Origin of the sequence: Flavobacterium columnare (assembly GCF_014844295.1) — a bacterium.
GTDB lineage: Bacteria > Bacteroidota > Bacteroidia > Flavobacteriales > Flavobacteriaceae > Flavobacterium > Flavobacterium columnare.
This window is the reverse complement of the sequence record NZ_CP054494.1, coordinates 300,858-416,200: the sequence shown is the minus strand read 5'-3', so window position 1 is coordinate 416,200 and position 115,343 is coordinate 300,858. Positions and strand designations below refer to the sequence as shown.

The window sequence follows — 115,343 nt, the reverse complement described above, 5'->3', positions numbered from 1 at the left end:
AGGAAGCAGATTTTTATGTAGGAAGTTATTCTATAGGCGATAGAACCCGTGCTTTTTTGAAAGTGCAAGATGGGTGTGATTATAAATGCACTTATTGTACGATTCCCTTAGCCAGAGGAATTTCTCGTAGCGATACCATGAAAAATGTGATGCAAAATGCTCAAGAAATTTCTCAAAAAGGAATTAAAGAAATTGTATTAACAGGCGTGAATATCGGAGATTATGGAAAAGGGGAGTTTGGAAATAAAAAACACGAACACACTTTTTTAGAATTAGTTCAAGCCTTAGATGAACTAGAGGGTATCGAAAGGTTGCGTATATCCTCAATAGAACCCAATTTATTGAAAAATGAAACAATTGATTTCGTTTCACAAAGCAGAACCTTTGTTCCTCATTTCCATATTCCGTTACAGTCAGGTTCTAATACAATATTAAAACGCATGAAACGTCGTTATTTACGCGAGTTATATTCAGATCGTGTCACTAAAATACGAGAAGTAATGCCCCATGCCTGTATTGGTGTAGATGTTATTGTTGGTTTTCCAGGAGAAACAGACGAACTATTCTTAGAAACGTATAATTTTTTACATAATTTAGATATTTCATATCTTCACGTATTTACCTATTCAGAAAGAGATAATACAGAAGCTGCAGGAATGGAAGGCGTAGTTCCTGGAAATGTGCGAGCCAAACGCTCAAAAATGTTACGTGGTTTGTCTGTAAAAAAACGCCGCGTTTTTTATGAAAGTCAAATTGGAACCAATAGAACAGTTCTTTTTGAAGGAGAAAATAAAGAAGGCTATATTCATGGATTTACAGAAAATTATGTAAAAGTAAAAACACCATGGAATCCAGAACTAGTTAATTCATTGCATGAAGTTAAGCTGTCTAAGATAGACGAAGATGGAAGTGTAAGGATAGAATTTGTGAAAGACTAGTGTCTTTTATACTTGATAAAATAAGATGTCTAAAAAGTTATATTTCAATATTTATTTTTTACCTCAAAAGGAGGGAGAATCATATTGTCAGTGCTTTTTGTAATTTTTTGCAGGTTCCTTCATTCGAATCAATAAAAAGTAGATTTGAGCGAAGGAACTCAACAAAATTAAACGATCAGATTAAAATCTTTTTGGGCGACTTCCTTTTATGCTGAATGTTTAAATTCAGCAATGAAATCATGTAAAGGTTTAAGTGAAATTTCAGTTCCCGTTTCGCCATTCTCAACATAATCAAAAGGATTGTCTAAATCTTTAATCAAAAACAACATATACCAAATTAAGAAGGTAATAAGTACAGTAAGAAACATGGCTGCTAAAAAAGGCTCTATTTTAATAATAATTAATCCAATTGAAGTTAAAAACGCCATAGCCTCAACAATAGCATAAGCAGAAATAGCAAAATCAGTGTCACGTATTGTATCCATTCTCATAATGGTTTTGCGCAATTGATTTTGTTCATTTTTCATTTTTATGATATAATTAGCCTGAATTTCTTCTTTTTCAAGATTAACCAGATGATCATTAATAGAGCTAATATAGGCTAAAAGAGAAGAAGTGCTTTCTGTTTTGTAAAGCCATTTTTTAATAAACCTAGGCAGTTCTTTTTGGTATTCTAAAAAGTTTTTAGCCGCTTCTGAATTTTTAGATTTACTGATTGTAAGTGTGTCATCTTGTAAAGTGCGCATAGAACAAACCAATTCTGTTGGCAATTTTTCGCTCTCTTTGTAGTCAGATAACACACCACTAATTAGAAATCCAATTAGAAAAACAGTACCAGCAACTAAACTAGTAAAAAGAGCATTGAGTTCCATTAGTTCAAAATTATAGTAATGACTCAGTAATTTAAAAATTCCAACAATCAAAATAATAGGGAAAATTTTAAAAGCTATTTTCCACTTAAGAGCTAAATTTTTCATTTTATTTTTTTTGCAATTTTAAATAAAAAGTTTTTTTTATGCTACTGTTTTACTGCCAGAATAAATAATTAATTTAGTCAAAAAATAATAAAAATAAAGTAATGTCTAAGTTGCAAGTATATTTTATGCCAGGAATGGCTGCCAGTTCAAAAATATTTGAACGGATTCAATTACCAGAGGATCTTTTTGATATGTGTTTTTTAGAGTGGGAAATGCCTCAACAAAACGAAACTCTTAAAGAGTATGCTCAAAGAATGTCGGAAAAAGTATCGGGCGAAAATATTGTTTTAATAGGGGTTTCCTTTGGAGGTATTCTGGTGCAAGAAATGGCACAATTTATAAATCCTAAAAAGATCATCATTATTTCAAGTGTAAAGAGTAATGAAGAATTACCTAAAAGGATGAAAATTGCAAAAAGAACTAAGTTGTATAAAATATTACCCACAGGGTTAGCTAAAAATATAGAAACCTTAGCTAAATACGTTTTTGGAAAAGGAATTGTAAAACAAAGAGTAGAGTTGTACAAAAAATTTATGACACGTACCGAAAAAGAGTACTTAGATTGGGCTATAGAACAAGTCGTATGTTGGGGAAGAAATGAGCCAGATCCTAAAGTAATTCATATTCAGGGAGATGCAGATGAGGTTTTTCCTGTAAAAAATATAGAAAAATATATAAATGTTAAAGGAGGAACTCATATTATGGTTTTAAATAAATACAAATGGTTAAATGAAAATTTACCTAAATTAATAATGGAATAAAATGAAGTTGAGAAATATTGTTTTTTTTATTTTATGTATTGTTTTTATGCTAGTAAGTTGGAAAGATAATCATCTTTTCCCAATAAAGATTGATTTTTGCGGAGAAGAAGTGCCTCTTGATATACCTGACGTGCGTGAAAGATTAGATCGGGAACTAGTTATCAACGAGTATATGCATGGTTCTACTATACTGATTATCAAAAGAGCGTATCGCTTTTTTCCTATCATTGAACCTATTTTAGCTAAAAACAACGTGCCTGATGATTTTAAATATTTAGCTGTTATAGAAAGTTCTCTGACCAATGCTACATCGCCTTCAGGAGCAAAAGGGTTTTGGCAATTTATGCCTCAAACAGCTAAAGAAAATGGAATGGAAGTTACAGAAGGAGTTGATGAACGCTACCATTTAGAAAAAGCAACACAAGCAGCTTGTGGATATTTACTAAAAGCAAAAGAAAAATTTGGTTCTTGGACTTTAGCGGCTGCCTCTTATAATGGAGGAATGAATGGTTTGCAAAAAGCTATTAATCAGCAATTTGTTACTAACTACTACGATTTGTTGCTTACAGATGAAACATTTCGATACGTATTTAGAATTTTAGCATTAAAAGAAATTATGAAAAACCCAAAACAATATGGATTTGAGTTAAATGAAACGGAGTTGTACAAAACGTTAAAAACAAAGAAAATAGAAGTAGATAGTACAATTACAGATTTGGCTAAATTTGCTAAAAGCCAAGGAGTCAACTATAAAGAATTAAAATTGATGAATCCCTGGTTGCGAGATGTAAAATTGGATAACCCTAATAAGAAAAAATATATTTTAGATTTACCCGTTAAATAAAAAGGTTGAATTTAGATGATAATAAATAAAAATTGAGCGTATGAATACAATAACAATAATTGTTTTAATAATCACAGGGTTGTTAGCGGGAATGTTGAGTGGCTTAGTAGGAGTAGGAGGAGGAATTATAATGGTGCCTATGATGGTTTTTATGTTAGGTTTTTCACAACATCAAGCCCAAGGTACTAGTTTGGCTGTATTAGTAGTGCCAGTTACGGCTTTGGCTGTGTTTAATTATTATAAAGAAGGGTATATTAACTGGAAATATGCTGGAGTAATAGCTTTATTTTTTGTGGTAGGTAGTTATGTCGGGAGTAAGTTGGCTGTTAATTTAGATCAAAAAATGCTGAAAAAAATTTTCAGCATTATATTGATTGTTATAGGAAGTAAGATGTTTTTGGAAAAGTAGCTAATTAGAGTCAGAAATCTGACTTGTATTCATTTTTTTTTCTAAAATAATAGATTTTAGGCCTATATTAAATGTGTCGTAGTTCATTGTTAAAGCATTTGAAAAGCTAGAATTAGGTTGAGGATGTGCACCTCCCCGTTTGATGTCAACAATTCTTAACTTTTCGTCTAAAAAGAAGGAGGTAGGAAAGCCTAATGTGTGTTTTAAATGAGCAACTATAGGAGCATCATTTTCATAGGATTCATTAGCATAACAAACGTCTATGTTATTGTTGAACTTTCGAGCTATTTCTTTGATGTTTTTTCGTTTATCCCAAAATAATAAAATGAATTTAATGTCCTTAGCGTGCTTTTCTGCTAGTTTATTTAATGCCTGAAACTCCCCTTTGCTAGGGACACACCAAGAGGCATAAGTAAGAATAAAGATAGGTTTTTGAATACTGCTTAATTGAAGTTTTTTTCGGTCAAACGTTTTAAAAGTGTAATCTTCAAAACGAGTTCCTTTAAGATGAAAGTTAACTAATGAATCAAATAACATTTTAGAAGTCTGAAAGTCATTTTTCTCGTAAGCATAATTTACCTTTTGATTATACTTTCCTAAATGAGCTCTTAATGCGTCAGGAAAACTTGTAGTTATTACCTGATCTTGGCAAAAACTAAAAATTGAAAATAACGCAACTATTAAAAAATATAACTTTTTCATGTTTATTATTTGCTGCGAAGATAAAGTTCTCACTCTTAATGGAATAAAAAATCCGACTAACAGTATCTTTTGTCGATTATCTACCCTAAATATAGTAAAAAACCGCACGGGTTAGGTGCGGTTTTTAAATTTTAACATATTTTGTAGTTAAATTCTTTTTAATTGTTCTTTCATCATGCCTATCTGTTCTTTCAGCATATTGTGCTTGTCTAACTTTTTTGCTTCATTTAAAAGGGTAGTAGCTTCTATTTTTCTTCTCTTAGACAATGCTATTCCTGCTAGATTTAATTTAGCTAGTGCTAAATCTTGATCCATAGATAATCCTAATGAGATAGCTTTCTTGAAAAACTTTTCTGCTTGATTTAAGTTCGTTTGAGAAACCATGAGTCCGTTTAGATAATTATAGTATCCCTGTTGTTTTTGAATTAAAGCCGTCTCAGGATTCTTAATTTTGTCTAACCAGTTTTTAGCTCCAGCAAAATCCTGATTTCTTAATTTTAAGAATGCAAGTAAAATGTACTCGTTACGAAAATATAAAAAGACAGGAATGATAGTAAGAAGTAATAAAAAGATACCATTTCCGATATTATTATCCGTAAATTGCCAAATTCCTGTAATGAGTAGCAAAGCTGCTAATGCTAATTTAATATTTCTGTGAAACATAGTGATTCCTTTTTAATGTGGTGCAAATATAGAAAAGTTATACAACAAATAAAGTGAACTTTTTAAGTGATCTAATAAAAGTTCCTTGTTTTTTGATATTATTTTAAAAAAGGATTTGCAGAAATAAAAAATGGTTGTATATTTGCACTCGGTTTTGAGAAAACCAAATAACTAGATAAATATACAGGATTTTAAAGATAAAAAGCTATGAGTAAGAGAACATTTCAACCATCGAAAAGAAAAAGAAGAAATAAACACGGATTTATGGAAAGAATGGCTTCTGTAAACGGAAGAAAAGTTCTTGCTCGTCGTCGTGCTAAAGGAAGACATAAGTTAACCGTTTCTTCTGAACCAAGACACAAAAAATAATGATTGTTTAACAATCTATACAAAGGCGTTACTTTTATTGGTAACGCCTTTTTTTTAAAATTTTAATTCTGAAATGCTTTTTTCAGATCCCCATAAAAATAAAAAATTAATACACGAATACTACTGACTAACAGCACAAACAACACACACAATGCCTAAAGACAATTCTATTAAATCGGTTTTAATTATTGGATCAGGACCTATTATTATTGGTCAAGCTTGTGAATTTGATTATTCAGGTTCTCAGTCTGCTCGTTCATTAAGAGAAGAAGGAATTGAAGTGATCTTAATCAATTCGAATCCTGCAACTATTATGACGGATCCTTCTATGGCAGATCATGTTTATCTAAAGCCATTAACTACAAAATCAATTATTGAAATCCTTAAAGCCCATCCACAAATTAATGCAGTACTTCCAACTATGGGAGGACAAACGGCTTTAAATTTGTGCCTAGAAGCAGAAGATAAAGGAATTTGGGAAGATTTTGGTGTAAAATTGATTGGGGTTGATGTGAATGCTATCAATATCACAGAAGATCGAGATAAATTTAAAGAACTCTTAAATAAAATAGGAATTCCACAAGCGCCTGCTAAGACAGCTAATTCTTTTTTAAAAGGAAAAGAAATCGCACAAGAATTTGGTTTCCCATTAGTAATTCGTCCTTCATTTACATTAGGAGGAACAGGAGCTGCTTTCGTACATAAAAAAGAAGATTTTGATGCCTTATTAACCCGTGGTTTAGAGGCTTCACCTATACATGAAGTGCTAATTGATAAAGCGCTTTTAGGATGGAAAGAGTACGAATTAGAATTGTTGCGCGATAAAAACGATAACGTTGTCATTATTTGTACCATTGAAAATATGGATCCAATGGGTATTCATACAGGAGATAGTATTACAGTAGCACCAGCTATGACCCTATCAGATACAACTTTCCAGAAAATGCGCGATATGGCTATGCACATGATGCGTAGCATTGGCAACTTTGCAGGAGGGTGTAATGTGCAATTTGCAGTTTCTCCAGATGATAAAGAAGATATCGTAGCCATTGAAATCAACCCACGAGTATCACGCTCATCAGCATTAGCTTCAAAAGCTACAGGGTATCCAATTGCCAAAATAGCTACTAAATTAGCCCTAGGCTATACGTTAGATGAATTGCAAAACCAAATTACAAAATCAACTTCCGCTCTATTTGAACCTACGTTAGATTATGTCATTGTAAAAATTCCTCGTTGGAATTTCGATAAATTTGAAGGCTCTGACAGAACATTAGGCTTGCAGATGAAATCCGTTGGGGAGGTAATGGGAATTGGGCGTTCTTTTCAGGAAGCATTACACAAAGCCACGCAATCCTTAGAAATTAAACGTAATGGTTTAGGAGCAGATGGCAAAGGATATAAAAATTATGAACAAATTATAGAAAAACTCACTCATGCAAGTTGGGATCGTGTATTTGTTATATATGATGCAATAGCTATGGGGATTCCATTATCAAGAATTCATGAAATCACAAAAATAGATATGTGGTTCTTGAAAGAATATGAAGGGTTGTATTTATTAGAAAAAGAAATTTCTAAATACCAATTAGATACTTTGCCAAAAGAACTATTGCTTGAAGCAAAACAAAAAGGATACGGTGATCGCCAAATAGCACACATGTTAGGTTGTTTAGAAAGTCAAGTACATACACTAAGAGAAGAAATGAATGTTCAGCGTGTGTACAAGTTGGTAGATACATGTGCAGCTGAATTTAAAGCACAAACACCCTACTACTATTCTACTTTTGAAGCAGAAATTGAAAAAGCGGACGGAACTAGATATGTATCTAATGAAAGTATCGTTACAGATAAAAAGAAAGTGGTAGTCTTAGGTTCAGGACCTAACCGAATTGGACAAGGAATTGAATTTGATTATTCTTGTGTGCATGGTGTTTTAGCAGCTAAAGAATGTGGCTATGAAACCATCATGATTAATTGCAATCCTGAAACGGTTTCTACTGATTTTGATACAGCCGATAAGCTGTATTTTGAACCAGTTTTTTGGGAACATATTTATGATATTATTCGTCACGAAAAACCTGAAGGAGTAATTGTTCAATTAGGAGGACAAACAGCCCTAAAATTAGCTGAAAAATTAAGTAAATACGGCATTAAAATTATAGGAACAAGTTTTGATGCTTTAGACTTGGCAGAAGACAGAGGGCGTTTTTCGGAATTATTAACAGAATTAAAGATTCCATTTCCTAGGTTTGGAGTAGCTGAAAATGCTGAAGAAGCAGTCAAATTAGCAGATGAATTAGATTTTCCATTATTAGTACGTCCTTCGTATGTATTAGGAGGACAAGGGATGAAGATTGTAATCAATAAACAAGAACTAGAAGAACACGTTATTGAAATCTTAAAACATATTCCAAATAATAAATTGTTGTTAGACCATTATTTAGATGGGGCTATAGAAGCAGAGGCAGATGCTATTTGCGATGCTGACGGAAATGTGTACATAATAGGAATCATGGAGCACATTGAGCCTTGTGGAGTACATTCAGGAGATAGCAATGCAACTTTACCTCCTTTTAACTTAGGAGAGTTTGTAATGCAACAAATAAAAGATCATACCGAAAAAATTGCAAAAGCATTAAAAACAGTAGGTTTGATAAATATTCAGTTTGCCATAAAAGACGATACCGTTTATATTATAGAAGCTAATCCAAGAGCATCGCGTACCGTACCTTTTATAGCAAAAGCTTATGGTGAACCTTATGTAAACTATGCTACTAAAGTCATGTTAGGAGATAAAAAAGTAACAGATTTTACATTTACTCCAGAATTAAACGGTTTTGCTATCAAACAACCTGTATTTTCATTCAATAAATTCCCAGGTGTAAATAAAGCATTAGGACCCGAAATGAAATCAACAGGAGAAAGTATCTTGTTTATTGATGATTTAAAAGATGATCAATTTTACGAATTGTACTCTAGAAGAAAAATGTATTTAACAAAATAATACGCTTAAGAGAGTGCTCTAAAAATGTCGTTTCGACCAAAGGGAGAAATCAAATAGGCTGACAATTTGACTTCTCCTGTTGTCGAAGTGATAAATTAGATGTTAAGCCACTACTTTTTAGACACCCTCTTTTTTATAGAATGATTTGTTTATTATTATCTATATTTGGCATACTATAAATTAAATTATGCCAAGGAGAGTTTCAGCCAAGATCCAACTTTTTTTTAGAACTATTTTTGCTCGTTTGGAGTATTTCTTTTTTAAAGCAAAAGAAATGCTTTCTGAACGCAATTTTTTATATCTATCCAGTGTAGCAATTGCAATTTCAGTTTCTTTTGCCGTAATCTTTCTTAAAACCTTTGCACACAAAGTGTTTATTTGGGCTAATCTACTTAATAAATACCTCAGATTGCCATATCCTAATAGTATGTTGCCCATTATAGGTTTGATCTTAACAGTTTTTGTAATTAGACGATTTTTGGGAGGAAGTATAGAAAAAGGAAGTGCAAAAATTTTACATTCTATTGCTAAAAAAGGAGGGATAGTACCCCGAAAACAAATGTATGCTCAAATCATGACCAGTTCCCTAACTGTTGGTTTGGGAGGATCAGCAGGATTAGAAAGTCCAATTGTTATTACAGGGGCTGCATTTGGGTCTAATTACGCGCAAAATTATTCCTTGTCTAAAAAGAATAGAATATTATTGCTGGCATGTGGAGTAGCAGCGGGGATTGGTGCGGCATTTAATGCGCCAATTGCAGGCGTTCTTTTTACTATAGAGGTTATACTGGCTGATATATCTATCTCTGCATTCATTCCTATAATGATTTCGGCAGCAACAGGAGCTTTAGTTAGTAAGATAGTAATTAGTGGTGAGGTCATTTTGAGCTTTCAAAAAGTACAAGTATTTAATTTTTCAAACACATTTTTTTATGTTTTATTGGGAGTGTTGGCTGGGTTGGTGTCTGTTTACCATGCTCGAACCTTTAGAAGGGTAGAACATTTTTTTAATCATTTTTCAGAAAGAATATATGCGAAAGCTATTTTTGGAGCATTGATTTTAGCAATCTTAATTTTCTTTTTCCCTACCTTATTTGGGGAGGGATATGAAAGTATTAAAATCTTGTCGACTTCTCATCCCGAAGTGCTTTTAGAAAACACCTTATTAGAATCTGTTAAAGATGAAAAATGGGTTTTGATTTTTTTTGTAGGAGTTATTGTTTTTGTAAAATCTATAGCCACAGGAATTACTTTAGGAAGTGGAGGAAACGGAGGGAATTTTGCGCCTTCTTTATTTGTAGGATCCTATTTAGGATTTGTAGTAGCTAAAACAATCAATATATTAGGAATTTCTCAATTACCTGTAACAAATTTTACGATAGTGGGAATGGCAGGTATACTTAGTGGACTGTTTCATGCTCCCCTCACGGCTATTTTCTTGATTGGTGAAATTACAGGAGGTTATGACTTAATGATTCCACTAATGATTGTTTCCTCTGTAAGTTATGCCGTTTCTAAACGTTTTGAAGAGTATTCTATGGATGTAAAAGCATTAGCTGGCTCAGGCGATGTGTTTACAAGTAATAAAGATAAAAATATTTTACAAAGCATAGAAGTGGCAAAATTAATAGACGTTAATATTCAAACAGTATGTCCAGAAGATTTGTTGGATAAAATTATAGCCATCATATTTGATAGCGAACAAACTATTTTTCCTGTGCTCACTAAGGAGCAAGATGTTATAGGCGTAGTATACTATGATGCAATAAAAAAGCGTTTATTTAATCCCTTTCAAGTTAGATTTACAAAAATAGAAGAGGTCATGTCAAAATCTTTTTTAGTGGTTGATGTTCATGATGATCTTGATGAGATAATGAATAAATTTGATACAAAGGAAATAATGAGTCTTATTGTCGTCAAGAATAATAAATTTTATGGAGTTTTAGACAAAGTTAAAATTCTAGAAAATTATAGGTTGACGTTTAAAAATTTATTGATCAATTAGATGTATTCCATTAAAAACCTTCTGAAAGAATCGAAAGCAATTTAATGTTTACTATTTTTATAGTTCTGCTATTATTAATTAAAATACCTTCTGATTCAAAGAAACTAATTACTCTAACGACTGTTTCTTCAGAAGTTTCAGAATATTTAGCTATGTCTGATTTTGTCATAGATATTTCATATTCTTCCTTTTCTGTCCTATACTTTTCATCTAAAATGAGCAAAATTAAAGCAATTTTTTCTTTTGCGGATTTATGAGAAAGAGAGGAGATTAGATTTATCCAAACATTGAATTCAAAACTTAAAATTTGAACTAAGTTAAATGATAAATTAGGTGATTTTTTAGTGATTTCAATAAATTTATTTCCTTCGTAAACTTCTACTTGACTATCTTCTAATAGAATGGCAGTTACGGGGTGTTTTTCGCTACTCAATAATGGCCTAAATCCAAAAAATTCTCCTTCTACAAAAATGTATACAATTCTTGTTTTGCCATCTTGGTTGAGTTGTTCTATTTTTACCTTCCCTTTTATTAATCTATATACAGCTTTAGCTTCTGTACCTTCTTCATAAAGGATATTTCCTTTGGAGTAGTTTTCAATTGATTTATTGGCTTCTAGTTCTTGTAAAAATTTTGATTTTACATTTTTAAGAAGCTCATGACTTCTAAAGGTGTATTTTGTTATTTCAAAGCTCATTAAAAATAGTTTTTTTAAAACATTGACGACGGTCAACTTTCCTAAAATAAAGCTTGTTTATTTTTGTAGTATGTAAAAGTATTAATAAAATGAAGAAGATTTTAACTTTAGCTTTTTTTGTTTTAACATTTTTTAATGATATAAGTGCACAAAATAAAAATGTTTCAAAAAGTATAATTGATCCAACAGCACGTGTTACCAAATTTCACGAAAAAAAGGAATTGGAGGAAATGCAAAAAGGAGGATTAGTAGATTTATATTTAGAACGTATTCGAGTTTTAATTCATCGAATTCCTTTTATTGCCTTGACAAATAAAGCAGGCATATCTATGCAGGATATAGGGATCCCTGAAAATTCAACGCATGGTAAATTTTTAGACAGACAGCATGAAGTTATTAAGTATTTTGTTTCAGAGACGGAAAGTTGTCAGAAGTCAATTACGCCCTTTGCTGATAAAAATAATATTATAAATGCAATTTTAGCCTATGAAACTATTTTGAAGGATTTTAAAATGTTGCATGATAATTAATAGTACAAAAAGCTTTTATTTCTGTTTTTATAATTTTTTGAATATTAAATGGGTTAGGTTTTCCTGTTACAATTTATAAGTTTGGGTTCTATACAAAAAATGTTTTGTTCTTGTGATTGATTTTATTAGTTACTCATGTAGTAGCTAATCTGGAAAACCTTCCATTTTTTATAGTATTAAATGCAGAAAAAGTAAGAAGAGAATAGTCTGATCACAGATTATATTTATTAGTTAATTTTAATTTAAAAAGGTTCAAGTACAGATTTACTTGAACCTTTTCCTTTTTTTACTCTTCTTAATTTGAAATTAGGACTCTCAATTAGTGATATATCACTGATTTGTGTCAAAAAAGAAATTTTTATAGTAGATAAATAAGAAAAAAGAATCTTTTTTTGTCAAGTATATTTCGGTTTTTAGCAAGAATACTCTATGTAATTGGAGATAGAAGATCTTTACCTAGACTTTGCGATGAAGAGGAAAAGAGCAAAGAAGATAAAAATGTACGGACTTTTTTTCCGAAGCTGTAGTTTTACCACATTGAATCTAAAAAATACTCCTTTTTTTTAGATTCAAAATCATTTTTATTTGTAATGAATTTCTTAAACGAAATCTGGGTTTGTAATAACAAAATAAGAAATCTTAAAACCAAAAGAGCTACGTGTTTTTGAGTTTTATGGAAATGGAACAAACCCACCCTATTTCTTCTATGATTTTTTTTCTTTTAAAACACCTTTTAAGTAGAATAAACCCGTGATTCCTGCTAGTAAAGAGCCAATGATAATATACAACTTGGAGTTGTTGATTATAATAGCATCTGTAAAAGCTAATAGATCTATGAAAATAGACATGGTAAATCCTATTCCGCCTAATATACCAGCTCCAAAAATTGTACTCCAATTGAGATCTTTTGGGAGTTTTGCCCATTTTAGTTTTACAGATAACCAAGAAAAAAACGTAATTCCTAATGGTTTTCCTACAACCAAACCCAAAATAATTCCCAATCCATAGCTAGGTAATAAGCCTTCATTACTATCAAATGAAAGAACGATAGCCGTGTTGGCTAAAGCAAAAATAGGGAGAATAATGAATGCAACAGGTTTGTGTAATGCGTGTTCTAATTTGTAAGAAATGGTGTTTTCTGTTCCGTTTTCAAAAGGAATGGCAAAGGCTAATAAAACACCTGTAATGGTAGCATGAACTCCGGAATGTAGCATAAAATACCACATTATAACTCCTAAGATTAAATAAGGCCAAAGTTTATAAAACTTCATTTGATTCATTACTAATAGTATGCTAAATATTCCCATAGCTATGCCTAAATTCATCCAATTCATATCCGTAGAATAAAACAAGGCAATAACGATGATAGCTCCTAAATCATCGATAACAGCTAGAGCAGTTAGAAAAATTTTCAGTGAAACAGGGACACGATTACCTAATAAAGATAAAATACCAATAGCAAAAGCAATGTCTGTTGCCATAGGAATTCCTATTCCATTTGTATAAGGTGTATTTTGATTAGAAAGGAAATAAAGTCCAGCGGGGATAAGCATTCCTCCTAAAGCACCTAAAATAGGAAGTAGCGCATTTTTAATTTTCGATAATTCTCCGATATAAATTTCGCGTTCTAATTCTAAACCGATCATTAGAAAAAAAATAGTCATCAAACCATCATTAATAATATGCTCTATTGAAAAGCTACCAACTTTAATATGCCATAAATGGGAATAACTTTCTCCAAAAACTGAATTTGTTATGGCTATAGAAAAGATAGTACAGAATATTAAGATAATGCCACTGGCTTTTTCGCTCTCAAAAAACGATTGGAATAATTTAGTTAATCTCACAGTTAATGTTTTTAATAAAATATATGGTAAATTTACGAAAAAAAAAAGGGATGGCAGTGTTTGGAAGGAAAACAAGAAGGTTAACAACAGATGAACACACGGGATTTGGTTCAAATCCTGAAAATTATGGAGGACGTTTTGTTAGTAAAGATGGATCAGCAAATGTCATTAAAACAGGAATTCCGTTATTTGATCAAATTAGTTGGTTTCATACTCTTTTGCAATTACCCATTTGGAAATTTCATCTGGTAATATTAGCAGTGTTTGTAATGATTAATTTTCTGTTTGCCTCTATATACTATATAATAGGAGTAGAACATCTGAATGGCATTACAGCTATCAACGAATTAGAAAAATTTGGAAAAGCTTACTTTTTTAGTGCACAAACTTTTACAACAGTAGGGTATGGACATATTAATCCTGAAGGTTTTTTGACAAGCGCTGTAGCTTCTATTGAAGCTCTAATGGGGTTATTAGCTTTTGCATTAGCAACGGGTTTGTTATACGGTAGATTTAGTAAACCTCAAGCTTATTTAAAATTTTCTCATAATGCACTAATTACTCCTTTTCAAGGAGGTGTGGCGCTGATGATGAGAGTTGCACCTTTTAAAAATACAACGTTAACAGATGCCGTAGCAAAAATAACATTAGGTCTGAAAGTAGAGGAAAAAGGAAAATGGGTTAACAAATTTTATCCATTAGAACTTGAATATGATCATGTAAACGTTTTAACACTTAGTTGGACTCTAGTGCATATCATTAATGAAAACAGCCCTCTTTATGGCTTTTCTGAAAAAGATTTTAAATCAAAAAAAGGAGAAGTGATTATCTTTTTGAAAGCTTTTGATGATATGTTTAGCAATAATGTAGTAAAGAGAACTTCTTATACGTTTGATGAAATAGTATACGGAGCTAAATTTAAACCTATGTACGAACATAATAATAGTTTTACCTCAACTATTTTACATATAGACCGATTAAATCAATTTGAAAATGTTGAGATATAACTAAAAAAGAAATGAATAAGGTTTTATTGACCTAATAGTTTAAAAGTAGTAGATACTTCTATTGATTTTGCAATCTTATAGCCAACAACACTAGGTATTTCAATATTAAATTCTTCTGGCTTTAAAATAAAGTTAGCTATAAGAATGTAGTTGTTTCCTTCTTTTTTTAATAAGGCAGGTACCGTCATATTTTTTGATTTTCCGTGAATTTCAAAAGTACCATTTATTTGAACTTTTGTTTGGTTATCAAAATTATAAGTATTGTAATTCTCTATTTTTCCTTTAAAAATAGCTTTAGGAAATTTGTCGCTTTCCATATAGTTTTCATTAAAATGCTCTTGCATTAAGCTGTTTTTAAACTTAAAAGTTTTAATATTTATGACCGAGGCCATATCTCCTGTTTTAGAATTTAAAACACATACAGCAGAGGAACTTGTAGCCTTTATTTCTTCAAAAGTGGCAACAGATGCCTCAAATGTTATAACTCCGTTTTTTGCTATACTTTTTTCTTGAGACCAAGAGTGTAAATTGATAAGTAAAATCAAGGAGTAAAATAGTTTTTTCATAACTTATTTGTATAGTTTTAATAGTATTGAATCATTAATTAACTTTTTTGCAAGCACACTTTAGGGGGAAGTGTGCTTCTTTAGCTACTTTAAAAAAAATTATTTTTCTAATAAGCCATCAGCTTGCCACTGTTTTATGATATCAATGTTAACTTGAGGCATTTTTCCTGAACGAGGCATAACTCCAGCGCCATCTCTTTGTATTCTATCTAAGATGTTATTAATGTTTGTTTTTACACCACTGTATGAAGCAAAAGTAGGGTGGCAACCTATACAGTTATTTGTGAAAATAGCCTTAGCGTTTGCTTCATAAGTTAATTTAGCTCCAGTAGGAGTAGTCGTAGTCGTGGTAGGACCTGAAATAGAAGGTTCATTGTCTTTAGAACAACTTGCCAAACTGATTGTTAAAAAGCTTAAAAACAGAAATGTTTTTTTCATAATAAGTGATTTTAGTTATTAAATTTATATATTTGTCTATACAAATGATGGCAAAAATAATTTATTTATTTGATGTTTAGATGTTAAAAAACTAAAAAGTATGTTAAAAAAAATTTTATTAGGATTTTCTATTGTGTTAAGTAATAATCTGCAGGCACAAGATGATTTGTTAAAGGGAGTAGAAAATAACGACTCACAAGTCGTTGAATCAGCATTTAAATCTTTAAAGATTGTAAATTTAGAGTCAACAAAATTGGCATCAAAAGGAGATTTATATTTTATTGTTTCTCACCGTTTTGGTTTTTTGAACTCAGGGTTTGAAAACTTTTTTGGGTTAGATGGAGCTACTACTCAACTAAAAATGGTTTATGGGTTAACAGATGATGTCACGTTGCATTTTTCAAGAAGCACTTTTGCTAAGACTTATGATGCGGGAATAAAATATAAAATTATAAGCCAAAAGAAAGAAGGATTTCCTTTTACAATAGTAGGATATAATGCTTTGGCGATTAATTCGGCTATGAAAAAAGAAGCTTATCCCTTATTAGAATTTAAACATCGACTTTCTTATAATTCGCAAGTATTAGTGTCAAGAAAATTCAACGATCAACTAACATTACAGTTAGCTCCTACTTTTTTTTATGAAAATGTAGTTCTTAATCCCGAGCAAAAAAACGCACAATTTGCAGTAGGTATGGGAGGTCGTTATAAGTTAAGTAAACGATTTTCTTTAAATGTAGATTATGCAGCACACTTGAATAGAATTAAAAATTCAAATTTTAGAGATCCTCTTTCAGTTGGAGTAGATTTAGAAACAGGGGGACACATATTTCAAATGTTTTTTACCAATGCGAATGCTATGCACGATACAGGTTATCTAGGTAGAACAGCTGGTAATTGGGCAAAAGGAGAAATTAGCTTTGGATTTAATTTAGTAAGAGTGTTTTAATATTATTGTAAAGAAAGAAACTTTTCTAAAAGTCTGATATTGTTTTGTCTAATTTTGTTTGATTCTTCTTCCTACTAGACTACTAAAGTAGTAACAAAATTAAATCTTTTAAATATTACTTTTTAGAAAAGTTTCTTTTACTTATTTCAAATCAACCTCTACGTTGTATTCTGATAGATGAGCTAGAGCTTCAGGGCTTTTATAATTAAAATGATCTTCGTGTTGTTGCTTTTCTTTTCTATTAGAGATTGTTTTGATACAATTATAAAAGCGCCTAACATCTTCAAAATTACTAAGAATAAGACCTGGAACAGGTGTTGATTGCCCTGTTTTATCTTTTGCAACCATAGTGAAATAAGATGAATTGCAATGTTTAACAAAGCCTGTTTGTATATTTTCAGCTTCTACTCGTATCCCTACAATCATAGACGTTTTACCTACATAATTTACAGAAGCTTTAAGAGTTACTAATTCGCCGACCTCTATTGGAGCTAAAAAATCTACAGTATCTACTGATGCAGTTACACAATAATGTCCTGAAAATTTAGAAGCGCAGGCAAAAGCAATTTGATCTAATAAAGATAAAATATAGCCGCCGTGTATTTTACCACTAAAGTTAGTGTGTGATGGTAACATGAGTTCTGAAATAACTATTCTAGAGTCATTTACGGTTTTAAAGAGGGTATTCATTATATAAAGTTATCTTAAAATCATTTTTCAATTAATTCAAATAAAATAAATTGATTGAGTTGTGGGCCAAATTGTTGAAAATTATCATCTGATATAACCAAAATTGTTCTATTTCCATTGGGTAAATTTTTTCCAAAACAGATACCTTCAATATTATCTATTTTAGACTGTTTTAGATATTTTTTTATGTTACTAAAATCCAAAACCAATTCCTTTTTCATAGGGACATACTTTTTTGATTTTAAGCTTTTTATGTTTAATGAATTTGTAGTGTTTGAATGAATAGAAGCTTCAAATATTTTTACAATATTTTCATTTTGAAAGGCTCTTTCTATTACTAAAAAATGATCTTTTTTGTATTCTAAAATATCAGATACACCATTTATGTCTCCGCTTCCTGTTCTAGGTTTGGTAAGAGGAGATAATTCATAAACAAATTCTTTTGTAGCTTGTTTTGTATTAAAATCATAAAAAGTAAATCGAACAGGAGAATCTGTTGTTTTATAATCTGGTTCTGATCCATCTGTTTTAAGAGGTAATTCGTTTGCACTCCATATACCTTGTTTATCTACACTTTTTGTCAAGGATTCAAAAGAACCATTATGCCTAGTTTCTTGGAAAAAAATAGGAGGGATAGAAAAATCGGATAAAAAATGTCCTTTTTCATCGGAATTAAAAATACTTGGTTTTTGATTGCCATAAATGCTTCCTTCTGATGATAACGTTATTTGATTGTTTGTAAAAACGATACTCTCTAAGTCTAAAAACCGAGAAGAATAAAAATTTTCTTTTGTATCAAAAAGAATCATGTCAGTAAAAACAGTTTTACTAATAGTGTTATTTTTAGTTACTATATTGGCAATATAGTAACGAGGGGTATTAGGATCGTCAGAAACAATATAGTAACGATCTTTCTCAAAATCATAATCTATACCAGATAAACCACCAATTAATAAATTTTGAAAATATTGATTTGAAGGGAAAATAAAATCATCTAAAAAATTTAATTTTATACTTGATGAATTAGTTATGTCGTTTACCTTAGTTGTCTGATTAATTTCTTCTATTTCAGTTTTATGACAGCATATAAAAAAGAAAAGAAGAAAGAATAGAATTATGTGTTTTTTAAAAAATAACATATCATTCCTGCCTGTAAATTAGTTTTATAGTATGAAAACTATCGGTTAAATATAGGAGATTTTTCCTCTTTTACATCGGTTACGAAATAAGTGGTGTCTCCCCACCAAGGAAATGTTTTATAACGTTCTATATAAGTTACTTTTACATAACGTCCCTCTAGATTTTTTAATTTTTGAATGGTGCTGTTTTCACTATCCAATAGCGAAAAAGCAAAAATTTTGTTTCCTGAAAGGCCTTGACTTAATTCGCCTTCCCACGTTTTAAAGATATAACCTTTTTTGCTGAATTTAATTAATTCTCCGGTACGAGTGCCTTCGCTATAAGTAGCATAGTACAAAAGAGTAAAGTACAAAGCAAAACAAAGAGCAAAAGTACCAAGGCTGAGTAAAAGAATTTTTTTTGACATACAATTATTAGTTTATTAAGTTATTTTCATTTTGTTCTGCTCGATTAATAATGGCTTCAGGAAGTGATTTTTTAGCTTTAGCTCCCATTTTTTTGAGTTTTTCAACGCTGGTAATTAAATTCCCTTTGCCTTCAACTAATTTATTCATAGCTCCTGAATACTCATTTTTAGCTTCATCCATACGTTTTCCAATTTTGATAAGATCCTGAACAAATCCTTCAAACTTATCATATAAAGCTCCCGCTTGACGGGCAATTTCATAAGCGTTTTCCTGTTGCTTTTGGTTAGCCCACATACTGTCAATAGTTCTTAGTGTAGCCAAAAGGGTTGATGGTGTAACAATTACAATATTTTTCTCAAAAGCTTTGTTGTAAAGAGTGGCATCTTCCTGTAAAGCAATGGCAAACGCGGGTTCTATAGGAACAAAAAGTAGCACAAAATCAGGGCTTTCTATTTTATATAAATCATGATAGTTTTTTTCGCCCAGTTGATCTACATGACGCTTTAAAGAAAGGACGTGTTCTTTTAGGTATTGCTCTTTTAGAGTTTCATCTTCTTCGTTTATAAAACGTTCATAAGCAGTAAGCGTTACTTTAGAATCGACGATCATTTTTTTACCATCAGGTAGATTGATGACCACATCGGGCTGCAAGCGTTGCCCTTCGTCGTTAGTAAAACTTTGTTGGACTTCGTACTCGCGCCCTTTTTCTAAACCCGATTTTTCAAGTACGCGTTCTAGCACTAGTTCACCCCAATTCCCTTGCATTTTACTATCGCCTTTTAATGCTTTGGTCAAATTGAGGGTTTCTTTACTCATTTGTGCGTTCATTTCGCGCAAACCTATAATTTGTTGGCGTAATGCAGCGTGATAATCAATACTCTCTTTGTGAGTGTCTTCCACTTTTTTCTCAAAGTTTTGGATTTTGTCGTGTAATGGCGAAAGGAGATTTTTTATGTTTTCTTTGTTTTGTTCAGTAAACTTGGTTGATTTTTCCTCTAATATCTTGTTAGCAAGGTTTTCAAACTCTTTGGTAAATTTTTCTTGCAGTTGTGCTACTTCTTGTTTTTGTTCTCTATTTCGTTCGAGTAAATTATCAAAATCAACTTCCTTTTTGGAGAGCTGAATCGCAAGGGCTTCTTTTTCGTTCCGAATAGTATCTTTTTCTTGATTAAGTTGCGATAATTGTTTTTCCCAAGTGCTTTTTTCGGATTGTATTTGGATTTTTAGTTGTTCATTTTGTGCAAACAAACCGTTGATTTTTTCTTCAAAAGTGGCAGTTGTAGTTTTAGCCGAAGCCGAAAAGATGACTTTCCCTAAGAAGATTCCTATTCCTAAGGCAATGATGAATGTGGCTAGTACAATAAGTGTGTCTGACATGGTTTTGTTTTTTTGTTGTAAATTTATAATTCATTTTTAATATTTGAAAAATTATATTTTTTTAATGTAGTTTGAAGGATTTTCCAATGATTTTTTATTTGCTTTTTTATCTCAGGAGCGTTCATTTCGTTTGAAGCATTATAAATATATTTAATATAATTACCTCTAAATTTACGACAAAAAGGTTTAACTACTAATCGACCATTTTTAAACTCACTTTTTTTAGCTGGCAACAATCTTGATTTTACTCCTTTGTAACTATAGAGTCTGTAGATTTTCCTTTTAAAAATAGGAGATTCATCTAAAAGTTTCTTCTCTTTTAGTTTTTCAATTCTTTTTGATTTTCTTTTTATAGTTTGTTTCATTTCTCGGTAAAAACTTGCTAAGTTTTTAGATTTGACTAATATTTTATAACCATAAAATTCGAAACCTAAATAGTTAAGAGGTATATCTTTTATTAATTTATCACCCTTTATTTGAAATGACTGTAATTTCTCATTCTCTTTTTTGAATGAAGTTTTTTCTGTTTTTTCTTTTGAAATAATTAAGTCAATTTCCTTTATCTTATTTAATACAAAATTTTCAACTGTATCAACCTCACTTTCTTTACAGATTACAATAATATCATCAGAATATCGTCTGTAAAAGACATTTTTTTTAACTGTAAGTTCATTTACAATTGCTTCGTCAAAAGGGAGCATATAAATATTAGCTAAAAGAGCACTTATAGGTAATCCTTGTGGAATTCCAATGATTTTACCTTTTTTATGTTTCTGATTTTTATGAATAATTATATCAGAATCAATTAGTTCTTTGATATTATTAAAAAAAGTATGTTTTCCTTCTTTTTTTAGTTGAGCTAACTTTTTCTCGTCGAAATATTTTTTCTTGATTTTTAAATCATTTAGTTTAACATATGCAAATTTTGTAGCAGATTTAAAAATATTGTAATGATCTTTTGGTAATGCTTTACAACCTAAAATTTTAGCCCAAATTAATTTTAATTTTTTATGATTTAGTGTAGGAAAGAAGTTTTCTACATCAAAAGCTAAGACAACACAATTTTCTCTTTTCTTGATTTCATCGAAAATGTCTTTTGCAAAATGAACATTGTTTTTAAATTTTAATCCATCTTCAGTTATTATTTGTCTATATGCTGATATTGAATTAGATAGTTCAATGTTCTTTTTTAGATATTCTTCATATTTTGGACTAATAATTTTTTGAGTATAGTAGGAATATATATGAGCATCAATATGTGAAGCATAAAGAATTTCTCTGATTTTAGTGTTTGAAACAATATTTCCTTTTTTATCTATTTTTTTATGAGAATGTCTTTTTATTCCATTAAAATCTGAAAGTTTATATCTCCTTTGTTTAATTTCTTTGAAGATCAAAGGTAAGAATGAATGATGTGCAACTTTTTCAGGATTAGAAACATAACTCTCGATATCTTTTTTAATTGATAATGGAGTTTTATTAGAAAAATGAGGATATCCTCTGTCTTTAAACCAATCTTTAGTTTTAATCATAGTTTGTTTAAAAGTAGTAAAGAAGTTCTCGCACGGATTTTAAAAAATAAAACGTAACATTTCAATGAAACTGAACCATTAGCCGAGTTCTCGACTCCCGTTGTCATTTTACGTCAATGAATAATCCATTAGAAATTATGATTACATTAAATCCTTTAGAATTACTTGCGACTGTAACAAATCTATTAGTTTGGAGACTAATACTAGAGAAAGCAAACTTTCCCGAAATTTGTACAGACCTAATTGATTTAATACTGAACCCAATATTGGGAGAGGTATTCAATCAATCAATTACACTTCTCTTAATCTACATATTTATTAACCCTCAAAAGAGGTTTGATTAAGTGGTTTCTTTTGAAACACAATAGTTCAACAAATGTTTTATTTCAATAACTAAAGAACTTCCTTACTTTACTTTTGTAAAAATAGTTATTTTTACTTTTATAAAAATCAAATAAATGAAAGCTAGTCAAAACAATAGTGAAGAAAACCAAGATTTTAAGATAGGAGATATCGTTGCAATTAAATCCCATGCCTTATTCAGAGAGTATCATAAAATAATTGAGTTTCCTGCTCAAACATCACCCTTAATGTTGGTGAAAGAAATTTTTTATGAAGATGAAGAAAAGAAAAAAACACACAGTGAAGAATTGGGGTGTAAAATTTCAGGGTTGATAAAATTTACTTGTGTCTATTTTAATGCCAATAAAAGTGAATTTGTTGAAGTCATTATTTATAGTGATTTATTGAAAAAATATAATGATTTAAAATATTACAGAAAGGATAAAAAAACTAACGAAAATATTGATTCAAAATTAATTGATGAAGTTAAAAGTTATGATTTAGCAGATTATAATTATGGTGAAGTAGTTCAATTTAAAACAAAAAAATTAGAACATCGAAAATCATATGAAAACAATAATGAGAAAATTTCAAATATTTCATTTCAAACTCCTGATTTTGTTTTGTCAGGTATAAAAGAAGAAATAAGCAAGGATTTATTCTATTCTAATGGAGAAAAAAAGATAAAGAGAAAAGTTTCTAATACAATGTTTAAAGTGATGTGGTTTAATCATTATCAGCAAAAATTTAGTGAGCATTATTTGCCAAAAGAGTTTTTTGTAAAAGATACAAAGTTCATAGATGGAGGTAATGAGGAAGTAAAATAAATTTTTTAATCTATAAAATTAAATTTTGCATTATGGAAACTCACCGTCATTTTATACTACATAAACCCCACGGCTATTTAAGCCAATTTATTTACGAGAAAAAGCGAAATAAGAAAAAGCTAGGCGAATTATTTGATTTTCCTGAAGGTACGATGGCAATAGGAAGGTTAGATGAAGATTCTGAAGGATTGTTATTGCTCACCACAGACGGAATGATGAGCGAAATTGTACGAAGTAAAACCATCGAAAAAGAATATTTTGCCCAAGTGGATGGGGTTGTAACTCCCCAAGCTATTGAAAAACTGAAAAACGGAGTAGAAATAGGAGTAAAGGGTGTTCGTTATACTACCAAATCTTGTGAAGCAAGAATCCTAGAAACATTACCTGATTTCATTGGCGAAGGCCGACGCATACGCCACGAACGCCACGGTCCTACTAGTTGGCTATCTATTACACTTACCGAAGGAAAATTTCGTCAGGTACGTAAAATGACGGCCGCAGTTGGATTCCCTACTTTGCGATTAGTCCGTGTGAGAGTTGGAAATGTTAATTTGAAGGGGTTGAAAGCAGGAGAAGTAATTGAAGTAAATGAATTTTAAATATCATTTTTTTAAACTAAATTACGATCTAAAAACTTAGTTTGGTCTTTGTATTACAATTATTTTAGATATAAAAATGCGCAATAATAATCTTGATGTACTGAAAATAATAATGGCTTTTTTAGTCATTGCGTTACATATTTTTCCTGTTTCTAAAGTAACAGGGATAGAAGGACTAATTTCCTATGAAATTGCCAGTGGTATAACTCGAATTGCTGTACCTACATTCTTTTTAATTTCAGGTTATTTTTTGCGAAATAAATTAAATGATAAACCTTATTTGTGGAAGTATACCAAGCGAATTTTATTGTTATATGTGGTTTGGCAATTCATTTATTTACCTGACTTAATCCGATTTTATAATTTAGGTTGGTTTTCTAAATCAGATATGATTTTAAAACTTATTTACGGTTATTGGCATTTATGGTATTTATTAGCCACAACTATAGCGGTAGGTTTGTTATATCTTTTACGAAATTTAAGTACTGCGATAAAAACGAAGTTAATACTGTTTCTACTCATATTGGGTTACAGTTTTCAAATAGGAATTCAATCAAATCGTTTAGATCTTATGTTTTTGTATGAAATAATAGGAACAACACGTAACTATTTATTTTTTGCTTTACCTATGATGATGATTGGGACTATGTATGATAAATGGAAAGATGAGATACCCCAATTCAAATGGCTATTTATCCCATTATGGATTATATTATTAATAGAAGTAGGAATGTATTATAAATATAAGGTTAAAGCAATGGATTTTCTTTTAACGCTTCCTTTATTAAGTATGTTGACTTTTTATTGGATAAATGAATCCCACCAATCGTTCATTCAAAAAACAATACCAGCTACACTTTCTTTAGGAATTTATTTGTGTCATCCGTATGCTATAAGAATGATAAATGAATTATTGCCCGAACAAGGATTTTATGATTGGCTATTAAAATATCCTATTATTTGTTTTTTAACACTTATACTTTGGTGGTTAATGGATCAAATAAATAAGAAATTGACCTATTTTTTTTAATTGGGATTATTTAAATATAAATTTTCTCTTTTCGTTATCAAATAGAATGTCTTCATCCTCAAATAAAGAATTAAAAACACCTTTTTCAATTAGTACACAAGGTTGATCTTGTACAACAAAATCAGGAGTCATAACAACCATTTCATCGCTTAACTGAAGGGCCAAATCAATATCATGAGTAGAAAATAAGATACACTTTTGGGTTTCGTGAGCTAACTTTTTTAGCAACTTAAAAACAGCAACCTTATGATGTAAGTCTAAATGTGTGGTAGGTTCATCTAAAATAATCAAAGGGGTGTTTTGAGCTAAAGCCCTTGCTATTAATGTTTTTTGCAACTGACCATCACTTATTTCGTAATGTTTCTTGTTTTGGATAGCTGTTATTTCTGTTAGAATTAAAGCTTCCTTTATTTTCAGACGATCTTCTTGTGTAAGCGTTCCAATCCAATTGGTATAGGGTTGACGACCTAAAGCAACTAATTCATAAACGGTTAGATTACTAGAAGGGAGTTTTTCAGTAAGAACAACTGCTAAGTTTTTTGCTAATTCAATAGTCGTGTATTTTTGAATGTCTAAAGAGTTTAAGATAACTTCACCCGAAAGAGGAGATTGAATAGCTGTTAGCGTTTTTAAAAGAGTTGATTTCCCTATTCCGTTAGCACCTATAAGGGTAATTAATTTTCCCGCTTCAAAATTTAAATTTAAATTCTGAGCTATACAAATTGGATTTTTTTTAAATGTATAGCCAATACTAAGGTGTTTGGTTTGTAAAATGATTGGATTTTTCATTAATTTAGAGTACGTTTTTTTACCAAAAGCCATACTACTATAGGAGCACCTATAATAGAGGTAACAGCATTTATAGGAATAGCTACCTCAAAACCCTGAGAAACAATATCACAAAGAAGCATAATGCAAATTCCTGTTAATAAGGTGGTTATAAATAGGTGAAGATGTTGGCTGCCTTGGAAAATAATTTTTGCAAGATGAGGAATTGCAAACCCTATAAAAGCTATAGGTCCCACAAAAGCCGTGAGTATGCCAGTAAGTACACTCGTTATTAAAATAATTTGATGTAAAGTTTTTTTATAAGGAACACCTAGACTTTTAGCATAATTTTCTCCCAACAAAAGAGCGTCTAAATTTTTAAGAAGACGGATCGTATAAAGTAGCGTAATGCCGCAAACGATAAAAATAAAATAAATATTTTCCCAACGCACACTACCTAAATTTCCCATAGACCAAATAGAAAATTTTTGTAACTGTTCAGCTGATGAAAAATAACTTAAAATATTGATAATAGAACTTGTAAAATGACTAAACATCAATCCAATAACCAAGATAGACATAGTGTTTTTTATTTTTTGAGCCGTTAAAAGGACTGCTATCAAAACAATCAGAGACCCCATGATAGAGGCAAAGACAATTCCGTAAGACGATGTAAAAAGAGGAACAAGTAGAGGGGGTAAAAAATTACTTCCCATGATCACGAAAGCAACCATTAAGCTGGAACCTGAACTTAATCCTAAAATATAAGGACCCGCTAATGGATTTCTAAAAAGAGTTTGCATGAGTAATCCGCATATAGGCAATGCTACACCCACGGCTACCGCTATTAGAGCTTTAGGAAGTCTGAAATTTAAAATAATATACTGCCAAGTAGTTTTAGAAGCATTGTTGCCTATTAAAACCTGAAAAGTATCCTGTATAGGGATTCTAACAGAACCTAAACATAAGTCTAAAATAAAAAGAATTACGCTTAAGAGAATAAAACCAAAAAAGAGTTTTTTGTTTTTCAAGACTTTTATTGTATGGGCGTTACAAATGTAAATGGATAATTAGGCAATAATTCAGGATGTATAATTTTTATGTAATCTTTCAGTACTTTATCGGGTTGACTAGGCGAAAATTCAAAGAAAAGAGTACCTCCTTTTTTCCCTTTTTTCCCTTCAAAAGTATATACCTTCTTATTTTGATACGCTTTAAATTGAGAGTAATGAATATTTGATTTTCCAAATTCGTTCCAACTTGTAATATCTCCCGTTGCAATCCAGATCAAAGCATTTTGTCCTTTTTCAAAAACCTGTTCAAAAGTCAGAGGGATACTTCCTGTACCTTTTACATCTTTCCAAAGATAGTTGCCCCCCGCATCTTGTATATAGGTGCTTTTCCAACTATCACCTTTAGGCATATACCACTGATCCTGATACATTGTACCATAAAGAATAGTAGGTTTTTGTTGAACCGTTTTTACAATTTCTAGTGCATTTAAATAGTTTTTTTTAACTAGATCAAAATAGTTTTTAGCTTCTTTTTCTTTTCCTACTAAAGCACCAAAAAACTTAATCCATTCAGCTTTTCCTAGAGGTGTTTGCTCCATCCAATCCGCTTGAATTAGAACGGGGATTCCTGCTTTTTCAATAGCGTTTAAGGTTGGGTTATTTCCATCCACTCCAAAAGCAACCAATGCGTTTGGAGCTAGATTAATTAATTGTTCGATATTAATTTTTTCATTTTCTCCCAAGTTTTTTATTCTTCCAGAATCAATTAATTTTCGAGTTTTATCAGACGAAATATAGTCAGTATGAGGAAAACCCACCAACTTGTTTTCTACGCCTAAAATTTCTAAAAAAGGAATATTAGTAGTAGAGGTTACTACAAGGTTCTTAAGAGGGACTTGTATTTGAAGATACTGTTTCAAGCTATCAGGGATGTTCTTATTGCTTTTGGTAAGAACATAAGTAAACGGTTTTTGAGCATTAGGCCATGGAGTTGTAACTGTTATGACAGAATAATTTTCGTATTCATGTAAGGTAAAAGCAGTGGCATCTGTTAGAATATTGTTTTTTTGAGGGGTAACAATACGTGTGATTTCATTTTTTTTGCATTGTATAGCAAGAGAACAAAGCAAAGCAAAAAAAGTATATCGCAATAGTTTTATCATAACAGTATATGAAAAATTAAATTTTTAAATGATTGACAAAGATAAAATATATTTTGCCTTAAAAAGAAGTATTAATCAATTGTATAATTCTAAATATGTTTTTAAGAAGTAGTATCAGGCTTCTCTATTATTGAAATTGATTTTTGTAAAATCAAAGAATTAGGAATTGTAATAGTTTGCCCATCAGCAGTTTTTAAATGAACAAAAAAATAGGTAAGCTCAATAATTTCACCTTCTAAAGGAAAGTCTTTATCAAGTATTCTTATGGTATCACCTAATTTAAGAGGATGATTAAAAAAAAGTATTAAACTTGATGTTATGTTTGACAATAAAGACCATTGAGCAAAAAAAGCAACTCCCAAGGCAGTTAGGATACTACTAGCAAAGAGGGCTATTTCATTTTGTTCCAGTCCCCAAATTCCGGAAATTAAAACAAAAAACACAATGGTTATTAGAAGATGTAATGCCTTAATAGATATTTTTCTCCTTGTTCTTTCAATATAGGTCCTTTTTAATGTATTGTTAATTATGTTTTTAGTAAAGAAAAAAAGAAATATATATATGACTAGAGCGGCTATTGTTTCTAAAATCTGAATTTTATAAGTACCCATAATTATATATATTAAATAACGTACTTTAGTAAGAAAACAAAAGTAAGTTATAATGTTTTTTTAGTATTCTGTAAGCAAAGATAAAGTTTTAAATATCTTTACAGCCAAAAAACAGAGTGTATGTTGTATCTTATAACAGGTGGCGAACGTTCAGGTAAAAGCGCGTATGCCCAAGATTTAGCGTTAGAGTTATCGTCTAATCCCGTGTATATGGCTACTGCTCGTAAATGGGACGGTGATTTTCAGAAAAGAATAGATAGACATCAAAAAGATCGTGACCACCGATGGACGAATGTTGAAGAAGAAAAATACATAAGCAATTTCAATTTTTCTAAAAAAGTAACCATGATTGACTGCGTAACCTTGTGGTTGACTAATTTTTTTGTGGATACCCAAAATGATATTGAAAAATCACTAGAATTAGCAAAATCAGAAATTGAAAAAATACTACTTCAAGAAGATACAAATATTATTATTATTACAAATGAAATTGGTATGGGAGTTCATGCTCAGACCGAAATAGGAAGAAAATTTACCGAATTACAAGGTTGGATGAATCAATATCTAGCTCAAAAAGCAAATAAAGTAATTTTGATGATTTCAGGAATTCCTGTAGAAATTAAGTAGCGTTTATCGTTTATAAATTATAGAATAAAAACTCATACGAAATAATGAAAGCAATTCTTTCTTGGAGTGGAGGTAAAGACAGCTGTTACGCAACAATAAAAGCCATAAAATCAGGATATCAACCGACAGTGCTTTTAAATATGATGAATGAAAACGGAAAAGTATCCCGTTCGCACGGATTAACACAACTTATTTTAGAGCAGCAAGCCAATCAGTTAAAAATACCATTCATAGGAATACCAACCACTTGGGGCGATTATGAAAAAAAATACATAGAAACACTTCATCAATTAAAAAAAAACTATGAAGTAGAACACGTTATTTTTGGAGATATTGATTTAGCACCTCATAAAGAATGGGAAGAAAAAGTATGCCAAGAAGCCAAATTAAATGCCATTTTACCTCTCTGGCAACAAGATCGTTTAGAATTGGTAAAACAAATGATAGAACAAAATATTGTTTGTATGATTGTTTCCTGTAATACTACTATGGGAGTAGAATTTTTAGGAGAAATTTTAACAAAGGAAATCATTCAAAAATTAATTCAATTAAATATAGATCCATGTGGTGAAAATGGAGAGTTTCACACAGTAGTAATTAACTGCCCGTTATTTGATAATCCTATTGTATTACCTAATTATAAAAAAGAAATTTACCAAGACTATTGTTTTTTAGTTTGGGAAAAATAACATAAGAAGTGATGAGTTTAACAGAAAAATTACAACATAAGATTGATTTTAAAACCAAACCTTTAGGAGCTTTAGGTCAATTAGAAAGTATAGCTTTGCAGATAGGGCAAGTTTTTAATACACTTACACCTGAAATACGAAATCCACATATTTTAGTCTTTGCAGCAGATCATGGTATAGCAAGAGAAGGCGTAAGTGCTTATCCAGCTGAAGTAACCCCTCAAATGGTTTTGAATTTTGTAAACGGTGGGGCAGCAATTAATGTGTTTTCAAAACAAAATGGATTGACATTAGAAGTAATTGATGCAGGAGTAAATTTTGATTTTGATAATTCATTACCCATAATACATCAAAAAGTAGCAAAAGGAACTCAATCATTTTTAGAGCAAGCTGCCATGTCAGTAGAGCAGTTTAAAGAATGTTTACAAAAAGGAAGACAAATTGTACAAGAAATACACACAAAAGGCTCTAATTGCGTTGGCTTTGGAGAAATGGGTATTGGAAACACAGCCACTTCTGCTGTATTAATGAGTATTTTAACAGAAATTCCAATTCAAGATTGTGTAGGGAGTGGGACAGGAGTAGTTAATGACGCATTAGATAGAAAAACAACTATTTTAAAAACAGCTTTACAAAATTACAAAGGATCCTCCATGATAGATGAAAAATTAGCCCATTTTGGTGGATTTGAAATTTATCAAATGGCAGGAGGAATGCTTCAAGCCTTTGAAAACAATATGTTAATTCTAGTAGACGGATTTATTAGTTCAGTAGCCTTTTTAGTAGCGTATACTTATGAATCAAAAATCCTAAAAAACGCCATATTCTGTCATTGTTCACAAGAAAAAGCACATAAAAACTTGTTGCACTATTTAAAAGGAAAACCATTGCTAGATTTAGGATTACGACTAGGAGAAGGTACAGGAATAGCCCTTGCTTTTCCAATCATACAAGGAGCCGTTAATTTTTTAAATCAAATGGCAAGTTTTGAAGAAGCAGGCGTTAGTGAAAGCCTTTAAAGAGGCTATTTTCATAACCTAAGGTTCATAAAAAAATGAAAAAACAACTAGACATCTTTTTTACAGCGTTAATGTTCTATACACGTATTCCGTGTCCAAAACATATTCATCATGATCCTAGTTATTTAAATAAAGCAACACGTTATTTTCCGTTAGTAGGGTGGTTAGTAGGAAGTCTATCTTATTTAGTATTTTTAGGAGCTCATTATCTTTTTTCATTGTTAATAGCCACTGTTTTTTCCATGGTAGCAGGCGTGCTGATTACAGGAGCCTTTCACGAAGATGGATTTGCGGACGTTTGCGATGGGTTTGGAGGAGGTTGGACAAAAGAAAAAATAGTAAAAATTATGAAAGACAGCGCTATAGGAGCTTATGGAGCTATAGGAGTTGTACTTTTATTACTAGTCAAGTTTTTACTCCTTTTTGAAATAATGAACAGAATCCCTAATCCTTCTTGGAACCAATATGCTTATGCAAGCTTTTTATTTATTACCTACCATAGTATAAGCAGAGCAAATGCCATTTCACTTTCCTTTACGTTACCGTATGTAAGAGAAGATGAATTAAGTAAAAGTAAACCTATAACCAAAGGTTTTAGTAAATATGAAGTAATAGGAGTCCTTTTCTTTGGATTAACACCATTGGCTTGTATGGCTTGTATTTACAATCCATATTATTTGGTGGTATTACCCGCTTTGCTCCTCACACGTTTGTATATGGGACGGTATTTTACCAAATGGATTGGAGGATACACAGGCGATTGTTTAGGAGCTTTAGAACAGATTAGCGAAGTAGTAACCCTTTTATCTTTTCTAACACTATGCAAATTTATTTAGTACGCCATACCGAAACCATTTGTCCCAAAGGAGTTTGTTATGGACAGAGCAATGTAAACTTAGTACCTAATTTTTTAAAACAATTTCAAGAGATAAAAAAACAATTACCAGTAAAAGCATTCGTATATACTAGTCCTTTGACACGTTGTGTAGAATTGGCTGAATATTGTTTTTCAAAACAAGAGATAACGGTAGACAACCGATTAAAGGAAATGAATTTTGGAAAATGGGAATTACAAAAATGGGATGCAATACCAGAGGAAGAATTAAATCCTTGGATGGAAGATTTTGTAAACATTCCAGTTCCTATGGGAGAGTCTTTTCAAGTTTTATACGAAAGAGTAGTTGAATTTTGGGAAACAATACAAAAAATGACATTAGAGAAACCATTAGTTATTTTTACTCATGCAGGTGTTATAAGAAGTTTAATATGTTACCTAGAAAAACAACCTCTTAAAGATGCTTTTACTTACAAAGTAGATTTTGGAGAAGTAAAAAGGCTTTCAATTAAATGAAATAAAGAATCTAATCTTTTTTCAGAAAAGAATGTTTTACTCCTAACTAATTGATACTAATTTGTTTGTGAGGGACTAAGATCAGGGGTGTTTTTTCAAAAAAGTAAGTGTTTTTATAAATGTGTGTGAAAAAAAAATATTTTTTTATTTTTTATTGTACCTTTGCGCTCCCTTAAACAAAAAAATATGAAAAAAAGTATTAAAACACCACTATTTTTGTTCGTGTTATTTTCTTTGTGCAATAACGTATTTGGTCAAGTAATAAATCATAACAATGATGTTTGGTTGCATTATTTAGGAAAAAACATGATAGGAAAAAAACTTTCCTTAACACTAGAAGGATCTCTAATATTCGCTAACGGATTTGATCAAAAACAACAATATTTTATACGCCCATCTGTAGATTACCAGTTTACCAAACAAATAAGTGGTAGCATAGGTTATACACACCATGAATTTTTTGTTTATGGAGATGTTCCTTTAAATAGAGTCGTAACACCAGAGGATAACGTATGGATACAAGGTGTTTATAGCTGTGCTAAAAATGATTTTAAATTTACCCATCGTCTACGCGATGAGAGTCGTTGGGTAGGAGTAGCTACTAAAAATGAAGCAGGAGATTTTGTTATAACTAATAGAGACTATAGAAATCGTTTACGATACATGTATTTGGTAAATTATACTTTAACTAAAAAAGAAGATAAACCTCAATTGTTTGCTTTTTTAGGAGATGAGATATTTATGAATATAGGAGTAAAAGCAGCCAAAACATTTGTACAACAAAATAGAGTAATTGCAGGTTTAGGATATAATTTAAACCCTCAACATCAAATTCAATTAAGTTACATTCACCAAAATTTATGGAATGTACCTAACACCATACAAGAAAATAATCCCACGCTAAGGATTTCTTATGTAACGAACTTAGATTGGTCAAAGAAAAAATAATTTTAAAAGCTTCGTAAAAAGACCTTTGTTTTAAATAAAAAAAACTACAACATTGAACATGCCCCAAAAAGTTAGACACTATTTGGGGCATTTTTTATTCAAATTTTGCTCAATATAGGTTAGGTATTAGAAAACTATTATAGATAAAGAGGTAATACCATTTAAACCTAAAATATACTGGATTAAAAGTAAAGTTCTCGATACGTTTTTTTTCATTTTAAAAACAACTCGAACTCTCCCTTTGATCGAAATGAAAAGATTGCGAACTTTTTGGACAGTCTCAAGGTTAAAAAAAAATATTATAAGGAAATTTCAAAGTTTAAATAGTATAACAATAATTGGAGATGAAATAAAACTAAATTATATTCTAAACTTTGAAATATATGGATTTTAGGGTTCTTTTATTGAGGAATTTTTAATAAAGGAATCTGTTTTTTTTTATTTTTTTTAAAAGATGTACTAACTTTGCCTGTGAATTTATGGTGCTCGACTTTTGTGAAAAGTCAGCTTAAAAGGGAATCAGAGTGAGATTATAGATAAATTATTTGAAGATTAATGATAACGGAACCGTATTCCTGAAAATCAATATCTAAAATAAGAAATCCAATATCAAAACCTGAGCTGTACCCGCAACTGTAAGCTATTCAGCTTGTAATGATCTACAACCACTGTTTGAAATTTAAAACGGGAAGGTTAATTACAAGACGCAAGCCAGGAGACCTGCCTAAATTTATTTTATTAACAAACTTTCGGGAAAAAAAGTTTGGGTTGGGTAAATTCTGTCTTTTTTTCCGCATTTAAAGAATTAAAATGAAAAAAAACATTTTATTAGCAAGCGTTTTAACGTGTATGTATGGTAGTGCTTTTGCACAAGAGCAAGAATCAAAAAAAATAGAAGAAGTAGTTGTATCAGAGACTAAATTTCTGCAAAACAAAACAAAAACAGGTAGAACGATTGAAAAAATCACATCAAAAGATTTAGAACAAAGAAAAGGGCAAAGTGTGGCTACGGTATTAAGCCAGTTAGCTGGATTTGAAGTTGTAGGAAGTCAGAGTGGAGTAGGAAAGAATTTAGATTTGTTTGTTAGAGGAGGAAGTACAAAACAAGTATTAATTCTAATAGACGGTAATCCTGTAGTAGATGCATCAAGTATTTCAACTACGTATGATTTACGATTATTACCCGTAGAACAAGTTGAAAGTATAGAAGTACTCAAAGGAGCTTCCTCCGTATTATATGGTGCTAATGCAGCCACAGCAGTTATTAATATTACATTAAAAAAAGCAACTGACAAAGGAGTCGTAGGAACAGCCTACTTTAATATAGGAACTCAAAATTTAACAACCACCAAAAAGTATAAACCAGAAGAATACAATCAAGGTTTTTCATTGAACGGGACAAAAGGAAAAATCTCTTTTTTAACCTCTCTAAATAGCGCAGAAATAACAGGTATTAGTGAAGCAAAAGGAGATGATTTTGAAAAAGATAAGTTTTCAAGAGTTAATCTTAATCAACAATTAGGAGTAGCAATAAATAAAGAAATTAAATTGGATTTTTTTGCTAACTATGATCGCTTAAGATTTGCCTACGATACAGGGGCCTTTGTAGATAATGAAGTAAATACTTTAATAGGAGAACAGTTTAGAGGAGGCTTTTCTCCTTCAATGAAGTATAAAAAAGGAGAGTTGAAAATAAATTCTTCTTTTGGCTTTTATGAACAAAAAAGACTCTCAGGAGTTTCATTAAATAATTATACAGAATCCTTCTCTAAATCACGAAATATAAATGTTGACGTTTTTAATAAATACAATATAGGAAACTCTTTAGCTTTTATCACAGGGGTTCAATTCCAATATTTTGATATGCTTCAAGCTACCCCTTATGTTAATATTTATAATCAAGACGCTAAATACACCATGTTAGATCCTTATATTACAGCAGTATTAAACACTAAGTTTGGATTAAATGTAAATGCAGGAGCTCGTTATTTAAAACACAGCGTTTATAAAGATTATGTCATCTTTAATATTAATCCAAGTTTTAATTTTGAAAAAATCAATTTAAAATTATATGGATCAATAGGAGGAGCAGTAGTAGCACCAACATTATATCAAGTGTATTCGGAGTATGGTAATAAAGATTTAACACCACAAGAAAATACTACTATTGAAGCTGGTTTTGAAAAAAGTTTTTTTGATCAAAAAATGAAAATTTCAGCAGTTGGATTTTATAGAGAAGAAAATAATTCAATTGCTTTTAAAAAGAAGACCTCAAATACAGGATGGCAATATGAAAATATAGAAGGAATAAATAAATCAAAAGGGATTGAATCCAATATAATGATCAAACCTCTAGAAAAAATAACCTTAACGGGTAATTATACTTTTGTAGAAAATGATCAAGCTATTGCAAAAGCCGTTGCAAAACATAGAATAAATGCTAGTTTATCGGTTGAATTGACTAAATCTATTGCATGGGATGCTCAATTTCAGTTTGTAGATTTTAGAAACGTATCATACTACAATTCTTCTACTTTTAGAGCAACAGACGTATCCGTTTCGGCTTATAAATTATTTCATACGAATCTGAAAGTAAAATTATCAAACCATTTGAGTGTTTTTGGATCCGTTCAAAATTTATTAAATGAAGAATTTATAGAAACCATGGGGTATAATACAAGAGGGAGAAACTTTAAAATCGGAATGAATTTTCAGTTTTAATCAGTAGAGATTATCTGAAATATAAAAAATTAATGTGTACTCCACTTTTATAATAAAAAAATCACATACTAAGATATGTGATTTTTTTATTATAAAATATAAAATGAGATTGATCACTTTTCTAATCTACATACATTTCATATTTTAAATCGTCTTTAGAAAGATCAATAACTTTGTTATAAACTTTAAACGGAGGTTTCTGAATGCCAATTCTATCACCTGATTTAATTAAACTCATTGCTTTAGCTAAATAAGGTTCAGACCTATTTCCTAAAACCCCTAGGTTACTTATATCTTCCGTTAATATATTAGTCGCATCGGGCGTAATACCCGCTTCATAATCTCCAAAACCTACTTTGTTAACAATTTTTAAAACAATCAGTTGCATAGCATATCTATGAGTTGGATTCAAATTTCGTTTTGTGTAGTTTGGTGAGTCATACAGTGTAATAGATCCCACATTCTTGCCCGTAGTTGTATCGCCTATTTGAACTACTTGTATGTAAGGTTTTAAACAATTAATAACCAATTCACTAGCAGATGCAGTGTTAGCGGTTGTTAAGATATATACTTTATTCAAATTTAATGAATTAATCGGAGTACCATCTTTTAGCTGTGAGGTAAATTTATTTAATAACCTATTAGGATCTATTGTTCTACTAATCTTAGAATTCCATTGCTCTTTAGCAAAAATTTGATCTTCAAATTGTCCCGTAATCATACTTGCTAAACGAGTAGCAGTTGCTACGGATCCTCCTGAATTATAACGTAAATCCAAGACTAAATCCGTTATTCCAGCCGCCTTTAATTTACCAAAAGCTTGATTTAATTCTGGTTCATAATACGTATAAAAACCATTATACATTAAATAACCGATTTTTTTATTTCCTTCCTCTATCACATCGGTAATATAAACAGGATTTTCAGAATACGCTTTTTTAACTAACGCCACTGTTTTTCCATTAGGTGTAATAGCACCTCCATCATAGGAAGCTAAATTTAAAGTATAATTTGTTTTAGATAACAATTCACGATAATTGCTACGAGTAAGAGGAATACCATTAACCCCATAAAAAAGATCCCCTCGTTTTAGATCTTTTGTACTAGCATCACTATTAGGCATGATGTATTTTACCCAGCCAAAAACTTCAGTTTGACTTCCATTCTTAGGACTAATCCCATACTCCATACCATTACTATCATTCGTTCCAGAAAGAATCTGTTCTAATACAGTATAATTCGAAGTTATAAAACTAAATTTATCAATATTCTTTCGATTGTATATCAAATTTTCAAATAAAGTTTCAGGCTTTGTAAAGCTGCTCAGATATGAATTCAGTTCCTCTTGTGAATTAAAACGGTGATCGCTCAGATTGGCTACATTTTCTTGATAATAATAATATTGGTTTAAACCTTTCCATACAAAATTATAAGGATCTAAACTGTTATATTGTGGTTGATCATCTAAGTCATTACAACTAAATAACAGACCAGCGGTTAGGATGATTAAAAGCCTGGTTATATTTTTTTTCATTTATAAAAGGATATGATGTAAATTTATGAGCTTAAAATTATATTAAATGCGTAAAGAAAATATAAAAAACCGAAATTTATTTTGGTTTTTAACATTTATAATTGGTTCAGTAGCGTTTGGAAGTTACTATTATTGGTTTGAAAAACAAAAGGAAGAGGTTGCCAACACCCAATTAGGAACTTGTCAAACCCCAGAAGAAGCGTATAAAGAAACACAAAAAGCTTTACATCTGATTTCGGCTCAATTGAACTCTGGCATGAAAAATGTAAATAAGTTAAAAGAGTATGATCAAACGACACGCAAAATTTTTAAAAAGTAAAAAAATGAAAAAAAAAATAGTTTTAGTTTTTAGTATTTTATCATTTTATTTAGGCACGGCACAAACTCCTTTTGATAAATTTGAAAGTAATAATAATGTCTCTTCTGTTATCGTAAATGATAAAATGTTTGAATTAATGAGCAAAGTGAAAATGGAAACGAAAGAAGATCAAGTGTATTTAAATTTGATAAAAAAACTAGATTATTTAAAAGTTTTTAAAACTAGTCACTCTAAAACCATTTCCGATATGCGTACTAGTATAGAACAATATAGTGATAAATTAGAAGAATTAATGCGCGTGAATGAAAACGGAAAAAGTACTAAAATCTATGTAAAAATGATTCCAGGAAGTACAAATGTATCAGAATTATTATTGTTTATGGAAGGAAAAGAAACGATATTAATGTCTTTAACTGGTAATTTTTCATTGAATGAAATTTCACTTTTAACCAAACGAATGAATTTGCCAGGAGGAGAAGAATTAAACAGAGCCGCTAAAAAATAACAAAAAAATGGTCCCAAATACAAATAGTAAGCCGTATTTGGAACCGTTTATTTTAACTAAAAAGAGTTGTTAAAATTATCTTTTGTAATACATCACAATAGAAGCTTTTTCAATTGTATTGCCATTTAAGTAATAACCTACTAATGCAGGACTAGCATTTTTATCTAGACCTAACTTATCCGTTTTTAAGGCATAAACAGTAATCGTGTATTTATGAAAACCATGTCCTTCAGGAGGGCATGGACCCCCATAACCTGATTTGCCAAAATCAGTAATACTTTGTATTGAACCAGCAGGCATTAAGTTTTTAGTAACATCTCCCGCTCCTGTTTTTAATTCTTTAGTTGTAGCAGGAATATCAAAAGCAAGCCAATGCCACCATCCACTTCCTGTAGGTGCATTTTCATCATGTATTGTAACAGCAAAACTTTTAGTATCCTTTGGTGCATTTTCCCAAAATAATTGAGGCGACATATTTTCACCCGTACAACCAAAACCGTTAAAAACTTGTTTCATAGTTGCTTGACCTCCTAGATCATTACTTTTTAAAGTAAAAGTTTGCGCGCTTGCTGTAAAAGCAGAAATAAAAGCAAGCAAGGTTAATATCTTTTTCATTTTTATGTTATTTTATAATGCAAATTTAAGATTAAGTTTGGGAATATTATTGCGCTAAAAGTCCAAAAAGATGTTCTTTTAGTCCATTTTGAAGTTTTTAGGAGATACTCCATAATACTTTTTAAATTCGTTACTAAATGCAGATAAATTTTCATAACCCAATTCATGGTAAAGATCAGAAGGTCTCTTGTTAAGCATTAACTCATTTCGAGCCTTTTCCATTCTTTTTGAAATAAAGTATTTTTTAGGAGAAATTTGATATATTTCAGCAAACTTTCTTTTAAAAGTAGAAACACTCATATTAGATAAGAAAGCAAGTTCATCAATAGTAAGGGGGCTGTTCTCATGCTGCTGCACAATATCCTTTATTGATTTGTTTTTATGACGGCTTAATGTATTTTGAAAAAAAGGAGCAATTTGATTAGGTTCTTTGTTAAGTAAATACAACAGAATTTCTTCTAACTTTACATGAGTAAGATGAGGGGCTTTATTAAAATCGTTTTTTAATAAAAGTAATGATTTTTCAAATAGGTTAACATACACATCTTTTCGGATATTTAATACCGTTTGATTTGAATGAGTTGCTTTTGGTAGTTCAATTTGTTTTTTTAATAAAATTTGATTTAAAAAATGATCCGAAAAGAAAAAAAGAATACTGTTATAGCCTGATTCTCCTATTAAACGTTCTGTCATTAGACTATTTCCAGATTGTAATAAAAAAAATTGATCATTTTGGATAGAAATATTATTCTGGTTGCTAATGACTTCTTTATATCCATTTAGTAAAAAACAAAGGACATTGTGGGTAAAAGTAACAGGGATGTTTTTACTAGACTGTTGTGTGTTATAAAAATAAATAGCACACTCAAAGTGATTGTCCTGAAAAAAATCAAAGGGTAAATTATGAACCAATTGCGTATTCATTAAATTAAGTTTTTAAATAAAAAACGACAATTAAAAGAGTTAATCGTCGCTTTTTTATTATTTTGATTTCTTTAAGTAATCCGTAAATTTTTTACCGTATTTAGAATTGGCTACCTCTGTAGACATTTTTTTATGTATTTCCTCTAAAAATTTAGGTTGCATATCATAAATATCTGTAAGCGCTATGTAGGGAGCAATTTCGTGATCCGCATGGGTAAGCGCAAAATTAGCAGAGTACAAATATTTTCTTTTTAATAACTGATCCTGCTTATTTTGATTGTCTAGCTCATTATAGTTTTTATTGCCTTTATTTCCGAGTATTTTAGCTTGAAGTAATTGAAGCTGTTGCTCATTAAATTTAGCAATGATATCCTTATATTCTTTGTAAAGATCATGGTTTTTAGAACCTGTAATTTTTGCATTAGCAAAAAAGAAATCAAGATCCGTATCAATAGTTATTTTTCCTGGCTCTGCAAAAAACAACAAATTATTATCCATTGAATTCGTTTGTCCTCTATCCACAAACAAATAAAGCATTTCAGGAGAATCTAATTTAATTGAACTCTCAAAATTAGAGGAACCATTTAATTCAATAGTATCTAAAGCTACTAGAGTACTGTCTTGTACTTTTTGGATGTATAGCTTTCCTTTTTTTAACCCCTTTATATTTCCTGTTACGATTACCTCATCTTTTGCAGGTGCCTTGTCTGCGCATGAAGCAAAAAACACAAAAGTAATTGCTACGATAACTTTTTTGTACATATTTATTCTAAATTTTTTGCAATGTAATAAAAAAAATCCTCAAAATTCAACTGTATTTTGAGGATTTAAATTCATAAGAAATCTCAATTATCCGTTTAGCCAAGCTTCTTTTAAAGCTTTTTTATTATCGTCAGTAGATTTGTAGCCAGTTACTTCTTCAAAAGGAAGTTTTATAACACCTTTTAAAGTAACCTCTTTTTGATCTCTTTTGATTTTAATAGAAATATTTTCATTTTCTTTCCAACTCTGACTCGCCATAATCATATCGTAAATATTGTCTAAGTTGTAATTTTTATCATTTACAGCCAAAATAGAATCGCCTCCTTTTAATCCTAAATGACTGTAAAATTCAGGAAGCTCTATTCCAGGAATAATTACGATTTCTTTAGTGGATTGATTAACGGTTATATAAGGTGTTTGTTCCTTTATAAAAACATTTCCTGGAACCTTTGTTTGTGCTTGTGTAACCCCCATTTTAGCAAAAAAAATTTCATAAGGAATAGGAGTTGGTCCGTCTACATAAGTTCGTAAGAAATCGCCTACTTCTGGATAAGTAAGAGCTATGATCTTATCAAAAAGAGCTTCATCTTTAAAAGGAGTATTAATACCGTATTCATTATTTAGCTTTTGCATTAAATCCAATACACCACGTTGACCATTGCTTTTTTCGCGGATAATAATGTCTAGACACATACCTATTAAAGCTCCTTTTTGATAGACATTAAGGTATTGATCTTTATAAGGTTTTGTTAACACATTAGCACTCATTTTAGTAAAAGGAATTGTATCGTCCATATTGGCTGATTGTCTAATTTTATCAGTCATACGATTATAAAACTCCTCTTCATTAATTAAACCTTGATTAATTTGGAACAGATTAGCAAAATATTCTGTTATTCCTTCATACATCCATAAATGTTTAGACATTTTAGGCTCATTGAAATCAAAATAATGAATTTCTTCTGAATGAACACCTAGTGGACTTACTATATGAAAGAACTCGTGAGAAACAATGTCTTTTAACTGTTCGTCCATTTGATCAGAAGGCATCATTTCAGGCATAACAACAGTAGTAGAGGTGGTATGTTCTAAAGCACCAAAACCTTTTGCATCTTGCTTTTGTACGTCTGTAAGATAAATTAGGATCGAGTATTTTTTGGTATTATTGATAGGCCCTAAAAACTTTTTTTGAGCCTTCATCATTTTTTCCATGTTAGGAGCTAAATCAGCTGCTTTGTATTTTCCAGTGGGTGAATATACACTTATTAGAATATCCATATCTTCTACTTTAAAAGTAGCAAGGTCTGGCTTTGTATACATTATTGGATGATCTACAAGAGTAGCATAACGATTGGTTTTAAAAACATCAATGGTTTTGCTAGGATCACTATCGGTAAGAGAGGTAGCGCCGTATAAATGGTTAGGGTGAAGGACGGTTAAGGTGTAAGGAACTTCTTTTTTATCGCTAAAGTAACCAATAAAACCATGCGTGTTTAAAACAAAACAATTAGAATCTATATTCGTTCCAGCTGGCGAAAAAACATCATCACCTCCTATGCCTCCAACTTGTTCAGTATCATAAGTGTCATTTACCCAGTAAGTTATTTTACCTAATTTTTTAGCACCTGTAATACGATAAGTGTTTTCATCCAGTTTTGCTAACGGTAAATTCTCTCCTTTTGTAGTATAAGCTTTTATTTTTTCAATAAAACGCCCATAATTATCTGATGAATAAGTACCAGGAACTGTTTTAGGAATACTAAAGAGTATGACATCCTCTTTAGAGGGAGTAGGAATTACCGTTACCATGACCTTGTCGTCTTGTATTGTGTTCAAATCAATTGTAACGTTTACTTCTGGGGTTTTAGAACCGTTTAAGGGGGCTGCTTTACCAGTAAAAAATAGTGATGTTAATACAGCTGATAAAAATATTTTTTTCATTAATAAATTAATAAAGATTTGAGAAATTTGCCATTAAAGATATTAGTTTGCTAATTTGTAACGCAATCTTTGTGATAAAATTAACAAAAAACTCCTGTCAAGCAGGAGTATGGATCAGTCAAATTTATTTTTAAGATAATACTTACCGTCCAAATCATCATCAAAATCGTTATTTTTGATAGGTTTAGGTTTAGGTTTGGAAGCCGCCACTTTTTTCTTCCAAAGTTCAAATTGATCTTTTGATAGATGTTTACGCATTAATTCTGTTACATCACTTTCGCCAACCCCAAATTCTTCCTTAATTGCTTCAAAGGGTTTACGTTCTTCTTTTGCCATGCTGATTAGTCTTTCTAAATTTTCTCTGTCTAATTCAGCGATCTTACTTTTTCTCATTTAAATTATAAAACAAAATTGTATTAAACTTTATGCAATACTTATACCAATATTAATAAAAAGGTATGACTTTTAAAATTTTTTTATGTTTTTGGATCCTTATATTTTTGAAAAGGAATAGTTAATAAATTACTTAAATTATTGTGCTCTTTTAAAGAGGTATGAGTGTCTATACCAAAAACAATTTGGTCTTGTGGTAAATTTTGATAAGTTCTTAAAAAACGATCCCAAATACTAAAAACATTTCCATAATTGCTATCCGTATAGGGAAGTTGATAATGATGATGAATACGATGGATTTTTGGGGTAACTAATACAATTGATAGTAATGAATTGAGTTTTTTAGGGAGCTGTATGTTTGAATGGTTAAACTGAGATACTAAAACAGAGCAAGATTGATACATAAAAAACAGCCAAACAGGAGCACCTGTAATCAAAACAGCTAAAACGGTAAACAAAAACCTAAAAATACTTTCTCCTGGATGATGACGGTTAGCACTGGTTGTATCAACCCAAGTGTCCGTATGATGAATGAGATGAAAGCGCCATAAAAATTTTATTTTATGTTGTAAATAATGAGGTACATAAGCTCCTATAAAATCCATAAATAAAAGACCTATGAAGCACTGTAATCCTAGATTACTAACGTTAAACCAATGTATAATCCCAAAATGATTTTGACTGTCCCAGACGCAACTTTTAAATAAAAGGATTGCTAAAAAAAAGTTGATAATTATCGTTGTAAAAGTAAAAAATAGGTTTAGAAAAGCATGTTGTATTTTATTGTATTCAAAACGAAAACGAGGAAAACCACTTTCTAAAATCCAAAAAAAGGCAATGCCTCCAAATAAAATCAAAGACCTATGAGACGAAGGGATCGTTTCAAAATAGTTAGTAATCTCGTTAATCATAAAAATTTTAGTTCAAAACCAAATTTAAGAAACTATTTGTTATGAATGAATTAAGATTTGTTTTTTTATTCAAATAATTCGCCTCTGTGAGGTTTTAATGCGTCTCTAACCCGAAGCATGTTTTGATCATTTACCACCATCCAAGCTATAGCGTGCATTTCGTTCAGTACTGAAAAACCAGTGGTTTTGATTGGGAATTGTTCTATTTCAATATATTCTCTTAAATGAATTTCATGATGTTCCGCGGTTTTAGCTGCTGCGGGACCTCTAAAATCCCAAATAAGTTTTATTTTCCTTTGCATATTCTCTTAGATTTGAAATACAAATTTACAATGATTCACTTGAAAATAAGTAGTATTTTTGCAACGTAAAAAAATGATAATGCCAAAAGAACTTCAAATTCAAGTATCGCCTGAGGTAGCTTCTAATGAAATGATGCTAAAGAATCATCTTGCAAAATTAGTACAAGTATCTGTTGCAGATATACAGTACTATGTAATTCTTAAAAGATCGATTGATGCTCGACAAAAAGCAATTAAAATAAATTTAAAAATCATTGTTTATTTTCAAGGAGAACAAATTATTGAAGATAAAATAACGTTACCTAATTACCAAGATGTTACCAATGCTCCAGAAGTAATTGTGGTGGGAGCAGGACCAGCAGGGTTGTTTGCTGCCTTACAATTAATTGAATTAGGAATTAAACCCATTTTGTTAGAAAGAGGAAAAGACGTAAGAGGTAGAAGAAGAGATCTAAAAGCAATTAATAGAGACCATATAGTAAATGAAGATTCTAATTATTGTTTTGGAGAAGGAGGAGCAGGAACTTATTCTGATGGAAAACTGTACACACGTTCAAAAAAACGAGGAGATGTAGATCGTATTTTAAGATTATTGGTAGCATTTGGAGCTTCTTCGGAAATATTAGTAGAAGCCCATCCCCATATAGGAACCAATAAATTACCTGAAATTATTCAAGATATTAGAGAGAAAATCAAAGAATATGGCGGACAAGTGTTATTTGAAACACGAGTAACGGATATTTTAATAAAAAATAATGAGGTAGAAGGAATCGTTACACAGTCAGGAGAAGTTATAAAAGCCAAAAAAATAATACTTGCTACAGGACATTCCGCTCGTGATGTGTTTGAATTATTAGATCGAAAAAAAGTTTTAATAGAAGCCAAACCATTTGCTTTAGGAGTCCGAGCAGAACACCCACAAAGTTTAATAGATTCAATACAATATTCGTGTGATTTTAGAGGAGCGTTTCTGCCGCCAGCACCATATTCTGTTGTTAAACAGGTTAACGGACGAGGGATGTATTCTTTTTGTATGTGTCCAGGAGGAGTGATAGCTCCTTGCGCAACAAGTCCAGGAGAAGTTGTTACAAATGGTTGGTCCCCATCTAAAAGAGATCAAGTCACAGCCAATTCAGGAATTGTGGTAGAATTAAAATTAGAAGACTTTAAACCGTATGCTAAATTTGGAGCGTTGGCTGGTATGGAATTTCAAAAAGCCATTGAGCAAAAAGCATGGGAAATGGCAGGTAAAACACAAAAAGTACCCGCTCAGAGAATGGTTGATTTTTCTCAAAAAAAAGGTTCAATAGATATCCCTAAAACATCCTATGTTCCAGGAACAACAAGTGTAGAGTTAGGAACTGTGTTCCCTTCCTTTTTAACACAAATTATGCGCGAAGGATTTGTTCAATTTGGAAAATCAATGAAAGGATACTTTACGAATGAAGCCATTTTGCATGCTCCAGAAAGTAGAACCTCATCACCTGTTAGAATTCCTCGTGATAACGTTACGTTAGAACATTTGCAAATTACAGGACTGTATCCATGTGGAGAAGGAGCAGGATACGCAGGAGGAATTATTTCAGCAGCTATAGATGGTGAAAAATGCGCAATAAAAGCAGCAGAAACATTGCTGAATTAAATAGTTTGTGTAAGAGATGTAAGGAGAAGTCTAAATAAAAAGGATCGGGTAGTAATTGATAGACTTTTCGTACTTTTACTCCCGTAATATAAAACTATGATTGAAGAAAAAGTAATTTTAGTAAACGAAGTAGATCAAGTAATAGGATTAATGCCTAAACTAGAAGCACATGAAAAGGCATTGCTACATAGAGCTTTTTCTGTATTTATACTGAATGATCAAAGAGAAATAATGCTTCAGCAAAGAGCGCATCATAAATATCATTCCCCATTATTATGGACCAATACTTGTTGCAGCCATCAAAGGGAAGGAGAGTCTAATATAGAGGCAGGAAAACGTCGTTTACAAGAAGAAATGGGGTTTACAACAGAACTAAAAGAACTTTTTCATTTTATTTACAAAGCACCCTTTGATAACGGATTAACAGAGCATGAGTTAGATCATGTAATGATAGGATATTTTAATGAAGCACCTTCTATAAACACAGATGAGGTAGAAAACTGGAAATGGATGTCTATTGAAGCAGTAAAACAAGATATAAAACTTCATCCTCATCAATATACAGTTTGGTTTAAGATTATTTTTGACGAATTTTATCATTATTTAGAAGCGCATACATTATGAGAGTAACAGTGTCAAGAAAAGCTCATTTTAATGCAGCTCATCGTTTGTATAGGAAAGATTGGACAGATGAGCAAAATCAAAAAGTTTTTGGTAAATGCAACAACCCTAATTTTCATGGACACAACTATGAGTTGATAGTCAGTGTTACAGGTAGTATTAATCCAGAAACAGGTTATGTGATTGATATTAAAGATCTGGCAGATATAATTTATGAAGAAGTAGAAATTCCGTTTGACCATAAAAATTTAAATTTAGATGTTCCAGAATTCGAAAATGTAATACCTACTGCGGAAAATATTGTAGTTGTTATCTGGAATAAAATTAGAAAAAGAATAAAAAAAGAAAATGATTTAGAAGTTACCTTGTTTGAAACACCACGTAATTTCGTTACATATAAAGGATAGTATAATTATGCAAAAAGGTTTGAAAGTAGGGGATAAACTTCCTCTTTTTGGAGCAAAAGATCAGAACGGAAATGATTTTTATATTAATTCTGTTCTAGGTAAAAAAGTATTAGTCATTTATTTTTATCCGAAAGATGATACCCCCGGTTGTACCAAACAAGCTTGTTTTTTAAGAGATCAGTACGAAGAGTTTAAAACCATAGGAGCAGAGGTAATAGGGATTAGTGGCGATAGTATTGCAGCACATAAAAAATTTGCAAGCAAATACGATCTACCTTATATATTATTGTCAGATCCAGATAAAATACTACGAAACTTATTCGGAGTAAAATCAAATATGTTAGGATTGATCCCCGGAAGAGTAACTTATATAGTAGATAAAGAAGGAGTGGTTCAAATGATTTTTGAAGACATGAATGCCACAAATCATTTAGACCGTACAGTAGAAAAAGTAAAAAGTTTGATTTAATGCCGATGGAATTATATCCTTTACAGTTTGAGCCTATCTTTAAAGATAGGATTTGGGGAGGGACACGTTTAAAAACATTCCTAAATAAGTCTATTGTTTCTGAAAAAACAGGAGAAAGTTGGGAGCTTGCTGCTATTGACCAAGATGTTAGTCAAGTCAGTCAAGGCGTTTATAAAGGTGTGCTTTTGACAGAATTAATTGAAAAATACCCACTCGAAATATTAGGAAGTAAGGTATACCAGCGTTTTGGAACGCAATTTCCATTGCTCTTTAAATTTTTAGATGCCAGAGAGGATCTTTCTATTCAAGTGCATCCTAATGATGCGTTAGCAAAAGAACGACATAATTCTTTTGGTAAAACGGAAATGTGGTATGTAGTAGAAGCAGAGCCTGAAGCAAAATTAATAGTAGGATTTAAAGAAGATGCCTCAAAAGAAGCCTACTTAGAACACTTAAAAAATAAAAACCTATCCTCTATTTTAGAAGCCTATCCAGTAAAAGAAGGAGACGTGTTTTATTTAGAAACAGGTACTGTACATGCCATTGGAGCAGGTACCGTTGTAGCTGAAATACAGCAAACATCAGATATTACCTATAGAATTTACGATTTCGATCGCAAAGATGCACAAGGCAACTTACGGGAATTGCATATAGAACTAGCTTTAGATGCAATAGATTATCAAAAGAAGAAGGTAAAAGTAGACTATACGTTATCAGATAATCAAGCAGTAAACGTAGTTGATAGTCCCTATTTTACAGTAAAAGTTTTAGACCTAAAAGAAGAATATCAATACCATAATAAAGGCAATAGTTTTGTGGTATATATGTGTACTAAAGGAAATTTAAAAATAAAAGTAAATCAACAGATATACGAATTTACTAAAGGAAACACCTTTTTAATTCCTGCTGCTCTAAAAGACTTTCAGTTAATAGGAGAAGCTAAATTGTTGGAAATTGTAATTTCTTAACAGATATCGAAAGAATAATTGTAATTTTGTAAACGTAATTTAAAATACATACGAATGGCAAGTGTAAAGAATTTAAAAAAGAATATCAATTATGTAATTGGTCAAATTATTGAGGCGGTTTATTTATATGAAATGACTTCAACAGGTAAACCAACTGATGAAACTAATGCTGTTATTGAAGAGGCTTTTGTTATTTTCGATAATTTGATTGTAAAAGTGAACACGAAAAAAGTTGAAAATAAAAAAGTACACTTTAAACAAATAAATGTTGAATTGGAAAATGCTGCAAACCAATTAGTTGATAAAATTAATGCTTTGTAGTTAAAAAAAGTGTAAAAAAGTAGGGTGCAAAGCTTTGGAAAATAAAAAAACTCTCCTATATTTGCACCCGTAAATGAGTCGCCGGTGTAGCTCAGCTGGCTAGAGCAGCTGATTTGTAATCAGCAGGTCGTGGGTTCGAGTCCCTCCATCGGCTCAAAAATTATCGAAAGATAATCTTTAAATAAATTTATTGAAAGTATACTTTTGCCGGTGTAGCTCAGCTGACTAGAGCAGCTGATTTGTAATCAGCAGGTCGTGGGTTCGAGTCCCTCCATCGGCTCAAAGTTTATCAAAAGATACTATTAAATAAAATTATTAAAAATACCTTGCCGGTGTAGCTCAGCTGGCTAGAGCAGCTGATTTGTAATCAGCAGGTCGTGGGTTCGAGTCCCTCCATCGGCTCAAAAAGAGAAACTGATTCAGTTTCTCTTTTTTATTTAAAAAAGTACACCAAAAGTATTTTACTTCGGATTCTAGCCATCCCGACTCAAGGAGGGATCCCATAAAGGGCGTAACATAACGTTTTTGATCTAGCAAAGCATATATTATATACTTTAGAGAACTAATTTAAAAATGAAAAGACTTCATTTATTTTAAAAATTGTTTTGCTCCAAAGTATTTTTTAGAAAGAAAATTTCTACAAAATAAGAAATCTCTAAAATAAACTTTTTCAATGAATTAGACTCTGTTTTGAAATAAATTATTAAATTTGCTATAAGACAGATAAAATTTTATAAACCTGTCAGACTTTATACCTATCGCTTCAGTAGTAATTTATCAAAGATGATGATCTAATGAGCCGGATGATTAGAAATCATCATTATTCTACAATTTTAGCTTTTCAAGATAGGTTATAATTATATTAATTTTTTCTAATTAATCTAATTTTTAGTATTGTTTCCCTTTTTGCAACAAGTATACTAGTTGCCTGAATTGCCATTAAGTCAAACTATAAAAAATATAAAAATTAGATAAAAGCAACCTTCGTCACGGTAATTGCTTATAAAAATACAGCCAAGCAATGCCATAGTATTAATAAAAATAAGAAAACAAATGAAACAAAGTTTTTTTTTAATTACAGCACTATTCTTGACGAGTGTCTTAGGAATAGACGCTCAGTGTGCACCTACTTTTGTTCCTGATTTAGCATTACAATCCAGTGATCCGGCCATTAAATCGGAAATTCAAAATATTTATGATAAAGCTAAAAACACAAGATTAGCTACCACCCAACCATCTACCTCAAGTTTAAATACTGCTATTAGGCTTTATAACAGTTTAAATATAGTGGTAAACGGCAATACCATTACCGGTAATCCTATAACAGATTACAATAAACTTACCTTTTTAAATACGTTTGTTGACCACCTAAAATTCAATCCTAATGATACCGCCGTAATTCAAAGAGTAAATGATTTAATCTGGTGGGTTTCAGAAAACCTTTGCAATAATACCCTATCAGTTGATACACACGGTTATGTATTTAAAAACTTTTCAAGAAAAGGCTTTTTCTGTGCAGAGTATTTAACTCCTCAAAACAAGCAAAGAATTTTGTATATTATAGAAAAAGAATTTGCCAATTGGAATGTTTTTTGGAAGCCAACCTATGATTATAATTCCCAAGCCACAGAAGGAGTTATTAATACAGATGATGTTTATAATAAATTAGATGCACTTGTGCCTTTAGTAAAATGTTTCTCAACAGATGATGAACAGTATCGTTATATGTTAACCTTAAGCCGATTTGTTACCCGATTTGCCTCTGTATACACAGATGGTACCCGAGATGGAATAAAACCAGATGGCAGTGGATATCATCATTGGAACAATTACGAAACGTATATGTACGCTTATAACACCCTTATTTATTGCCTAGATGTATTTGGAACCACCCGTTTTCAAATAAAAGCCCCAGCATATAAAGTTTTTAGAGATGCTGTTATGCACAAAATATTAATTTCTAATGATGCTGGATGGATCCCCTTATCTATGACAGGTAGAAGTGGTAATTGGGAAACAATATCTGTAGATCAAAATTCTATAAAAAATTTAGCTCTTGTGGGAGGTTCTATTTTAGGTTTACAGACAGCAGACCCTCTTTTAGCAAGCATCTATAACAAAAGATATGGCGTAGAGCCCTCTTTTAATCATAGTACAATTGCTCCTTTTCACGATGGCTTTTATCAAAACAATCACGCAAGCGCAGGTATATTTAGAACCAAGAATACAGTGATACTAAATAAAGGATTTAGCAATCAACTTTGGGGAGCAGAAACCTTTAGTAATAGTAACAGATATGGTAGATACCAAAGTTATGGAGCTATGAATATCCTATATCCAGGAACTGCTGCTGCCAACGGTTTTGATAATACAAAGTGGGATTGGAATTATAATCCAGGTGCTACTACTAAAGTTTTATCATGGCAAGATTTAATTGTACCTTGGCAAAGAGTAGATGAATATTCAAGTAAAAAACTAGCAGGTTCTTTGCAACATAATCTTAAAAAAGGCGAATATTTAAAAGATGTTTTTGGAACACTAGGTATGTTTGCTATGGATTTTCAAGAAGCAGAAAATATAGGATGGGGAGGAACACCAACAGGATCAAATACGCATGATACCTCTTTTACCTTTAAGAAATCTTCGTTTTTCTTTAATGATATGATCATTTGTTTAGGTTCTGATATAAGCAATAGCGATGTTAATACTGCAACAGTTACCACTTTATATCAAAATGCAACAACTCCTAACAATGTGATAATAAATAACAATACATATACCTCAACAGGTATAACATCTACTTATTTAGGAACAAACCCAAACTGGATTTTAGATAACTTTAATACAGGCTTTTACTTAGTTAGTGGAAATAATGATGTAAAGATTCAACGTAAGAATCAACAAACACCAGCACATAATCAAAACAATCCAGCAATTCTAAATCCCAATACAGAAGCAGCTATAGGATTTATAGATCACGGTAAAGCCCCTAATAATGCTCAATACGAATACGTAGTACTTCCTAATACGAATGCTTCAGATATGCAAAATTTAGCCAATTCATTCAAAAATACCAGCACACGACCGTATACGGTACTAAATAAAGATAGTAAATCACATATTATCAAACATACAGCATCAGGAATACATGCTTTTGCACTTTTTGAAGCAAATACAGTACTTCCTGGAAATACCAACCTAATTTCAAATGATAAACCTTGTTTAATAATGTACGGACCATTAAACTCTAATTCAGAAATGACATTGAGCTTGTCTAATCCTGATCTAGGTCTTCCAGACAAAAGAAGCTTTGATTCATTTAAAATTCAGCCTATAGAAATTACATTTGATGGAGAGTGGGAATTGCCACAACCTCATAAAGATATTCAATTAGTTTCTTCAAATTCAACGAGTACTACATTCAGGTTCTTAACCTATCAAGGATTACCTATTGAAACAACTTTTAAAAAACATATTACCTTAATAAGACCAATTATTAACTCCCCTATAACGAATCCATCAAAGACCCTTTTGGCTTATCCTAATCCAACAAATGCTATGATACGAGTTGATAATGTTCAAATGAACATGACAAATACTAAGTTGTATAATTTACAAGGACAAGATATAACCCATCTTGTAATAATTAATAGCAACACAGTAGATATGTCTAAATTATCCAGTGGATCATATCTATTAAAAATAGGAAATCAGAGCATTACAGTCTATAAAAAATAATAAAAAAGACTTTAAATCATAACAAACTAAAAAGCGTTTGTTAATTCTCTATACAATATGATTTTTAGTTAACATCCTAAAAACCCTCATTTTGAGTAATTGCAAAATGAGGGTTTAAGATTTTATCCAGAAACCCAGATTATGTGTTAGACTTTGTGATAAAGATGCAAGGGCAAAGTAGGAAAAATTTGTAAATTCACCCAAAAAGAATGTCAAGTAAATTAGCAATTTTGGATATATTTTGCTCAAATCCATAAATTATAAATACAAAATTCAACCACTACAGTCATTTAGCTTTTGTTTTATATAGACTATTCATAGTCTTTACGTCAAACCAAACCAATCAAGCCATAATTTATTTAAAACCTTCCTATGATTGGCTTTTTTCTTAGTGCCATTTCAATTTCCAAAACCGAAATTAAATTTTCCATAGCAGTATCTAATGTTAAATAATATAATGTTATATCGCCGTACTCTTTTGGGTTAAACCAGTGGAATAATTGCATACCAGCAGTTCCTTTCGCTTTATTATGCCCTAAATGGGTTACTAATCTTCCCCAAAAACCTTTTTTTACCTTGCCTACGTATAAAGTAAAATCAGACTCTTTTATATCCGTTTTATAAGCAGCGGTATTCCTATAATTTTTATTTTTAAAATCATATTTCATAGGTTCACGATAAGCTACATATTTATTGCGCAACGTTTCCTTGCTTACGCTGTTTTTATCAAATTCAAACCAATATAATACAGGTTGATTTATTTTTAGTAGTTCTTGAAAAGTAGCAGTATGTTCAGGACAGGTAGTTATATTGACTCTTTGCATATAGTCTGCGTTAAAAAAAGTTTCGTTAATTACTAAACTTTTAATACCATTCTGGTCTATTTTACAGTTAGCTAGAGTAATTGTTAACTCGTCTATAATAGTATTTAGTTCTGTGTTTGTCATACTGTTGTCCCTATATTACTTAAATCATTTTTCAAGATTTATTTTCTTAAAATGCTTTCGCGCAAATAGTAACAAACAAAATCCCAGCTTTCTTTATAAACACAAGTGAAATATTTTTCAAAATATCAACTCATTTTCAATTAAGCTAACCGTCTTGTTTTCTAAATTCACTCAACCATATCAATCAACCCAAGTTCCCTTGCAATATCCATAGTAATTTTACTCATTGGTCTTTTATGAATATCAATATCTTGAGTATAATTACCAACAATAATCCTTTTAAAAAGCTCAGGATTAAGGTTTAATTTTTGAAAACCAATTTTTAAAGATTTGATATAACTATCATTATAAACTTGGCTTTTAATTAATAATTCTTCTACTAAGTCATTTTGAGTCTTGTAAATTCCTTCAATGTGAAATACATTATTAAATTTTTCAAACTGATTTGATTTATAGTCAGGTTCCTCAAATTCAACTTCAATCGTATTTTTATCTCTGGTAACTAAATATTTTGCTTTTGAATTTGAAGCTAATTTAAATTTGTAATCTGATTTTTTGGTTTTAGAAATATCATTTGTGTATAACTCAAAATGTATTTTTTTTGCGCTTTTACTTCCATTACAAGAAGCGCAAGCTGGATAAAGATTACACAGTGTAATACTTAAAAATGGATAATCACTTTTAGAATAAAAATGATCGACTTCAAATTTTGCGTGTCTTTTATTGGCTACTATTGTCAACTGAGAATTACAATACACACACGCTTTAATTCCTATAGCATTAAAATAATTTGGATAAAAAGTACTCCTCAAACCCTTATAGTCTAAACAAGCAAGAATCTTATCTTTTAAAGCTGTTTTAACAATATACTCTTTTCCGTTTTTATCCTTTTTTATTTCAGTAGGAACATTTTTAAAATCAGATTTTTCTATTTCTCCCTTAATTCTTTTTAAATCCCAAAGAAGTATATTATCATTTTCATTTTCAAATTTATTTATAACAAATTCTAAGTATTCTTGATCTTTGGTTGTATGACTTTCCTTTTTAAGTTCATTAAGTTTGTTGAAAGCATTTTTCCTTTGTGTCTCTATTTCTGATTGATGTATATTTTGAATATTTCTTACTTTATCAAGAGGTATTGCTATCATATTTTAATATAATTTATAAGTTTTGAAGTCTTTTAATTTGGTCATCAATAAAACGTTTCTTTTCATCTGGAAAAGCTTCTGTATACAACTCTATTAAACTAAACGATAAGATAGGTTCTCCAATAATATCAATTACATTTTTACAATAGTCTTTTTCATATTTATCTGAAAACGGAACATTTTTAGTTTTCTTAATAAGCGCATTTTTTTCTTGATTTAAATTTTTCCTATCAATTTCTAAATCCTTTTTTTCATTTTCATTACTACTATTAGCAATCGAATTATCAATTGCGTTTATCTCTTTTTTGAGGCTATCTATTTTATTTTTTATTTTCTTATCAGTCAAAAAGTCGATTACTTTATTTATTTCATTTTTAGCAAACTCCCCCATAAATCCATCCTGCAAAAAGAAATCATTTGCTAAAATATCGTGAATATTAGCACCAAATGTTAAGTTTTGATAAGTAATATCACTTACTTCTGTTTTGCTATATTTATCCCTTTTTAAGAAAATAATATTCTCTTTAGGCAAATCAGAAACTATAAAAGGGGAATGCGTAGTTAAAATAAGCTGCACTCTATTTTTAGGAAAAAACTTCTCAAAAAAATCAAGCAAAAAATTTAAATACTTTTTTTGCCACTGTGGATGAAAACCTAATTCTCCTTCATCAATTACAAACAATATATCTCTATTTTCTTTTATTTTATACTCTTTAATTCTTGAAAAAAAAGAAAGAAAATTACGTTCTCCAGTACTTAGACCATTATAATTAAATCCAAAAACATTTAGAATTAGATGTCTTTCATCAGTAATTTTAATATAATTAAGAGGTGGATTTAAGAAATCACTTGCAATTCTATTGATATGCTCTTTCGGTATTTTAAAGCCATAAATTTCATCACAAATTATTTCACCAGATTTGAACTTATTAATAAAATATTCTTTTATTTCCTTAATCTGTTTAATAATTGGCTTAGCGTTTTCAGAAAAAAAAATATTCTTTTCTATATAACTATACAAAGCATCAAATCTATCCTGTTTAGAATTATAATTTCCTTTTAAATTGTCAATTAATTTTACAATAGGAAATTCATCTTGCTTAGAAAAATTAAAATTATGTTTTAATTCATAGCTTAAAAAACAATACGTAATATCTCTTGATAAATGCTTAAAAAAATTCCCTTCTTTATCTTTGGAATCAGTATATAATGTTTCAAATTTTAAAATTTTCTCGATACTTTGCTCATAGGATTCAGAATTTGGAGAAATTATTTTATCTACACTTTTCCAAAATCGCTCACCAAAATCAGTAAAATTTACATTTATTGATTCAATATAAAATTCTATTTTAAAATTAAAATTATTTACAATATTCAAAAAATCTAGCATTCTTAACGATTCTTGATATTTATGTGCTAACAACTCACTTTCCCCAGCAACCATATACCTTTCATTACTTTTTTGAGATTCATAGTCACTTACAATCATAGATTCCGTAGCTATATTTATAAAATTAGGTTTTTTATTTTCAAATCTGGCATAATCATTTTCTATACCATCAACATTATGGATGTTATCCATATTGATAAAAGAAGCGTATTTAATAATATAGTTTTTTTTAAAATACGTTTCCATTAAATTGTTTTTAATGTTATAATAAGCTTCTTCTCTTGGCAATTTCCGTTTAAACTCTCCACTATAAAAATTAGAAATATCTTCTGGATAGATAAAATCAAGTGTTTTGCCAAATAGTTCTTTTGGCACCTCCACAAAATTAAGTCTATCACGGATAATGATTTTGTCAGATGTAACTAAAAACCCTTTAAAATTATTTCTCCTACCTAAAAAGAAATCTAATATTGCTTCCAGTAAATTTGTTTTTCCACTACCATTTTCACCAATTACTGCTTTTACATCAATAATATTATTTGGAAATAAGGAAAAATATTTTTCGTTCTGTAAATGCGTTAAAGTAACATTTAAAGTATCATCATCTTCTTGGCTGTTTACGATTGTCTCAAAAGTAACTTTGCTTGATAAGTTAAATCCTTGATGTTCTATATTCTTATATTTTCTTACCCACAAGTATAGAAGTTCCATAGATTAGTTTTTTAGTTGTTTATGAGTCTTTTTTATTTACTCAAACCTAGTGATTTTTTATAAAGTATAGTAATGAATGAATCTTCAATTTTATCTAGATTTGTATTTCATGTACATACACCCCAAATTAAGATAGCGATTACCTTTTTTAGAAAACCAACCCTACGATAAGGACATGAACAAAACGGACAAAACGAACGGACACCTGTGTCCGTACTTGTGTCAGTACCCTAGCGTCTGGTGGCACTCGCTAAAAATACCCCAATAATAAAAAAAGCGGGTATGTTACAGTTCCTACACTACCCCATTAATTAAACAATACCGCTGGGAATCCACCGCCACTCTTTTTGGCTGGACGACGAGTCTTTTTGGCTGGATGACGAGCCTTTTTTACTGGACGACGAGCCTTTTTTACTCAATTAAAATGCAAAAAGATTTATATTGGCAAGTTTTTGCTGATAAAAATGATTCCCAAATGCTGAACGTCTTGAAAAAATGGGGCGTAAAAAAAGAGACTGTCCAAAAAATGCACCATCCTGTCATGGCTACTAAAGCGAGAATTTACCAGCTATTAATAGCAGGTCTCCTTCTTAGCTCAGAGTGACAAACGACAGATGGATTACTTTTCAGACAGCCCCTTCTTAAACCACTTGGGGCTTAGAACCTTTACTGATCTGTTTTTTTACGGTACGGACGAATAAAACGTTGGCTCAAATCCTCATAAATAGGCTTAGCCGTAGCAATCCCCTTACTTTGCGCCTCCTTAATTTGGCCATAATACAACAACGCCGATTGCAAAGCTTCACTACCCGCTAACATAATCGTATCGTTTACATCAGTAGATAACTGAGAAGCTAAATTGCCTATAGGACTTAAAGAACTCACCACCGCCTCATCCTTTAAAAACTCCGCTTTGTCCATATACACAGGCACAAACTCGGGATTGGTTTCTACATACGACTTGATTTTTTGCACCGTAGCCACAGTTTTATTACCCATTTTAAACAGCGTCGAACGATCTTCGGCAGTTAAGCCCTGCAAATAAGGCGCTAAAGCTGTTTTGCATTCTTGTAATTTTAGTGTTACCGTATCAATTACTTCTTGAGGAATTGTGATACTCATTTGATTTTTAGTTGCCATTGATTGTAGTTTTGCAATTAAACAAAAGTTATTAAAATATATAAAAAGATGTTTTTAGTTTAATAAATTAATAAAAAAACAAAGTAAAAACGAAATATTTTAAGAAATATTGTATTGCATTTTTATTGTATATAAACCGCGAAAACACCTCAAACACCTATAAAAAAACCAAAAACTTCATATAAATTACACTTCACCCAGAACTTCGTTTTCCTACAAAAGGATAAAAAAAACAGTTATGATTCACACAATAGGAGGGAGGAATCCTTTTTTAACCTACAAAGCTCGTGGTATATTACCCCTTTATTGAATTGATAAAGACTATTATTTTCAACTTTTTAGATTCTATTTTTAGCCTCTTGATTATTCCTCCGAATGTCACGCCCTTTATGAGAACCCTCCTTGTGTCGGGATGACAAGAACCCGATTAAAAGTATAAAAACAAAAAATCAAATATTATATATTTTTTTTATATTTGAATAATGAAAAAATAACATAAATAGTACAAAAAAAAACAAATCAAATAAATTGTAACAAATAACTAAACGATATGGATACTTTCAACAGCGATTATGGAAGACTCAACCATCCTGACGACATAGCAAAATACGCCTCATTACGTTCCTTTAAAGACTTTTTAGCCGACAAATCCAGTCCATTAGTCTACTGCACCCTTACCATAGAAGGCAAATCCTTCCTAGAAAAATCCCATTTTAACCTACAGTTCCATCAAAAAACCAACGAACACGACACCTTTACCCTAGATACCCGTGCCGATTCCCTAGACAACGAAGAAGCCTACATCATGGAACATTCTAAAAGCTACCTAGGAAAAACCATACACATCCACCTGCACCGATTTGGAGAAATAAAACAAACCTTTACAGGCATTATAACCCATTTAAACCTTTTAAAAAAAGACGGTTACGGCAGACTATATATTACAGGACACGCTCCTACCATTATGTTAGAACAAGGACTTGAATCCCAAAGTTTTGAAAACAAAACCCTAGAAGAAATCTTTCAAGACATAACCGCCCAATACCCCAAAGACACCCTTCATACCATTGTCCGAAACAACAACACCCAAAATGTGTTGCCTTACACCGTACAATACAACCAAACGGATTACCAATTTTTACAACAACTTGCCATACGCTATGGCGAATACCTGTATTACAACGGACAGAGCCTAGTGTTAGGCAACAAAGTAGGCCCTAAAATCATAAACCTAGACGAAAGTGTAGACCTAGTACACGTATCCTTTGAAATATCAGTAAAACCACAACAATTTACCTACACCACCTACGATGTAGAATCAGGCACCAGCCTACAACGAGATAGCGCCTCAGCTCAATTACAAAACAAAGTCAACCCCTACCAACTAGTAGCCCTAAAAGCCTCAAAAAACGTATTCCATAAAAAACCCAACAAACTCCACAACCCCACGGGTATCAACAACCGAACCGATAAAGAGCTACAAGATGCCGTACGAAAACAAAAAGAACTCAGAGAAAACCTGATGATCGTAAAAGGCAAAAGCAAAGACCCCCAACTCAAACAAGGCGATCTAACCAAACTGGTTGATATAAACGACCGCCCTATGGAAACCTATCGCATCATAGAAATTCAACATTTTCATGATGGCAATAGCTATTACAACGAGTTCGTAGCCATTCCCGATTTATGGACCCCTCCTTATTTTGACGACAACACCTATCCTAATTGCGAAGAACAAACCGCACGGGTAGTAGACAACAACGATCCTATGAGCATGGGGCGTATACGCGTACAATTTCCATGGCAAGAAAGAAAAAACCAAAAAACCCCATGGATTCGCCTAATACAACCCCACTCAGGAGCAGGCAAAGGATTTCATTTTATCCCCGAAATAGGCGAAGAAGTTCTTGTAGGTTTTGAAAGCGGCAATGCGGAAAAACCTTTCGTACTAGGCACTCATTATAACGGAAGCGAAACCAGTGGGTACCATACTAGCGGCAATGATGTAAAAGCCATTCATACCCGATCTGGAACTAAAATTATTCTAAACGATGCCCAAGGTTCTGTTTTTATAGAGGATCCTAGTGGCAACACTTGGACGATGGACGGTCATGGGAATATTAATGTGAATGCGCCAAAAAACATGATCATTACCGCAGGCGAAGATATGATTATTAATGTAGGCAAAAACATGAGCACAACTGTTGGTATGAATATAACTGAAAGTGCAGGAATCAACAAAAACGAAACCATTGGAGCCATGAAAAATACTACAGTTGCAATGGATATGATGACGATAGTAACAGGTAAGTTGACGGAAGTTATTCAAGGAGATGTGCATAGTGAGACTAAAAAAGGCAAGACCTCCGTCAGCTCAGATAAAGGAATGGATATAACAAGTACAAAAAATTTAAATAAACATTCAGGCGAAGAAGTTCAAATAAATTCAGCTAATAAATCTAAGCAATATTAATTATGAGTAGAACTAGAATTGTTGGAGGGAAAATTACAGAAATTGTTGGAGGTGAATATAACATTTATTCTGAAGGACCTATTACTTTAACTTCTTTAGAAGGAAGTGTTAATATAACGGCAAGACAAGGAATTACACACGGAAATCCAGGAACTGCTCCTACAGTAGAATCTGGGAAAATTGAAGCAAAATGTGTTGTTTACTTTAGACCTAAAAAAGATTGGAAAGGTGAAGAATATGGCTGTGATTGGATGCGAATTGAAGATACTGCTCTAATTACAGGAGGAAGTAATATTTTTGGTGATACTAATTATGAAAAAATAATTGTCAAACAATATAAAGAAGCAGCTTTTACAAATCTAGTAACTGATTCTAATTTTAATGCTGGTTTTTACAAAACAGACCCAGGTTTATTCAATAAACTCAAAGCAGCTTATAAATATCACACCATAACTTGGAAAAACAAAAAAGATAGCTCAGGTAACGAAATTAAAGATTCACAAAATAACCCTATAAAAGAAGATTATTTTTGTACGTGGATTTCTTTATACCCAAAAGAAATCACAAAAAAAACACCTCAAGGTAAAGGAAAACCGCCACTAATTGAAAAAAGAGCCACTAACTACAGCAATACAAAAGCCACTCTTAGCCTTATTGTAGATATAGAAGAAGAGCCTGAAATATTGCGATTTGAAGAAAACAAAAACTTTTTAATCACACCAATGGAGATTGATGTAAAGGGAAAAGGTAGAGGAAAACACGCTCTTATAGACCATCTAACCATAGAATGTATAGATGAATTTACCTCAGACCAAACTATTACACTTAACGCTATTACCAAAACCACCAATGCAAATGGTACAGTTATTGAAGAGAAAAAACTAGCAGGCAAACTGCTGGTGTGGAAAAACAAACAACGTAAAAAAGCAAAAATCGTGTTAGTAAAGGTCGAAACAAATGTTGCAAACATAGTAGGAAATAAAAAAGCAGGCAATAATGCCAACCAGCAAGCTCTTTTTGAAAAATATTTGCATCAGGCACTAATAGATGTAAAAGTAGCTAGCGAAATACTTGATATGAGTACCGAACCTGAATTACAAGCAGGAGGAAAATATATAACACAAGATCCTAATAAAAATAATAAAAATGTATTAAAATGCTATTATAAACCTATGCAAAATACTACTACTAACACTTTAATGATTAGCACACATCAACCAGCTCGATTTGAAGATTTAGAAAAATTTTTAAGAAAAAAATTGAGTGATAAACTAAAAGCAATTAACCCTAGAGATGAACATAAATATGACAATCACTTTATTGCATTCTATTTTGGGGAAGATGGAGGTTATATGGATACCAGTAATGCATACAAAGGTCTTAATGGTTATTCTAGTGGTAAAAATGTAATGCTTTTTGCAGGTAAAAACGATCAAACCGCAGCACACGAATTTTTGCATAGTTTTAAACTACCCCACACTTTTGCAAACAAAGAAGCAGATGCAAATGCTAAATTCACCTTTGAATACACTAAGACAGAAAATTTACTAGATTACTCCCATATGTTGAATCCACCACAAGAACGCTATACTCTATGGCAATGGCAATGGATAATAGCAAATGGTAGCATAACCTAAAAAACAAAATAATTATGAGACATTTACTATTATTACTACTTTTTTTTAAAACGTGTTCTGCACAACAAAAAAATAATACAACTATGGAAGAACCTACAATAACAAAAGATTTTGAAAAGTTTGATTATACACTTTTTAATAAATATAAAACAACTGTCAATCCTACATCTAAGGATTATTTTGTTGAAAAAACATTAGAAAGTGGATTATACATAGAAATGTTTGAGGACACCTATAGAGAAACTCCAAAAAATAGTTATTTTACATTAGTAAAAGGATATTATAAAAACGGTAACATAATAAGAAAAGGATTAACATTAAATAACAATATTCAATGTATGATAAGCACTTGGTATGAGTTTAGTGAAGATGGAAAACTTATAAAAGAAACCAACTATGACGCACCTTACAAATTTACTTTCGAGCAAGTATTACAATTTTGCGAAAAAGAGAAAATCCCTTTAACCAGAGGTCCAATCACTGGAGGCATTCATACTGAAATAGCTAGAGGAATGGATAATGCTTTGAAAAAAAATGTTTGGTATGTGAGTTGGTTCAAACAATCTGATTTGATTGAAACTTTTGTCCTTGATGCTGAAACTGGTAAAATTATAGATAAAAAATATAGTGAATATATCAATAACTAAGTATTTATGAAATGGTTCTTGTTACTACTGGCGTTTTTTGAGATTGGATATGCCCAAAAAATAAATGACACAACTATGAAAGAGCCAATTATAACAAAAGACTTTGAGAAATTTGACTATGATTTTTTTAATAAAAATAAAAAAAACAGATGAAAATGAATCTATAAAATTTTATTATGTAGAAAAAACATTAGATGATGAAACATATATAGAAATGTATGAAGGTGTATATAAAGAAATTAAAAAAGGTAATTATTTTAAGATAATTAAGACATTTTACAAAAGTAATGGTAATATTTTAGTAAAAGGATTAACATTAAACAACAACATTCAATGTAAGATAGGCATTTGGTATGAGTTTAGTGAAGATGGTAAACTTATAAAAGAAACCAATTATGAAACACCCTACAAATTTACTTTTGAGCAAGTATTACAATTTTGCGAAAAAGAGAAAATCCCTTTAACCAAAGGTCCAATCACTGGAGGTATTCATACTGAAATAGCCAGGGGAATAGATAATGCTTTAAAAAAAAATGTTTGGTATGTGAGTTGGTTCAAACAATCTGATTTGATTGAAACTTTTGTCCTTGATGCTGAAACTGGTAAAGTTATAGATAAAAAATATAGTGAATATATAAATAACTAAGTTTTATGAAATGATTCTTGCTTCTATTATTGCTTTTTGAAAGGGGATACACTCAAAAAACAATTATCTACAGGAGCAGGCAAAGGATTTCATTTTATCCCCGAAATAGGCGAAGAAGTCCTTGTAGGTTTTGAAAGCGGCAATGCAGAAAAACCTTTTGTACTAGGCACTCATTATAACGGAAGCGAAACCAGTGGGTACCATACTAGCGGCAATGATGTAAAAGCCATAAAAACCCGTAGCGGTATAGAAACCCTTGCAAACGATGCCGAAGGAAGCTGGAAACAAAGCACCCCAGATGGTAACTACTTACAATTTGATGGACAAGGCAATGCTACACTTAATATCCCTAAAAACTTCAATATAATGGTAGGTAATGATGTTACGATAACCATAGGAGGGAATTTGTATAAACTAGTAGCATTGAACGAAAATGATACCATAAGTGGTACATCTACAGAAAGTATAGGAGGTCTAAAAAACACGTATATAGGAATGGATATGATGACTCATATAACGGGTAAATTAGTAGAGGTCATTCAAGGGGATGTGTATACCGAATCTAAAAAGGAAAGAAATGAAGTAGCGGCAGGAAAAGCAATAAGTAAAAGCGAACAAAACACGGAACTACACAGCGACGCTGGGTTAAGAAAGAATGCTGCTGAAAAAACCAATACCCATTAATTATGTCAAGAACAAGAATTGTAGGCGGTAATCTAATTAAGATTACGGGCGGCACGTATAGGATATTTGCAAAAGAAGGTATAGAGTTTCACTCTAACGGTAAAATGGCTCAGATTAATTTTTTGGGGATTAAGCAAAAAGTTTCTCCATTCTAAAGAGGAAGAATTTAGTATCCACCACACCTCTTTGATTAGCTCTAAAGAGTTTTATTTTTGAGTTAAAGGATTCAGCATTTGCGTTTGTATGTCTTTTTACGAAGAAGTTTGCAATTGTTTCCAAATGATAATTTAAACTATTGGCAACGGTATTAAAGACAGTCATTTTTAATTCTTTGGTTTTGGATATCCAATTCAATATTTTTTGTTTAGCCTCTTCTTTTGAGGTGTATTCATAAATATTTCTAAACTCTTGGGTGTGTTTATATGCCTGATGTATTAGAGGATAATGTTGGAACAATATTTGGGCTCGCACTTTTTGGGTTTCTGTCCATTGGTTGGGTTTCTTGGCAATGATATAACGACATCGAGCCAATAGTTGTTTGGGTGTGTCTTGGTTTTCAAAAGTTATTGGAATGTATTTTATTGCTTGCTCCTTTGCTTTTTTGATAGCTTGATTCTCTTTTTCAATCTCCTCCCAGCGATATTTTATCCTTAAATGCTGGAGAGCTTCCATTACCAACTTTACCACATGGAAACGGTCTGTGACAAGGTAACTTTCAGGAAAACACATTCTTGATGCTGATTGCATATTGTTTGCCATATCAAGTGTTATCGATTTTACTTGTTTTCTATGCGAAAGTGGAATTTTAGTAACCACATCAATAATGTCCTGACTTTTGGTGCCTTTTATAACCGCCACTAAGGATTTCTTTTTGCCTCTTCCTTGTTTATTGGTTACAAAAGTATAAAGTTCACCTTTTGACAAACTTACTTCATCAATACTTAAATTCTCCCCAATATTTTCGGGGTAAATCAGATAATTTTCGGCATGTTCTAACTGTTTCCAACTTGTAAAACCACTGATTCTTTTTTTGTAATGTCTTCGCAGTAAATCAGCTTTAATGCCATAATAACTGGCAATGTTACTTATCGTATCTTCTCGGGTCTCTACCTGTACCTTTTAAAAAATCCGAAAGTTCAACAGTTAATTTGGAACCTTCTGCAATAAAAGAATAATCGCTTTTAATTTCTGACTTATCTACTGTATTTCGCCACCTACGTCTTCTGATACCTAAATAAACAGCCTTTCCTCGTATTGGAAAATCTTGTATCAAAGTACGCTCACAAAAGCCTTTTGACTCATATTCCTCTGAAATGAAACCTTCGGGAATAATGTTCTTTTCATCAAGATAGATATAAAAGCAATCCTTTTTTGTTTGAATATCTCCTAATTCTATAAAATCAACAATATCAAAATGACATAATAATTCTTCGGGTAGAAAAGCAGAAAGTATCGAAAAATCCATTTACTTTTTTTGTCGCAATTTACAATTACTCCCCATATTTTTTATGTGAGCCGGTAAAATTATAGAAAACGCAAAAGAAGGGACAATATATGGAGAACCCCAACAACCTCCTAAATTAGAAATAGAATCCAGTATATTTCCTGCTTGTATACATTTTTACCGTTCAAAACTGCATTCAGAGGGAAAATATGGCAACAAAGACTTGTTTTATAAAGGAGAATTTGGCTTTGACAAATTTGAGAGCCAAGTATGTGCAGAGGGTACTTATTCAGACTATCAGCCTTTACTACATACTGTTCCTAAAGAGGAACTTGTAAAAGACGAAAAAATACACCTGAGTGCCTACGCCAGTATGTATCCGCCAGGTGTAGAAGGCAATCAAGACAACAAAAAAAGTACGATAACCGTATATGTACTGGCAAAAGAATCCAAAACAAAACTAAAAAATGCTAGCAAAGTACGCTTTAGCAGTTCAACCCCTACTGCCATAAAAATAGTAGGAAATGACACCCTGACCCTTACAATAAATGATGTTAGCCCACAAGCCTTAACGCTTGAGTGTTTACAACCTTTTGATAAAGATGTGGTTATCACGGCTATTGCAGAAGGCGATGTTTTTGTATTAGGGCAGTTAATTATAAAGGCAAATGCTAAACGGTATAGTACCATTATACAACCTGTAGAAATTGTTTTTTCCAGCCAAGAAAATCTAAATGTTGTTAGCATACCCAATGCCCCACTTTTTAAAGAACTGGAAAAAAAGTTTAACAACAACTCTTTTAACCAAGCTTATATTTATGGCGAGTTAGCCCCCCAAACCCAAAAAATTATAGTTAACAAAAAGGAATTTTTAGACCAAGGATATTTGTTTGAGCTAAATGGGTTGTTATACGGAAGGAAAGTAGAAAAAGATGATAAAGATAAATTAAGAAAAGAGTTTAACTCATTAATCGAGTCAAAATACACCAGTGCGTTAAACAAAATAAGCACGGGCAATCCCGAAGAACTAAAAAATCAAATAGAAAAGCAAAAAATTAAGCTACTGGAAACTTTTGACAAAGAATTTGATTATAAACTAGGCCAAGATTTAGTGTATGCACAAAAAAAACACCAAGAAAAAATTGTTACTAAGGCTTGGAACCATCCTAAGGTACAAGCCGAGTATAGTAAGTATCTAAAACTAAAACAACAATACAATCAAAATGGCGGAACGTTACCTCTTAACAAACACAATACCCTTCATTTGTTTTATAGTAAAGATATACACGGCGGGGGCGATAGTAGCACTATAGAAACAGATGACAATGGAACCTTAGTACTGCCTAGACTAGTACAGGCCTATTCTTTGCTTGGTACAGGGGTGTGTTATGTATTTGATTCAGGACTTAAAGCCGCTGATAATATTACGACGATACTGCACGAGCTAGGACATAGTTTAGGATTGGAACATCCGTTTGAAAAATCGCTTGGAAACTATGAAAAAAGAATCAAGAATAAACGGTATAAAGAAGATATTGAAACTGAAATTAAAGAGTTAGAAGATAAAATAGTAGAGATAAACCAACCTCAACCTATACAAAGTGGAACTAACGCACAACATTTATATAATTCGATTAAAAGAGGTATTGAATATAATCGTCCAGGAGATCATTTTGAAAAATTATTTTTAAATGCTATTATGAAAAACCCTAAAAATGAAGGCGCATTAATATCCGAAGAAAAGCATCAGTTTTATTTAGACTCAAGTCAAGAATTGAGTGCAACACAAGCGCAAACCAAAGAGGAATTAAAAAATAAACTTAAAGTTTTAAAAATAGAAAAAGAAACGGCTGATGGTTTAGTCGTTTATCCTAACTGGAAAACCCAATCAGAAACCTTAGACAACTATATGGATTATTACCAAAAAGCAAATTCATCGGATATTAACCCCGATTTTGAACGCAAATCCTATACCCAAAAACAATGGCGCATCATACAAGAAAAAGGCGTTGAAATTACCGTTTTAAAAACTATAACACAATGAGAAAAATTATTGCATTACTAACGTTTAGTATCTTATTGTCTTGTGGCAAAAGCACATATTATGTATATGAAAAATACAAATATGATCCAGATTTTAGAATAAACTACTTAGATAGTTATTGCGCCCTAGAAATCACACCTAAAAAAGAGGTGATTTTTAGAGGTACATCTAATGAGTATTATATTTATAATAAACCTAACACTCATTCCAGTTCTAATAGCAGTGAATATATATATATAGCGATAAAGAAGCAACCATTATAGGCGAATATGGGATTCATTTTTGCCGAAGACAGTCTGATTGTTATTATTTCTCACCTGATGTTTATCAAATAAATACTGGAAAATTTAAATTTAGATTCTCTATAATTAACAATATATACAATGGTAAAAATTGGGATAAAGAATATATATCCTATATGTATAGAGATGCTAAAACGGATACCCTTTTTGCATTAAATAATAATATGATGAAAAATTTTATTAAAAAAGATGAAGATCTAAGAGATGCTAACATCCCTTGGTTTCCACCTTATTTAGTGAAAGTAAAAAAGATAGACTATAATAAATTTAAAAGGAAATGTCGTAGGTTAAAATACGCACATTTTAAAGATCCTAGAAAATTTGGGGGCAAAGTATTACACGTTGATAAACCGTATTAACCTTAAAAAAACCCTAAAAATGAAGGCGCATTAATATCCGAAGAAAACCATCAGTTTTATTTAGACTCAAATCAAGAATTGAGTGCAACACAAGCGCAAACCAAAGAGGAGTTAAAAAATAAACTTAAAGTTTTAAAAACAGAAAAAGAAACGGCTGATGGTTTAGTCGTTTATCCTAACTGGAAAACCCAATCAGAAACCTTAGACAACTATATGGATTATTACCAAAAAGCAAATTCATCGGATATTAACCCTGATTTTGAACGCAAATCCTATACCCAAAAACAATGGCGCATCATGCAAGAAAAAGGCGTTGAAATTACCGTTTTAAAAACTATAACACAATGAAAAAAATTGTTGTATTACTTACTTTTATGACATTAATAGCTTGTGGCAAAAGCACGTATTATGTATATGAAAAATACAAATATGATCCAGATTTTAGAGTAAACTACTTAGATAGTTATTGTGCCCTAGAAATCACACCTAAAAAAGAGGTGATTTTTAGAGGATCATCGAGTAGGTATATAATTAAAGACAAAAAAAGTACTTATTTTGATGATAATAGCAGTGAATATATATATATATAGCGATAAAGAAGCTACTTGGATAGATGAATATGGAATCTATTTTTGTCAAAGACCTTCCGAGTGTTTTTATTTCTCACCTGATGTTTATGAAACAGAAAATAAAAAATACAGATTTCAATCAGCACCTATTAACGATTTTTATAATGCGCAAAATTGGGATAAACAATATATTAAATATAGGTATGATGAAAAAAATAAAGATTCAATTGTACTTTCTAAAACTGATAATGTAACCAGTTTTATCAAAAATGAAAAAGGCTTTAGATATGCTAACATCCCTTGGTTTCCACCTTATTTAGTGAAAGTAAAAAAGATAAACTATAATAAATTTAAAGAACAATGTTCAAGATTAAAATACGCACATTTTAAAGATCCTAGAAAATTTGCGGGCAAAGTATTACACGTTGATAAACCGTATTAACCTTAAAAAAATCCTAAAAATGAAGGCGCATTAATATCCGAAGAAAAGCATCAGTTTTATTTAGGTTCAAATCAAGAATTGAGTGCAACACAAGCGCAAACCAAAGAGGAGTTAAAAAATAAACTTAAAGTTTTAAAAACAGAAAAAGAAACGGCTGATGGTTTAGTCGTTTATCCTAACTGGAAAACCCAATCAGAAACCTTAGACAACTATATGGATTATTACCAAAAAGCAAATTCATCGGATATTAACCCCGATTTTGAACGCAAATCCTATACCCAAAAACAATGGCGCATCATGCAAGAAAAAGGAGAACGTATTACGGTTTTAAAAACTATACAATAATGAAAAGAATTATTATTTTACTCATTTTTACAGTGTTAATATCCTGTGGCAAAAGCACGTATTATGCCTTTGAAGAGTATGATTACGACCCTGATTCAGGAAAAGATTATTTATACAGTTATTGCGCCCTAGAAATCACACCTAAAAAAGAGGTGATTTTTAGAGGATCATCTAGACGATATGTAATTGAAGATAAAAAAACCACTTATTTTGATGATAACAGTAGTTCATATATATATATATAGCGATAAAGAAGCAACCATTATAGGCGAATATGGGATTCATTTTTGCCGAAAACAGTCTGATTGTTTTTATTTCTCACTTGATGATTATCAAATAAATACTAGAAAATTTAAATTTAGATTCTCTATAATTAACAATATATACAATGGTAAAAATTGGGATAAAGAATATATATCCTATATGTATAGAGATGCTAAAACGGATACCCTTTTTGCATTAAATAATAATATGATGAAGAATTTTATTAAAGAAGATATAGGTTTTAAAAAAGCGAATATCCCTTGGTTTCCACCTTATTTAGTGAAAGTAAAAAAGATAGACTATAATAAATTTAAAAGGAAATGTCGTAGGTTAAAATACGCACATTTTAAAGATCCTAGAAAATTTGGGGGCAAAGTATTACACGTTGATAAACCGTATTAACCTTAAAAAAACCCTAAAAATGAAGGCGCATTAATATCCGAACAAAACCATCAGTTTTATTTAGATTCAAATCAAGAATTGAGTGCAATACAGACAGAAACCAAAGAGGAGTTAAAAAATAAACTTAAAGTTTTAAAAACAGAAAAAGAAACGGCTGATGGTTTAGTCGTTTATCCTAACTGGAAAACCCAATCAGAAACCTTAGACAACTATATGGATTATTACCAAAAAGCAAATTCATCGGATATTAACCCCGATTTTGAACGCAAATCCTATACCCAAAAACAATGGCGCATCATGCAAGAAAAAGGAGAACGTATTACGGTTTTAAAAACTATACAATAATGAAAAGAATTATTATTTTACTCATTTTTACAGTGTTAATATCCTGTGGCAAAAGCACGTATTATGCCTTTGAAGAGTATGATTACGATCCAGATTATAAATATAACTATTTATATAGTTATTGTGCTTTAGAAATCACACCTAAAAAAGAGGTGATTTTTAGAGGATCATCGAGTAGGTATATAATTAAAGACAAAAAAAACACTTATTTTGATGATAATAGCAGTGAATATATATATATAGCGATAAAGAAGCAACCATTATAGGCGAATATGGGATTCATTTTTGCCGAAGACAGTCTGATTGTTATTATTTCTCACTTGATGATTATCAAATAAATACTGGAAAATTTAAATTTAGATTCTCTATAATTAACAATATATACAATGGTAAAAATTGGGATAAAGAATATATATCCTATATGTATAGAGATGCTAAAACGGATACCCTTTTTGCATTAAATAATAATATGATGAAAAATTTTATTAAAGAAGATATAGGTTTTAAATACGCTAACATCCCTTGGTTTCCACCTTATTTAGTGAAAGTAAAAAAGATAGACTATAATAAATTTAAAGAACAATGTTCAAGATTAAAATACGCACATTTTAAAGATCCTAGAAAATTTGGGGGCAAAGTATTACACGTTGATAAACCGTATTAACCTTAAAAAATCCTAAAAATGAAGGCGCATTAATATCCGAAGAAAAGCATCAGTTTTATTTAGGAATAGATAGAACAGCTCATGAAGAAGGTACAGAAACGGAAATTTCTCAAACAAAAGAAGAACTAGAAAATAAACTTAAAGTTTTAAAAACAGAAAAAGAAACGGCTGATGGTTTAGTCGTTTATCCCAACTGGAAAACCCAATCAGAAACCTTAGACAACTATATGGATTATTACCAAAAAGCAAATTCATCGGATATTAACCCCGATTTTGAACGCAAATCCTATACCCAAAAACAATGGCGCATCATGCAAGAAAAAGGAGAAAGTATTTCGGTTTTAAAAACTATACAATAATGAAAAGAATTATTATTTTACTCATTTTTACAGTGTTAATATCCTGTAGCAAAAGCACGTATTATGCCTTTGAAGAGTATGATTACGATCCAGATTATAAATATAACTATTTATATAGTTATTGTGCTTTAGAAATCACACCTAAAAAAGAGGTGATTTTTAGAGGATCATCGAGTAGGTATATAATTAAAGACAAAAAAAACACTTATTTTGATGATAATAGCAGTGAATTGTAAGCTTCCCCAAAAACAGCTACGATTAAAAGTATAATTTTTTAATTTTAGCAATATGAAAAAAAGTAAATTTACTGAGACACAAATCATCAAAATTATCTCAGAACAAGACAAGGGCAAAACGGTCAATGAAATTTGTCGTGAATTTGGTATAAGTCAGCGCACTTTTTATCAATGGAAAAGTAAATATTCTGGCATTGAACCCAATCAGCTCAAACAATTAAAAGAGCTTGAAAAAGAATTGAGCCAGTATAAAAAAATTGTTGCCGAACTCACTTTGCAAAACACCGTTTTAAAAGATGTAATCGAAAAAAAGCTTTAATGCCTGCCGAAAAGCGCGAGCTTGTTATCTATGTTGGGAAGCGATTTAAAATGAGCTTTCGTCAGGCGTGTAAGCTGTTTCGTATAAGTACTTCTGTGTTTTATTATAAGTCCAAACGAAAAAATTGCGACCTTCAAATTTCCGAAGAGTTATTAAAATTGGCTGAATCTCATCGTACTTTGGGTTTTTGGATGATGTATAACCGTTTGAGAAATTTAGATTATCTATGGAATCATAAACGAGTTTATAGGATTTATACAGAAATGCGGCTAAATTTAAGATGTAAGCGTAAGAAAAGAATTCCCGCAAGAATAAAGGAGCCTTTACTCAGACCAATTCAACCTAATATCACATGGAGTATTGATTTTATGCAGGATACGCTACAAGATGGGAGGAAAATTCGTTCTCTTAATGTCATAGATGATTTTAATAGGGAAGCATTAATGGTTACTATCAACAACAGCTTGCCTGCTCAAAGGGTGATTAATGAATTAGACAATTTAATCCAATGGAGGGGTAAACCAGAGCGAATTCGCGTAGATAATGGTCCCGAATTTATTGCATAAAAGATGAAGGATTGGTGCCAAAATAATCAAATAGAATTAACCTATATTCAACCTGGAAAACCTACCCAAAACAGTTTGATTGAGTGTTTTAATAGAACATTTCGACAGGAAGTATTGGATTGTTATATGTTTGAATCAACCCGCCAAATGCAGAATTATGTAAACGCATGGATATGGATTTATAATAATGAAAGACCTCATTCTGGGCTGAATTATATGACGCCTATAGGGTTCTTGTTGAAATATGGGAAACTCAACTTTGAAACCGCCGAAGAGTTTCCCACATTTCAACAAGAGAAATTTAAAATTATTGATTGGAATTCTTTAGTTTTGAATGTAGCTAATTGAGGGAAGTTTACAAACGCTATAAAGAAAACGCACAATTATATCGAAAACGACAGGAGATAAACGAACACATTTTTGGTACAATCAAACGCCAGTGGGGATACAATCATACCAATTTAATAGGACTTGAAAAAGTAAACGGTGAACATAGCTTGATTATGCTAGTGTACAACATCAAGCGTACCATAAATATCCTTGGAGTCCCTGATTTAATAGCAAAAATTAAAGCTTGGAACTCACCTTACAAGACAAAGGACTTTTTTTTTGATAAAAACGACCTATTTAAACTTCTTTTTAGCGTTTGTATTTTTTGAAACACCTCAAAATAAGTTCAAAAATAGCATTGCTTAAAACAAAGTTATGTCAGTTTGGTGGGATGAATTGTATTCAAAAAAGAGGTTTTTTCACAGCCTGACGTTTTGTGGCTTTGCGAGGTGCGGAACTCGAAAAGCACTGATTATTAATTAATTACTGTACCTCCGCAAGTACACACTGATTTTTAAATTAAACCTTTAGTTTCGCATCTTGCAAAACCGCTGTTAGCTGTTGTTGCTAATTGAAACCGTTTTTATTTCAATAGTTGTTTTTTCCAGTGAGCCTTTTTCTTTAAGTACTTCCCATTCCTCTTTTGTTAACTTGGGAAGTTCACTTTCCCATGGTTTTTCAAAATCTATCTTACCACTCTTTAAGGAAGTAATTTCTGATAAATCTTCTTCTAAATGTTCAGAAGAATTCGTATGTTTAGTTAAAATTTTAAAATTATACATAATGAGTTTATTTAATTATTATTTAGTTAAGTCTTTGGTAAAAGATGAACCTTTTTACACTACCTGCGCCGATATAGACGGCAGATTTTTTAGAATTTCAGATTTAGAATCATACCTCAAAAATGGTAAAGATGGTATATCAAATGAAGAGATTATTGCAACAAGCTATTTTCTAATAAGAAAAGATTTAACAATTCAATTATAACCTTTATATGACAGCAGAAACAAACATTCTAATCAACAACATTGTATTGTCCTCAAAGATTAATGCTTTAAAATTAACTCTTTCGGAAAAACAACTAGAATTATACCATAATCACCTAATAGACGAAGCTGAAAAAATTAAACCTTTGTTGTATGACATCCTAAAGTCTCCTGATAAAGTTGATGAAGTTTTGACAAACTATCTAAAGTAGTTTTGTGATTATTAATATCGTCTTTTATCAAGATTTTTTCATTAAAACTTGATAAAATACTTTCACAAGTTTCTTTTACAAATCCAAATGATTTTCCTTCAAAGTATTGATTTAATATTTTGTTTGCGATTTCGTTTGGGTTTTCTTTTTCCATTTTTCTAATATAAGTTTTAGAAAAACACTAACTGTATTTTTAACCTTTCTTTGGTTTTTTACAATTACAGCTAATACACAAATATACGCAACTCAGCGATGATTACAAGGAAAAACAAAGAAAACTAGGTTCTCCTAGATAACATCTTTAAAATCAATGCTTTTAAAAGACATGTCAAATGCGTATTTTATGTATCTTTATATAGTTTTATTGCGAAAAATAATATTTAAATATTTAAAATGCGCAGTTATGGATGTATCACAATATCAATTTTCATTCGGCACGCATCAAGGTCGAAACATCATTTGGATTCAGTTTAAATATCAGCTTAGTTTGAAAGACGCACTCCGCGAACGCTTTCCGTCAGCCCGTTATAGTAGTACACATAAAGCATGGTATTTACCTGACTTAGCTACCGTTCGTAAGGAGCTAAAACTACCTCTTAAAACTTTGGAAGAGCAAACTTTTAGTCATATTTCAGAAAATAATCGCCTGGCTGTAACTCAATATTGCAACCATTTAGATTTGCTGGCCTACAGTCCCCACACTAAGCGTACCTATCTGCAAGAGTTTATGCAATTATTGTCACTACTGGGGAACGTTTCTGTAAATTCTCTAACACCAGATAGATTGAAAGATTACTTTTTGTACTGTTTGCAAAAAAATGAACTTAAGGAGCAAAGTATGAACTCTAAAATTAATGCAATCAAATTTTATTTTGAAAAAGTCTTGCATCGCGAGCAAATGTTTTTTGATATTCCCAGACCCAAAAGCCCTTTAACATTACCCAAAATGTTATCCAAAAATGAAATTGTGAAATTATTCTCAGTTTTGGAAAATAAAAAGCATCGGCTTATTTTAAAATTATGTTACGGGATGGGACTACGCGTGGGTGAAATTGTTAATCTAAAAATAGAACATATTGATAGTCAGTCTATGCGGGTTTTGATTGTAAATGCAAAAGGAAAAAAAGATCGTTATACGAATCTTCCTGAATCGGTTTTAGAAGACCTCCGAGCTTATTATTTAGAATATCGTCCTAAGACATGGTTGTTTGAAGGGGCTTACGGTGGCAATTATTCGATTCGTAGTATTCAGGCTGTTTTTAAAAGTGCTATGAAAAAGGCTAAGATTACCAAAACTATTGGAATACATGGATTGCGACATAGTTATGCTACGCATTTAATTGAAGGAGGGGCAGATATTCGTTTTTTGCAAAAGCTTTTAGGACATAGTAATCTTAAAACAACTCAAATTTACACGCATGTCACCGATGTGACACTTTCTAAAATAAAAAGTCCTCTAGATGGATTATCTTTGTGATACCATTTGAAAATCTTGAATTTTCTGGATTTTTTTAATATATATTGCTACTTTGTGGTTTAGAATTGGTCGGATATAACTTTTGCTAATACTGACAATTCTATCTGGAACGTTTTTGCTCGTTTTGATTCCTTTTTTCTCTTTTTTGAATATTTATTGTATTGCTTACACTAATCTAAATATTTAGTTCTTGGTAGTTTTGTACCATTTAAACTTAAAATATACTGGATTAAAAAGTGAAGTTCTCGATACGTTTTTTTTCATTTTAAAAACAACTCGAACAAACGGTTGAGTATATAATTGAAATCATCGTTCGTTCGAGCGCGAAGCGCATCGAGAACCAACACTAATTTTTATTGCTTTTGTAGGATAGTATCTAAATCAACATACAGTTTGTCACTCCTACGTAAAGAGGAGTCTCATAATCAATAGTATGTGATTTCTCCCTTTGGTCGAAATACAAGATTGCGAACTTTTTGGACAGTCTCAAGGTTAAAAAAATAGTATTATGAGGAAATTTCAAAGTTTGAATAGTATAAAAACCAAAATAAAATAACTTCAAAAAAAAGAGGCGTTAAATGCCTCTTGTATATCCTTAAATTTTTACTTCGATATTCCCATAGTGGGCGGAAGTGTAAGCGGTTCCGTTCAACACGAGTTTACTTCACTTTGTTTTTATTTGTTTTTTTTTGTTCAGTGATTACAATTCATTGTTCGTGCTCCGCACGCAACGAAACCTTAGCTGTTGGCAGTAGCACCTTATTATAGTTTGTTGATTTCTTCTTTGGTTAAGCCTGTTGCCTGCGTAATTATTTCTACTGAAACACCTAATTTTTTTAAGGATTTAGCCGTTTCAATCTTTCCTTCAATCTTTCCTTCAATCTTTCCTTCAATCTTCCCTTTTATTTCTCCTTCAATTAATCCTTCAATTAATCCTTCCATCTTTCCTTCATCGAAAGCAGTGTCGATAACGCCTTTTAGATCTCGGTAAACTTTAAGACTGCTCTCGTATTTGTCTAAATCCAATTGCCCTAAATTTGCCAATTCTGCTTTTTCAAAGGCTTGGGTAAATACTTCGTCCTTGAAAATTGTGGGAATACTTTGAAAATCTTCCAAGTTTTTGATAAAATACAACCATTTATCCAAACGGGAGCTTAATTCGTTTTCCTGTTTGTTAAAATTGGGCATTTCCAAGTAGATATAGGTCAGTTTATCGTAAAATACTTTTCCGTTTTGGTTTTTCAGCTTGATGGTATGCACTACCTCGCTTCTTTCGGGTTCGCTTTCGTAATCGTCGAAAGTAAAATCTAAAACACCTACGCAATAAACCGCTTTCAAATTATAGTTCCATTCTCCTTTTTCGGCTTGTTCTCTAATGGGAAATGTGGAGTAATAGATGGTTCTTTCTTTGAAGTAGTTTTGCTTGGCTTTTTGGAGCTCTACGATGAATTTTTCGCCTTTTTCGTTTTCGCAATAGATATCGTAGATGGCTTTTCTGTCGAGGTCGGTCTGCCCGAGTTGTTCGGTGTTTTTAAAAGAAAGTTCTTTGATCTGGTCATATTCTGGCAACAAGGCATTGAGGAAGTCGATAAGCAGGTTTTTGCTGGCTTCTTCCCCAAATATCTTCTTAAACCCAAAATCGGTAAAGGGATTGATGTATTTTGCCTTCATATTCTCAACTTGTTTTCTTGGTCAAATTTACAAAAAATAATCTTTGATGTTGATCTTAAATTTCGGAGGATTCTCGGTGGCGGTATTACAGGCAACGTTTTTTTGGAGGAGTGCACAAGGCGTTTTGCCTTGCATGTACTCCCCAGAAACTTTTTTTAAAATAGCATTACGGATTTTTGAGTAGTAGGGGGGCATAAGTGAAGGAAATCACTATAAAAAACACCTAAAGTAGACTTCAAAAAAAAGAGGCGTGAAATGCCTCTTGTATATCCTTAAATTTTTACTTTGATATTCCCATAGTGGGCGGAAGTGTAAGCGGTTCCGTTCAACACGGGTTTACTTCACTTTTTTTTATTTGTTTTTTTGTGTTCAGTGATTACAATTCATTGTTGGCTCTTCGAGCCCAACGAAACCTTAGCTGTTGGCAGTAGCACCTTATTATAGTTTGTTGATTTCTTCTTTGGTTAAGCCTGTTGCCTGCGTAATTATTTCTACTGAAACACCTAATTTTTTTAAGGATTTAGCCGTTTCAATCTTTCCTTCAATCTTTCCTTCAATCTTTCCTTCAATTAATCCTTCCATCTTTCCATCGTCGAAAGCAGTGTCGATAACGCCTTTTAGATCTCGGTAAACTTTAAGACTGCTCTCGTATTTGTCTAAATCTAATTGCCCAAAATTTGCCAACTCTGCTTTTTCAAAGGCTTGGGTAAATACTTCGTCTTTGAAAATTGTGGGAATATTTTGAAAATCTTCCAAGTTTTTGATGAAATACAACCATTTATCCAAACGGGAGTTTAAGTCGATTTCCTGTTTGTTAAAATTGGGCATTTCCAAGTAGATATAGGTCAGTTTATCGTAAAATATTTTTCCGTTTTGGTTTTTCAGCTTGATGGTATGCACTACCTCGCTTCTTTCGGGTTCGCTTTCGTAATCGTCGAAAGTAAAATCTAAAACACCTACGCAATAAACCGCTTTCAAATTATAGTTCCATTCTCCTTTTTCGGCTTGTTCTCTAATGGGAAATGTGGAGTAATAGATGGTTCTTTCTTTGAAGTAGTTTTGCTTGGCTTTTTGGAGTTCTACGATGAATTTTTCGCCTTTTTCGTTTTCGCAATAGATGTCGTAGATGGCTTTTCTGTCGAGGTCGGTCTGCCCGAGTTGTTCGGTGTTTTTAAAAGAAAGTTCTTTGATCTGGTCATATTCTGGCAACAAGGCATTGAGGAAGTCGATAAGCAGGTTTTTACTGGCTTCTTCCCCAAATATCTTCTTAAACCCAAAATCGGTAAAGGGATTGATGTATTTTGCCTTCATATTCTCAACTTGTTTTCTTGGTCAAATTTACAAAAAATAATCTTTGATGTTGATCTTAAATTTCGGAGGATTCTCGGTGGCGGTATTACAGGCAACGTTTTTTTGGAGGAGTGCACAAGACGTTTTGCCTTGCATATACTCCCCAGAAACTTTTTTAAAATAGCATTACGGATTTTTGAGTAGTACCTGGAAACGCAGTAAGTTGCCTGCTTTGCAGACTAAATTATAAGTAATACCATTTAAACTTAAAATATACTGGATTAAAAAGTGAAATTCTCGATCTGTTTTTTTTATTTTAAAACAACTCGAACAAACGGTTGAGTATATAATTGAAATCATCATTAGTTCGAGCGCGAAGCGCATCGAGAATCAACACTAATTTTTATTGTTTTTGTAGGATAGTGTCTAAATCAACATACAGTTTGTTACTCCTACGTAAGGAGGAGTCTCATAATCAATAGTATGTGATTTCTCCCTTTGGTCGAAATACAAGATTGCGAACTTTTTGGACAGTCTCAAGGTTAAAAAAATAGTATTATGAGGAAATTTCAAAGTTTAAATGGTATAAATTTAAAATAATCCTCCTCCTTGTGATTCTTCTTGATTTCTTTGTTTTCTATCTAGGGTTTTATTTTTGCCACTGCCAAAACGATAATTGAAATTAATATTTATAGTTTGGCTCTCCCACCTAAAGTTTCCGTTAATTTGAGCAGGTTCGTTACTATAAAAACGCGCTCTCATTGTATTAAAAATGTCATTGTATCGAATGCTTAAAGATCCTTTTCCATTTAATAAACTTAATCGAGCACCTAAGTCTGTTTTCCACATATCTTTATTAGAAAATTGTAAACCGTTTTGACCTGCTCTGTACATGGTAAACCAAATTAAGCGAAAGTCTTTAGTTAGTTTAAAAGTGTGATTTATTCTGCTATTAAATAGAATTGCATTGATGCTTTGTGTATATAAGTTGCCCTCTCTCTTTTCTATAATACCTGTTGAATGAGTAAAATAACTATCAGAACCAAAGTTTACACTCCACCATTTTTTTAAATCTAGGTTACCAGATAATTCAATTCCATATTCTGTATTGCGGTCAAAATTAGTAAAGGTTAATTGTTGTTTTGTTGGTTCATCAGGATTTGTAGTAATAATTTGACTAATTTGGTTCTGAATAAAACGTACAAAGGAACCTGATGTAAAAGATCCTGTTTTTAATTTTCGAGTGTAATTCAATTCAATAGAATTGGTAAATTGAGGTCTTAATTTAGAGTTTCCTACCTGCTGCATAGTAATGCCATTCCATTGTCTGATTTCATTAATCTGATCCATATTAGGTCTGTCAACTCTTCTAGAATAGTTAAGGTTAAATGAATTGTTTTCGGATGAATTATACGTTAAAAAAGTAGAGGGATATAGCGTAAAAATGTAATCTGAAAAAATTTTGTCTGTAGTTCCTATTTTTTGAAAACTGCCTTTTGCTTCATAACTTTCTAATCTAAGACCTATCTGATAATTCCATTTACCTAATTCTTTGCTGTAATTTCCATAAGCAGAATAAATATTTCTTTTAAAATTAAAATGAGCATCAAAAACAGAATTAACCTGAATTTTATTATTGGTATCATCTAATCGGCTTTCTACCCCGAGTTCTGTTTTAGAAGTTTCGTTTATAGGATTTACAAAATCAATATTGCCTATAAAGTTTGTACCGTTTTTTTGAACATTGTTTGTAAATTTGATATTGTTATTGAGGTCTTTAAAAAGACTATTTTCGGGATCATCATTTGTATTGTAATTTAACTCAATATCTAGTGTTTTATTTTCCTTATCAAATTTGTGTTTGTAAGCAAGATTATAGGTCTGATTTCTTTCTAAACCATTAGCTTCTTGTGTTTGTAAATCTTTAAGATTACTATCTAAATAATGGATACCGTTTTTAAATTCAACGGCTGGGTTGTCAAAATTTTGAATAGAATAAAATGAAAGTGTATTTTTATCATTAATATAAAAATCAGTTCCTATTTTAGTAAAATTATTTTTTCGGAAATGAACCACATCAATAGCAAGATCATAATCTTTTGTACTATTGTATTTGTTCCAATTTATAAGACCGTAATTTGTGTTTTTTCCATGATTTAAGGAATAAGTAGTATAGAAATTAAATTTATTAACCCGGTAGTTTAAATCTATAGAACCATTAAATTTAGGTTTAATAGCAAAACTAACAGCTGTAGTTATAGTTCCGTTAAAACCTAAATTTGAGTTTTTGTTGAGTATAATGTTTATAATACCACTCATTCCTTCAGGATTGTATTTTGCAGATGGATTGGTAATCAGTTCAATTTGTTTTATAGCAGTAGAGGGTATTTGTTGTAAGGCTTGAGCAGCAGAAAGATTAGAGGGTTTACCATCAATGAAAATTTTAACATTTTCATTTCCTCTTAAACTCACGGTATTATTTTGTACATCAACACTTACGGTAGGAATGTTATTCATTAATTCAGCAGCGGTAGCACCTGCTGTTTGTAAATCTTTGCCAATTGTAATTACTTTTCTGTCAATTTTTTGTTCAATTGATGATTTTTCTTTTGTAATGCTTACTTCATTTAATTGTTTCGATTCCTCTTCTAATACAATGTTTTTTAGATTGATGTTTTTATTCTCTGGGGTTAGTATTATCGTATTAATGTATTTTTTATACCCCATATAAATAATCTCTAGGACTAGATTTTTAAGAGGGAGATTGGTAATAGTAAATAATCCATTGTCCTTTGTAATAGCTCCAGCTATTGTTTTTCCTTCGCTTTTTATTGTTACAGAAACATAAGGGAGAGGAGAATTGTTTTTTTTGTCGATTATTTTACCCGATAAAGATCCCGTAGTATTTGCATTAATCGTGTTATTATTACTAGTAGAAACTACTGGAGTTTGTGCTTGCATACAGGCCATAGCAGCTAGTAAGCAAACTAAAATTGCTTTTCTTTTCATTTTGATTGATAATTTTGATTGATGATGATTGAAACAATTTAAAGTAAAAGTGATATCGTGTAATACAAGGTACTTTTAGAATTAAATTTGATTCTGTAGAGTAAGACGTAATATGATTTTTTTTGTTACAGTTTAGATAAAAAAAATCCCGAAAAATTTTCGGGATTAAAATATTATCTTTTTAAACTAAAATGGGATTTGAAAATTTTTGTACTATTTTTTTCATTGTATTCTACTGTAAACCAATAGTCATCGGCTGGTAAAGGAATGCCCTGATAGGTTCCATCCCAACCTTTTGAATTAGGAGAAAAGCGTTGAATTAGTTTTTCATAACGATCAAAAATTTGAATAGAGGCTGTTGGATTGGATTGGATTAAATCAGGAATATTCCAATAATCATTATGACCATCATTATTAGGAGTGAAATATTTTGGATGGTTAATAATTGATATTGTAATAGGAGCAGGGCTACAATGCCCTGAATTATCTTTTGATGCAATGGTATGTTCTCCTGGGCTTACATTATAGAATAGATGGCTCTCTTGATAGTTACCATTATCTAGTTGATAGCTATAATTGCCTGAACCATTCCCCATAACATTAACCTTAATATAAGATGGTATTTCAAAAGCATCACTATATTCTAAGAGAATGTAAGGTTTGTATTTAATTACCTTTGTGGTGTAATTTTTTGTACAATTAGTGGTAGTGTTGGTTACCATTACAGAATAATTACCATCTTGTGAAACCGTGATTGAAGGGGTTTTCTCTGCCAAAGGAGTATGGTTATAAAACCATTGAAATTGATAATTTTGTAAGGATAAACCTGTATCTAAAATTGCTTGATTGTATAAAGTACCCGTTGCATAATCTTCACAAATAATATATTCTGGTTGTAAATTAGATTTGGGCAATGGCTCAATGATTAATTTTATTTCATTGCTTACATCAAAACAAGAATTGAGCTTACGGCTTGATAATCTGGCCCAAATAGATTGGTTAAAAGGGATATTATTGATGTATTTTATAGTTAGAGGGGTTGCATTTAAATCATTTGCTTCATTAAAACTTCTGAAATAGTCTACTTTTAAATCATTGGATGAAGTTGTATTTCCTAAAACAAGAGTATTAATTGTGCTTAAATCAAATTGAAAGATACCATCAAAAGGATCTTGAAACTCATCGCATACAGGAAGTGTGCTTATATTTTTAGGAGCAACAGGTTGAGATATAATTGTTAGTTTAAAACTTTTTTCATCTATACACTTAAGTTTGTTATTAGTACTCGTATATACATAAATAGGACTTATGACATTGGAAGTGTTATAGGTAGTTCCTGCTGGAATAATTGTACCAGGATGAGGTAATTCAGGATGGGCAGGATCCATAGGACTATCATAATATAGCATATTAACAGGCAGAGTAGGAAGGGTGTAAGAATTACAAACTACTAGATCTGTTTGTGGAGGAACCTCTAAACTATCAAACGTTATGGTAAAAGAACTTTGGCTGTAACAGTTAGATACCACAGGGTTTTGTGCATATATATAAATAGTTTTTACTCTAGTTGATTGTTCTATTCCAGGTCTTAGATCACTACTGTCTATGCTTAAATTAGTTATAAGGTTTTGACCATTAGGGTCTTGGTAATAATTTCCATTAGCTAAAGGAGTCAGATCGTATTTAAAGCAGGTAATTTGGTCCCCTCGGACATCAATAATAGGTTTGTTAAAAATAGTTATTTTCCAAGGGACTTCGTTAAAACATTTAGGGGTTAGGTTTCCTGGGGCTGTACTAGACTCTTTATAAATCCAGAGAGTTGTAGAGGTTTTTATTTCATTGTTAGGGAATAGTTCAGTATTGCCAGGTGTATTAGGACCTCCTTGTAATGTGAAATACCTTCCTCCTTGGCTTTCTATTGGTAAAATATAATTTATACAAGATTTAGCCTCTTCAGGACTTACTAAAGAAGGTTGGTGAAAATTTATACTAAAAGAACTATTGTAAGTACAACTAGCATTTTCAATATAATGATAAATGGTTGTGTTTTGGGTAATCGTTTTAGGTGTTTTTATCAGGTTCCCACCTCCATTAGGAGCATCTCTAAATTCACCTATAACAGGTTGGGGTAAAATATAAAAATTACTACAAGAATCAATATTTTTTAACCCAATATCTCCTATATAAACCCAAAAATCGTAAATATTTGAGCGACAATTATTGTTTATAGCATAAGCATATACATGAGTTGTTTTACTAATAGGAAAACTTAATATACTATAGATACCAGTAGCATTATCATAGGTGTAGTAATCTGCGGTTCCAAGATCTGTAATCAAGATTGGTAAATTGGTTATAGGAATACAACTAAATAAATTAGTAAAAGTATTCTTTATAGTGGGGCTTTTTGAGATATTTATCTTAAAAGAGGTCGTAATAGGAGGACAATTAGGATCAGAAAACACATAACTTACATATAAAGTTGTTTCTCCAATTGTACTGATGCTAGTACCAGGAAGTATTTGTTGAGTTAATGCACTATCTAAAAAAAACTTTGATCCAGGAATACGAGGGCCAGGAATAATATAACTGTCACAACTTGTTAGGGTAGTAGGAATTAATTGGGTTGATTTTACAACATGTACGGTAAAAGCACTTTCTATATAACAATCACTAAGATTTCCACTACTTATATATTGATACACTAATGTTCCATCTATTGTTATGTTAGTTCCTGCAGGCCAATTAATGCCTGTTTGATTAGGGCCAGACCAATATTGAGCTCCATTAGGCTGTTCTGGTAAGGTGTATTGAACACAAACATATTGATCTTTTATAACTTCCAATGCAGGTCGTGGAATTACGATAACGTTAAAGGATTCCGTAACAAAGCAGCTTGTTTCCGTTTTTACAAATAATTGAATATAAATAGTCTTATTACCTGTTAAAAAAGGTTTATTCGTATCTATAGGAGAATCACTAAAATCAGGTTGTAAATGATAATTTATTTGATAAATAGAACTCGATAATCCGTTCAGTAACTTATTCGTTAGAATTGAAAATTCTTGTGTAGAAATAAAGGTTTCCCCACTTCCAAAAGTATTTTCACATTTTGTAATGTCTGTAGGTTTAATTAATGAAGGAGAAGGGGTCAGTTGTAAATCAAAAGATTTTGTATTATAACAACCATTTGCATTTTGAATTCTTGTCCAAATAATTTTAGGAAGCGCACTCGCTACAACGTTATAATTATTGCTTATAGAATTAATATTTTGTTGAGCATCTAACAATGTATCATGAAAACTAATTGTTAGAGCACCTGTTGGATTTAATAAAGATTGATTCGAGCTGAGATCAAAATCATAACTAGTTGAATTCGTATTGCATTTATATAAAACTTTAGGATTTACGCTAGATGGAGCACTCTGGTAACCAATCTTAATTTCGTCTTGTCCAGCAATACAAGGAGTTGACTTTATATAATAAATCAGACGATAACTTCCCGCTTGATTTAGAACTAAATTAGGAGCATTTGTACCAATAGAATTGTTATTTTGATTTCTCCATTCAAAATCATATAAGGTGCTATCTAGTCCTGATTGTAATGTATATGTTTCGTTTATACCCTCGTTATTACATAGGGTTAGATCAGGTCCCAAAGGAGAGGTGTCCAAAGAAAAGTTGGCTCTACCTAAAAAAATAGCAGAATCATCACTGGTTACATTTCTATCTCCAATAACAATTTTAAGATGATAAGTAGCCCCTTTTATTAAATTATCTTTAGTAGCATATAATAAAACTGTTTGCCCATTATAGTTAATAGGAGAAGTACTAGTGCTAATTCCTCCATTAAAACTACCAAAAAAGGTTGGATTAGCTGAATTACAACTAGAGTTGTATAAATTATTACGGATTGTTTCCACAGAAATAGGAAGATTTGTATTAGGGACTAAAGCAAGATTTTCCACCTTTCCATCAGGATGCGTTAGTAAAATAGCAATTCCATCATAGGTATTGCATTGATAAGTGCCATATTCCTCAGAAGTAAAAATAAAAGGGAGCTGAATATGAGAACTCAAAGAGCTAAAGTCAAATTCTAATTTCGTTGCATTTAAAAAAATTGGCGGAAAAGCAGGATCAGTTGTAAATACAGAAGTCAAATCACTATCACCAGGCCATGTATTGGTTCCGTCCTGTAACCTTGTGGTATTGGGCCCCGCAGATTTTAGGGCATTTCCTGTACTCAAAATGATCCCTTCACTAATAGGAAAAGCAGGATTTGTATTTTTAAAAGAACCAATGCCATTTGTAGATCCAAAGTTCGTTCCTGTAGAACTCTTGACATTAGAGACGTTTATGCAGACAGATTGTGTTAATACGTTGCGTACTAAATCATCAGGAGTTCGATTTGTTTCAACAGAAATAAATTGCGCATTAGAATAAAAGTCTATAAAAAAGACCAATAAGAGTAGGTATCTTTTGAGCATGGTACAATTCTTTAAAAATGAGACGACAAACTTATATTAAATATAGGAAAAAACTGATAAAAATATAAATAGGTTTATTTTAGATCCTTCAATTTGTTTTGGGGAGTTTTTTTAAAAAAAACTCCGAATTCTACTTGCTATATAAATTTAGTGAATTTCTATTTAAATAGTATCTTTGTATACTTTAAAAAATAATTAAATTATGACATTACAACAAATTCTTACGGAAAAGATTAAGATTGCAGTAGAGCAATTGTTTGAGGTTTCACTTGATAAAGTAGAATTTCAGGCTACCCGTAGGGAATTTGAAGGAGATATCACCATGGTCGTTTTTCCTTTATTAAAACTTATAAAAGGGAATCCTGTGGAAATAGGAAGTAAGATAGGTGATTATTTAGTTCAAAACGTAGCCGAAATTGAAAAGTTTAATGTGGTACAAGGGTTCTTAAATCTAGTAGTTGCCGACCGTTATTATGTAGATTTTTTTAATGCAGCTAGAACAATTGAACAATTTGGTTTTAAAGCACCTATAGAAGGAGACAAGGCCGTGATGGTAGAATATTCTTCGCCTAATACCAATAAACCTTTGCATTTAGGACATATTCGTAATAATTTATTAGGCCATGCCGTGGCTGAAATAGTAAAAGCATCAGGGAAAAAAGTTTATAAAACACAAATTATAAACGATCGTGGTATTCATATTTGCAAATCTATGTTAGCGTGGCAAAAGGAAGGGAAGAATCAAACACCAGAATCCACAGGCTTAAAAGGCGATAAATTAGTGGGGCATTTTTATGTTGAATTTGATAAACAATATAAAAATGAAATAAAAGAGCTAATAGCAGCGGGGCACACTGAAGAAGAAGCAAAAAAAATAGCACCATCTATTTTAGAAGCACAGGAAATGCTTCGCAAATGGGAAGCTGGTGATGCCGAGGTAGTTGCTCTTTGGAAAAAAATGAATCAATGGGTATACGATGGGTTTAGTGTTACCTATAAAAATTTAGGAGTTGATTTTGATTCGTATTATTATGAAAGTAATACCTACTTGTTAGGAAAAGATGTTATAGAAGAAGGATTACAAAAAGGAGTTTTTTATAAAAAAGAAGACGGATCTGTTTGGATCGATCTAACGTCTGAAGGATTAGATGAAAAATTAGTTTTACGTGCAGACGGAACATCTGTATATATAACACAAGATATAGGAACAGCTATTCAACGTGTAAAAGATACTCCAGATGTAGGAGGAATGGTGTATACAGTAGGAAATGAACAAGATTATCATTTTAAAGTATTGTTCCTAATTCTAAAAAAATTAGGATTTGATTGGGCTGAGCAATTGTATCATCTTTCTTATGGTATGGTTGAATTACCTTCAGGTAAAATGAAATCACGTGAAGGAACTGTAGTAGATGCAGATGATTTAATGGCAGAAATGACATCTACAGCACAATCTATTTCAGAAGAATTAGGAAAATTAGATGGGTATACGGATCAGGAAAAAGCAGATTTATACAAAATAATAGGTCTAGGAGCTCTTAAATACTATATGCTAAAAGTAGATCCTAAAAAAACAATGATGTTTAATCCTGAAGAATCCGTTGATTTTAATGGAAATACAGGACCATTTATTCAATACACTTATGCGCGTATTCAGTCTATTTTAAGAAAAGCAGATTTTGATTGTTCAGAGAACATTCTTTTAAAAGAATTACACGAAAAGGAAAAAGAACTCATCAAACAAATTGCTTTGTTCCCTGAAGCTATTCAAAATGCAGCGGTTAACCATAGTCCTGCGTTAGTAGCTAATTATACGTATGATTTAGTTAAAGAATTTAATTCGTTTTACCAAAATGTATCTATTTTAGGTGAAGAAAATACAGATAAAAAGATTTTTAGAGTTCAATTGGCTAAATTAGTGGGAGAAACAATTCAACGAGCATTTAGTTTACTAGGAATTCAAGTTCCTGAAAGAATGTAATAAGATAAGGCTGTCCAAAAAGTAATAAATCAACATGCAGTTTGTCACTCCGACGAAGGAGGAGTTTCATAATCAGGATTATGTGATTTCTCCCTTTGATCGATGACAAGATTGCAAACTTTTAGGACAGCCTCCTTTTTTTAAAAGCAATAACGAGCACTTACCCCTACGTTCGGACCAAATCCTCTATCGGTTATGTCTTTGTATTCAGAACTTATATAAAGCTCGGGTCTTAGATCTACTGCTAATCTTAACGGGAAATCAAAATTATATTCAATTCCTCCATTCCCAGCAACAATTAAATAAATTCCCGTTTTGTCCTCATACCTACCATTATTTGAATTATAGTAAGAAGAAGCAGACCAAGAACCTATTCCCGCACCAGGTCCAACAAACCATTTAAAACCGTCTTTTATATCAAAAACCCAGTGGTATAAAGCGGTAAGTTTTATTTCACGTTGATCATACTTATAGTTGCCATATCTTGTATATCCTTGATTTTTGAAGCCAAGATTAGCTTCTATTCTATTGTCATCAGAGAGATCTCTTTGAAAAGTGATTTCAGCACCAAAACCGTTGTTTTCGTTAAGACGTATCCCTATAGCATTATCTTGAGCTATGCCTGTAGCCGTAATGCCCAATAAAGTAATGAATGTTAAAAAAGTTTTTTTCATTTTGTAATTTTTAGTTAGTTAACGGTATTAAATTAATAAATATTGTTCAAAAACAGATAATAGACAAAAAAGGAGCGTAATACAACTATTAAATTGTAAATAAATAAAAAAGAAAGATAGTTCACACTTCTTTTTTAAAAAAAGAATCTTAAATTTTATTGAAAAAATTAGTTTAACTTTTCTTGTAAAACTTTTATTTCGTCACGTAATTTTGCTGCTTGCATAAAATCTAAATCTTTAGCAGCTTTTTCCATTGCCTTTCGTTTTTCACGAATACGTTTTTCTATTTCAGGTTTAGTTAGATATTCCGTTTCAGGTTCTGCAGCTTTAGAAATAGAATGTTCATGATGGGAACTATTTGTTGAACTTTTAGATAAATGATTTTCAATAGATTTATTCAAAGCTCTTGGTACTAAATTATGTGCGGTATTAAAATTAATTTGTTTTTCACGACGATAATTCGTTTCATCAATCGTACGTTGCATAGAATCCGTTATTTTATCAGCATACATAATAGCTTTACCATTAATATTACGAGCGGCACGTCCTACAGTTTGTGTTAAAGAACGATGACTGCGTAAAAAACCTTCTTTATCAGCATCTAGGATAGCTACTAAAGAAACTTCTGGTAAATCCAATCCTTCACGAAGTAAGTTAACACCAATTAACACATCAAATAAACCCTTGCGTAAATCCTGCATGATTTGTACCCGCTCTAGTGTATCTACATCAGAATGTATATAACGACAGCGAATGGAAACTTTGGTTAAATATTTAGTCAATTCTTCCGCCATACGCTTGGTTAAAGTAGTTACTAAAACACGTTCATCTACTTCACAGCGTTGTTGGATTTCTTCTATTAAATCGTCTATTTGGTTGGTACTTGGACGTACTTCAATAATCGGGTCTAACAATCCTGTTGGACGAATAATTTGTTCTACATAAATACCCTCAGATTTTTGTAATTCATAATCAGCGGGTGTTGCAGATACATAAATGACTTGATTTTGTAGGGCTTCAAATTCTTCAAACTTAAGAGGACGGTTATCTAAAGCAGCAGGCAATCTAAAACCATATTCAACCAAGTTTTCCTTTCTACTTCTATCGCCACCATACATTGCATGTACTTGAGAAATAGTTACGTGACTTTCATCTACAACCATTAAAAAATCATCTGGAAAATAATCTAATAAACAGAAAGGACGAGTACCAGCTTCCCGACCATCTAAATAGCGAGAATAATTTTCAATTCCTGAGCAATACCCCAATTCACGGATCATTTCGAGGTCAAAATTCGTTCGTTCTTCTAACCGTTTTGCTTCTAAATGTTTGCCTGTTTCTTTAAAATAATCTACTTGTTTCACCAAGTCTTGTTGAATATTCCAAATAGCATTTTGTAAAACATCAGGAGAGGTAACAAACATATTAGCTGGATAAATGTTTAGTTTTTCATAACGCTCTATTACTCTGGACGTTTTTACATCAAAAGCCTCAATTTCCTCAATTTCTTCGCCAAAAAAATGTATTCTAAAGGGATCGTCTGCATAACCAGGAAAGACTTCAACAGTGTCTCCTTTTATTCTAAAGTTACCGGGATTAAAATCTGCTTCAGTACGAGCATATAAACTTTGAACCAAACGATGTAAAAACTTTGTTCTTGAAATTTCTTGATTTCTTTCAATAGAAATAACATTTTTTTGAAACTCGACAGGATTTCCAATACCATATAGGCATGAAACAGAAGCGACCACTAATACATCTCTTCGACCGGAAAGTAGGGCAGAGGTAGTGCTTAAACGAAGTTTTTCTAATTCGTCATTAATTGATAAATCTTTTTCTATATAAGTCCCCGTTACAGGTATATATGCTTCGGGTTGGTAATAATCATAGTAAGATACAAAGTATTGTACTGAATTATTAGGGAAAAATTGTTTGAACTCTGAATATAATTGAGCAGCTAATGTTTTGTTATGTGCTAGGACTAAAGTAGGACGTTGTACTTCTTGTACTACATTGGCTACTGTAAAAGTCTTACCTGATCCTGTTACACCTAATAAAGTTTGATACTTTTCATCATTTTGGATTCCTTCGGCTAATTTTTTAATAGCTTGAGGCTGGTCTCCCATAGGAGAAAAATTAGATACAACTTGAAATTTCATTTAATACTAAAATTGGAAATGTAAAGTTAAAGTTTTATTGATCATATTAGCTACGCTAGTTTTAAGTGTTTTCATCATTGAAATAGATCAATCAAAGGATTCTATTAATAATAAATGTCCTTCTTTATGTTCAATGGTTACAATACCATCTTGTGTTGCAAAGTTGCTACTGCCTGTTTTAAAACCTAAAGTTAAGATGTCATTGTTTAAAGGATAAAATAAATTTTTAGAATGAATACCTTTGACTTCTCCAATTGGAATAAGTGAAAGCATACTGTTTTTAGGGTACCATTTTTCAAATTTTTGAGGCAGTAAATAAATTTTTGAATAATCATCTAGAATTACAATTTTTAATTCTTTTTTATAGCGAGCGATACTAGTAATGTTATTCAGAGTATGATCCGCTCGTTTGCCTGTAGCCCAAATAACATTTACGGCTTTATGTCCTTTATTAATCAAATAATCAAACGCTTTTTCTAAATCTGTTTTATCTTGGTCTGGAGTATGAACAATTTCAAGAGGGTATTGTCTTTCTTTATAAGATTCAGCATCAAATCCTCTATCAAAGTCGCCTAATAAAACATCTACTTTTATGCCTAAATTAAGAACTCTTTCTATAGCTGAATCTAAAACAATTACAAATGGGGACCATTCGAGTAATTGATCTAATAATTCGCGTGAGCATTCCGCTCCATTGGCAATTATTAATGCGGGTTCTTGGTTATCTCTAACAACGGAGTGTGAAGACATTTTTTCTACAAAAAAAAGAGGGTTAATACTAGGCTAAGTTTAATAAAAAATAGAAACACCATTTTGTTATTAAAAGTGTAATGACTATTTTCTAGAGTTTTACTTTTATATTATTTTAGAAATTGTCCAAAAAGAGGTATTGACATGTTTAGTTTGTTGCTCTAACTCAAGAAAGAATTATAAGGGGAGTAGCATCATTGCCTGATTCGTTTCAATCTTTTTCTTATTAGCTGATTAAAACGACGAAGGAACTGAACAGAATTAATACAATTACGACCTTTTGGACATTTTTTTTGTTATTTTACGATATAATCCTCTGATGATACTTCGCTTAAATTAAAATAGCCAAAAGGGAAACGATCATTATGGGTTTGATTAATAATGTTTCCTCGTAAAGTTGCAGGAGGGGTACTAAAAGGACCTCCCCCATTTTGTCCTGAGATACTGAGCAATTTACTCATATAATAAAAATGTCTTTCAGTAATACTTTGTATGCTGATTTTTATTTTATCATTAGATTCTATTTCATCATAAAAAAGACCAAACATAACATTTCCTTGAGAAAATTTATCATCTAGTAATCTATATTCAGGAAAAGCAATTTTGCTATTATCTATTTTAAATAAATAATAATTTTTTTCATTTCCATCATCTTTAAAAAAACCTTTAATTCGTATTTGATCTTTTCCATTTACCCCTTTTTGATTTTCTTGTTTGATTTCAATTATTTTAGGGGTAGCAAGCAAGGTATTACTAGCAGTATAAACATCGCCTTGGTAAATTATTTTTAGAGTATAGGTTTGACCTACTAAGGGAACAAAGTGGTTACAAACATAATCAGTAGTACCAGACACTTGATTAAAAGTATAAGTTTGATTAGTTGTATCCTGTATAGTTACTATAGCATTATTGGCAGGTAAAATATCGTTAGAATAAAAAGGGTTAGTAAGACTAAGTTTAATCGTTTGGTTTTGTCCTGTTGTATTGGGCATCCATTTTAGATTTGCATCAATTACAAGTTTAGGAGTAGCTGTTTCTAAGGGTATATCTACCACGTCTTCGCAATTTGCAAACAATAAAACAAGGATACAGCTATATAGAAATAAAGATATTTTTTTCATGTGGTGTAAATTTATGGGGCGTATATAAATGACTCTTATTCAGGTAAGTTCATTTGTAATCAATACGCGTTGATAGCAATTTTATATTATTTATAATGTATTTACTTTAAAATTTAAAATTATACGATACAGACGGAATCATGCCAAAAATGGATAATCTAACGGCTTCGTTAATTCCAGTGTCTTTATTTTGTCTAAAACTAATAGAGGCAGCATTTTTTCTATTGTATAAGTTATAGATACTAAAAACCCATTCTGCTTGCCATTTTCTATTTACATTTTTTCTAGGTTTTAGCGTAGCAGATACATCCAAACGATGATAAGTAGGTAGTCTGTTTTCATTTCTTAACCCATAACTAGGTACCACTAGGTCCTGGTATACATATTGGGCATTAGGATACGTAACGGGTTGTCCTGATTGAAGAGTAAAATTAGCTCCAAAACTCCATTTTTCATTTAATTTATAGGCTCCTGTAAATACGATATTATGAGGTTTATCATAAGCAGATCGGTACCAGTTTCCATCATTAATTCCTGTTTCTTGGTTGTTTCTTCCAGGAGTTTGCTGTTCAGAACGAGATAACGTATAGGATAACCATCCCGTTAAGTTTCCGCTATTTTTTCGGAGTAAAAGTTCTAAACCATACGAACGCATTTGCCCATTTAAAACAACCTGTTCAATGGCTTCATTGGCTATCAAATCTGCACCATCAATATAATCCATTCTATTCTGTATTTTTTTATAAAATGTTTCAACTTCTAAGGTGTATATGTCATTTTTGAAATTATTAAAATATCCCATGGCTACTTGATCTGCAACTTGTGGTTTAATATAATTATCACTAGGAGTCCAAACATCAAGAGGAGTAGGAGAAGTTGTATTAGAAACCAGCTGTAAGTATTGTACCATACGATTATAGCTTAGTTTTAAGGACTGTTCAGGAGTTAACTCGTATGCCATGGCAAAACGAGGTTCTAAATAATCATGAAAAGCTATTTTTTGAAATGAACCAAAGGTTTTTTGACCAATAGGAGTCGCTTTCCCATAAATTTTTGATTCCGAATCAAAAATTACAGGATTATCATTATCGTAGTAATTAATAGTAGAATTTCCCAAACGATAAAATTGACTATAACGCAACCCGTAGGAAATACCTATTTTTGAACCTATTTTTTGTTCAACATCTAGATAAAGGGCCGGTTCAAAAGCATACTTTTGATCTAACTTCTTATAGGTTATGGGGGATTTTTGATCCGTTGGTTCAATAATTCCAGGATTAAAATCACTATAAATGGCATTTAAACCATAGTTTAGCTTTAATTTGTCTACTATGTAATGTTTGAAATCATATTTGATATTGTAATTTTTGATACCAGAGTTCCAATTAAAGCTCACAAAATCTAACCTCAAACCATAATAATAATCACTATAAATTAAGGATAGATTAGAAAAAAGTTTATCTGAATATAAATGATTCCATCTTAAATTGAGTGTTGTATTGCCGTAAGTATTATAGAAGGTATTGCTAAATTCAAATACATCACGACCAAAATAACTTGATAAATATAGGTTGTTGTTGTTGTTTAGTTTATAATTTAATTTAGCGTTTAAATCATAAAAATAAGCTGCATTTTTATTATCACTTAATTTAAGAAATAGATGAGCATAAGAAGATCTCCCTCCAATCAAAAAAGAACCTCGCTCTTTTACAATAGGACCTTCTGCTAAAAACCGACTTGTAATAAGCCCAATACCACCATTGGCTGAAAAACGATTGCTATTGCCATCTTTTTGATAAATATCTAAAACAGACGAAGCTCTACCACCATATTTTGCGGGAATTCCTCCTTTATACAGTTTTAGATCCTTAATAGCATCCGGATTGAATACCGAAAAGAACCCAAAAACATGTGATGCGTTATATACTGTAGCTTCATCTAATAAAACTAAGTTTTGATCTGCTCCACCGCCTCGAACATTAAAACCCGATTGTCCTTCTCCCGCGTTAGTAACACCAGGTAATGATAAAAGGGATTTGATTATATCTACTTCCCCCAATACCGCTGGAATTTGTTTGATTGTTTGAATGTTTAATTTATGAACACTCATCTCAGGTTTGCGTATATTAGCCTTTTGTTTCGTGTCTGTTATTACAATCTCTTTTAACTGCTTATTTTCTTCTTCTAATCGAAAATTTAATTTAACATCTCCTTTTAGTTCCAGTTTTTGGCGTTCTGTTTTAAAACCAAAAGAACTTACAACTAAAGTATACGTTCCTTCAGGTAAAGTAATAGAAAAGAAACCATATTCATTAGTTGAAGAGGTTATTGAAGTACCCTCAATTTGTAAGTTGGCACCGATTACAGTTTCATTTGTTTTAGATTCAGAAATAATACCACTTAAGGTAAATTTTTGTTGACTAAAAAGAAATGAACTGTATAGAGTAAGAAATAACAGTAATATATTTTTTAAATTCATTGTATGTTTGTTTTTTAATTTTTTAAAGGGTTCGTTTTTTTGAATCTCATAACTTTTAGCTTTGTTAATAACAATTTTTTGAGTTCTTTTATATGAAAAAAATGCTTGTTTTCATTGCCTTTATTCTATTTAATAGACTCTAAAAGCGGTTTGTTTATTGTTTTTGTTGTCTTTAATAGCCTAAAATATCCTCATCTATTTACACTGCAAAAATAGTTTGAAAATCAAGTTATTGGTTACGTGTTTAATAAATAAAAAACATTTTTTTAAATAAAAAATAACAGAGCTAAATTTACATCAAAAATATAAATATTAAATAAGTAAAATACGGAGTTAATACGATAGTAAGATTACTGATAAAATGTTCTAAGTAGTTTAAAGTCAATTTTTTAAATAAAATAAAAAACAGAAATACAAGTCTATTGTTTTTATTTATAGAATACTTTTTATCATTTATTTCATAAATTACGAATTTATACATGATTAAAAAAATAGTATTACTAATTTTGTTTGCTAAGGCTAATTCCTGATTTACTTTTTTATGAAAAGTGTATTTAATCTAAAATATCAAAATTTATCAATTGACAATAAAATTGTGGCTGGTTTAGATAAACTAGCTACAGTGCATCGTTATTTAATCTGGGAGCAATCTAAAAAATGGGCTTTAAGCCCTATTCAAATACAAATACTTATTTTTATAAAACATCACAATGAAAAATATTCAACGGTTAGTTATTTAGCAAAAGAATTTGGCGTTACCAAACCTACAATAAGTGATGCTGTAAAAACATTAGAGCAAAAAGGACTAATTGAAAAAATACAAGATCCTAATGATTCTAGAAGTTATTGTATGAAGTTGACAGCTAACGGACTTGAAATTGTTTTAAAATCAGAAGACTTTACTCAGCCTTTGCAAGTTTTTTTTGAAAAGCAAGAGATTTCAGATAAAGAAGTGATTTGGGAATTATTATCAAAATTGATTTTTAAATTATCTCAATCAAATATTGTTTCCGTACAACGGATGTGTTTTAGCTGCAAATTTTATTCAGACAAAAAAGATACCCATTTTTGTAATCTTATGCAAACACGTTTAGAAAAAACAGAGATTAGAATGGATTGTCCTGAACATATAAAAGCGTAAGAAAAAAGGACCAATAAAGAATATAGGCTAAAACTCTTTTACAGAATTAAAAGAGTTTTACTCAAAATAAAAGAAGAATCTCATATTGTGCATGAAATTCTTCCTTATGTTTAGAGTAATAAATAATCGGCGGACGGTTCGTTTATATTCTGTATTCCAATTTTATTTTTTAGTATAATCTCCCGCTAAACTAGCACCACCACCACAGAAATGCATCAAATCAAAACGTTCATCAAATTTAGAAGTAAATACTTCTGCAATTTTAGTATCATCCTTAAATTGAATGGTCATGGTAGCTTTTAAGTTTTTTTTGATTTTATTTAAATCAAGATCAATCTGGTTATTCACCAACTGACCTTTGCCCTCAAAAGTACATCCTTTAGTTGCTCCAGTAAAAGTGATTTTTACATTGTAAATACTATCATTATCTGCTTTTAATTCTAAAATTTGATTATATCCTTTACCATCAATACTGGTTTGGTACGTTCCGTTTAACATTTTAGAGGTATAGCTTTCTGTTTTTTCAAAAATATATTTTTTGCTTAATTCGCCAGAAACTTCTTTTTTATCAGCATTTAATCTAACCAAGAGGTGATCTGGTTTTATAGCATAGTATTCTTTAGGCGAATTAGGGATTGTAACCTCAATAATATTGTTTTCTTTGCTCCATACCCCATACTCAGTTAATGACGTATCATCACTATCTAAATACAGTGTACTTTTGGCAACATTTCCATTCTTTTTAAACGTAATATTCGTGTATATACCAGGACAATCTGCACATGGTGTCGTGCCGCTATACATTCCTGTGAAATCGGTTTCAGAAGCGGTTTCCGTAGAGTCTAGAACTCCCGTTTCGTTTTTTTTGCAATGAGTTAATAATAAAGCACTAGATGCTAAAAGAATAAATGTGATCTTTTTCATGATTTTATATTGATATGTAATTATCAATAACCAAGAATCTTGCCAAATTTTGTTTTTATTTTAAAAAAGATTTCAGAATAAAAAGGTTGTTGTTTAGTACTGATTTAGGAACAACCTAATACGTCCTAAAATAGCACTAGTAATCACCGCTTCCAAGACGCAAATGCAAAAAGCGTAACTTTTAGCTATAAGGATTGCAATAGGTAAGGCATTAAAAAACAAATGATACTTTCCTTAGAGGAGTTCACAAAGAAATTTGTATGGCATATACTACCCCAAAACTTTGTCAAAATAAGGCATTATGCTTTTTGAGGAATACTATAAAAAGCAATAATTTACCTGCTTAACAGACAAAATTACAAGTAGAGCTAATACAAAAAAATCCTAAATCAAAAGTAGTACCTAAATATCCCTGTTGTAAAAATGAAAATTTGCATACCCTAGCAGTTTTTGACAAAAGAGGTTCACTGGATTGGTATCCTGAGGATAGCCAAAACTCTAATTTCTGTAAAAGTTAATTTTGTAGACAATGTATTTCATGTTCAAAAGCGACAAAAAACACTCATAAATCCTTAAAAATAGATTTCAAAAAAACCGTCAATTACCTATTGTATAGACTTATAATCTCTCCATAGTGGACGGCACGTAATCGGTTTTGTTTAGCAAGGATTTCATTGTTGGCTCTTTGATGTCCAACGAAACCTTAGATGTTGGCTTTAGTATTTTTTATTTAATTATTGGAAAATCAAAATCTTTATCGTAAAGGGAATAAATAATATCTTTTGTAAATTCTTCTTTGCGAATTCTTTCACCATTTGTGGTATAGGCAATTGATAAATTTTCGTCTTTATTATATATAAGAAGCGCATGTGAGCCTAATGTATCTCCTCCGTGTCCATAAAACACAATCCCATCAAACATCCAGGTTGCAATTCCTCTTCCCCAGCTATCGGTATTTCCAGAAGGCAGCATCATCTCTAAAGATTCTTTTTTTATAATCTTGTTTTGAAATAAATTATTAATAAAAATATTCAGATCTTTAGGTGTTGAAGCCATGTCACCCACACCAATAACATTAAAAAAATCTATCTCTTTTTCTAATTCCTGCCATTTATTCATCTTATAATGATAAGGTTTAAACACATTTTTTGGATTTGATTTTATGGATACCAAATTTCTTAGTTTAAGCGGTTGGGCGATTTCTTGGGTGAATACTTTGTGAAATGGTTTTTTGTATTTTTTTTCAATAATTTTAGTCAACAAATAATAAGCTGTATTGGAATAAGCTACTTTTTCATTTGGCTCGAAACTTACTCCTTGCTTTATTATTAAGTTAAAAATTTCTTTTTCGGTAACCTTTTCAGTTACCCATACTTGTCCCTCTTTTACGACATAACTACCCAATCCACTTGTATGTTCTAACAGGTTTTTAATAGTTATTTTTTCTGAATTAGGTATTTCAGGATAAAAATCGGATAGCTTATCATTGATTCTTAGTTTTTTCTTTTCAATTAACTTATATATCAAAGTAGCTGTAATCAGTTTAGTCACTGAACCAATTTGATATTTAGTTGTATTATTATAAATCAAATCTGGGATGTTTTTCTGCCCAAAATCTTTATTATATATTTCTTCACCGTCTTTAAAAATTGATACACTACCAGTTCCTAAATTGTTGTTTTCAATATAATTAAGATAATTACCTAAGTTCTCAAAATTAATTTTTTGTGAAAAAAGATTATTTGAAATAATCAATAATAGGACAATTATGTTTTTGTTCATAATATTATGTTATAGTGTTGATGAATATTACAGCTAACCTCCCGCTGGCTTTAAGAAGTCGGGAATTTTTGTTCCAAAACCTTTCGTTAAGACTGAAGCCAAATATATAAAATAACCATTAAATTTAGACTTAAACTCCAATTTCTTTAAACCGCTAATTGTCCTTAACTTGATTATCAATAATTTCTTTAAAGGTTTCCAGACTACAAAATCAGGGAGCGATGTCAGCTCGTGGGCGAAACGTATCGAGTATTAACACTAAATTTAGTTAATCTTGTAGGTATATCTTTTAAGATCACTTTAGATTGCCTAGCCTCTTTTCAAGGAGCTTTTTTCTGAAAATTAAACTGATTAATTGTGAAATGTGTTCCGTAGAATATATTCTCAGCAAGTCTTTTTTAAATTTATCCACTAGCAATATGTTCAAGGAATTTGATTCGTTCTTTGGTACCGTTTATAGTTTGGGTGCTTTTCCCTAACGGTCTTATAGAACCATCGTCATAATAATTTTCAATAACTTCCAGATTAGATTCTTTCCTGTTAATCCATTTTTTTGAGAGTCTATTAGAGTGTTTTTAAGTTGTAAAGCATAGGTTTCTTGGGTTTCTTTTTCTTCTTTAATTTGAATGTTTAGTTGCTGTAGCGTTTGCTTATATTTTAAATTCAATATACTGTCGTATTAGGCTAACTCTTTTGAAGAACAGATATTCATGTCTAATTGAGAACCTTCATAACAGTCAAATAATGGATTAGGGCTATCCTGTTCAATAGGATTGTATTTTTCTTTAACGATTACTTCTTTGGAATGACTTTGATATGTTCTTTTGATTGGCAGGAAAAGAGGCTGATGCCAACGAACAGGCATAATTTATATATAAAAAAGCGACCCGAAGGTCGCTCTATATTAATTTAATTTGGCTAAGATACTATTCAAAGTATCACTTGGACGCATGGCCTTGTCGGTCAATTCAAACGATGGTTGGTAATATCCTTTGATTTCTTGTGCTTTTCCTTGTGCAGCAATTAACTCAGCGTCAATTTTAGCTTCATTAGTGGTCATTTCCTCAGCGATAGGCGCAAAAGTAGCTTGCAAATCGGTATCTTTTGTTTGTTTTGCTAATGCTTGTGCCCAGTATAAAGCTAAATAGAAGTGAGACCCTCGGTTGTCAATTTCACCCACTTTTCGCGCTGGTGATTTGTCATTTGCTAAGAACAAAGCGTTGGCTTCATCTAAAGTGTCTGCTAAAACTTGTGCTTTAGTATTGTTTTGAGTTTGTGCTAAATGCTCTAAAGAAGCTTGTAATGCTAAGAATTCTCCTAAAGAATCCCAACGTAAATACCCTTCTTCTACAAATTGCTCCACGTGTTTTGGCGCTGAACCTCCTGCACCAGTTTCAAATAAACCACCACCATTCATTAATGGAACGATAGATAACATTTTAGCAGAAGTTCCTAATTCTAAAATAGGGAATAAATCAGTTAAATAGTCACGTAATACGTTACCAGAAACTGAAATCGTATCTTTACCTTCACGGATTCTTCTTAGTGTTTCAGTCATGGCATCTTTTACATCCATAATACGAATGTCAAGACCAGTAGTATCGTGATTTTGTAAATAGTTCTCTACTTTTTGAATCATTTGACTATCGTGTGCACGCCCTTTGTCTAACCAGAAAATAGCAGGAGTGTCAGATAAACGCGCTCTAGTAACTGCTAATTTAACCCAGTCTTGAATAGGCGCATCTTTGGTTTGACACATTCTGAAAATGTCTCCAGCTTCTACTTTTTGAGTTAATAAAACTGTTCCGTTTTCATCTTCTACATTTACAGTTCCGTTAGCATCGATTTGGAAAGTCTTGTCGTGCGAACCGTATTCTTCTGCTTTTTGCGCCATTAAACCTACGTTAGGAACTGTTCCCATTGTTTTAGGGTCTAAAGCACCGTTAGCAATCATGTCATCTACCACCGCTTGGTAAAAACCAGCATAAGTACGGTCTGGGATAATACAAACGGTATCTTCTTCTTTTCCTTCCTTGTTCCACATTTTACCACCACTACGCGCTAATGCTGCCATAGAAGCATCTACAATAACATCAGAAGAAACGTGGAAATTCGTAATACCTTTGTCAGAATTCACCATAGCCACGCGAGGACCATTGGCTAAAGCCGTATCTAAAGCCGATTTGATTTCAGCTTCTTGCGCGTGACCTGCAATTTTAGCGTATAAATCTTGTAAACCATTGTTAGGGTTAATATCTAACGATTTAAAAGTAGCAGCATAGGTGGTAAATACATCAGCAAAGAAAGTTTCTACAATAGCTCCAAAAATAATTGGGTCAGACACTTTCATCATCGTCGCTTTTAAGTGCGCTGATAACAATACGTTTTTCTCTTTCGCTTCTGCGATAGCTTCCTTAACAAAAGCTTTTAAAGCTGAAAGATTCATAACCGAAGAGTCGATAACTTCTCCTGCTTTTAAAGGAGAAAAATCCTTTAAAACTTTTGAAGAACCATCAGTACCATTGAAAACAATACGGAATTTACCGTCGTTAGCTACCGTAGTAGAAGTTTCAGTACCATAAAAATCGCCAGCATTCATGTGTGCTACCGAAGTTTTGCTGTCGGATGCCCATACGCCCATACGGTGTGGATTCGCTTTTGCGTAGTTTTTAACTGCTTTAGGAGCACGTCGATCCGAGTTTCCTTCACGTAAAACAGGGTTAACCGCAGAACCTAATACTTTAGCATATTTGGCTTTGATGTTTTTTTCTTCTTCGGTTTGTGGTTCTTCTGGGTAATTAGGAATCGCAAAACCATGGGCTTGTAACTCGTTAATTGCTTCTTTTAATTGAACGATAGAAGCAGAAATATTAGGTAATTTGATGATGTTAGCTTCAGGCGTAGTGGCTAGTTGTCCTAGTTCGGTAAGTGCATCAGCCACACGTTGTTCTTCGTTTAAAAACTCAGGAAAGTTCGCTAAAATACGACTTGCCAACGAGATATCACGAATTTGGATATCAATGTTAGCGGGTTGAGTAAAAGCTTGTACTATAGGTAAAAACGAATGCGTAGCCAGCATAGGAGCTTCATCCGTTAGAGTGTAATGAATCGTTGATTTGTTTGACATTATATGGTATGTTTTATTTTCGAACACAAATATAAGAAAATCAGCCCGAAATCTTTTTTGAAATTAGGGACTGTCTTTTATTTTTATGAAATTGAAAATTAAGAGCGGGGGAAAATGGGATTTTAGGAATTTATGTTCGGGCTAGGTATCATTTTGTAAAATGCGCCTGGTACCAGATGGTGTTTGAAATGGGGGGATTTATACTGGTATTTTAAGATACTGCTTTGCTAAATGGAGCTTTTTTTCTGTTTTTAATGAAGAGGGCAGTCTACTTGATTAGCAGCCGTATATTATTCCGTGTTTGTTTTTTAATTCTTCATCATCTATAAAAGTTAAACCTAACGTTCTTTCAAAGTATTTAAATGCCAAGTAAATTGAATTATAACAATATTGAAAACTTTCATCTATTTTATGTAGGCTTGCTGGGTCAAAGTTCATTTCTAAATAAAATGAAAAAATTGAATAATGTACAAAAGTTGAAAAATCACACCATAAGTAATATTATGCTCTGTCTTTAAATATTTCCACTTCTCCCGTGGAATTTATTGAACTTGCAACTTGCGATAGTTGAAGAAAATTTTTAAATTTAAAAGTAGCAATGTCTTGAAAGTATTTTTGATTTTCTTCTTTTCCTTTAAAAATTTCCTTTAAGGCTTCAAATTGTTCATTGTTCAAATAAAATTGATACCCACCATTAAAATGTTTATGATTACTGTCGGTTAATTCTTTTAGCGATTTGAATGTTTGTTTATGTGCCTTCGCATTTATTAATATGATTTGTTCTTCTTTGTCTTCACGAAGTTCTAAAAATAAAAGATGTAAAAAATCGTCAAGCATACTTCTTAAAATTATATAAGGAGTTGTAACTAATTCACGATTTCTATTTTCTAAAATTTTGCTTAAATCTAAAAGCATTATTGCTTGTCGTCTTATGATTCCAAGATAATAATCCTGAACCTCATTTCTTATTGGACATTTTCCAGCAAGTTGATCTAAATTCTTATTTGTTAGTTCTGCAAGTTTTTTTGCTTGTTCGGATAGTTCGTTCATTTTTTGGGTTATATGGCTGCTAACTCACAAATACACGCACCTTGTAATACAATTTACGCAATTTGAATGTTCTTAATTAGTAATGCCCACCCAAGCTTCTTCTGAAGTTCCGTAGCTTTTAGTTTGTTTACCGCTAAACTATAAAAATAAATAATACCTCGCTTACGGGAAACCGTAAAAATGATGTTTTTGCATTTTCGTTAGAATCGTGTTTTAGACACTTCGTGTCTCAGCGTGACATACTGTTGTGTATAAGGTTCAAAAGTTTGTTAAATGGTGGTTGGTTTTGAAAATCTGTGTTACTAGGTTTTTTTTTGCTTCAGATTTATCTGAGAGTCATTCGTACGTATTCGTGAAATTAGTGTTATCACATGGTTCATCTGTGAGATCAGTGATAATTTGTGTTATTATAGTTCATCTTTGACAACGGTGTTTATCTCTGTGTTGTCCTAAAAATAGAAAAGCCCCGAAATTCGGAGCTTTTCTATGGGTTAAAGAAAGATTATTTACGGCTTTCTTTGATTTTAGCTTTCTTACCAGTAAGGTTTCTGAAGTAGAAGATACGAGCTCTACGAACTTTACCTTTTTGGTTAACTTCGATTTTTTGTAACGCTGGCATGTTGATAGGGAAGATACGCTCAACACCTACAGCACCTGACATTTTACGGATTGTAAAAGTTTCAGTTGCACCAGTACCTCTTCTTTGGATTACTACTCCTTTGAAGAACTGAGTTCTTGTTTTTTCACCCTCTTTAATTTCATAGTACACAGTGATTGTATCACCCGCTTTGAATGAAGGGAAATCATTTTTTGCAACTAATTCGTTGTTTACGAAATCTAATAAACTTGACATTTTTATAAAAATTATTAAGTTAAAACCTGAGCAACATGCACGATTCTCGCCAGAGGTTGATCAAACTAAGCCGCAAAGATAATTATTCCGTTTTAAAAAGACAATTCAATTTGTGTAGAATTTATTTTAGTATCTCTTGTTTTATAAGTATGGCAGTGTTTTTTGAATTTAACCCAGATTACGCATTAGAAATTTATTATAGATAAAAACGACTTTGAAATTAAAAAACCACTTCATTTTTGTTCTCAAGGTGATAAAACTACAGTTTTGGTAAAAAAAGCTGTTTATTCTTAACTTCTTTGTCTTTTTCATCTTGATCCGAAAGGCTAACGCATAATTTGGGTTTAAATAGATATAAAATAATTGATTTGAGAAGTTTTTTAGTGTATTTTATTTTTGACAACAAGTTTAAATTTAAGTTTTTTCCTATGTTTTATTTGTTTTTTTATGGTAACTGATTGTTTTCTAGTGTTTTATTTTTTTATTTGTGTGTTTGTGTATTTAAACAGTAATTTTGCCGAGTATTAAAAACAATTACAATATGTATAGAAAATTACTTAAAACATTATTTTTTTTCTTTGTTTCGTCTTATTCTTTTGGTCAAGTAGGGATTGGAACAGACCAACCTAGAGGAGCATTAGAAATAAACTCTTCAACAAATGGTTTTGTTCCTCCTCAAGTAGCTCTAACATCTTCAAATGCGTCAGCTCCAGTAGTAAATCCACAAGGAGGAGGAGCACCCGTAACGGGAACCATTGTGTACAATACAGCTACGGCAGGAACAGCACCTAATAATGTGGTGCCTGGATTTTATTATTGGAACGGTTCAAGTTGGTTGTTATTAACAAGCCAAGCTAGTTCAGGGGCCTCGCAATGGGCCTTAACAGGAAATATGGGGACTTCTGCCTCAACTAACTTTGTAGGAACTACAGATGCGGCTGATTTTGTAACTCGTACGAATAATACGGAAAGAATGAGGTTGTTAAGTAACGGGAATTTAGGTATCGGAACGGCTTCTCCTACAGCTAAACTTGATGTAGCAGCTGGAGTTACGGGGAGGCAAACGCTTGTAAATGCAACAGGAAATATTAATGATTTTCTTCAATTTAATGTTCAAAATACAAGTTCAGGGCTTCAAGCCCAAAGCGGATATTCAGCCACAGCTAATAACGGGACTGCTACTTCTGGTTTTGCTTGGATGGGAATTAATAATTCAGGGTTTAACTTTCCCACAGCGTATAATATAGGAGGAGCAAATGATGTGTCTTATGTAGGAAGCGGACAAGATATGCACATTGCTAATGCAAATAATACAAAATCAATAATCTTTTCTACAGGAACTGCCTTGACTCCTTTTTTTAATGAAAGAATGAGGATTACTAATGCAGGAAATGTTGGAATAGGAACTACTAATCCTACAACAAAATTACACATTAACAGTACAGGTTCTCCCGCATTAAGAATTGTAGACGGTAGTGAAGGGAGTGGTAAAATGTTAGTTTCCGATGCAAATGGAAATGCTACTTGGCAATCGAGTAATTTACCCTTAATTTCTGCTTTTCAGGGGATGATAATACCTATATGTGCTAATGTGTCGGTAAATTCAACGGGTTCTTTTGTAACAACCATAAGTGGTGTAAATACCACAGTAACTTGGACCGTATTATCAAAACAAACCTCTAATGCGAGTTTTCCAATAAGTGCAGAAAGATTACAGGTTAGATATAATTTTTCACCACAATTACCATTCAACCCTAAAGGAATCATATTTAATGCCCTTAATAATAGTGGATATCCTGATACCTTTTCTTTAAATTATGCGGCAAAATCGCAATCTTCTATTACCGTTAATATTACTAGGAATGATACGCTTGGGAATGGAACAGTATCTTGCTGGGCAGGGCAATTCTATTTTGATGTTATGGTTATGAATTAAAGAAAAGGGAATAGGTTTTTTAGATCTATTTAAAGTAGTTTTTTTATTTAAATATTTTAGAATAAGAAAAGAAAACAAAATAGGACGAAAATAGAGAAGTATCCCTAAAATAATTTTTATAGAATGGAGCCGTAGTTAGGTCTTTTTAGTTGTGCTTTTAGATACGAAATGTAAATAAATTTAGGGAATATTAGATGTTGTAGAAAATTTGTATATTTCGCAAACTTTAAAAGGTATTTTTAATAAAATATTAAAACGATAAGTATATGGGTACGAGATTACTTAAAACATTATTTTTTTTCTTTGTTTCGTCTTATTCTTTTGGTCAAGTAGGGATTGGAACAGATCAGCCTAGGGGGGCGTTAGAGATAAACTCTTCAACAAATGGTTTTGTTCCTCCTCAAGTAGCTCTAACATCTTCAAATGCGTCAGCTCCAGTAGTAAATCCACAAGGAGGAGGAGCACCCGTAACGGGAACCATTGTGTACAATACAGCTACGGCAGGAACAGCACCTAATAATGTGGTTCCTGGATTTTATTATTGGAACGGTTCAAGTTGGTTGTTATTAACAAGCCAAGCTAGTTCAGGTCCTTCACAATGGGCCTTAACAGGAAATACGGGGACTTCTGCCTCAACTAATTTTGTAGGAACTACAGATGCGGCTGATTTTGTAACTCGTACGAATAATACGGAAAGAATGAGGTTGTTAAGTAACGGGAATTTAGGTATCGGAACGGCATCTCCTGCGAGCAAACTTGATGTAGCGGCTGGAACGACAGGGGTTCAAACGGTTGTAAATGCAACAGGAAATATTAATGATTTTTTTCAATTTAATGTTCAAAATACAAGTTCAGGGCTTCAAGCTCAAAGCGGGTATTCAGCTACAGCTAATAACGGGACTGCTACTTCTGGTTTTGCTTGGATGGGAATTAATAATTCAGGGTTTAACTTTCCCACAGCGTATAATATAGGAGGAGCAAATGATGTGTCTTATGTAGGAAGCGGACAAGATATGCACATTGCTAATGCAAATAATACAAAATCAATAATCTTTTCTACAGGAACTGCCTTGACTCCTTTTTTTAATGAAAGAATGAGAATTACTAATGCAGGAAATGTTGGAATAGGAACTAGTACTCCTTCAAGAAGAGTAGAAATTAATTCAGGTGTTTTAGGAACCCCTCCAATTCGTTTAACACAACAAAGGGCTAACGTTGCCGCAACATCTACAACGGGAGATGGAACTAAGAATTTAGTGGTAGACAATAATGGTGATTTGGTAACAAAGATAAACGAAAAAAGATATATGCCTAATAGCTGTTCTTGTACAGGAGCGTTTCCGTATACATTACCTGCTGATTTAACTACTTATGAAGAGTATGATGGTAATTGGTCGGGTAATCTTCAAACGAATACTACTTTAGCAGATTTTATACTTCCGACAGCTGCTAATGCTATTGCGGCAGGACATAAATACGGTGATGTGGTAGTAATTCATAGAGGGTCATCTTATAATGTAGTTATGGGGACTACTAATACAAATCTTACAGGAGTAATTAGTTTACCAGCAAATACTTCTGTGGGCTTTGCGTTAGGATTGGATAAATGGTATAGAGTTTTTTAAAGTAAATTCTTTCGGGATTTTAGAATAAATAGATTCTTTGTTTAATGAACTATTATTTTAGAGTGATTTCTTATGATTCTTCGATAAAGAGATTCAAAAGGAATCACTTTTTTTTAAAGAAGAAAATATTTTACCGAGATTGAATCCGTATTACATACACATTAGAAATTTATTATAAATAAAAATGATTCTATTTTCCTTAATTTATTAAAATTACATTTATAAGAAAATATATCTATATTTTTATCTTATTTGAGCTGTTCGTTTTCATCGGAAAACTCAATACAATAAGGGGTAAATATTAAAAAAAGAAGTATTAATGTCAAGAATAACATTAGAAAATAAAAAAGTACTTATTACCGGAGGAGCTTCGGGAATAGGAAAAATAATGGTTCGGAAAGCCTTAGAACGAGGTGTATCAGAAATAATTATTTGGGATATAGATAAAGAAGGCTTAGAAAAATTAAAAAAAGATTTTGCTATTTTCGAATCAAAAATAAAGATTTATACTGTTGATCTATCAAATATAGAAGAGATAGTAACATTGGCGAATCAAATAAAAAAAGAAATAGGGGTAATAGATATTTTAATAAATAATGCCGGAATTGTAGTTGGGAAACACTTTTTAGATCATACAACTAGTGAAATATCTCGTACGCTGTTGATTAATGCTGAGGCTCTGATGCAGACAACACGGGTGTTTTTACCAGGTATGTTAGCTCAAAATTATGGTGCTATTTGTAATATTGCTTCATCGGCTGGATTGGTATCCAGTCCTAAAATGTCAGTTTATGTAGCTTCTAAATGGGCAGTTGTGGGGTGGAGTGATAGTCTTAGGTTAGAGTTGCTAGAACAAACAAAAGACGTTTCTGTAACCACTATTATGCCGTATTATATTAATACAGGTATGTTTGATGGAGTTCAGTCAAAAGTATTGCCCATATTAGAACCCGAAAAAACAGCCGAAAAAATTATTTGCGCTATAGAAAAAAGAACTCGAATCTTAGCAATGCCTTTACCATACTGGTTTATTCGTTTAGCACAAGGGATATTTCCCTTATCTGTTTATGAGTGGATTATGGATAATGTATTGGGTATTTATGATGCGATGAATGATTTTAAAGGACGTAAATAAAAAGTGGGGCTTTGTGAAACTTATTTTTTTGGTTTCACAAAGCCTATTATAAATTATCTAAAAGATCAGGTCTTCTGTTTTTAGTGTGTTCGTATGCTTTTTCTTCACGCCATTTGTCAATATTGGCTTGGTGTCCACTAAGTAAGACATCAGGTACTTTCATTCCTTTGTATTCGGCAGGGCGTGTATAGATGGGGGGAGAAAGTAGATTGTCTTGGAAGCTGTCAGTGAGTGCTGAAGTTTCATCACTTAAAACACCTGGTATTAGACGTATAAGGGCATCGCACAAAACAATAGCTCCAATTTCGCCGCCACTCAAAACATAATCTCCTATAGATATTTCTTTTGTAATATGTAAATCGCGTATTCTTTGATCGACTCCTTTGTAGTGTCCACAAAGAATGATAATATTTTTATACATAGACATTTTGTTGGCTAATGGCTGACGTAATGTTTCACCATCAGGAGTCATGTAAATAACTTCATCATAAGTACGCTCTTCTTTTAGTTTAGAAATACACTTATCAATAGGTTCTATCATCATAACCATACCAGCACCGCCTCCAAATTGATAATCGTCTACGCTACGACGTTTATCAGAGGTGTAATCTCTTAAATTATAAAAATGAACTTCTACTAATCCCTTTTGGATCGCTCTTTTCATAATAGAACCTTCAAAAGGGCTTTGCATGAGCTCGGGTAAAACGGTTATGATATCAATACGCATTTTTTAAGTCAAAAAGTTGAAAGCTGCAAAGTTACAAACTTTCTGTTAACTTTAAATAATTGTTGCTTCTTGAATTATACACCAAACTGTCTTAGATGGTGATCTAAGTGATTCCATTGGAGTTTGTTCCAGTCTTCACTTGTTAATTTGCCCCAAAAAGGATGAAAGGCGAGTTTGATAACTTCGGTTCCGTTTTGAAAATTTCGTGTTTTTTCAATTAATTCTGATTTTACTTTTTCAAAATCATATTTTTCTTTAAAAATAAATTGAGGCGCGGTAGGACTATTGTGTTTAAACTTGTTATTTAGGACTTTATTTTTCATTAATTTGCCTAATAAACTCATTAAAAAAGGGATTTTTAAAACTAAATCACCTGTAGCAACATCTATTGGAGCAATACAGTGTTTCATCATCTGATCTACGGTCATTTTCCCCCATAAGGGTTGCGTTTCGGGTGTTAGTTTTGCAATACGATTTATTAATTCTTCATTGTCTGAAGGAATAAATATATTTTTCATTGGATGTTGTATTTTTATAATGTTTGTATAGAGTTTTGTCTTAAGTTCTATTTTTTACTAGCTGTTAGACTGAATATCATAGGGATTTTATTTTTTAAATGTTTAATTCTAAACTTCCCTTTTTCAAATTCTTCTGTTTGATTAAAACAATTATAAGGAGAATAATCGTATTCCTCAAAAGAATTAATCTGGAGGCCATTTTTAATTAACGCGTTTAATACTTCTGACGTTGGATGATTCCACGATATTGTTTTTGTCTTTATATCAGAATCTCGATCGCCATAAGTTCCTTTTTCCTCTTCTATTATGGTTTCTATATTGAAATAATTATAGGATATTTTTTTAAAATCATTATCAAACATCCAAACAACAGGATGGAATTCTACAAAAATAAATTGACCATTAGGTTTTAAAAAATGAGAAACTACTTGAGCCCATTTATCTAAATTGGGCAACCAACCAATAGTTCCGTAGCTAGTAAAAACAAGGTCAAATTTTTCTTGAATATGATTAGGACTGTCGTATACATCACAACAAAAGAAACGTGTGTTTAATCCTAATTGAGCATTGAAAGATTGAGCGGTTTCTATTGCTTTATCAGATAAATCAATTGCTGTTACTTGTGCTCCCATTCGTTGTAAAGACATAGAGTCTTGACCAAAATGGCATTGTAAGTGCAAAATACTCTTGTTTTGAATATTTCCTAAGAGCTTTAATTCAATATCATTTAATGTAGATTTCCCTTTTAAAAAGGAAGTCGTGTCATAAAAATCAGAATTGATGTGAATGGCTGTTTTTTCGTTCCAAGTTTTTCTGTTTATTTCTAAATAATTTAAGTCTTCCATGATTTATAACTTTAGTTCCATTTGTATATCAGCCCTTACATAATCGGTTTCATCTAATGGTACCTCAATAAAATTGAATTTACGGTATAAATTAAGAGCAGGAATTAGTTTCGTACTTGATAAAAGAAATATTTTTTTCGCTTTTTGAGAAACAGCATAATCAATACAAGCATTCATTAATAATGGGCTTAATTTCATTCCTTGAAAATTCTTATCTACTGCCATTTTTGCTAATTCATAAGTCAAAGGGTTTGTTTTGATCATTGCAACAGTACCCACAACGGCATTGTCAATCAAACAAAAAAAGATCATCCCTTCTTTTTGAATAATATCTTGTTCTACATTTTCAAAAGTAGCAATATCATGTGGTTCTATATAAAAATACTCTTCCAGCCATGCTTTGTTGAGTCTGACGAAATCTTCTTTATATTTAGAGTTATAGCTAATTATTTTGATGTTCATTTGAATATAAAATCGTAATTTTGTTCCTCAAATTTAATAAAATAAAGTGATGCAAGACGGTATTTACGCAAAATTTAATACTTCTAAAGGAGCTATTTTGGTGAAGCTAACACATGATTTAACTCCTGGAACTGTTGGTAACTTTGTAGGTTTAGCAGAAGGAAATTTAGAGAATTCAGTTAAGTCTCAAGGGCAAAAATATTATGACGGACTAAAATTTCACCGTGTTATTCCCGATTTTATGATCCAAGGAGGATGTCCTCTAGGTACAGGAACAGGCGATGCAGGGTATAAATTTGATGATGAATTTCATCCTTCCTTAAAGCATGATCGTCCTGGGGTATTATCTATGGCTAATGCGGGTCCAGGGACTAATGGATCTCAGTTTTTTATTACACATGTCGCAACGCCTTGGTTAGATGGTAAGCATACTGTTTTTGGTCATGTTGTAGAAGGGCAAGAGGTAGTAGATGCAGTGGTACAAGAAGATTTAATTGAGTCAATTGAAATTATTCGTGTAGGTGCCGAAGCTGAAAAATGGAATGCTATTGAAGCTTTTCGTACATTTGAGGGGTCACGTGTAAAGAGATTAGAAGAAGCAAAACGTTTGGCAGAAGAAGCGGTAGACAAATTATCTGCAGGTTTTGAAAAAACAGAAAGCGGATTACGTTATAAAATTATTCAAAAAGGGGAAGGGAAGAAAGCAGAAAAAGGGAAAACAGTTTCTGTACATTACCAAGGGTCTTTAGAAAATGGTCAAGTTTTTGATTCATCTTACAAAAGAAAACAACCTATCGATTTTCCATTAGGAAAGGGGCACGTGATTGAAGGATGGGACGAAGGAATAGCTTTGTTGCAAGTGGGGGATAAAGCCCGTTTTGTAATTCCATCGTATTTAGGATATGGCGATAGAGGAGCAGGAGGAGTAATTCCTCCAAATGCTACTTTAGTATTCGACGTTGAATTAATGGATGTGAAATAAGAACTAAATTTTATATTTGTATAATTTAAAAATCCCACCTTTAAAAAAAGGGGGATTTTTTATATTTACCAAAATCAAAAAAAACAGATTATGTTAGATAAAAAAATACTAGGAGCTATTGTTTTAGGAGGCGTTCTTTTTTCATGTTCCAAAAAAGCAATCTACCCTATTTCCTCTGTAGAAAGTAAAAAGGACGTTGTTAAAGAATTGCCTACTGAAATTGCAGAAGGAAAAATGATGTATGAAAACAATTGTGCAAAGTGTCATAAATTGTTTCCCGCATCTAAGCATGATAAGACAGGTTGGGTAAAAACAGTAAATCGTATGGCTCCTAAAGCAAAAATTACGGAGGAACAAAAAAATTTAGTGTATAATTATTTGACCTACGGAATGTAATATGACTTAAAGAGGGGAATCAAAAAAACAATCTTTTTGTTTCAAATTCCCCTGTTTTCTTATTTTTTTGCGGTAAATCCTACCGGTATCATCAATTCGCCTTTTTCATATTTGTTTAAATAAACTAAGACTGGTTTGTTTTGTCCAGGGTAGGTTATTTCATAAATATCTAACATACCTGCGCCTATATCCGCTCTATTAGTAGGGAAAGGGCAACAAGATTCTATTAATTTATAAGAAATAGTTTCTCCTTTCGGACCGGCCAAAGCATTTAAAAAACGTTTCTGGTTGTTTTCCCCATCTTCTATTGAGGTAAAGCCTACATTTACAGGGTAAAACTCAGTAAAAGCATATTTTTTATCAGAGGCATTCTTTGTAATAATAAAACTATTGTGTTTCTCATCGAGTGAGGGACCAGCTATGTTATTATCTATGTTTCGAATAGTGTTTCGTGTACTGATACAACTGCTTAATACGACAAAGCTTGTTAGTAAGAAAAGGTGGAATTTTTTCATTATTTCGATTTTTTTACAAATATAAAAACAAAACTTTGTAACAAAATATTCCTTTTTAGTTAAAAGCTTTGTTTTTTTGATAAAAATAATAGTAACTTTGTACTCGAAATTTTAATTCAAGCTTTTGCTTGGGTCTAGATATTTCTTTTTCATTATATTGGTTGGGTTAATAAAAGAGTTATCTTAGAATTTCATAAAGAGCACCTCAAAAGGGTGCTTTTTGATTTTTTAAAATTTGGATTTAAGAAAATTAAGAAAAATAAATTTTCCTTTAATCCAGAGAATTTAATAAAATGCAATGATCTAATTGCGCTTATTTTAGGAAGAAAAAATAATTGAACGTATTTGTACCGTTGTAGATTCTAAATTTTTTTCATAACTTTTTATCTTATGACATCATTTCTTTTATTTTTGTGTAAAAATAAAAGAAATGGAAATTTTAACTCAAACTTGGCATTGGGCAATTTCGGGAGCATTAATAGGTCTCGTTATGTTATTGTTGACTTATTTCGGGAAGACCTTTGGGATGTCTTCAAATCTGAGAACAATATGTTCGATGACAGGAGGTAAAAGATCAGCTCAATATTTTAATTTTGATTGGAAGGAACAAAAATGGAATTTAGCTGTAGTATTAGGATCTATCGTTGGAGGATTTATTGCTTTTCATGTTCTAGGCGGTACCCATAATGTTGAAATTAATCCTAATACAATTGTGCAATTACAAAAGATGGGAATTGATGCTCCTAATGGTAAGTATTTACCCGATGCGTTATTTAGTTTAGATTCTGTTTTTACATATAAAGGATTAGGATTACTCTTGTTAGGAGGTTTTCTAATTGGTTTTGGAACCCCTTATGCAGGAGGATGTACTTCAGGGCATGCGATCTCTGGATTAAGTAATTTACAACTACCCTCTTTAATAGCTGTAATTGGCTTTTTTTTAGGAGGATTAGTTATGGCTCATTTTATTTTACCTTTACTTTTTTAAACAAATGAAATTACTACGTTTTTTTGCAGTTGGGTTGCTTTTTGGAATAGTTTTAACAAAAGCAGAAGCCGTATCCTGGTATCGTATTTATGAAATGTTTATGTTTCAGTCATTTCACATGTATGGTATTATTTCAGTAGCTATCTTAGTAGGTGTACTAGGGATACGATTTATCAAGAAAAAAGAGTTAACAGATGTTGAAGGGCGGCCTATTTTAATCCCAGATAAGGATATTTCTATTACTCGTTATTTACTAGGAGGTATCATTTTTGGTTTAGGTTGGGCTCTAGTGGGGGCTTGTCCTGGTCCTATTTTTATATTGTTAGGAACAGGAGTTCCTGCTATTTTTGTTGTTCTTTTAGGAGCTTTATTAGGGACTTTTGTATATGGATTATTAAAAAATAAATTGCCTCATTGATCTTACCATTATGATAACTTTTATCTTAAAGAGGTTTATAAGAAGTAGTTTTTTATCTGTTAGGGGCTTAATTTCTAGAATTTATCCGAAACCAAGAGCCTCTTTTAAAATAGATCTAGAAACTGGATTTGTTTTAAATTAAAAGTTTAATAGGGCGAGTATCTCTAAATTTAAATTACAAAAAAGATATACAAAAGAAGAACTGACTCGCTAATTTGTCACTTCGACGCTAGGAGAAGACACAGATCAAGATTATATGATTTCGTTCTAAGAGCGAAATAAATAAGATTGGAATCTTAAAGATTTCAATCTTATTTAGGTTATTAATTAATTTGAATGGTGATAGGTAGCGAATATTGAGTTCTCACAGTATGCCCTTCATAGATGCCAGGTTTCCATTTTGTTTTAATTGATTTTAGAACACGTATGGCTTCTTGGTCTAAACCAAAACCAGGATTTCTAGGAACGTTTATATTTGTAATACTGCCGTCAGGTTCCACTACAAAATAAACGAATATTTTAAAGGTATTGCTCTCTTCTATTTCAGGCGTTTGAAAACGACTGCTTACAATTTTTATAAAAGCATCTAGACCTCCTGGGAACTCAGGGCTTTTTTCTAGTATAGCTGGAGCTAAAGGTTCTTCAGGGATAGGTGAAGGAGTATTAGCAGCAGATGTAGGTTCGCTAGTGTTTCCTTTCGGATCACCAGTTATACTCCCCTGTAGTGCTAACAGATTTTCTGAAATATTTTTGCCCACATCATCTGGTTTGGTTAAAATATTTTCTGGTATTTCTGTCGATTTAACAAGTTTTGGATTGATTAAATTATAGGTTTTGGGAGTTATAATGTCTGCTTTTTTAATTTTCTTGAGTTGTTTTTCAATTTGTTTTTGCTCCTTTTTTTTAGGTAAATGAACTTCTGTAACCATAATATCCCCTAAATCATTAGGAGTGTTTGTGTTTACAGGTTTATCTTTAAAGGAACTTAAAAGGATAGGCAAAACAGCAAGGCCAGTTATAAAAGAGATGCCGCTTAAAAAAGCTTTAATGCTAGTACTACTGTCTTGCTTACGTAATTGATAAGCTCCGTATGCTTTATTTTTATTTTCGAAAACAAGTTCTAACCACTCGTTATTGTTTATGTTTAATTTTGACATAGTTTTTTTGGTTTTAATAATATAAAAAATATAAACTTCTGCAGAAAGTATATTGTTTGTATGAAATAATTATGCCAAAAAAATATAAATTATCTTAAATTTTATATATTTTTTTAAT

General features: G+C 31.5%; 119 protein-coding genes, 3 tRNA genes, 2 pseudogenes and 1 riboswitch (1 of these 125 only partly in view). Of the genes and pseudogenes, 69 read left to right on the top strand and 55 right to left on the bottom strand.

Annotated elements, in window-relative coordinates; translation table 11 throughout:
* Positions 1-938, top strand: the 3' portion of a protein-coding gene (gene mtaB, locus HUE53_RS01975) for a tRNA (N(6)-L-threonylcarbamoyladenosine(37)-C(2))-methylthiotransferase MtaB (RefSeq protein ID WP_192188667.1). The gene continues 385 nt to the left of window position 1, outside the view; only the last 938 of its 1,323 coding nucleotides appear in the window; its start codon lies beyond the left edge, outside the window; the stop codon is at positions 936-938.
* Positions 939-1,144: 206 nt separating this feature from the next.
* On the opposite strand, the gene HUE53_RS01970 is transcribed toward mtaB, so the two are convergent.
* Positions 1,145-1,915, bottom strand: a complete 771-nt coding sequence (locus tag HUE53_RS01970) for a bestrophin-like domain (protein ID WP_192188666.1) — start codon at positions 1,913-1,915, stop codon at positions 1,145-1,147.
* Between the two features lie 101 nt (positions 1,916-2,016).
* Here HUE53_RS01970 and HUE53_RS01965 point away from each other — a divergent pair, with 101 nt between their 5' ends.
* From HUE53_RS01965 to HUE53_RS01955, 3 genes are read left to right on the top strand one after another with little or no spacing between them, the layout of a single operon-like run.
* Entirely contained in the window at positions 2,017-2,676 is a 660-nt protein-coding gene (locus tag HUE53_RS01965) for an alpha/beta hydrolase (protein WP_041253194.1), read from the top strand.
* A gap of 46 nt (positions 2,677-2,722) precedes the next feature.
* The gene (locus HUE53_RS01960) at positions 2,723-3,520 is read left to right on the top strand and encodes a lytic transglycosylase domain-containing protein (RefSeq protein WP_225556197.1); all 798 of its coding nucleotides are present in this window, start codon (positions 2,723-2,725) and stop codon (positions 3,518-3,520) included.
* A 40-nt stretch (positions 3,521-3,560) separates the two neighbouring features.
* Entirely contained in the window at positions 3,561-3,929 is a 369-nt protein-coding gene (locus HUE53_RS01955) for a sulfite exporter TauE/SafE family protein (protein ID WP_014165146.1), read from the top strand.
* On the opposite strand, the gene HUE53_RS01950 is transcribed toward HUE53_RS01955, so the two are convergent.
* Together HUE53_RS01950 and HUE53_RS01945 are read right to left on the bottom strand one after the other, a co-directional pair.
* Positions 3,930-4,631, bottom strand: coding sequence for a TlpA family protein disulfide reductase (locus HUE53_RS01950; protein ID WP_014165145.1), 702 nt, complete (start codon positions 4,629-4,631; stop codon positions 3,930-3,932). It lies immediately after the preceding gene.
* A 147-nt stretch (positions 4,632-4,778) separates the two neighbouring features.
* On the bottom strand, positions 4,779-5,294 hold the full coding sequence (locus HUE53_RS01945) for a hypothetical protein (RefSeq protein ID WP_014165144.1): 516 nt from the start codon (positions 5,292-5,294) through the stop codon (positions 4,779-4,781).
* 207 nt (positions 5,295-5,501) lie between these two features.
* Between HUE53_RS01945 and rpmH the strand changes: the two genes are divergently transcribed.
* The 3 genes from rpmH (at position 5,502) to HUE53_RS01930 (ending at position 10,675) form a co-directional block, all read left to right on the top strand.
* Positions 5,502-5,663 carry a 50S ribosomal protein L34 gene (rpmH, locus tag HUE53_RS01940; RefSeq protein ID WP_014165143.1) on the top strand — a complete coding sequence of 54 codons (162 nt, stop codon included), beginning with the start codon at positions 5,502-5,504 and terminating at the stop codon, positions 5,661-5,663.
* A gap of 151 nt (positions 5,664-5,814) precedes the next feature.
* Positions 5,815-8,670, top strand: a complete 2,856-nt coding sequence (gene carB / locus HUE53_RS01935) for a carbamoyl-phosphate synthase large subunit (RefSeq protein WP_065213169.1) — start codon at positions 5,815-5,817, stop codon at positions 8,668-8,670.
* Positions 8,671-8,857: 187 nt separating this feature from the next.
* Positions 8,858-10,675 carry a chloride channel protein gene (locus HUE53_RS01930; RefSeq protein ID WP_065213170.1) on the top strand — a complete coding sequence of 606 codons (1,818 nt, stop codon included), beginning with the start codon at positions 8,858-8,860 and terminating at the stop codon, positions 10,673-10,675.
* Between the two features lie 10 nt (positions 10,676-10,685).
* Here the strand turns inward: HUE53_RS01930 and HUE53_RS01925 are convergent, their stop codons facing one another.
* A complete protein-coding gene (locus tag HUE53_RS01925) occupies positions 10,686-11,372 on the bottom strand; it encodes a Crp/Fnr family transcriptional regulator (protein ID WP_014165140.1) in 687 nt (228 codons plus the stop codon).
* An 89-nt stretch (positions 11,373-11,461) separates the two neighbouring features.
* Here HUE53_RS01925 and HUE53_RS01920 point away from each other — a divergent pair, with 89 nt between their 5' ends.
* Positions 11,462-11,902, top strand: coding sequence for a hypothetical protein (locus tag HUE53_RS01920; RefSeq protein WP_014165139.1), 441 nt, complete (start codon positions 11,462-11,464; stop codon positions 11,900-11,902).
* Positions 11,903-12,606: 704 nt separating this feature from the next.
* Here HUE53_RS01920 and nhaA read toward each other — a convergent pair.
* A complete protein-coding gene (nhaA, locus tag HUE53_RS01915) occupies positions 12,607-13,749 on the bottom strand; it encodes a Na+/H+ antiporter NhaA (protein WP_192188665.1) in 1,143 nt (380 codons plus the stop codon).
* Between the two features lie 23 nt (positions 13,750-13,772).
* On the opposite strand from nhaA, the gene HUE53_RS01910 reads away from it, so the two are divergent.
* Positions 13,773-14,756 (top strand): ion channel, encoded by a 984-nt coding sequence (locus HUE53_RS01910; protein WP_014165137.1) that lies wholly within the window; start codon positions 13,773-13,775, stop codon positions 14,754-14,756.
* Between the two features lie 23 nt (positions 14,757-14,779).
* Here the strand turns inward: HUE53_RS01910 and HUE53_RS01905 are convergent, their stop codons facing one another.
* Both HUE53_RS01905 and HUE53_RS01900 read right to left on the bottom strand, forming a co-directional pair.
* The gene (locus tag HUE53_RS01905; protein ID WP_014165136.1) at positions 14,780-15,322 is read right to left on the bottom strand and encodes a YceI family protein; all 543 of its coding nucleotides are present in this window, start codon (positions 15,320-15,322) and stop codon (positions 14,780-14,782) included.
* Positions 15,323-15,421: 99 nt separating this feature from the next.
* Entirely contained in the window at positions 15,422-15,760 is a 339-nt protein-coding gene (locus tag HUE53_RS01900; RefSeq protein ID WP_014165135.1) for a hypothetical protein, read from the bottom strand.
* A gap of 100 nt (positions 15,761-15,860) precedes the next feature.
* Here HUE53_RS01900 and HUE53_RS01895 point away from each other — a divergent pair, with 100 nt between their 5' ends.
* Positions 15,861-16,709 (top strand): DUF5777 family beta-barrel protein, encoded by an 849-nt coding sequence (locus HUE53_RS01895; protein WP_014165134.1) that lies wholly within the window; start codon positions 15,861-15,863, stop codon positions 16,707-16,709.
* Between the two features lie 141 nt (positions 16,710-16,850).
* On the opposite strand, the gene HUE53_RS01890 is transcribed toward HUE53_RS01895, so the two are convergent.
* From HUE53_RS01890 to HUE53_RS01870, 5 genes are read right to left on the bottom strand one after another with little or no spacing between them, the layout of a single operon-like run.
* Positions 16,851-17,399, bottom strand: a complete 549-nt coding sequence (locus HUE53_RS01890) for an acyl-CoA thioesterase (protein ID WP_014165133.1) — start codon at positions 17,397-17,399, stop codon at positions 16,851-16,853.
* 20 nt (positions 17,400-17,419) lie between these two features.
* On the bottom strand, positions 17,420-18,538 hold the full coding sequence (locus tag HUE53_RS01885) for an esterase-like activity of phytase family protein (RefSeq protein ID WP_014165132.1): 1,119 nt from the start codon (positions 18,536-18,538) through the stop codon (positions 17,420-17,422).
* Positions 18,539-18,576: 38 nt separating this feature from the next.
* Complete coding sequence (locus HUE53_RS01880) at positions 18,577-18,945, bottom strand: 6-phosphogluconate dehydrogenase (RefSeq protein WP_192188664.1); 369 nt, start codon at positions 18,943-18,945, stop codon at positions 18,577-18,579.
* Between the two features lie 7 nt (positions 18,946-18,952).
* Positions 18,953-20,323, bottom strand: coding sequence for a DNA recombination protein RmuC (gene rmuC / locus HUE53_RS01875; protein WP_138424699.1), 1,371 nt, complete (start codon positions 20,321-20,323; stop codon positions 18,953-18,955).
* 23 nt (positions 20,324-20,346) lie between these two features.
* Positions 20,347-21,855: a reverse transcriptase domain-containing protein gene (locus HUE53_RS01870; RefSeq protein WP_192188663.1), complete on the bottom strand. Its 1,509-nt coding sequence runs from the start codon at positions 21,853-21,855 to the stop codon at positions 20,347-20,349.
* Between the two features lie 458 nt (positions 21,856-22,313).
* Here HUE53_RS01870 and HUE53_RS01865 point away from each other — a divergent pair, with 458 nt between their 5' ends.
* The 3 genes from HUE53_RS01865 (at position 22,314) to HUE53_RS01855 (ending at position 24,653) form a co-directional block, all read left to right on the top strand.
* Positions 22,314-23,024, top strand: a complete 711-nt coding sequence (locus HUE53_RS01865; protein ID WP_014165127.1) for a superantigen-like protein SSL4 — start codon at positions 22,314-22,316, stop codon at positions 23,022-23,024.
* A 32-nt stretch (positions 23,025-23,056) separates the two neighbouring features.
* Positions 23,057-23,623: a pseudouridine synthase gene (locus HUE53_RS01860; protein ID WP_014165126.1), complete on the top strand. Its 567-nt coding sequence runs from the start codon at positions 23,057-23,059 to the stop codon at positions 23,621-23,623.
* A 76-nt stretch (positions 23,624-23,699) separates the two neighbouring features.
* Entirely contained in the window at positions 23,700-24,653 is a 954-nt protein-coding gene (locus HUE53_RS01855; RefSeq protein ID WP_192188662.1) for an acyltransferase family protein, read from the top strand.
* 6 nt (positions 24,654-24,659) lie between these two features.
* On the opposite strand, the gene HUE53_RS01850 is transcribed toward HUE53_RS01855, so the two are convergent.
* From HUE53_RS01850 to HUE53_RS01835, 4 genes are all read right to left on the bottom strand, one after another.
* On the bottom strand, positions 24,660-25,442 hold the full coding sequence (locus tag HUE53_RS01850; protein WP_041253377.1) for an ABC transporter ATP-binding protein: 783 nt from the start codon (positions 25,440-25,442) through the stop codon (positions 24,660-24,662).
* A complete protein-coding gene (locus HUE53_RS01845; protein WP_014165123.1) occupies positions 25,442-26,452 on the bottom strand; it encodes an iron ABC transporter permease in 1,011 nt (336 codons plus the stop codon). The genes HUE53_RS01850 and HUE53_RS01845 overlap by 1 nt, the downstream gene beginning before the upstream one ends.
* Before the next feature lie 5 nt (positions 26,453-26,457).
* On the bottom strand, positions 26,458-27,597 hold the full coding sequence (locus HUE53_RS01840; RefSeq protein ID WP_014165122.1) for an ABC transporter substrate-binding protein: 1,140 nt from the start codon (positions 27,595-27,597) through the stop codon (positions 26,458-26,460).
* Between the two features lie 101 nt (positions 27,598-27,698).
* Positions 27,699-28,208 (bottom strand): mechanosensitive ion channel domain-containing protein, encoded by a 510-nt coding sequence (locus HUE53_RS01835; RefSeq protein ID WP_014165121.1) that lies wholly within the window; start codon positions 28,206-28,208, stop codon positions 27,699-27,701.
* A 120-nt stretch (positions 28,209-28,328) separates the two neighbouring features.
* On the opposite strand from HUE53_RS01835, the gene HUE53_RS01830 reads away from it, so the two are divergent.
* The 7 genes from HUE53_RS01830 (at position 28,329) to HUE53_RS01800 (ending at position 35,563) form a co-directional block, all read left to right on the top strand.
* Positions 28,329-28,835, top strand: coding sequence for a bifunctional adenosylcobinamide kinase/adenosylcobinamide-phosphate guanylyltransferase (locus HUE53_RS01830; protein WP_014165120.1), 507 nt, complete (start codon positions 28,329-28,331; stop codon positions 28,833-28,835).
* Positions 28,836-28,879: 44 nt separating this feature from the next.
* Positions 28,880-29,524 (top strand): Dph6-related ATP pyrophosphatase, encoded by a 645-nt coding sequence (locus HUE53_RS01825; protein WP_077225936.1) that lies wholly within the window; start codon positions 28,880-28,882, stop codon positions 29,522-29,524.
* 11 nt (positions 29,525-29,535) lie between these two features.
* On the top strand, positions 29,536-30,543 hold the full coding sequence (gene cobT / locus HUE53_RS01820) for a nicotinate-nucleotide--dimethylbenzimidazole phosphoribosyltransferase (RefSeq protein WP_065213175.1): 1,008 nt from the start codon (positions 29,536-29,538) through the stop codon (positions 30,541-30,543).
* Between the two features lie 35 nt (positions 30,544-30,578).
* Complete coding sequence (locus HUE53_RS01815; protein WP_014165117.1) at positions 30,579-31,379, top strand: adenosylcobinamide-GDP ribazoletransferase; 801 nt, start codon at positions 30,579-30,581, stop codon at positions 31,377-31,379.
* Positions 31,364-31,894, top strand: coding sequence for an alpha-ribazole phosphatase (gene cobC, locus HUE53_RS01810; protein ID WP_014165116.1), 531 nt, complete (start codon positions 31,364-31,366; stop codon positions 31,892-31,894). Before HUE53_RS01815 ends, cobC begins: the two co-directional genes overlap by 16 nt.
* Positions 31,895-32,080: 186 nt before the next feature.
* Positions 32,081-32,842, top strand: a complete 762-nt coding sequence (locus HUE53_RS01805; RefSeq protein ID WP_014165115.1) for a DUF2490 domain-containing protein — start codon at positions 32,081-32,083, stop codon at positions 32,840-32,842.
* Between the two features lie 462 nt (positions 32,843-33,304).
* Positions 33,305-33,584, top strand: a riboswitch (cobalamin riboswitch).
* Positions 33,585-33,652: 68 nt separating this feature from the next.
* Entirely contained in the window at positions 33,653-35,563 is a 1,911-nt protein-coding gene (locus HUE53_RS01800) for a TonB-dependent receptor plug domain-containing protein (RefSeq protein ID WP_081278996.1), read from the top strand.
* A 121-nt stretch (positions 35,564-35,684) separates the two neighbouring features.
* Here HUE53_RS01800 and HUE53_RS01795 read toward each other — a convergent pair whose 3' ends face one another.
* Positions 35,685-37,097, bottom strand: a complete 1,413-nt coding sequence (locus HUE53_RS01795) for a S41 family peptidase (RefSeq protein ID WP_192188661.1) — start codon at positions 37,095-37,097, stop codon at positions 35,685-35,687.
* A 46-nt stretch (positions 37,098-37,143) separates the two neighbouring features.
* Between HUE53_RS01795 and HUE53_RS01790 the strand changes: the two genes are divergently transcribed.
* Both HUE53_RS01790 and HUE53_RS01785 read left to right on the top strand, forming a co-directional pair.
* The gene (locus HUE53_RS01790; RefSeq protein ID WP_192188660.1) at positions 37,144-37,416 is read left to right on the top strand and encodes a hypothetical protein; all 273 of its coding nucleotides are present in this window, start codon (positions 37,144-37,146) and stop codon (positions 37,414-37,416) included.
* A 4-nt stretch (positions 37,417-37,420) separates the two neighbouring features.
* Positions 37,421-37,921 carry a DUF4252 domain-containing protein gene (locus HUE53_RS01785; protein WP_060382796.1) on the top strand — a complete coding sequence of 167 codons (501 nt, stop codon included), beginning with the start codon at positions 37,421-37,423 and terminating at the stop codon, positions 37,919-37,921.
* Positions 37,922-37,996: 75 nt separating this feature from the next.
* Here the strand turns inward: HUE53_RS01785 and HUE53_RS01780 are convergent, their stop codons facing one another.
* The 7 genes from HUE53_RS01780 to HUE53_RS01750 form a co-directional block, all read right to left on the bottom strand.
* The gene (locus HUE53_RS01780) at positions 37,997-38,536 is read right to left on the bottom strand and encodes a YbhB/YbcL family Raf kinase inhibitor-like protein (protein ID WP_198424967.1); all 540 of its coding nucleotides are present in this window, start codon (positions 38,534-38,536) and stop codon (positions 37,997-37,999) included.
* A gap of 78 nt (positions 38,537-38,614) precedes the next feature.
* Positions 38,615-39,460: a helix-turn-helix domain-containing protein gene (locus HUE53_RS01775; RefSeq protein ID WP_014165110.1), complete on the bottom strand. Its 846-nt coding sequence runs from the start codon at positions 39,458-39,460 to the stop codon at positions 38,615-38,617.
* Positions 39,461-39,517: 57 nt separating this feature from the next.
* On the bottom strand, positions 39,518-40,222 hold the full coding sequence (locus HUE53_RS01770; RefSeq protein ID WP_192188659.1) for a DUF4369 domain-containing protein: 705 nt from the start codon (positions 40,220-40,222) through the stop codon (positions 39,518-39,520).
* 87 nt (positions 40,223-40,309) lie between these two features.
* On the bottom strand, positions 40,310-42,163 hold the full coding sequence (locus HUE53_RS01765) for a M61 family metallopeptidase (protein WP_014165108.1): 1,854 nt from the start codon (positions 42,161-42,163) through the stop codon (positions 40,310-40,312).
* Between the two features lie 114 nt (positions 42,164-42,277).
* Entirely contained in the window at positions 42,278-42,556 is a 279-nt protein-coding gene (locus HUE53_RS01760; protein ID WP_014165107.1) for a TIGR03643 family protein, read from the bottom strand.
* An 83-nt stretch (positions 42,557-42,639) separates the two neighbouring features.
* Positions 42,640-43,467, bottom strand: a complete 828-nt coding sequence (locus HUE53_RS01755; protein WP_192188658.1) for a sterol desaturase family protein — start codon at positions 43,465-43,467, stop codon at positions 42,640-42,642.
* 65 nt (positions 43,468-43,532) lie between these two features.
* Positions 43,533-43,769 (bottom strand): hypothetical protein, encoded by a 237-nt coding sequence (locus tag HUE53_RS01750; RefSeq protein ID WP_077225940.1) that lies wholly within the window; start codon positions 43,767-43,769, stop codon positions 43,533-43,535.
* A gap of 79 nt (positions 43,770-43,848) precedes the next feature.
* Between HUE53_RS01750 and HUE53_RS01745 the strand changes: the two genes are divergently transcribed.
* The 10 genes from HUE53_RS01745 (at position 43,849) to HUE53_RS01700 (ending at position 51,935) form a co-directional block, all read left to right on the top strand.
* Complete coding sequence (locus HUE53_RS01745) at positions 43,849-45,411, top strand: NAD(P)/FAD-dependent oxidoreductase (RefSeq protein ID WP_192188657.1); 1,563 nt, start codon at positions 43,849-43,851, stop codon at positions 45,409-45,411.
* Positions 45,412-45,507: 96 nt separating this feature from the next.
* Positions 45,508-46,035 (top strand): isopentenyl-diphosphate Delta-isomerase, encoded by a 528-nt coding sequence (idi, locus tag HUE53_RS01740; RefSeq protein ID WP_014165103.1) that lies wholly within the window; start codon positions 45,508-45,510, stop codon positions 46,033-46,035.
* A complete protein-coding gene (locus tag HUE53_RS01735) occupies positions 46,032-46,439 on the top strand; it encodes a 6-pyruvoyl trahydropterin synthase family protein (RefSeq protein ID WP_014165102.1) in 408 nt (135 codons plus the stop codon). The genes idi and HUE53_RS01735 overlap by 4 nt, the downstream gene beginning before the upstream one ends.
* A gap of 7 nt (positions 46,440-46,446) precedes the next feature.
* A complete protein-coding gene (locus HUE53_RS01730) occupies positions 46,447-46,908 on the top strand; it encodes a peroxiredoxin (protein ID WP_014165101.1) in 462 nt (153 codons plus the stop codon).
* Positions 46,908-47,876, top strand: a complete 969-nt coding sequence (locus HUE53_RS01725) for a type I phosphomannose isomerase catalytic subunit (protein WP_014165100.1) — start codon at positions 46,908-46,910, stop codon at positions 47,874-47,876. The genes HUE53_RS01730 and HUE53_RS01725 overlap by 1 nt, the downstream gene beginning before the upstream one ends.
* A gap of 54 nt (positions 47,877-47,930) precedes the next feature.
* Positions 47,931-48,197, top strand: coding sequence for a hypothetical protein (locus tag HUE53_RS01720; protein ID WP_014165099.1), 267 nt, complete (start codon positions 47,931-47,933; stop codon positions 48,195-48,197).
* 80 nt (positions 48,198-48,277) lie between these two features.
* Positions 48,278-48,351 (top strand) — tRNA-Thr (locus HUE53_RS01715).
* 52 nt (positions 48,352-48,403) lie between these two features.
* Positions 48,404-48,477: transfer RNA gene (locus HUE53_RS01710), tRNA-Thr, on the top strand.
* A 48-nt stretch (positions 48,478-48,525) separates the two neighbouring features.
* Positions 48,526-48,599, top strand: a tRNA-Thr gene (locus HUE53_RS01705).
* Between the two features lie 651 nt (positions 48,600-49,250).
* Positions 49,251-51,935, top strand: a complete 2,685-nt coding sequence (locus HUE53_RS01700) for a polysaccharide lyase family 8 super-sandwich domain-containing protein (protein ID WP_123907285.1) — start codon at positions 49,251-49,253, stop codon at positions 51,933-51,935.
* Between the two features lie 359 nt (positions 51,936-52,294).
* On the opposite strand, the gene HUE53_RS01695 is transcribed toward HUE53_RS01700, so the two are convergent.
* From HUE53_RS01695 to HUE53_RS01685, 3 genes are all read right to left on the bottom strand, one after another.
* Positions 52,295-52,882 carry a hypothetical protein gene (locus tag HUE53_RS01695; protein WP_065213178.1) on the bottom strand — a complete coding sequence of 196 codons (588 nt, stop codon included), beginning with the start codon at positions 52,880-52,882 and terminating at the stop codon, positions 52,295-52,297.
* Between the two features lie 167 nt (positions 52,883-53,049).
* On the bottom strand, positions 53,050-54,030 hold the full coding sequence (locus HUE53_RS01690) for a hypothetical protein (protein ID WP_192188656.1): 981 nt from the start codon (positions 54,028-54,030) through the stop codon (positions 53,050-53,052).
* 13 nt (positions 54,031-54,043) lie between these two features.
* The gene (locus HUE53_RS01685; protein WP_192188655.1) at positions 54,044-56,131 is read right to left on the bottom strand and encodes an AAA family ATPase; all 2,088 of its coding nucleotides are present in this window, start codon (positions 56,129-56,131) and stop codon (positions 54,044-54,046) included.
* Positions 56,132-56,555: 424 nt separating this feature from the next.
* Between HUE53_RS01685 and HUE53_RS01680 the strand changes: the two genes are divergently transcribed.
* Positions 56,556-56,735, top strand: a complete 180-nt coding sequence (locus HUE53_RS01680; protein WP_192188654.1) for a hypothetical protein — start codon at positions 56,556-56,558, stop codon at positions 56,733-56,735.
* Positions 56,736-56,797: 62 nt separating this feature from the next.
* Here HUE53_RS01680 and HUE53_RS01675 read toward each other — a convergent pair whose 3' ends face one another.
* The gene (locus tag HUE53_RS01675; RefSeq protein WP_065213182.1) at positions 56,798-57,271 is read right to left on the bottom strand and encodes a hypothetical protein; all 474 of its coding nucleotides are present in this window, start codon (positions 57,269-57,271) and stop codon (positions 56,798-56,800) included.
* A 550-nt stretch (positions 57,272-57,821) separates the two neighbouring features.
* Here HUE53_RS01675 and HUE53_RS01670 point away from each other — a divergent pair.
* The 5 genes from HUE53_RS01670 (at position 57,822) to HUE53_RS01650 (ending at position 63,358) form a co-directional block, all read left to right on the top strand.
* Positions 57,822-59,744: a type VI secretion system Vgr family protein gene (locus HUE53_RS01670; RefSeq protein WP_192188653.1), complete on the top strand. Its 1,923-nt coding sequence runs from the start codon at positions 57,822-57,824 to the stop codon at positions 59,742-59,744.
* 2 nt (positions 59,745-59,746) lie between these two features.
* Entirely contained in the window at positions 59,747-61,381 is a 1,635-nt protein-coding gene (locus tag HUE53_RS01665; RefSeq protein ID WP_192188652.1) for a zinc metalloprotease, read from the top strand.
* Between the two features lie 14 nt (positions 61,382-61,395).
* Complete coding sequence (locus HUE53_RS01660; protein ID WP_225556166.1) at positions 61,396-62,028, top strand: hypothetical protein; 633 nt, start codon at positions 61,396-61,398, stop codon at positions 62,026-62,028.
* A gap of 118 nt (positions 62,029-62,146) precedes the next feature.
* A complete protein-coding gene (locus tag HUE53_RS01655) occupies positions 62,147-62,674 on the top strand; it encodes a hypothetical protein (RefSeq protein ID WP_225556165.1) in 528 nt (175 codons plus the stop codon).
* 36 nt (positions 62,675-62,710) lie between these two features.
* Positions 62,711-63,358 (top strand): phage baseplate assembly protein V, encoded by a 648-nt coding sequence (locus tag HUE53_RS01650; protein WP_192188651.1) that lies wholly within the window; start codon positions 62,711-62,713, stop codon positions 63,356-63,358.
* 129 nt (positions 63,359-63,487) lie between these two features.
* On the opposite strand, the gene HUE53_RS01645 is transcribed toward HUE53_RS01650, so the two are convergent.
* Both HUE53_RS01645 and HUE53_RS01640 read right to left on the bottom strand, forming a co-directional pair.
* Complete coding sequence (locus tag HUE53_RS01645) at positions 63,488-64,405, bottom strand: ISAon1 family transposase (RefSeq protein WP_225556192.1); 918 nt, start codon at positions 64,403-64,405, stop codon at positions 63,488-63,490.
* A gap of 34 nt (positions 64,406-64,439) precedes the next feature.
* Positions 64,440-64,823, bottom strand: coding sequence for an ISAon1 family transposase N-terminal region protein (locus HUE53_RS01640; RefSeq protein WP_014165862.1), 384 nt, complete (start codon positions 64,821-64,823; stop codon positions 64,440-64,442).
* Between the two features lie 202 nt (positions 64,824-65,025).
* Here HUE53_RS01640 and HUE53_RS01635 point away from each other — a divergent pair, with 202 nt between their 5' ends.
* The 18 genes and pseudogenes from HUE53_RS01635 to HUE53_RS01555 all read left to right on the top strand — a co-directional run.
* Positions 65,026-66,846, top strand: coding sequence for a hypothetical protein (locus tag HUE53_RS01635; RefSeq protein ID WP_192188650.1), 1,821 nt, complete (start codon positions 65,026-65,028; stop codon positions 66,844-66,846).
* Positions 66,843-67,109 (top strand): hypothetical protein, encoded by a 267-nt coding sequence (locus HUE53_RS01630; protein WP_192188649.1) that lies wholly within the window; start codon positions 66,843-66,845, stop codon positions 67,107-67,109. The genes HUE53_RS01635 and HUE53_RS01630 overlap by 4 nt, the downstream gene beginning before the upstream one ends.
* A gap of 155 nt (positions 67,110-67,264) precedes the next feature.
* Positions 67,265-67,507: a hypothetical protein gene (locus HUE53_RS01625; RefSeq protein ID WP_192188648.1), complete on the top strand. Its 243-nt coding sequence runs from the start codon at positions 67,265-67,267 to the stop codon at positions 67,505-67,507.
* 78 nt (positions 67,508-67,585) lie between these two features.
* The gene (locus HUE53_RS01620; RefSeq protein ID WP_077225961.1) at positions 67,586-67,855 is read left to right on the top strand and encodes a hypothetical protein; all 270 of its coding nucleotides are present in this window, start codon (positions 67,586-67,588) and stop codon (positions 67,853-67,855) included.
* Positions 67,852-68,097: a hypothetical protein gene (locus HUE53_RS01615; protein ID WP_107317219.1), complete on the top strand. Its 246-nt coding sequence runs from the start codon at positions 67,852-67,854 to the stop codon at positions 68,095-68,097. Before HUE53_RS01620 ends, HUE53_RS01615 begins: the two co-directional genes overlap by 4 nt.
* Complete coding sequence (locus HUE53_RS01610; RefSeq protein WP_192188647.1) at positions 68,063-68,518, top strand: hypothetical protein; 456 nt, start codon at positions 68,063-68,065, stop codon at positions 68,516-68,518. The genes HUE53_RS01615 and HUE53_RS01610 overlap by 35 nt, the downstream gene beginning before the upstream one ends.
* 78 nt (positions 68,519-68,596) lie before the next feature.
* Entirely contained in the window at positions 68,597-68,863 is a 267-nt protein-coding gene (locus tag HUE53_RS01605) for a hypothetical protein (protein WP_138424714.1), read from the top strand.
* Entirely contained in the window at positions 68,863-69,108 is a 246-nt protein-coding gene (locus HUE53_RS01600; RefSeq protein ID WP_192188646.1) for a hypothetical protein, read from the top strand. Before HUE53_RS01605 ends, HUE53_RS01600 begins: the two co-directional genes overlap by 1 nt.
* The gene (locus tag HUE53_RS01595) at positions 69,074-69,529 is read left to right on the top strand and encodes a hypothetical protein (protein WP_192188645.1); all 456 of its coding nucleotides are present in this window, start codon (positions 69,074-69,076) and stop codon (positions 69,527-69,529) included. The genes HUE53_RS01600 and HUE53_RS01595 overlap by 35 nt, the downstream gene beginning before the upstream one ends.
* A 78-nt stretch (positions 69,530-69,607) precedes the next feature.
* Positions 69,608-69,874: a hypothetical protein gene (locus HUE53_RS01590; RefSeq protein WP_192188644.1), complete on the top strand. Its 267-nt coding sequence runs from the start codon at positions 69,608-69,610 to the stop codon at positions 69,872-69,874.
* A complete protein-coding gene (locus tag HUE53_RS01585; protein WP_192188643.1) occupies positions 69,874-70,140 on the top strand; it encodes a hypothetical protein in 267 nt (88 codons plus the stop codon). Before HUE53_RS01590 ends, HUE53_RS01585 begins: the two co-directional genes overlap by 1 nt.
* 155 nt (positions 70,141-70,295) lie before the next feature.
* Complete coding sequence (locus tag HUE53_RS01580) at positions 70,296-70,538, top strand: hypothetical protein (protein ID WP_192188642.1); 243 nt, start codon at positions 70,296-70,298, stop codon at positions 70,536-70,538.
* Between the two features lie 227 nt (positions 70,539-70,765).
* Positions 70,766-70,897, top strand: a complete 132-nt coding sequence (locus HUE53_RS14390) for a hypothetical protein (RefSeq protein ID WP_262891111.1) — start codon at positions 70,766-70,768, stop codon at positions 70,895-70,897.
* Complete coding sequence (locus HUE53_RS01575) at positions 70,897-71,133, top strand: hypothetical protein (RefSeq protein WP_107317216.1); 237 nt, start codon at positions 70,897-70,899, stop codon at positions 71,131-71,133. Before HUE53_RS14390 ends, HUE53_RS01575 begins: the two co-directional genes overlap by 1 nt.
* Positions 71,134-71,185: 52 nt before the next feature.
* Positions 71,186-71,452, top strand: coding sequence for a transposase (locus HUE53_RS01570; protein WP_192188641.1), 267 nt, complete (start codon positions 71,186-71,188; stop codon positions 71,450-71,452).
* Positions 71,452-72,018 (top strand): DDE-type integrase/transposase/recombinase, encoded by a 567-nt coding sequence (locus tag HUE53_RS01565; RefSeq protein WP_192188640.1) that lies wholly within the window; start codon positions 71,452-71,454, stop codon positions 72,016-72,018. The genes HUE53_RS01570 and HUE53_RS01565 overlap by 1 nt, the downstream gene beginning before the upstream one ends.
* A 3-nt stretch (positions 72,019-72,021) precedes the next feature.
* Positions 72,022-72,366 carry an integrase core domain-containing protein gene (locus HUE53_RS01560; RefSeq protein ID WP_192188639.1) on the top strand — a complete coding sequence of 115 codons (345 nt, stop codon included), beginning with the start codon at positions 72,022-72,024 and terminating at the stop codon, positions 72,364-72,366.
* Positions 72,363-72,677, top strand: a pseudogene (locus HUE53_RS01555) (transposase); the annotation flags it as partial. The gene HUE53_RS01560 and the pseudogene HUE53_RS01555, both read left to right, overlap by 4 nt.
* Before the next feature lie 225 nt (positions 72,678-72,902).
* Here HUE53_RS01555 and HUE53_RS01550 read toward each other — a convergent pair.
* Entirely contained in the window at positions 72,903-73,130 is a 228-nt protein-coding gene (locus HUE53_RS01550; protein ID WP_192188638.1) for a hypothetical protein, read from the bottom strand.
* A gap of 1 nt (position 73,131) precedes the next feature.
* Between HUE53_RS01550 and HUE53_RS01545 the strand changes: the two genes are divergently transcribed.
* The gene (locus HUE53_RS01545; protein ID WP_192188637.1) at positions 73,132-73,335 is read left to right on the top strand and encodes a hypothetical protein; all 204 of its coding nucleotides are present in this window, start codon (positions 73,132-73,134) and stop codon (positions 73,333-73,335) included.
* A 137-nt stretch (positions 73,336-73,472) separates the two neighbouring features.
* Here HUE53_RS01545 and HUE53_RS01540 read toward each other — a convergent pair whose 3' ends face one another.
* Positions 73,473-73,700, bottom strand: coding sequence for a hypothetical protein (locus HUE53_RS01540; RefSeq protein WP_192188636.1), 228 nt, complete (start codon positions 73,698-73,700; stop codon positions 73,473-73,475).
* Between the two features lie 156 nt (positions 73,701-73,856).
* Here HUE53_RS01540 and HUE53_RS01535 point away from each other — a divergent pair, with 156 nt between their 5' ends.
* Positions 73,857-75,023, top strand: coding sequence for a tyrosine-type recombinase/integrase (locus HUE53_RS01535; protein WP_192188635.1), 1,167 nt, complete (start codon positions 73,857-73,859; stop codon positions 75,021-75,023).
* Positions 75,024-75,785: 762 nt separating this feature from the next.
* Here the strand turns inward: HUE53_RS01535 and HUE53_RS01530 are convergent.
* Together HUE53_RS01530 and HUE53_RS01525 are read right to left on the bottom strand one after the other, a co-directional pair.
* Positions 75,786-76,694, bottom strand: coding sequence for an Rpn family recombination-promoting nuclease/putative transposase (locus HUE53_RS01530; RefSeq protein ID WP_192188634.1), 909 nt, complete (start codon positions 76,692-76,694; stop codon positions 75,786-75,788).
* A 438-nt stretch (positions 76,695-77,132) separates the two neighbouring features.
* Entirely contained in the window at positions 77,133-78,005 is an 873-nt protein-coding gene (locus HUE53_RS01525) for an Rpn family recombination-promoting nuclease/putative transposase (RefSeq protein ID WP_192188633.1), read from the bottom strand.
* Between the two features lie 105 nt (positions 78,006-78,110).
* On the opposite strand from HUE53_RS01525, the pseudogene HUE53_RS01520 reads away from it, so the two are divergent.
* Positions 78,111-78,231: pseudogene (locus HUE53_RS01520) on the top strand (transposase); the annotation flags it as partial.
* A 344-nt stretch (positions 78,232-78,575) separates the two neighbouring features.
* Here the strand turns inward: HUE53_RS01520 and HUE53_RS01515 are convergent.
* Together HUE53_RS01515 and HUE53_RS01510 are read right to left on the bottom strand one after the other, a co-directional pair.
* Complete coding sequence (locus tag HUE53_RS01515) at positions 78,576-80,993, bottom strand: outer membrane beta-barrel family protein (RefSeq protein ID WP_077225672.1); 2,418 nt, start codon at positions 80,991-80,993, stop codon at positions 78,576-78,578.
* Positions 80,994-81,166: 173 nt separating this feature from the next.
* On the bottom strand, positions 81,167-85,480 hold the full coding sequence (locus HUE53_RS01510; RefSeq protein WP_077225673.1) for a T9SS type B sorting domain-containing protein: 4,314 nt from the start codon (positions 85,478-85,480) through the stop codon (positions 81,167-81,169).
* Between the two features lie 202 nt (positions 85,481-85,682).
* Here HUE53_RS01510 and argS point away from each other — a divergent pair, with 202 nt between their 5' ends.
* Entirely contained in the window at positions 85,683-87,461 is a 1,779-nt protein-coding gene (gene argS, locus HUE53_RS01505) for an arginine--tRNA ligase (protein ID WP_014165227.1), read from the top strand.
* 140 nt (positions 87,462-87,601) lie between these two features.
* On the opposite strand, the gene HUE53_RS01500 is transcribed toward argS, so the two are convergent.
* The 5 genes from HUE53_RS01500 to HUE53_RS01480 form a co-directional block, all read right to left on the bottom strand.
* A complete protein-coding gene (locus tag HUE53_RS01500; protein ID WP_014165228.1) occupies positions 87,602-88,135 on the bottom strand; it encodes a hypothetical protein in 534 nt (177 codons plus the stop codon).
* 167 nt (positions 88,136-88,302) lie between these two features.
* A complete protein-coding gene (gene uvrB / locus HUE53_RS01495; protein WP_077225674.1) occupies positions 88,303-90,294 on the bottom strand; it encodes an excinuclease ABC subunit UvrB in 1,992 nt (663 codons plus the stop codon).
* Positions 90,295-90,381: 87 nt separating this feature from the next.
* Complete coding sequence (locus HUE53_RS01490; protein WP_014165230.1) at positions 90,382-91,044, bottom strand: thiamine diphosphokinase; 663 nt, start codon at positions 91,042-91,044, stop codon at positions 90,382-90,384.
* 296 nt (positions 91,045-91,340) lie between these two features.
* A complete protein-coding gene (locus tag HUE53_RS01485; protein ID WP_014165231.1) occupies positions 91,341-92,165 on the bottom strand; it encodes a DUF4249 domain-containing protein in 825 nt (274 codons plus the stop codon).
* Positions 92,166-92,271: 106 nt separating this feature from the next.
* Positions 92,272-94,644: a TonB-dependent receptor gene (locus HUE53_RS01480; protein WP_192188632.1), complete on the bottom strand. Its 2,373-nt coding sequence runs from the start codon at positions 94,642-94,644 to the stop codon at positions 92,272-92,274.
* Between the two features lie 541 nt (positions 94,645-95,185).
* On the opposite strand from HUE53_RS01480, the gene HUE53_RS01475 reads away from it, so the two are divergent.
* Positions 95,186-95,785 (top strand): MarR family winged helix-turn-helix transcriptional regulator, encoded by a 600-nt coding sequence (locus HUE53_RS01475; protein WP_014165233.1) that lies wholly within the window; start codon positions 95,186-95,188, stop codon positions 95,783-95,785.
* 162 nt (positions 95,786-95,947) lie between these two features.
* On the opposite strand, the gene HUE53_RS01470 is transcribed toward HUE53_RS01475, so the two are convergent.
* Positions 95,948-96,709 carry a copper resistance protein NlpE gene (locus tag HUE53_RS01470; protein WP_014165234.1) on the bottom strand — a complete coding sequence of 254 codons (762 nt, stop codon included), beginning with the start codon at positions 96,707-96,709 and terminating at the stop codon, positions 95,948-95,950.
* A 222-nt stretch (positions 96,710-96,931) separates the two neighbouring features.
* Between HUE53_RS01470 and HUE53_RS14505 the strand changes: the two genes are divergently transcribed.
* Entirely contained in the window at positions 96,932-97,021 is a 90-nt protein-coding gene (locus HUE53_RS14505) for a transposase (protein WP_081078412.1), read from the top strand.
* A gap of 414 nt (positions 97,022-97,435) precedes the next feature.
* Here HUE53_RS14505 and HUE53_RS01460 read toward each other — a convergent pair whose 3' ends face one another.
* The 7 genes from HUE53_RS01460 to rplS form a co-directional block, all read right to left on the bottom strand.
* Positions 97,436-98,491: a serine hydrolase domain-containing protein gene (locus HUE53_RS01460; protein WP_192188631.1), complete on the bottom strand. Its 1,056-nt coding sequence runs from the start codon at positions 98,489-98,491 to the stop codon at positions 97,436-97,438.
* Positions 98,492-98,975: 484 nt separating this feature from the next.
* Positions 98,976-99,158, bottom strand: a complete 183-nt coding sequence (locus HUE53_RS01455; RefSeq protein ID WP_060382768.1) for a hypothetical protein — start codon at positions 99,156-99,158, stop codon at positions 98,976-98,978.
* A 12-nt stretch (positions 99,159-99,170) separates the two neighbouring features.
* Positions 99,171-99,356, bottom strand: coding sequence for a hypothetical protein (locus HUE53_RS01450; protein ID WP_127822312.1), 186 nt, complete (start codon positions 99,354-99,356; stop codon positions 99,171-99,173).
* Between the two features lie 39 nt (positions 99,357-99,395).
* Positions 99,396-101,618: an NADP-dependent isocitrate dehydrogenase gene (locus HUE53_RS01445; RefSeq protein ID WP_192188630.1), complete on the bottom strand. Its 2,223-nt coding sequence runs from the start codon at positions 101,616-101,618 to the stop codon at positions 99,396-99,398.
* A gap of 276 nt (positions 101,619-101,894) precedes the next feature.
* Positions 101,895-102,056 (bottom strand): hypothetical protein, encoded by a 162-nt coding sequence (locus HUE53_RS01440; RefSeq protein ID WP_192188629.1) that lies wholly within the window; start codon positions 102,054-102,056, stop codon positions 101,895-101,897.
* A gap of 63 nt (positions 102,057-102,119) precedes the next feature.
* The gene (locus HUE53_RS01435) at positions 102,120-102,668 is read right to left on the bottom strand and encodes a hypothetical protein (RefSeq protein WP_192188628.1); all 549 of its coding nucleotides are present in this window, start codon (positions 102,666-102,668) and stop codon (positions 102,120-102,122) included.
* Between the two features lie 502 nt (positions 102,669-103,170).
* Complete coding sequence (rplS, locus tag HUE53_RS01430) at positions 103,171-103,521, bottom strand: 50S ribosomal protein L19 (protein WP_014166550.1); 351 nt, start codon at positions 103,519-103,521, stop codon at positions 103,171-103,173.
* Between the two features lie 541 nt (positions 103,522-104,062).
* Between rplS and HUE53_RS01425 the strand changes: the two genes are divergently transcribed.
* From HUE53_RS01425 to HUE53_RS01415, 3 genes are all read left to right on the top strand, one after another.
* Positions 104,063-105,457, top strand: coding sequence for a hypothetical protein (locus HUE53_RS01425; protein ID WP_065213199.1), 1,395 nt, complete (start codon positions 104,063-104,065; stop codon positions 105,455-105,457).
* 266 nt (positions 105,458-105,723) lie between these two features.
* Positions 105,724-107,082 carry a hypothetical protein gene (locus HUE53_RS01420; RefSeq protein ID WP_065213200.1) on the top strand — a complete coding sequence of 453 codons (1,359 nt, stop codon included), beginning with the start codon at positions 105,724-105,726 and terminating at the stop codon, positions 107,080-107,082.
* A gap of 319 nt (positions 107,083-107,401) precedes the next feature.
* A complete protein-coding gene (locus HUE53_RS01415; protein WP_014166546.1) occupies positions 107,402-108,217 on the top strand; it encodes an SDR family oxidoreductase in 816 nt (271 codons plus the stop codon).
* 46 nt (positions 108,218-108,263) lie between these two features.
* On the opposite strand, the gene trmD is transcribed toward HUE53_RS01415, so the two are convergent.
* The 4 genes from trmD to HUE53_RS01395 all read right to left on the bottom strand — a co-directional run bounded on the left by trmD (position 108,264) and on the right by HUE53_RS01395 (position 110,769).
* On the bottom strand, positions 108,264-108,944 hold the full coding sequence (gene trmD / locus HUE53_RS01410; protein WP_077225683.1) for a tRNA (guanosine(37)-N1)-methyltransferase TrmD: 681 nt from the start codon (positions 108,942-108,944) through the stop codon (positions 108,264-108,266).
* Positions 108,945-109,018: 74 nt separating this feature from the next.
* Positions 109,019-109,462 (bottom strand): DUF1569 domain-containing protein, encoded by a 444-nt coding sequence (locus HUE53_RS01405; protein WP_014166544.1) that lies wholly within the window; start codon positions 109,460-109,462, stop codon positions 109,019-109,021.
* Between the two features lie 47 nt (positions 109,463-109,509).
* A complete protein-coding gene (locus HUE53_RS01400) occupies positions 109,510-110,307 on the bottom strand; it encodes a class I SAM-dependent methyltransferase (protein ID WP_014166543.1) in 798 nt (265 codons plus the stop codon).
* Between the two features lie 3 nt (positions 110,308-110,310).
* Entirely contained in the window at positions 110,311-110,769 is a 459-nt protein-coding gene (locus HUE53_RS01395) for a GNAT family N-acetyltransferase (RefSeq protein WP_014166542.1), read from the bottom strand.
* A 49-nt stretch (positions 110,770-110,818) separates the two neighbouring features.
* Between HUE53_RS01395 and HUE53_RS01390 the strand changes: the two genes are divergently transcribed.
* Positions 110,819-111,751 (top strand): peptidylprolyl isomerase, encoded by a 933-nt coding sequence (locus tag HUE53_RS01390; protein ID WP_014166541.1) that lies wholly within the window; start codon positions 110,819-110,821, stop codon positions 111,749-111,751.
* A 90-nt stretch (positions 111,752-111,841) separates the two neighbouring features.
* Positions 111,842-112,147 (top strand): c-type cytochrome, encoded by a 306-nt coding sequence (locus HUE53_RS01385; RefSeq protein ID WP_014166540.1) that lies wholly within the window; start codon positions 111,842-111,844, stop codon positions 112,145-112,147.
* A 59-nt stretch (positions 112,148-112,206) separates the two neighbouring features.
* Here the strand turns inward: HUE53_RS01385 and HUE53_RS01380 are convergent, their stop codons facing one another.
* Entirely contained in the window at positions 112,207-112,662 is a 456-nt protein-coding gene (locus tag HUE53_RS01380) for a hypothetical protein (RefSeq protein ID WP_014166539.1), read from the bottom strand.
* Between the two features lie 430 nt (positions 112,663-113,092).
* Between HUE53_RS01380 and HUE53_RS01375 the strand changes: the two genes are divergently transcribed.
* Complete coding sequence (locus HUE53_RS01375; RefSeq protein ID WP_014166538.1) at positions 113,093-113,650, top strand: YeeE/YedE family protein; 558 nt, start codon at positions 113,093-113,095, stop codon at positions 113,648-113,650.
* 4 nt (positions 113,651-113,654) lie between these two features.
* Positions 113,655-114,068: a DUF6691 family protein gene (locus HUE53_RS01370; protein ID WP_014166537.1), complete on the top strand. Its 414-nt coding sequence runs from the start codon at positions 113,655-113,657 to the stop codon at positions 114,066-114,068.
* Between the two features lie 323 nt (positions 114,069-114,391).
* Here HUE53_RS01370 and HUE53_RS01365 read toward each other — a convergent pair whose 3' ends face one another.
* Positions 114,392-115,225, bottom strand: coding sequence for an energy transducer TonB (locus HUE53_RS01365; protein WP_192188627.1), 834 nt, complete (start codon positions 115,223-115,225; stop codon positions 114,392-114,394).
* Between the last annotated feature and the right edge of the window lie 118 nt (positions 115,226-115,343).

Excerpts from the sequence above, each read along its gene's own strand:
- HUE53_RS01970 (WP_192188666.1), bottom strand. The coding sequence starts at position 1,915 with ATGAAAAATTTAGCTCTTAAGTGGAAAATAGCTTTTAAAATTTTCCCT.
- HUE53_RS01965 (WP_041253194.1), top strand. The coding sequence starts at position 2,017 with ATGTCTAAGTTGCAAGTATATTTTATGCCAGGAATGGCTGCCAGTTCA.
- HUE53_RS01960 (WP_225556197.1), top strand. The coding sequence starts at position 2,723 with ATGCTAGTAAGTTGGAAAGATAATCATCTTTTCCCAATAAAGATTGAT.
- HUE53_RS01955 (WP_014165146.1), top strand. The coding sequence starts at position 3,561 with ATGAATACAATAACAATAATTGTTTTAATAATCACAGGGTTGTTAGCG.
- HUE53_RS01950 (WP_014165145.1), bottom strand. The coding sequence starts at position 4,631 with ATGAAAAAGTTATATTTTTTAATAGTTGCGTTATTTTCAATTTTTAGT.
- HUE53_RS01945 (WP_014165144.1), bottom strand. The coding sequence starts at position 5,294 with ATGTTTCACAGAAATATTAAATTAGCATTAGCAGCTTTGCTACTCATT.
- rpmH (WP_014165143.1), top strand. The coding sequence starts at position 5,502 with ATGAGTAAGAGAACATTTCAACCATCGAAAAGAAAAAGAAGAAATAAA.
- carB (WP_065213169.1), top strand. The coding sequence starts at position 5,815 with ATGCCTAAAGACAATTCTATTAAATCGGTTTTAATTATTGGATCAGGA.
- HUE53_RS01930 (WP_065213170.1), top strand. The coding sequence starts at position 8,858 with ATGCCAAGGAGAGTTTCAGCCAAGATCCAACTTTTTTTTAGAACTATT.
- HUE53_RS01925 (WP_014165140.1), bottom strand. The coding sequence starts at position 11,372 with ATGAGCTTTGAAATAACAAAATACACCTTTAGAAGTCATGAGCTTCTT.
- HUE53_RS01920 (WP_014165139.1), top strand. The coding sequence starts at position 11,462 with ATGAAGAAGATTTTAACTTTAGCTTTTTTTGTTTTAACATTTTTTAAT.
- HUE53_RS01910 (WP_014165137.1), top strand. The coding sequence starts at position 13,773 with ATGGTAAATTTACGAAAAAAAAAAGGGATGGCAGTGTTTGGAAGGAAA.
- HUE53_RS01905 (WP_014165136.1), bottom strand. The coding sequence starts at position 15,322 with ATGAAAAAACTATTTTACTCCTTGATTTTACTTATCAATTTACACTCT.
- HUE53_RS01900 (WP_014165135.1), bottom strand. The coding sequence starts at position 15,760 with ATGAAAAAAACATTTCTGTTTTTAAGCTTTTTAACAATCAGTTTGGCA.
- HUE53_RS01895 (WP_014165134.1), top strand. The coding sequence starts at position 15,861 with ATGTTAAAAAAAATTTTATTAGGATTTTCTATTGTGTTAAGTAATAAT.
- HUE53_RS01890 (WP_014165133.1), bottom strand. The coding sequence starts at position 17,399 with ATGAATACCCTCTTTAAAACCGTAAATGACTCTAGAATAGTTATTTCA.
- HUE53_RS01885 (WP_014165132.1), bottom strand. The coding sequence starts at position 18,538 with ATGTTATTTTTTAAAAAACACATAATTCTATTCTTTCTTCTTTTCTTT.
- HUE53_RS01880 (WP_192188664.1), bottom strand. The coding sequence starts at position 18,945 with ATGTCAAAAAAAATTCTTTTACTCAGCCTTGGTACTTTTGCTCTTTGT.
- rmuC (WP_138424699.1), bottom strand. The coding sequence starts at position 20,323 with ATGTCAGACACACTTATTGTACTAGCCACATTCATCATTGCCTTAGGA.
- HUE53_RS01870 (WP_192188663.1), bottom strand. The coding sequence starts at position 21,855 with ATGATTAAAACTAAAGATTGGTTTAAAGACAGAGGATATCCTCATTTT.
- HUE53_RS01865 (WP_014165127.1), top strand. The coding sequence starts at position 22,314 with ATGAAAGCTAGTCAAAACAATAGTGAAGAAAACCAAGATTTTAAGATA.
- HUE53_RS01860 (WP_014165126.1), top strand. The coding sequence starts at position 23,057 with ATGGAAACTCACCGTCATTTTATACTACATAAACCCCACGGCTATTTA.
- HUE53_RS01855 (WP_192188662.1), top strand. The coding sequence starts at position 23,700 with ATGCGCAATAATAATCTTGATGTACTGAAAATAATAATGGCTTTTTTA.
- HUE53_RS01850 (WP_041253377.1), bottom strand. The coding sequence starts at position 25,442 with ATGAAAAATCCAATCATTTTACAAACCAAACACCTTAGTATTGGCTAT.
- HUE53_RS01840 (WP_014165122.1), bottom strand. The coding sequence starts at position 27,597 with ATGATAAAACTATTGCGATATACTTTTTTTGCTTTGCTTTGTTCTCTT.
- HUE53_RS01835 (WP_014165121.1), bottom strand. The coding sequence starts at position 28,208 with ATGGGTACTTATAAAATTCAGATTTTAGAAACAATAGCCGCTCTAGTC.
- HUE53_RS01830 (WP_014165120.1), top strand. The coding sequence starts at position 28,329 with ATGTTGTATCTTATAACAGGTGGCGAACGTTCAGGTAAAAGCGCGTAT.
- HUE53_RS01825 (WP_077225936.1), top strand. The coding sequence starts at position 28,880 with ATGAAAGCAATTCTTTCTTGGAGTGGAGGTAAAGACAGCTGTTACGCA.
- cobT (WP_065213175.1), top strand. The coding sequence starts at position 29,536 with ATGAGTTTAACAGAAAAATTACAACATAAGATTGATTTTAAAACCAAA.
- HUE53_RS01815 (WP_014165117.1), top strand. The coding sequence starts at position 30,579 with ATGAAAAAACAACTAGACATCTTTTTTACAGCGTTAATGTTCTATACA.
- cobC (WP_014165116.1), top strand. The coding sequence starts at position 31,364 with ATGCAAATTTATTTAGTACGCCATACCGAAACCATTTGTCCCAAAGGA.
- HUE53_RS01805 (WP_014165115.1), top strand. The coding sequence starts at position 32,081 with ATGAAAAAAAGTATTAAAACACCACTATTTTTGTTCGTGTTATTTTCT.
- HUE53_RS01800 (WP_081278996.1), top strand. The coding sequence starts at position 33,653 with ATGAAAAAAAACATTTTATTAGCAAGCGTTTTAACGTGTATGTATGGT.
- HUE53_RS01795 (WP_192188661.1), bottom strand. The coding sequence starts at position 37,097 with ATGAAAAAAAATATAACCAGGCTTTTAATCATCCTAACCGCTGGTCTG.
- HUE53_RS01790 (WP_192188660.1), top strand. The coding sequence starts at position 37,144 with ATGCGTAAAGAAAATATAAAAAACCGAAATTTATTTTGGTTTTTAACA.
- HUE53_RS01785 (WP_060382796.1), top strand. The coding sequence starts at position 37,421 with ATGAAAAAAAAAATAGTTTTAGTTTTTAGTATTTTATCATTTTATTTA.
- HUE53_RS01780 (WP_198424967.1), bottom strand. The coding sequence starts at position 38,536 with ATGAAAAAGATATTAACCTTGCTTGCTTTTATTTCTGCTTTTACAGCA.
- HUE53_RS01775 (WP_014165110.1), bottom strand. The coding sequence starts at position 39,460 with ATGAATACGCAATTGGTTCATAATTTACCCTTTGATTTTTTTCAGGAC.
- HUE53_RS01770 (WP_192188659.1), bottom strand. The coding sequence starts at position 40,222 with ATGTACAAAAAAGTTATCGTAGCAATTACTTTTGTGTTTTTTGCTTCA.
- HUE53_RS01765 (WP_014165108.1), bottom strand. The coding sequence starts at position 42,163 with ATGAAAAAAATATTTTTATCAGCTGTATTAACATCACTATTTTTTACT.
- HUE53_RS01760 (WP_014165107.1), bottom strand. The coding sequence starts at position 42,556 with ATGAGAAAAAGTAAGATCGCTGAATTAGACAGAGAAAATTTAGAAAGA.
- HUE53_RS01755 (WP_192188658.1), bottom strand. The coding sequence starts at position 43,467 with ATGATTAACGAGATTACTAACTATTTTGAAACGATCCCTTCGTCTCAT.
- HUE53_RS01750 (WP_077225940.1), bottom strand. The coding sequence starts at position 43,769 with ATGCAAAGGAAAATAAAACTTATTTGGGATTTTAGAGGTCCCGCAGCA.
- HUE53_RS01745 (WP_192188657.1), top strand. The coding sequence starts at position 43,849 with ATGCCAAAAGAACTTCAAATTCAAGTATCGCCTGAGGTAGCTTCTAAT.
- idi (WP_014165103.1), top strand. The coding sequence starts at position 45,508 with ATGATTGAAGAAAAAGTAATTTTAGTAAACGAAGTAGATCAAGTAATA.
- HUE53_RS01735 (WP_014165102.1), top strand. The coding sequence starts at position 46,032 with ATGAGAGTAACAGTGTCAAGAAAAGCTCATTTTAATGCAGCTCATCGT.
- HUE53_RS01730 (WP_014165101.1), top strand. The coding sequence starts at position 46,447 with ATGCAAAAAGGTTTGAAAGTAGGGGATAAACTTCCTCTTTTTGGAGCA.
- HUE53_RS01725 (WP_014165100.1), top strand. The coding sequence starts at position 46,908 with ATGCCGATGGAATTATATCCTTTACAGTTTGAGCCTATCTTTAAAGAT.
- HUE53_RS01720 (WP_014165099.1), top strand. The coding sequence starts at position 47,931 with ATGGCAAGTGTAAAGAATTTAAAAAAGAATATCAATTATGTAATTGGT.
- HUE53_RS01700 (WP_123907285.1), top strand. The coding sequence starts at position 49,251 with ATGAAACAAAGTTTTTTTTTAATTACAGCACTATTCTTGACGAGTGTC.
- HUE53_RS01695 (WP_065213178.1), bottom strand. The coding sequence starts at position 52,882 with ATGACAAACACAGAACTAAATACTATTATAGACGAGTTAACAATTACT.
- HUE53_RS01690 (WP_192188656.1), bottom strand. The coding sequence starts at position 54,030 with ATGATAGCAATACCTCTTGATAAAGTAAGAAATATTCAAAATATACAT.
- HUE53_RS01685 (WP_192188655.1), bottom strand. The coding sequence starts at position 56,131 with ATGGAACTTCTATACTTGTGGGTAAGAAAATATAAGAATATAGAACAT.
- HUE53_RS01680 (WP_192188654.1), top strand. The coding sequence starts at position 56,556 with ATGCAAAAAGATTTATATTGGCAAGTTTTTGCTGATAAAAATGATTCC.
- HUE53_RS01675 (WP_065213182.1), bottom strand. The coding sequence starts at position 57,271 with ATGGCAACTAAAAATCAAATGAGTATCACAATTCCTCAAGAAGTAATT.
- HUE53_RS01670 (WP_192188653.1), top strand. The coding sequence starts at position 57,822 with ATGGATACTTTCAACAGCGATTATGGAAGACTCAACCATCCTGACGAC.
- HUE53_RS01665 (WP_192188652.1), top strand. The coding sequence starts at position 59,747 with ATGAGTAGAACTAGAATTGTTGGAGGGAAAATTACAGAAATTGTTGGA.
- HUE53_RS01660 (WP_225556166.1), top strand. The coding sequence starts at position 61,396 with ATGAGACATTTACTATTATTACTACTTTTTTTTAAAACGTGTTCTGCA.
- HUE53_RS01655 (WP_225556165.1), top strand. The coding sequence starts at position 62,147 with ATGATTTTTTTAATAAAAATAAAAAAAACAGATGAAAATGAATCTATA.
- HUE53_RS01640 (WP_014165862.1), bottom strand. The coding sequence starts at position 64,823 with ATGGATTTTTCGATACTTTCTGCTTTTCTACCCGAAGAATTATTATGT.
- HUE53_RS01630 (WP_192188649.1), top strand. The coding sequence starts at position 66,843 with ATGAGAAAAATTATTGCATTACTAACGTTTAGTATCTTATTGTCTTGT.
- HUE53_RS01625 (WP_192188648.1), top strand. The coding sequence starts at position 67,265 with ATGTATAGAGATGCTAAAACGGATACCCTTTTTGCATTAAATAATAAT.
- HUE53_RS01615 (WP_107317219.1), top strand. The coding sequence starts at position 67,852 with ATGAAAAAAATTGTTGTATTACTTACTTTTATGACATTAATAGCTTGT.
- HUE53_RS01600 (WP_192188646.1), top strand. The coding sequence starts at position 68,863 with ATGAAAAGAATTATTATTTTACTCATTTTTACAGTGTTAATATCCTGT.
- HUE53_RS01585 (WP_192188643.1), top strand. The coding sequence starts at position 69,874 with ATGAAAAGAATTATTATTTTACTCATTTTTACAGTGTTAATATCCTGT.
- HUE53_RS01580 (WP_192188642.1), top strand. The coding sequence starts at position 70,296 with ATGTATAGAGATGCTAAAACGGATACCCTTTTTGCATTAAATAATAAT.
- HUE53_RS14390 (WP_262891111.1), top strand. The coding sequence starts at position 70,766 with ATGGATTATTACCAAAAAGCAAATTCATCGGATATTAACCCCGATTTT.
- HUE53_RS01575 (WP_107317216.1), top strand. The coding sequence starts at position 70,897 with ATGAAAAGAATTATTATTTTACTCATTTTTACAGTGTTAATATCCTGT.
- HUE53_RS01570 (WP_192188641.1), top strand. The coding sequence starts at position 71,186 with ATGAAAAAAAGTAAATTTACTGAGACACAAATCATCAAAATTATCTCA.
- HUE53_RS01565 (WP_192188640.1), top strand. The coding sequence starts at position 71,452 with ATGCCTGCCGAAAAGCGCGAGCTTGTTATCTATGTTGGGAAGCGATTT.
- HUE53_RS01560 (WP_192188639.1), top strand. The coding sequence starts at position 72,022 with ATGAAGGATTGGTGCCAAAATAATCAAATAGAATTAACCTATATTCAA.
- HUE53_RS01550 (WP_192188638.1), bottom strand. The coding sequence starts at position 73,130 with ATGTATAATTTTAAAATTTTAACTAAACATACGAATTCTTCTGAACAT.
- HUE53_RS01545 (WP_192188637.1), top strand. The coding sequence starts at position 73,132 with ATGAGTTTATTTAATTATTATTTAGTTAAGTCTTTGGTAAAAGATGAA.
- HUE53_RS01540 (WP_192188636.1), bottom strand. The coding sequence starts at position 73,700 with ATGGAAAAAGAAAACCCAAACGAAATCGCAAACAAAATATTAAATCAA.
- HUE53_RS01535 (WP_192188635.1), top strand. The coding sequence starts at position 73,857 with ATGCTTTTAAAAGACATGTCAAATGCGTATTTTATGTATCTTTATATA.
- HUE53_RS01530 (WP_192188634.1), bottom strand. The coding sequence starts at position 76,694 with ATGAAGGCAAAATACATCAATCCCTTTACCGATTTTGGGTTTAAGAAG.
- HUE53_RS01525 (WP_192188633.1), bottom strand. The coding sequence starts at position 78,005 with ATGAAGGCAAAATACATCAATCCCTTTACCGATTTTGGGTTTAAGAAG.
- HUE53_RS01515 (WP_077225672.1), bottom strand. The coding sequence starts at position 80,993 with ATGAAAAGAAAAGCAATTTTAGTTTGCTTACTAGCTGCTATGGCCTGT.
- HUE53_RS01510 (WP_077225673.1), bottom strand. The coding sequence starts at position 85,480 with ATGCTCAAAAGATACCTACTCTTATTGGTCTTTTTTATAGACTTTTAT.
- argS (WP_014165227.1), top strand. The coding sequence starts at position 85,683 with ATGACATTACAACAAATTCTTACGGAAAAGATTAAGATTGCAGTAGAG.
- HUE53_RS01500 (WP_014165228.1), bottom strand. The coding sequence starts at position 88,135 with ATGAAAAAAACTTTTTTAACATTCATTACTTTATTGGGCATTACGGCT.
- uvrB (WP_077225674.1), bottom strand. The coding sequence starts at position 90,294 with ATGAAATTTCAAGTTGTATCTAATTTTTCTCCTATGGGAGACCAGCCT.
- HUE53_RS01490 (WP_014165230.1), bottom strand. The coding sequence starts at position 91,044 with ATGTCTTCACACTCCGTTGTTAGAGATAACCAAGAACCCGCATTAATA.
- HUE53_RS01485 (WP_014165231.1), bottom strand. The coding sequence starts at position 92,165 with ATGAAAAAAATATCTTTATTTCTATATAGCTGTATCCTTGTTTTATTG.
- HUE53_RS01480 (WP_192188632.1), bottom strand. The coding sequence starts at position 94,644 with ATGAATTTAAAAAATATATTACTGTTATTTCTTACTCTATACAGTTCA.
- HUE53_RS01475 (WP_014165233.1), top strand. The coding sequence starts at position 95,186 with ATGAAAAGTGTATTTAATCTAAAATATCAAAATTTATCAATTGACAAT.
- HUE53_RS01470 (WP_014165234.1), bottom strand. The coding sequence starts at position 96,709 with ATGAAAAAGATCACATTTATTCTTTTAGCATCTAGTGCTTTATTATTA.
- HUE53_RS14505 (WP_081078412.1), top strand. The coding sequence starts at position 96,932 with ATGATACTTTCCTTAGAGGAGTTCACAAAGAAATTTGTATGGCATATA.
- HUE53_RS01460 (WP_192188631.1), bottom strand. The coding sequence starts at position 98,491 with ATGAACAAAAACATAATTGTCCTATTATTGATTATTTCAAATAATCTT.
- HUE53_RS01450 (WP_127822312.1), bottom strand. The coding sequence starts at position 99,356 with ATGCCTGTTCGTTGGCATCAGCCTCTTTTCCTGCCAATCAAAAGAACA.
- HUE53_RS01445 (WP_192188630.1), bottom strand. The coding sequence starts at position 101,618 with ATGTCAAACAAATCAACGATTCATTACACTCTAACGGATGAAGCTCCT.
- HUE53_RS01440 (WP_192188629.1), bottom strand. The coding sequence starts at position 102,056 with ATGAACTTTGACCCAGCAAGCCTACATAAAATAGATGAAAGTTTTCAA.
- HUE53_RS01435 (WP_192188628.1), bottom strand. The coding sequence starts at position 102,668 with ATGAACGAACTATCCGAACAAGCAAAAAAACTTGCAGAACTAACAAAT.
- rplS (WP_014166550.1), bottom strand. The coding sequence starts at position 103,521 with ATGTCAAGTTTATTAGATTTCGTAAACAACGAATTAGTTGCAAAAAAT.
- HUE53_RS01425 (WP_065213199.1), top strand. The coding sequence starts at position 104,063 with ATGTATAGAAAATTACTTAAAACATTATTTTTTTTCTTTGTTTCGTCT.
- HUE53_RS01420 (WP_065213200.1), top strand. The coding sequence starts at position 105,724 with ATGGGTACGAGATTACTTAAAACATTATTTTTTTTCTTTGTTTCGTCT.
- HUE53_RS01415 (WP_014166546.1), top strand. The coding sequence starts at position 107,402 with ATGTCAAGAATAACATTAGAAAATAAAAAAGTACTTATTACCGGAGGA.
- trmD (WP_077225683.1), bottom strand. The coding sequence starts at position 108,944 with ATGCGTATTGATATCATAACCGTTTTACCCGAGCTCATGCAAAGCCCT.
- HUE53_RS01405 (WP_014166544.1), bottom strand. The coding sequence starts at position 109,462 with ATGAAAAATATATTTATTCCTTCAGACAATGAAGAATTAATAAATCGT.
- HUE53_RS01400 (WP_014166543.1), bottom strand. The coding sequence starts at position 110,307 with ATGGAAGACTTAAATTATTTAGAAATAAACAGAAAAACTTGGAACGAA.
- HUE53_RS01395 (WP_014166542.1), bottom strand. The coding sequence starts at position 110,769 with ATGAACATCAAAATAATTAGCTATAACTCTAAATATAAAGAAGATTTC.
- HUE53_RS01390 (WP_014166541.1), top strand. The coding sequence starts at position 110,819 with ATGCAAGACGGTATTTACGCAAAATTTAATACTTCTAAAGGAGCTATT.
- HUE53_RS01385 (WP_014166540.1), top strand. The coding sequence starts at position 111,842 with ATGTTAGATAAAAAAATACTAGGAGCTATTGTTTTAGGAGGCGTTCTT.
- HUE53_RS01380 (WP_014166539.1), bottom strand. The coding sequence starts at position 112,662 with ATGAAAAAATTCCACCTTTTCTTACTAACAAGCTTTGTCGTATTAAGC.
- HUE53_RS01375 (WP_014166538.1), top strand. The coding sequence starts at position 113,093 with ATGGAAATTTTAACTCAAACTTGGCATTGGGCAATTTCGGGAGCATTA.
- HUE53_RS01370 (WP_014166537.1), top strand. The coding sequence starts at position 113,655 with ATGAAATTACTACGTTTTTTTGCAGTTGGGTTGCTTTTTGGAATAGTT.
- HUE53_RS01365 (WP_192188627.1), bottom strand. The coding sequence starts at position 115,225 with ATGTCAAAATTAAACATAAACAATAACGAGTGGTTAGAACTTGTTTTC.